The organism is Zwartia sp. (genome assembly GCF_049655405.1).
Lineage (GTDB): Bacteria > Pseudomonadota > Gammaproteobacteria > Burkholderiales > Burkholderiaceae_B > Zwartia.
This window is the reverse complement of sequence record NZ_JBASJR010000009.1, coordinates 55811-169784: the sequence shown is the minus strand read 5'-3', so window position 1 is coordinate 169784 and position 113974 is coordinate 55811. Positions and strand designations below refer to the sequence as shown.

109 protein-coding genes, 1 tRNA gene, 1 pseudogene and 3 riboswitches (2 of these 114 cut by a window edge) are annotated in these 113974 nt (G+C 52.2%); of the genes and pseudogenes, 48 read left to right on the top strand and 63 right to left on the bottom strand.

Annotated features, from left to right (window positions below; genetic code table 11):
* The 5 genes from WBJ47_RS06625 to WBJ47_RS06605 form a co-directional block, all read right to left on the bottom strand.
* Positions 1-563 carry the 5' portion of a protein-L-isoaspartate O-methyltransferase family protein gene (locus WBJ47_RS06625; protein ID WP_422244679.1) on the bottom strand. It extends 118 nt beyond the left edge of the window, so the window shows 563 of its 681 coding nt (coding positions 1-563); the start codon lies at positions 561-563; the stop codon falls past the left edge of the window.
* Between the two features lie 55 nt (positions 564-618).
* Complete coding sequence (gene thiD, locus WBJ47_RS06620) at positions 619-1470, bottom strand: bifunctional hydroxymethylpyrimidine kinase/phosphomethylpyrimidine kinase (protein ID WP_422244680.1); 852 nt, start codon at positions 1468-1470, stop codon at positions 619-621.
* Positions 1467-2276, bottom strand: coding sequence for a thiazole synthase (locus tag WBJ47_RS06615; protein WP_422244682.1), 810 nt, complete (start codon positions 2274-2276; stop codon positions 1467-1469). The genes thiD and WBJ47_RS06615 overlap by 4 nt, the downstream gene beginning before the upstream one ends.
* Positions 2277-2305: 29 nt before the next feature.
* The gene (locus tag WBJ47_RS06610) at positions 2306-3136 is read right to left on the bottom strand and encodes an ABC transporter substrate-binding protein (RefSeq protein ID WP_424585623.1); all 831 of its coding nucleotides are present in this window, start codon (positions 3134-3136) and stop codon (positions 2306-2308) included.
* Positions 3137-3216: 80 nt separating this feature from the next.
* Positions 3217-5193, bottom strand: a complete 1977-nt coding sequence (locus WBJ47_RS06605; RefSeq protein ID WP_422244686.1) for a TonB-dependent receptor domain-containing protein — start codon at positions 5191-5193, stop codon at positions 3217-3219.
* Positions 5194-5259: 66 nt separating this feature from the next.
* Positions 5260-5462, bottom strand: a riboswitch (cobalamin riboswitch).
* A gap of 134 nt (positions 5463-5596) precedes the next feature.
* Here WBJ47_RS06605 and metH point away from each other — a divergent pair.
* Positions 5597-9370 carry a methionine synthase gene (metH, locus tag WBJ47_RS06600; protein ID WP_422244687.1) on the top strand — a complete coding sequence of 1258 codons (3774 nt, stop codon included), beginning with the start codon at positions 5597-5599 and terminating at the stop codon, positions 9368-9370.
* A gap of 45 nt (positions 9371-9415) precedes the next feature.
* Here the strand turns inward: metH and WBJ47_RS06595 are convergent, their stop codons facing one another.
* The 6 genes from WBJ47_RS06595 to rplU form a co-directional block, all read right to left on the bottom strand.
* Entirely contained in the window at positions 9416-10510 is a 1095-nt protein-coding gene (locus WBJ47_RS06595) for an acyltransferase family protein (protein ID WP_422244689.1), read from the bottom strand.
* A gap of 18 nt (positions 10511-10528) precedes the next feature.
* Positions 10529-12442: a phosphomethylpyrimidine synthase ThiC gene (thiC, locus tag WBJ47_RS06590; protein ID WP_422244691.1), complete on the bottom strand. Its 1914-nt coding sequence runs from the start codon at positions 12440-12442 to the stop codon at positions 10529-10531.
* A gap of 194 nt (positions 12443-12636) precedes the next feature.
* Positions 12637-13773 (bottom strand): glutamate 5-kinase, encoded by a 1137-nt coding sequence (gene proB, locus WBJ47_RS06585; protein WP_422244693.1) that lies wholly within the window; start codon positions 13771-13773, stop codon positions 12637-12639.
* Positions 13774-13818: 45 nt separating this feature from the next.
* Positions 13819-14949 carry a GTPase ObgE gene (gene obgE, locus WBJ47_RS06580; RefSeq protein ID WP_422244695.1) on the bottom strand — a complete coding sequence of 377 codons (1131 nt, stop codon included), beginning with the start codon at positions 14947-14949 and terminating at the stop codon, positions 13819-13821.
* A 69-nt stretch (positions 14950-15018) separates the two neighbouring features.
* Positions 15019-15279, bottom strand: coding sequence for a 50S ribosomal protein L27 (rpmA, locus tag WBJ47_RS06575; protein ID WP_028816477.1), 261 nt, complete (start codon positions 15277-15279; stop codon positions 15019-15021).
* A 49-nt stretch (positions 15280-15328) separates the two neighbouring features.
* Positions 15329-15640 (bottom strand): 50S ribosomal protein L21, encoded by a 312-nt coding sequence (gene rplU / locus WBJ47_RS06570; protein WP_422244697.1) that lies wholly within the window; start codon positions 15638-15640, stop codon positions 15329-15331.
* Positions 15641-15736: 96 nt separating this feature from the next.
* On the opposite strand from rplU, the gene ispB reads away from it, so the two are divergent.
* Positions 15737-16705 (top strand): octaprenyl diphosphate synthase, encoded by a 969-nt coding sequence (gene ispB, locus WBJ47_RS06565; RefSeq protein WP_422244699.1) that lies wholly within the window; start codon positions 15737-15739, stop codon positions 16703-16705.
* 12 nt (positions 16706-16717) lie between these two features.
* Here the strand turns inward: ispB and WBJ47_RS06560 are convergent, their stop codons facing one another.
* On the bottom strand, positions 16718-17296 hold the full coding sequence (locus tag WBJ47_RS06560) for a cation transporter (protein ID WP_422244700.1): 579 nt from the start codon (positions 17294-17296) through the stop codon (positions 16718-16720).
* Between the two features lie 201 nt (positions 17297-17497).
* Here WBJ47_RS06560 and WBJ47_RS06555 point away from each other — a divergent pair, with 201 nt between their 5' ends.
* Entirely contained in the window at positions 17498-17881 is a 384-nt protein-coding gene (locus tag WBJ47_RS06555; protein WP_422244702.1) for a hypothetical protein, read from the top strand.
* 31 nt (positions 17882-17912) lie between these two features.
* Entirely contained in the window at positions 17913-18899 is a 987-nt protein-coding gene (locus WBJ47_RS06550; protein WP_424585377.1) for an NADPH:quinone reductase, read from the top strand.
* A 34-nt stretch (positions 18900-18933) separates the two neighbouring features.
* Here the strand turns inward: WBJ47_RS06550 and WBJ47_RS06545 are convergent, their stop codons facing one another.
* Positions 18934-20082 (bottom strand): alpha-hydroxy acid oxidase, encoded by a 1149-nt coding sequence (locus WBJ47_RS06545; protein ID WP_422246371.1) that lies wholly within the window; start codon positions 20080-20082, stop codon positions 18934-18936.
* A gap of 166 nt (positions 20083-20248) precedes the next feature.
* Here WBJ47_RS06545 and WBJ47_RS06540 point away from each other — a divergent pair, with 166 nt between their 5' ends.
* The 13 genes from WBJ47_RS06540 to WBJ47_RS06480 all read left to right on the top strand — a co-directional run bounded on the left by WBJ47_RS06540 (position 20249) and on the right by WBJ47_RS06480 (position 32352).
* A complete protein-coding gene (locus tag WBJ47_RS06540; RefSeq protein ID WP_422246369.1) occupies positions 20249-20845 on the top strand; it encodes a glutathione S-transferase C-terminal domain-containing protein in 597 nt (198 codons plus the stop codon).
* A 76-nt stretch (positions 20846-20921) separates the two neighbouring features.
* Complete coding sequence (locus tag WBJ47_RS06535) at positions 20922-21713, top strand: heme ABC transporter ATP-binding protein (RefSeq protein ID WP_422246367.1); 792 nt, start codon at positions 20922-20924, stop codon at positions 21711-21713.
* Positions 21714-21775: 62 nt separating this feature from the next.
* Complete coding sequence (locus WBJ47_RS06530) at positions 21776-22699, top strand: 3-hydroxyacyl-CoA dehydrogenase (protein WP_422246365.1); 924 nt, start codon at positions 21776-21778, stop codon at positions 22697-22699.
* A gap of 61 nt (positions 22700-22760) precedes the next feature.
* Positions 22761-23693: a 3-keto-5-aminohexanoate cleavage protein gene (locus WBJ47_RS06525; RefSeq protein WP_422246363.1), complete on the top strand. Its 933-nt coding sequence runs from the start codon at positions 22761-22763 to the stop codon at positions 23691-23693.
* Positions 23694-23709: 16 nt separating this feature from the next.
* Positions 23710-24909: a M20 aminoacylase family protein gene (locus WBJ47_RS06520; protein WP_422246361.1), complete on the top strand. Its 1200-nt coding sequence runs from the start codon at positions 23710-23712 to the stop codon at positions 24907-24909.
* A 215-nt stretch (positions 24910-25124) separates the two neighbouring features.
* Positions 25125-25547: a ferritin family protein gene (locus WBJ47_RS06515; RefSeq protein ID WP_028816461.1), complete on the top strand. Its 423-nt coding sequence runs from the start codon at positions 25125-25127 to the stop codon at positions 25545-25547.
* A 131-nt stretch (positions 25548-25678) separates the two neighbouring features.
* Positions 25679-27016: a heterodisulfide reductase-related iron-sulfur binding cluster gene (locus tag WBJ47_RS06510; RefSeq protein WP_422246359.1), complete on the top strand. Its 1338-nt coding sequence runs from the start codon at positions 25679-25681 to the stop codon at positions 27014-27016.
* A gap of 11 nt (positions 27017-27027) precedes the next feature.
* Positions 27028-27612: a DUF3501 family protein gene (locus tag WBJ47_RS06505; protein WP_422246358.1), complete on the top strand. Its 585-nt coding sequence runs from the start codon at positions 27028-27030 to the stop codon at positions 27610-27612.
* Positions 27613-27812: 200 nt separating this feature from the next.
* Positions 27813-28607: an SDR family NAD(P)-dependent oxidoreductase gene (locus WBJ47_RS06500; protein WP_422246356.1), complete on the top strand. Its 795-nt coding sequence runs from the start codon at positions 27813-27815 to the stop codon at positions 28605-28607.
* A 15-nt stretch (positions 28608-28622) separates the two neighbouring features.
* The gene (locus WBJ47_RS06495; RefSeq protein ID WP_422246354.1) at positions 28623-29432 is read left to right on the top strand and encodes an SDR family NAD(P)-dependent oxidoreductase; all 810 of its coding nucleotides are present in this window, start codon (positions 28623-28625) and stop codon (positions 29430-29432) included.
* Between the two features lie 54 nt (positions 29433-29486).
* The gene (locus WBJ47_RS06490; protein ID WP_422246352.1) at positions 29487-30464 is read left to right on the top strand and encodes a quinone oxidoreductase family protein; all 978 of its coding nucleotides are present in this window, start codon (positions 29487-29489) and stop codon (positions 30462-30464) included.
* Between the two features lie 4 nt (positions 30465-30468).
* On the top strand, positions 30469-31074 hold the full coding sequence (locus WBJ47_RS06485; RefSeq protein WP_422246351.1) for an MSMEG_1061 family FMN-dependent PPOX-type flavoprotein: 606 nt from the start codon (positions 30469-30471) through the stop codon (positions 31072-31074).
* Between the two features lie 39 nt (positions 31075-31113).
* Positions 31114-32352, top strand: a complete 1239-nt coding sequence (locus WBJ47_RS06480; protein ID WP_422246349.1) for a CaiB/BaiF CoA transferase family protein — start codon at positions 31114-31116, stop codon at positions 32350-32352.
* Here WBJ47_RS06480 and WBJ47_RS06475 read toward each other — a convergent pair.
* From WBJ47_RS06475 to WBJ47_RS06445, 7 genes are all read right to left on the bottom strand, one after another.
* Positions 32330-33856 (bottom strand): tripartite tricarboxylate transporter permease, encoded by a 1527-nt coding sequence (locus tag WBJ47_RS06475; RefSeq protein ID WP_422246348.1) that lies wholly within the window; start codon positions 33854-33856, stop codon positions 32330-32332. The two genes, WBJ47_RS06480 and WBJ47_RS06475, sit on opposite strands and share 23 nt — an antisense overlap.
* Before the next feature lies 1 nt (position 33857).
* A complete protein-coding gene (locus tag WBJ47_RS06470) occupies positions 33858-34340 on the bottom strand; it encodes a tripartite tricarboxylate transporter TctB family protein (RefSeq protein ID WP_422246346.1) in 483 nt (160 codons plus the stop codon).
* A gap of 15 nt (positions 34341-34355) precedes the next feature.
* A complete protein-coding gene (locus WBJ47_RS06465) occupies positions 34356-35690 on the bottom strand; it encodes a CaiB/BaiF CoA transferase family protein (protein ID WP_422246344.1) in 1335 nt (444 codons plus the stop codon).
* Positions 35687-36862: a CaiB/BaiF CoA transferase family protein gene (locus tag WBJ47_RS06460; RefSeq protein WP_422246343.1), complete on the bottom strand. Its 1176-nt coding sequence runs from the start codon at positions 36860-36862 to the stop codon at positions 35687-35689. Before WBJ47_RS06460 ends, WBJ47_RS06465 begins: the two co-directional genes overlap by 4 nt.
* Before the next feature lie 39 nt (positions 36863-36901).
* The gene (locus tag WBJ47_RS06455) at positions 36902-37384 is read right to left on the bottom strand and encodes an acyl dehydratase (RefSeq protein WP_422246342.1); all 483 of its coding nucleotides are present in this window, start codon (positions 37382-37384) and stop codon (positions 36902-36904) included.
* A 1-nt stretch (position 37385) separates the two neighbouring features.
* Positions 37386-37916: an FAS1-like dehydratase domain-containing protein gene (locus tag WBJ47_RS06450; RefSeq protein WP_422246340.1), complete on the bottom strand. Its 531-nt coding sequence runs from the start codon at positions 37914-37916 to the stop codon at positions 37386-37388.
* A gap of 71 nt (positions 37917-37987) precedes the next feature.
* Entirely contained in the window at positions 37988-38911 is a 924-nt protein-coding gene (locus WBJ47_RS06445; protein WP_422246338.1) for a tripartite tricarboxylate transporter substrate binding protein, read from the bottom strand.
* A 321-nt stretch (positions 38912-39232) separates the two neighbouring features.
* Between WBJ47_RS06445 and WBJ47_RS06440 the strand changes: the two genes are divergently transcribed.
* Entirely contained in the window at positions 39233-40168 is a 936-nt protein-coding gene (locus tag WBJ47_RS06440; RefSeq protein WP_422246336.1) for a fumarylacetoacetate hydrolase family protein, read from the top strand.
* 59 nt (positions 40169-40227) lie between these two features.
* Here the strand turns inward: WBJ47_RS06440 and WBJ47_RS06435 are convergent, their stop codons facing one another.
* From WBJ47_RS06435 to WBJ47_RS06420, 4 genes are read right to left on the bottom strand one after another with little or no spacing between them, the layout of a single operon-like run.
* Positions 40228-41715, bottom strand: coding sequence for an FAD-dependent oxidoreductase (locus WBJ47_RS06435; RefSeq protein ID WP_422246334.1), 1488 nt, complete (start codon positions 41713-41715; stop codon positions 40228-40230).
* 22 nt (positions 41716-41737) lie between these two features.
* On the bottom strand, positions 41738-42709 hold the full coding sequence (locus WBJ47_RS06430) for a Bug family tripartite tricarboxylate transporter substrate binding protein (RefSeq protein ID WP_422246333.1): 972 nt from the start codon (positions 42707-42709) through the stop codon (positions 41738-41740).
* 28 nt (positions 42710-42737) lie between these two features.
* Positions 42738-44252: a tripartite tricarboxylate transporter permease gene (locus tag WBJ47_RS06425; RefSeq protein ID WP_422246332.1), complete on the bottom strand. Its 1515-nt coding sequence runs from the start codon at positions 44250-44252 to the stop codon at positions 42738-42740.
* A gap of 16 nt (positions 44253-44268) precedes the next feature.
* The gene (locus WBJ47_RS06420) at positions 44269-44727 is read right to left on the bottom strand and encodes a tripartite tricarboxylate transporter TctB family protein (protein WP_422246330.1); all 459 of its coding nucleotides are present in this window, start codon (positions 44725-44727) and stop codon (positions 44269-44271) included.
* A 249-nt stretch (positions 44728-44976) separates the two neighbouring features.
* On the opposite strand from WBJ47_RS06420, the gene WBJ47_RS06415 reads away from it, so the two are divergent.
* Entirely contained in the window at positions 44977-45954 is a 978-nt protein-coding gene (locus WBJ47_RS06415) for a hydroxymethylglutaryl-CoA lyase (RefSeq protein WP_422246329.1), read from the top strand.
* A 12-nt stretch (positions 45955-45966) separates the two neighbouring features.
* Complete coding sequence (locus WBJ47_RS06410; protein WP_422246327.1) at positions 45967-47328, top strand: MmgE/PrpD family protein; 1362 nt, start codon at positions 45967-45969, stop codon at positions 47326-47328.
* 88 nt (positions 47329-47416) lie between these two features.
* On the opposite strand, the gene WBJ47_RS06405 is transcribed toward WBJ47_RS06410, so the two are convergent.
* Positions 47417-48085 (bottom strand): dienelactone hydrolase family protein, encoded by a 669-nt coding sequence (locus WBJ47_RS06405; protein ID WP_422246325.1) that lies wholly within the window; start codon positions 48083-48085, stop codon positions 47417-47419.
* A 97-nt stretch (positions 48086-48182) separates the two neighbouring features.
* On the opposite strand from WBJ47_RS06405, the gene WBJ47_RS06400 reads away from it, so the two are divergent.
* A complete protein-coding gene (locus tag WBJ47_RS06400; protein ID WP_422246324.1) occupies positions 48183-48896 on the top strand; it encodes an ABC transporter substrate-binding protein in 714 nt (237 codons plus the stop codon).
* Between the two features lie 17 nt (positions 48897-48913).
* Here the strand turns inward: WBJ47_RS06400 and WBJ47_RS06395 are convergent, their stop codons facing one another.
* From WBJ47_RS06395 to WBJ47_RS06375, 5 genes are all read right to left on the bottom strand, one after another.
* Positions 48914-49762 (bottom strand): TorF family putative porin, encoded by an 849-nt coding sequence (locus tag WBJ47_RS06395; protein ID WP_422246322.1) that lies wholly within the window; start codon positions 49760-49762, stop codon positions 48914-48916.
* A 273-nt stretch (positions 49763-50035) separates the two neighbouring features.
* On the bottom strand, positions 50036-51034 hold the full coding sequence (locus tag WBJ47_RS06390) for a Bug family tripartite tricarboxylate transporter substrate binding protein (RefSeq protein WP_422246320.1): 999 nt from the start codon (positions 51032-51034) through the stop codon (positions 50036-50038).
* A 120-nt stretch (positions 51035-51154) separates the two neighbouring features.
* Positions 51155-52324, bottom strand: a complete 1170-nt coding sequence (locus tag WBJ47_RS06385) for a CaiB/BaiF CoA transferase family protein (protein WP_422246318.1) — start codon at positions 52322-52324, stop codon at positions 51155-51157.
* Positions 52325-52328: 4 nt separating this feature from the next.
* Positions 52329-53474 (bottom strand): FAS1-like dehydratase domain-containing protein, encoded by a 1146-nt coding sequence (locus WBJ47_RS06380; RefSeq protein ID WP_422246316.1) that lies wholly within the window; start codon positions 53472-53474, stop codon positions 52329-52331.
* A 49-nt stretch (positions 53475-53523) separates the two neighbouring features.
* Positions 53524-55089 (bottom strand): acyl-CoA synthetase, encoded by a 1566-nt coding sequence (locus tag WBJ47_RS06375; RefSeq protein WP_422246314.1) that lies wholly within the window; start codon positions 55087-55089, stop codon positions 53524-53526.
* Positions 55090-55204: 115 nt separating this feature from the next.
* Here WBJ47_RS06375 and WBJ47_RS06370 point away from each other — a divergent pair, with 115 nt between their 5' ends.
* Complete coding sequence (locus WBJ47_RS06370; RefSeq protein WP_422246312.1) at positions 55205-55990, top strand: IclR family transcriptional regulator; 786 nt, start codon at positions 55205-55207, stop codon at positions 55988-55990.
* Positions 55991-56009: 19 nt separating this feature from the next.
* A complete protein-coding gene (locus tag WBJ47_RS06365; RefSeq protein ID WP_422246310.1) occupies positions 56010-56435 on the top strand; it encodes a PaaI family thioesterase in 426 nt (141 codons plus the stop codon).
* Here the strand turns inward: WBJ47_RS06365 and WBJ47_RS06360 are convergent.
* Positions 56424-57203 (bottom strand): dienelactone hydrolase family protein, encoded by a 780-nt coding sequence (locus WBJ47_RS06360; protein WP_422246308.1) that lies wholly within the window; start codon positions 57201-57203, stop codon positions 56424-56426. The two genes, WBJ47_RS06365 and WBJ47_RS06360, sit on opposite strands and share 12 nt — an antisense overlap.
* A gap of 205 nt (positions 57204-57408) precedes the next feature.
* On the opposite strand from WBJ47_RS06360, the gene WBJ47_RS06355 reads away from it, so the two are divergent.
* Positions 57409-58953 (top strand): arylsulfatase, encoded by a 1545-nt coding sequence (locus WBJ47_RS06355; RefSeq protein ID WP_422246307.1) that lies wholly within the window; start codon positions 57409-57411, stop codon positions 58951-58953.
* A 99-nt stretch (positions 58954-59052) separates the two neighbouring features.
* Positions 59053-60027 (top strand): HAD family hydrolase, encoded by a 975-nt coding sequence (locus WBJ47_RS06350; RefSeq protein ID WP_422246305.1) that lies wholly within the window; start codon positions 59053-59055, stop codon positions 60025-60027.
* 16 nt (positions 60028-60043) lie between these two features.
* On the opposite strand, the gene WBJ47_RS06345 is transcribed toward WBJ47_RS06350, so the two are convergent.
* The 3 genes from WBJ47_RS06345 to WBJ47_RS06335 form a co-directional block, all read right to left on the bottom strand.
* Positions 60044-61297: an anaerobic sulfatase maturase gene (locus tag WBJ47_RS06345; RefSeq protein ID WP_422246303.1), complete on the bottom strand. Its 1254-nt coding sequence runs from the start codon at positions 61295-61297 to the stop codon at positions 60044-60046.
* A gap of 16 nt (positions 61298-61313) precedes the next feature.
* On the bottom strand, positions 61314-61868 hold the full coding sequence (locus WBJ47_RS06340) for a YSC84-related protein (RefSeq protein ID WP_422246301.1): 555 nt from the start codon (positions 61866-61868) through the stop codon (positions 61314-61316).
* A gap of 180 nt (positions 61869-62048) precedes the next feature.
* The gene (locus WBJ47_RS06335; RefSeq protein WP_422246299.1) at positions 62049-63161 is read right to left on the bottom strand and encodes an alpha-hydroxy acid oxidase; all 1113 of its coding nucleotides are present in this window, start codon (positions 63159-63161) and stop codon (positions 62049-62051) included.
* 127 nt (positions 63162-63288) lie between these two features.
* Between WBJ47_RS06335 and WBJ47_RS06330 the strand changes: the two genes are divergently transcribed.
* From WBJ47_RS06330 to WBJ47_RS06315, 4 genes are all read left to right on the top strand, one after another.
* Complete coding sequence (locus tag WBJ47_RS06330; protein WP_422246297.1) at positions 63289-64008, top strand: ABC transporter substrate-binding protein; 720 nt, start codon at positions 63289-63291, stop codon at positions 64006-64008.
* Between the two features lie 101 nt (positions 64009-64109).
* On the top strand, positions 64110-64436 hold the full coding sequence (locus WBJ47_RS06325; protein ID WP_422246296.1) for a DUF883 family protein: 327 nt from the start codon (positions 64110-64112) through the stop codon (positions 64434-64436).
* A gap of 6 nt (positions 64437-64442) precedes the next feature.
* Positions 64443-64892, top strand: coding sequence for a phage holin family protein (locus WBJ47_RS06320; RefSeq protein WP_422246294.1), 450 nt, complete (start codon positions 64443-64445; stop codon positions 64890-64892).
* Positions 64885-65277 (top strand): hypothetical protein, encoded by a 393-nt coding sequence (locus tag WBJ47_RS06315; RefSeq protein WP_422246292.1) that lies wholly within the window; start codon positions 64885-64887, stop codon positions 65275-65277. Before WBJ47_RS06320 ends, WBJ47_RS06315 begins: the two co-directional genes overlap by 8 nt.
* Positions 65278-65281: 4 nt before the next feature.
* Here the strand turns inward: WBJ47_RS06315 and pqqE are convergent, their stop codons facing one another.
* Genes pqqE through pqqA form a run of 5 tightly spaced genes read right to left on the bottom strand, consistent with a single transcriptional unit; the run spans position 65282 to position 68480 of the window.
* Complete coding sequence (gene pqqE / locus WBJ47_RS06310; RefSeq protein WP_422246290.1) at positions 65282-66430, bottom strand: pyrroloquinoline quinone biosynthesis protein PqqE; 1149 nt, start codon at positions 66428-66430, stop codon at positions 65282-65284.
* Between the two features lie 15 nt (positions 66431-66445).
* Positions 66446-66724: a pyrroloquinoline quinone biosynthesis peptide chaperone PqqD gene (pqqD, locus tag WBJ47_RS06305; protein WP_422246288.1), complete on the bottom strand. Its 279-nt coding sequence runs from the start codon at positions 66722-66724 to the stop codon at positions 66446-66448.
* Positions 66721-67434: a pyrroloquinoline-quinone synthase PqqC gene (gene pqqC, locus WBJ47_RS06300; RefSeq protein WP_422246286.1), complete on the bottom strand. Its 714-nt coding sequence runs from the start codon at positions 67432-67434 to the stop codon at positions 66721-66723. Before pqqC ends, pqqD begins: the two co-directional genes overlap by 4 nt.
* 2 nt (positions 67435-67436) lie before the next feature.
* Positions 67437-68351, bottom strand: a complete 915-nt coding sequence (gene pqqB, locus WBJ47_RS06295) for a pyrroloquinoline quinone biosynthesis protein PqqB (protein WP_422246284.1) — start codon at positions 68349-68351, stop codon at positions 67437-67439.
* 54 nt (positions 68352-68405) lie between these two features.
* On the bottom strand, positions 68406-68480 hold the full coding sequence (pqqA, locus tag WBJ47_RS06290) for a pyrroloquinoline quinone precursor peptide PqqA (RefSeq protein ID WP_259660981.1): 75 nt from the start codon (positions 68478-68480) through the stop codon (positions 68406-68408).
* Positions 68481-68595: 115 nt separating this feature from the next.
* Between pqqA and WBJ47_RS06285 the strand changes: the two genes are divergently transcribed.
* From WBJ47_RS06285 to WBJ47_RS06270, 4 genes are all read left to right on the top strand, one after another.
* Positions 68596-69531, top strand: a complete 936-nt coding sequence (locus WBJ47_RS06285) for an alpha/beta fold hydrolase (protein ID WP_422246282.1) — start codon at positions 68596-68598, stop codon at positions 69529-69531.
* Positions 69532-69679: 148 nt separating this feature from the next.
* Complete coding sequence (locus WBJ47_RS06280) at positions 69680-70909, top strand: PQQ-dependent sugar dehydrogenase (RefSeq protein ID WP_422246281.1); 1230 nt, start codon at positions 69680-69682, stop codon at positions 70907-70909.
* 5 nt (positions 70910-70914) lie between these two features.
* A complete protein-coding gene (locus WBJ47_RS06275; RefSeq protein WP_422246279.1) occupies positions 70915-71499 on the top strand; it encodes a c-type cytochrome in 585 nt (194 codons plus the stop codon).
* 270 nt (positions 71500-71769) lie between these two features.
* Positions 71770-72711 carry a DUF4115 domain-containing protein gene (locus WBJ47_RS06270; RefSeq protein ID WP_422246277.1) on the top strand — a complete coding sequence of 314 codons (942 nt, stop codon included), beginning with the start codon at positions 71770-71772 and terminating at the stop codon, positions 72709-72711.
* On the opposite strand, the gene WBJ47_RS06265 is transcribed toward WBJ47_RS06270, so the two are convergent.
* The 6 genes from WBJ47_RS06265 to WBJ47_RS06240 are packed head-to-tail and all read right to left on the bottom strand — an operon-like array spanning position 72690 to position 78660.
* The gene (locus WBJ47_RS06265) at positions 72690-72968 is read right to left on the bottom strand and encodes a hypothetical protein (protein WP_422246275.1); all 279 of its coding nucleotides are present in this window, start codon (positions 72966-72968) and stop codon (positions 72690-72692) included. The genes WBJ47_RS06270 and WBJ47_RS06265 overlap by 22 nt on opposite strands.
* A gap of 29 nt (positions 72969-72997) precedes the next feature.
* Positions 72998-73858, bottom strand: coding sequence for a TauD/TfdA dioxygenase family protein (locus WBJ47_RS06260; RefSeq protein WP_422246273.1), 861 nt, complete (start codon positions 73856-73858; stop codon positions 72998-73000).
* A gap of 10 nt (positions 73859-73868) precedes the next feature.
* Positions 73869-74837 (bottom strand): Bug family tripartite tricarboxylate transporter substrate binding protein, encoded by a 969-nt coding sequence (locus WBJ47_RS06255; RefSeq protein WP_422246271.1) that lies wholly within the window; start codon positions 74835-74837, stop codon positions 73869-73871.
* A gap of 1 nt (position 74838) precedes the next feature.
* The gene (locus tag WBJ47_RS06250) at positions 74839-76206 is read right to left on the bottom strand and encodes an MmgE/PrpD family protein (protein WP_422246270.1); all 1368 of its coding nucleotides are present in this window, start codon (positions 76204-76206) and stop codon (positions 74839-74841) included.
* Between the two features lie 50 nt (positions 76207-76256).
* Positions 76257-77477 (bottom strand): CaiB/BaiF CoA transferase family protein, encoded by a 1221-nt coding sequence (locus WBJ47_RS06245; RefSeq protein WP_422246268.1) that lies wholly within the window; start codon positions 77475-77477, stop codon positions 76257-76259.
* 4 nt (positions 77478-77481) lie between these two features.
* Positions 77482-78660, bottom strand: coding sequence for an acyl-CoA dehydrogenase family protein (locus WBJ47_RS06240; RefSeq protein WP_422246266.1), 1179 nt, complete (start codon positions 78658-78660; stop codon positions 77482-77484).
* 42 nt (positions 78661-78702) lie between these two features.
* Between WBJ47_RS06240 and WBJ47_RS06235 the strand changes: the two genes are divergently transcribed.
* Positions 78703-79515: an IclR family transcriptional regulator gene (locus tag WBJ47_RS06235; RefSeq protein ID WP_422246265.1), complete on the top strand. Its 813-nt coding sequence runs from the start codon at positions 78703-78705 to the stop codon at positions 79513-79515.
* A gap of 13 nt (positions 79516-79528) precedes the next feature.
* Here the strand turns inward: WBJ47_RS06235 and WBJ47_RS06230 are convergent, their stop codons facing one another.
* Both WBJ47_RS06230 and WBJ47_RS06225 read right to left on the bottom strand, forming a co-directional pair.
* Positions 79529-80503 carry a tripartite tricarboxylate transporter substrate-binding protein gene (locus WBJ47_RS06230; RefSeq protein WP_422246263.1) on the bottom strand — a complete coding sequence of 325 codons (975 nt, stop codon included), beginning with the start codon at positions 80501-80503 and terminating at the stop codon, positions 79529-79531.
* Between the two features lie 88 nt (positions 80504-80591).
* Entirely contained in the window at positions 80592-81371 is a 780-nt protein-coding gene (locus tag WBJ47_RS06225) for a tetratricopeptide repeat protein (RefSeq protein WP_422246261.1), read from the bottom strand.
* A gap of 277 nt (positions 81372-81648) precedes the next feature.
* Between WBJ47_RS06225 and WBJ47_RS06220 the strand changes: the two genes are divergently transcribed.
* Positions 81649-82536: a hypothetical protein gene (locus tag WBJ47_RS06220; protein ID WP_422246259.1), complete on the top strand. Its 888-nt coding sequence runs from the start codon at positions 81649-81651 to the stop codon at positions 82534-82536.
* Between the two features lie 97 nt (positions 82537-82633).
* Here the strand turns inward: WBJ47_RS06220 and WBJ47_RS06215 are convergent.
* The 3 genes from WBJ47_RS06215 to WBJ47_RS06205 all read right to left on the bottom strand — a co-directional run bounded on the left by WBJ47_RS06215 (position 82634) and on the right by WBJ47_RS06205 (position 84515).
* Positions 82634-82718, bottom strand: a tRNA-Leu gene (locus WBJ47_RS06215).
* Positions 82719-82805: 87 nt separating this feature from the next.
* Positions 82806-83402: a lipid IV(A) palmitoyltransferase PagP gene (pagP, locus tag WBJ47_RS06210; protein ID WP_424585376.1), complete on the bottom strand. Its 597-nt coding sequence runs from the start codon at positions 83400-83402 to the stop codon at positions 82806-82808.
* Positions 83403-83516: 114 nt separating this feature from the next.
* Positions 83517-84515: a Bug family tripartite tricarboxylate transporter substrate binding protein gene (locus WBJ47_RS06205; protein ID WP_424585375.1), complete on the bottom strand. Its 999-nt coding sequence runs from the start codon at positions 84513-84515 to the stop codon at positions 83517-83519.
* A gap of 131 nt (positions 84516-84646) precedes the next feature.
* Here WBJ47_RS06205 and WBJ47_RS06200 point away from each other — a divergent pair, with 131 nt between their 5' ends.
* From WBJ47_RS06200 to htpG, 3 genes are all read left to right on the top strand, one after another.
* Positions 84647-85537: a mechanosensitive ion channel family protein gene (locus WBJ47_RS06200; protein ID WP_422245828.1), complete on the top strand. Its 891-nt coding sequence runs from the start codon at positions 84647-84649 to the stop codon at positions 85535-85537.
* A complete protein-coding gene (locus WBJ47_RS06195; RefSeq protein WP_422245826.1) occupies positions 85524-86888 on the top strand; it encodes an MmgE/PrpD family protein in 1365 nt (454 codons plus the stop codon). The genes WBJ47_RS06200 and WBJ47_RS06195 overlap by 14 nt, the downstream gene beginning before the upstream one ends.
* Before the next feature lie 164 nt (positions 86889-87052).
* The gene (gene htpG / locus WBJ47_RS06190; protein ID WP_422245835.1) at positions 87053-88960 is read left to right on the top strand and encodes a molecular chaperone HtpG; all 1908 of its coding nucleotides are present in this window, start codon (positions 87053-87055) and stop codon (positions 88958-88960) included.
* On the opposite strand, the gene ampD is transcribed toward htpG, so the two are convergent.
* From ampD to WBJ47_RS06175, 3 genes are read right to left on the bottom strand one after another with little or no spacing between them, the layout of a single operon-like run.
* On the bottom strand, positions 88957-89550 hold the full coding sequence (ampD, locus tag WBJ47_RS06185) for a 1,6-anhydro-N-acetylmuramyl-L-alanine amidase AmpD (protein ID WP_422245825.1): 594 nt from the start codon (positions 89548-89550) through the stop codon (positions 88957-88959). The two genes, htpG and ampD, sit on opposite strands and share 4 nt — an antisense overlap.
* Before the next feature lie 9 nt (positions 89551-89559).
* Positions 89560-89823, bottom strand: coding sequence for a PP0621 family protein (locus WBJ47_RS06180; protein ID WP_422245824.1), 264 nt, complete (start codon positions 89821-89823; stop codon positions 89560-89562).
* A gap of 1 nt (position 89824) precedes the next feature.
* Complete coding sequence (locus WBJ47_RS06175; protein WP_422245833.1) at positions 89825-90679, bottom strand: cytochrome C assembly family protein; 855 nt, start codon at positions 90677-90679, stop codon at positions 89825-89827.
* Between the two features lie 28 nt (positions 90680-90707).
* Here WBJ47_RS06175 and ffh point away from each other — a divergent pair, with 28 nt between their 5' ends.
* Positions 90708-92120, top strand: coding sequence for a signal recognition particle protein (gene ffh / locus WBJ47_RS06170; RefSeq protein WP_422245822.1), 1413 nt, complete (start codon positions 90708-90710; stop codon positions 92118-92120).
* Between the two features lie 41 nt (positions 92121-92161).
* Here ffh and trmB read toward each other — a convergent pair.
* A pseudogene (trmB, locus tag WBJ47_RS06165) lies at positions 92162-92821 on the bottom strand (tRNA (guanosine(46)-N7)-methyltransferase TrmB); the annotation flags it as partial.
* Between the two features lie 14 nt (positions 92822-92835).
* A complete protein-coding gene (gene thiS, locus WBJ47_RS06160) occupies positions 92836-93036 on the bottom strand; it encodes a sulfur carrier protein ThiS (protein ID WP_422245820.1) in 201 nt (66 codons plus the stop codon).
* A 32-nt stretch (positions 93037-93068) separates the two neighbouring features.
* Between thiS and WBJ47_RS06155 the strand changes: the two genes are divergently transcribed.
* The gene (locus WBJ47_RS06155; RefSeq protein ID WP_422245819.1) at positions 93069-93809 is read left to right on the top strand and encodes a sulfurtransferase; all 741 of its coding nucleotides are present in this window, start codon (positions 93069-93071) and stop codon (positions 93807-93809) included.
* A 22-nt stretch (positions 93810-93831) separates the two neighbouring features.
* Here the strand turns inward: WBJ47_RS06155 and metG are convergent, their stop codons facing one another.
* On the bottom strand, positions 93832-95973 hold the full coding sequence (gene metG / locus WBJ47_RS06150; RefSeq protein ID WP_422245818.1) for a methionine--tRNA ligase: 2142 nt from the start codon (positions 95971-95973) through the stop codon (positions 93832-93834).
* 114 nt (positions 95974-96087) lie between these two features.
* A complete protein-coding gene (locus WBJ47_RS06145; RefSeq protein WP_422245816.1) occupies positions 96088-96348 on the bottom strand; it encodes a hypothetical protein in 261 nt (86 codons plus the stop codon).
* 48 nt (positions 96349-96396) lie between these two features.
* On the opposite strand from WBJ47_RS06145, the gene apbC reads away from it, so the two are divergent.
* From apbC to gcvP, 7 genes are all read left to right on the top strand, one after another.
* A complete protein-coding gene (apbC, locus tag WBJ47_RS06140; RefSeq protein WP_422245814.1) occupies positions 96397-97482 on the top strand; it encodes an iron-sulfur cluster carrier protein ApbC in 1086 nt (361 codons plus the stop codon).
* A gap of 90 nt (positions 97483-97572) precedes the next feature.
* Complete coding sequence (gene dcd, locus WBJ47_RS06135; protein WP_422245813.1) at positions 97573-98139, top strand: dCTP deaminase; 567 nt, start codon at positions 97573-97575, stop codon at positions 98137-98139.
* Between the two features lie 131 nt (positions 98140-98270).
* Positions 98271-100538, top strand: a complete 2268-nt coding sequence (locus WBJ47_RS06130) for an Orn/Lys/Arg decarboxylase N-terminal domain-containing protein (RefSeq protein WP_422245812.1) — start codon at positions 98271-98273, stop codon at positions 100536-100538.
* A 39-nt stretch (positions 100539-100577) separates the two neighbouring features.
* On the top strand, positions 100578-101774 hold the full coding sequence (locus WBJ47_RS06125) for an NAD(P)/FAD-dependent oxidoreductase (RefSeq protein ID WP_422245810.1): 1197 nt from the start codon (positions 100578-100580) through the stop codon (positions 101772-101774).
* An 83-nt stretch (positions 101775-101857) separates the two neighbouring features.
* Positions 101858-101965, top strand: a riboswitch (glycine riboswitch).
* A gap of 27 nt (positions 101966-101992) precedes the next feature.
* A riboswitch (glycine riboswitch) is annotated at positions 101993-102106 on the top strand.
* Between the two features lie 84 nt (positions 102107-102190).
* Positions 102191-103291 carry a glycine cleavage system aminomethyltransferase GcvT gene (gene gcvT, locus WBJ47_RS06120; RefSeq protein ID WP_422245808.1) on the top strand — a complete coding sequence of 367 codons (1101 nt, stop codon included), beginning with the start codon at positions 102191-102193 and terminating at the stop codon, positions 103289-103291.
* 83 nt (positions 103292-103374) lie between these two features.
* Positions 103375-103755, top strand: a complete 381-nt coding sequence (gcvH, locus tag WBJ47_RS06115) for a glycine cleavage system protein GcvH (protein ID WP_422245807.1) — start codon at positions 103375-103377, stop codon at positions 103753-103755.
* A 10-nt stretch (positions 103756-103765) separates the two neighbouring features.
* A complete protein-coding gene (gene gcvP, locus WBJ47_RS06110; protein ID WP_422245805.1) occupies positions 103766-106639 on the top strand; it encodes an aminomethyl-transferring glycine dehydrogenase in 2874 nt (957 codons plus the stop codon).
* 65 nt (positions 106640-106704) lie between these two features.
* Here gcvP and WBJ47_RS06105 read toward each other — a convergent pair whose 3' ends face one another.
* From WBJ47_RS06105 to WBJ47_RS06090, 4 genes are read right to left on the bottom strand one after another with little or no spacing between them, the layout of a single operon-like run.
* Positions 106705-108750, bottom strand: coding sequence for a DUF945 family protein (locus WBJ47_RS06105; protein WP_422245803.1), 2046 nt, complete (start codon positions 108748-108750; stop codon positions 106705-106707).
* Complete coding sequence (locus WBJ47_RS06100; protein WP_422245801.1) at positions 108747-109250, bottom strand: dihydrofolate reductase; 504 nt, start codon at positions 109248-109250, stop codon at positions 108747-108749. The genes WBJ47_RS06105 and WBJ47_RS06100 overlap by 4 nt, the downstream gene beginning before the upstream one ends.
* 38 nt (positions 109251-109288) lie before the next feature.
* Positions 109289-110083, bottom strand: coding sequence for a thymidylate synthase (locus tag WBJ47_RS06095; protein ID WP_422245799.1), 795 nt, complete (start codon positions 110081-110083; stop codon positions 109289-109291).
* A gap of 15 nt (positions 110084-110098) precedes the next feature.
* Positions 110099-110545, bottom strand: coding sequence for an OsmC family protein (locus WBJ47_RS06090; RefSeq protein ID WP_422245798.1), 447 nt, complete (start codon positions 110543-110545; stop codon positions 110099-110101).
* A gap of 156 nt (positions 110546-110701) precedes the next feature.
* Between WBJ47_RS06090 and coq7 the strand changes: the two genes are divergently transcribed.
* Positions 110702-111418, top strand: coding sequence for a 2-polyprenyl-3-methyl-6-methoxy-1,4-benzoquinone monooxygenase (gene coq7, locus WBJ47_RS06085; RefSeq protein WP_422245797.1), 717 nt, complete (start codon positions 110702-110704; stop codon positions 111416-111418).
* Positions 111419-111760: 342 nt separating this feature from the next.
* Here the strand turns inward: coq7 and pgi are convergent, their stop codons facing one another.
* Positions 111761-113326: a glucose-6-phosphate isomerase gene (pgi, locus tag WBJ47_RS06080; protein WP_422245795.1), complete on the bottom strand. Its 1566-nt coding sequence runs from the start codon at positions 113324-113326 to the stop codon at positions 111761-111763.
* 43 nt (positions 113327-113369) lie between these two features.
* On the bottom strand, positions 113370-113974 hold the 3' portion of the coding sequence (locus WBJ47_RS06075) for a phosphomannomutase/phosphoglucomutase (RefSeq protein WP_422245793.1). It continues 784 nt past the right edge of the window; 605 of the gene's 1389 nt are visible here — the last part of the coding sequence; its start codon lies beyond the right edge, outside the window; the stop codon is at positions 113370-113372.

The following is a 113974-nucleotide window of genomic DNA, read 5'->3' as shown; positions in this document are numbered from 1 at the left end:
GGGGCTTGACCCACCACCACCACCATTCGACCACCTTCGCAGAGCTGATACTTGAGTGCATCAGGGATGGCAGGGAGTGCGCCTGTCACCAAGATGGCGTCATATTCGGTTGTGCCCCAGCCATTGCTGCCGTCTCCAGTCTCAACTTTGACATTGTTGATCCCGGCTTGTTGGAGGTTGAGTTGAGCAAAGGCGGTCAGGCGCGGGTCGATTTCGATGGATGTGACGCCACGTGCGATATGGGCAAGCAGGGCGGCTTGATAGCCAGAGCCTGTGCCCACTTCTAGCACGCAGTCGTCTTCTTTGAGCTGAAGCAGCTGTGTGAATTTGGCTTCGAGCTTGGGGGCGAGCATTGTTTGATGCGTTTCGCCGGCCGAAATCGTAAGAGGAATCTCGAGATCTGAAAAGGCCAGTGAACGATAGGTGGAAGGAACAAAAAGTTCGCGTCTGACGCTAAAGAGCGCCTCGAGAACTTTACTATCAGAAACGTCCCAAGGGCGAATCTGTTGTTCGATCATGTTGTAGCGCGCGCGTTCGATATCAGGCAAAGTATTGGCTTTCATAAAATCAACGGGGCGACAAGTCAGTCGCTCAACAATGTCACATGGCGGAAAACCCTCATTGTAAGGGTTTTCCTGCCCATAGTTTGTGAAAGTGGTGAACAGGGCCATGGCCGTGCCCAACGTGAAGGGAATCTGCGTGCAAGATCGCCTGAATTAAGTAATCTTTTGCCATTTTGGTAGCGATGGGCACGCTTTCGGTCTGAGGTAGGAGGGCCGTCAGGGCGGACGACAGCGTGCAGCCCGTCCCGTGTGTATTGCGTGTCGGGATCCGATGGCCAGGTAACTCGATCATCTGATCGCCATCGTGCAAGATATCAATGGTGTCATTGCCAGGCAAGTGCCCCCCTTTCACGAGCACCCAACGGTGTCCGCCGTGCGTCATCAGGTTGCGTAGACGTTCGGCGACGCGTCGCATCTCACGCACGGTTTCGACGCTTCGCATCTCCAGCAATACGCCAGCTTCAGGCAGGTTTGGGGTAATGATCGTGGCGAGTGGAAGCAGCTGTTCTCTGAGTGCGCCAACGGCTTTTTGTTCGAGCAGCAGATCACCACTTTTGGCCACCATGACCGGATCCAACACAATATGTTCAGGCTTGAAATGACCTAAACGATCCGCCACCACTTCAATGACGCCTGTCTGACCCAGCATGCCAATTTTGGTGGCATGGATCAGGACATCGGCAAACAGCGTATCAATCTGCGCGCGGACAAAAGGTGGATTGACAGGCGAGATATCGGTCACCGCCTGCGTGTTTTGCGCAGTGAGCGCTGCAACCACCGCGCATGCGTATGCACCCAGTGCACTCATCGCTTTGACGTCGGCCAGAATGCCGGCTCCCCCAGAGGGATCCATGCCTGCGATGGTGAGTGTGTTGGGAATCAGGCGTGCCGTTTCGGTTTGACTCATGAGGGGCTCTTTGGCGTGATCAAGCCCGTGGTGGGTGAACTCGGTGCAGCCTGATAGGTTTTGCGGGGAACGCGACCGGCGAGAAAGGCCTCACGGCCCGCTTCGACACCTTTTTTCATGGCACTGGCCATCAGCACAGGTTGTTGCGCCCCTGCAATCGCTGTATTCATGAGTACGCCATCGCAGCCAAGCTCCATGGCAATGGTGGCATCTGAGGCAGTGCCAACACCGGCATCCACCAAGACAGGCACACGCGCCTGATCAATAATCAAGCGCAGGTTCCAAGGGTTGAGGATGCCCATGCCAGAGCCAATGAGGGACGCTAGCGGCATGACGGCCACACAGCCAATATCCTCAAGCATGTGGCATTGGACAGGATCATCGGTGCAATAGACCATCACGTCAAAGCCGTCTGCCACGAGCGTTTTCGCGGCGGCGAGCGTTTCAGGCATGTTTGGGAACAGAGTGTGTGGATCGCCGAGCACTTCGAGTTTGACCAAGCGATGTCCGTCAAGCAGCTCACGGGCCAGGCGCAGGGTACGTACGGCGTCTTCCGCGCTGTAGCAGCCCGCCGTGTTGGGCAGCAGCGTGAATTGACTAGGGGGTAAATACTCAAGCAGGCTGGGCTCTTGGGTGTTTTGTCCAATATTCGTGCGTCGAATGGCGACCGTGATGATCTCAGCCCCGCTCGCATCAATCGCTTGGCGCGTCTGTTCGAAATCTTGGTATTTACCGGTGCCGACCAAAAGTCGGGATTGATAAGTTTTGCCAGCGATAATCAGCGGATCTGTGGAGGCGTTCTTCATAAGCATTCTCGGTTGTATGGCGTCACCCGCTATTTTCGGGCTTGTTCAATGATGCTGCAAATTGCTTTTGCCGCTTCAATCAGTCTTGGACCGGGACGATAGAGTACATCTGAATCCATCACGTAGACGCGTCCTGCCTGTGCGGCCGGCAAATTCAGGTGTGACCAGTACTGTTGTGTGGCGGCGTCTTGAACGGGTGTTGCTGTCGCACCGACTCTGCCGAGCAATACCAGCGCCGGGCGTTGTGCCAATACACTTTCAGCGCTTATTTTAGGCGCGATTGCCGCAGAAGCCTCAAAAACATTGACGCCTCCACAGGCCTCGACCACGTGAGAGAGCAGATGCGATCGATTGAGAGAATATTCGGGAGGCTCGCCGACTTGCAAAAACACACGTACCGGCGGTCCAGCAAAAGGCGTTTGATTGAGCTGATCAATTTGAACCCTAAGAGCGGAGGCGCGAGACTGTGCGATATCCTGTGTGCCAAGTAGGACACCAAATTTTTCGATGGTGTTCGGAATGTCGTCGAGTGTCTTTGGGGCACTTAAAAAAGACGGGATGCGCAGCGCATTGAGCGTTGAAAATTGTGATGCTTGCCAGCCAATCAACAGATCCGGTTTTTGGCGCAACACGACCTCCGGTTCTGGCTGTAAGCCTTCGCCGATTCGAGGGAGCGTGCGTGCGGCTTCTGGAAAATCGCTGGCATGGACAGTTGCGGCGATTTGAGCGCCGCCGCCCGCAGCAAAGACCAGCTCGGTTGCATGGGGCGAGAGCGTGATGACGCGACGGGCGGGTGCTGCCAATTGAATGTTAGTGCCACGATCATCGGTGACGCGTGTTTGTGCATGGCTGTGAGGCATTAACGCCAGACACGCCATTACACTTGCACACGCCAAGACAACGTTTTTCAACACAACATATTGACCCTCAATGTATTGCACTACATTTTGAGTGCGAGATTTACAAAGACATTCGACCCTGGTGTGGCATAGCCCTGTACGAGTGTGTATTGCTTTGCAAAAATGTTGTTCCAGCGAACCTGGATGTCGGTATTTTCCGTCAGAGGATAGCTTCCGACCAAATTCATGAGTCCGAAACCACCCAGCGTATCGTTGGTGAGTGCGTCGCGCCGTTGGCTGGTCACGAACAGTTCACCGCTCAGTTTTGCTTTACCCAGGTTTTGATCGACCGCCATTTTTAACACGCGCTGGGCGCGTTGAGGCAGCAGCTCACCCGTATTGGCATTGCGGGGATTTGACCAGTCAAAGCTCCCTTTGATCAGCGTGTTGCGTCCCAGTTTCTGTGAACCGGTGAGCGTAATGCCCGTGATCAGCGCGCGATCAATATTCATCGGCGTGTAAGGCGAGTAGAAATCTCCGGGGATAGAAGGCTCGTTCAAAATCAAATTGTCGATGTTGTTTCGATAGAGCGTGAGGCCGAGTTGCGTATTGTCCGTGGTGTACTTCAGGCCTGCTTCAACGTTTTGCGAGCGCTCGGGTTGCAGCAACGGGTTACCCATAAAACTGGGCGTCACCGGCCAGTAGAGTTCATTGAAATTAGGTGCTCTAAAGCCCGTATTGGCGCCGATGCTCGCTTTCCAGCGCGGAGTCAGTTCGAGGCCGTAAGACAGGCTGCCAGTCGTGACGTTGCCAAACTGAGAGTTATTGTCGTTGCGCACGCTCGCCTGAACAGATTGTGCCCCCCAAGTGCCGCGATAAATTGCTAATAACGAATTGGTAAAGCGCGAGGTTTGTTGATAATTTACCAACCCGGGAGAAATGTTGTCGACTAAGGCGCCGTCGACACTTTGCTCAAGCCTTTCGTAGGCAAGGCTCACGATTTGAGTGGGTGAAAACGTCAGATCATTTTGCCAAACATACTGACTCTGATTGGTTTTGAAGTGTTGTTTCCCATCCGGGGTGTTGTAGAAATTTTGCGTGGCATCGACGTTGATGGTTTTGTAGAGGTCGGTTGAAAACCCTGCTCTGAGCGTACTCGTCCAAAACGAGGAGATCACATTGCGACTCGTGAGGATATTGTTGCTGAGGGTTTGAATGCCACGATCACCAAAATACGGGGCACCAGCGTCGTAGCTACCGTTGACCTTGGACTGGTAGGTTTGCAAGGTCAATGTCTGACCGGGTTTCCAGGTATAGCCGAGTGAACCACCGATATTGCTGCGGTAGTAGGAATCATTGTCAGGGTTTTGATAGTAATTAGAGCGTTGCGTGGCGTTAAAGCCCGCACTTTGGCCGTAACCACCAAACAAACTGTAGCTCCAGCCGTCTTTGGCCCCTGAAAAGCCTGCATCGTATTGAGTGGTTGCATAGGTACCAACGCCCGCATTGGCATAGGCCGAAAAGGGTCGGTCTGTGTCGCTGCGCGTGATGATGTTGACCACTCCGCCAATGGCGTCGGCGCCATACAAGCTGCTGCTGGTGCCTCGAACGATTTCAATACGTTCGATACTGTTGAGGGGAATCGCATTAAGCGGAGGCAAACCGTTGGTGGCGTTATTGACGCGTACGCCATCGATCAAGACGAGCGACTGGTTGCTATTGGTACCGCGAATATTGATGGTGCTGACGGTTTGTGGGCCGCCGAGGTTCACGCCCTCAATGCTGTGCTCGCGAATCAGTGCGTCTGAGAGCGTGCCGTTGGGTAACGTGTCGAGCGTCTCCCGCGTCATGACGCTGTTGTCCCCCAAGGTTTGCGACAACGGCTCAGGCGTTCGCGCCGGCGTGACGACGATGGTGGCGAGCTGAGGGACTTGAGCGGAGGCTGGGGCGGGCAAGGGCTGCGCCAGCGCGCTGCTTGGGGAGGTGAGGTTAAGGGCGATGCCAGAGGCAAATGCGCCAGAAATCGCTAGAGCAATAGAAAAACGACCGGATTTGAGCCGGCAAACAGAGTGATGCATGAGAAACCTCGTAGTGACGTGCGTCCCCGCACATCCTGAACGTTCAAAAGGAAGAGTTCTAAAGAGCCCATCCCACTTGAACTGGCCGGTATCGGGCTGGCGTCAGGTGGGCTTCATTGTTGAAGGACCAGACGTTGACCGTTGCGGGGGCAGCACAGGCACGAAGATCCGTATGGATCCGTCTCCCTGTTTCCCGTTTAACTTTCCCAATGCACGATGTTGCTTGTGGCAACAAGGTTTTTACATCGAAAGCACCAATTCTTACATTACTGTATCACAGTCCCTCTTTTGTTAAACTGGCAAGTTGTTTTGCTGCGCATTGTGCGAAGGATTTTGCTTACCGGCCCAATCCTTTTAGCAACCGAGTCTGCTACCCCGGACCTCACGTTTTTTTTGACTCATCATGACCTATCCAACACTGCCCTATCCCATCGAGCGCTACACCAGAGGCGCGGCATTTGCCCGCTTATTGGCCGAGCGCATCTTGATTCTCGATGGCGCAATGGGCACGATGATTCAGACTTACAAATTATCCGAGGCGGATTTTCGCGGCAGTCGTTTTGCAGCGCATGGCAAGGACGTCAAAGGCAACAACGAGCTTTTGTCGATCGTGCGCCCCGATATCATTCAGGCGATCCACGAGCAATACTTCGAGGCCGGTGCCGATGTGGTGGAGACCAATACGTTTGGTGCGACGACCATTGCGCAGGGTGATTACGACTTACCCGAGCTCGCCTATGAGTTAAATCTGGAGTCGGCACGCTTGGCGCGCGCGGCCTGCGACAAGTTCAGTACGCCTGAGCGTCCGCGCTTTGTTGCCGGCGCCCTAGGGCCACAACCCAAGACCGCATCCATCTCTCCTGATGTGAACGACCCAGGCGCACGGAATGTGACGTTTGACGAGTTGCGCGTGGCTTATATCGAGCAGCTCAATGGTCTGCTCGACGGCGGCGTCGATTTGATTTTGATCGAAACCATTTTTGATACGCTGAATGCCAAAGCGGCGATTTTTGCGGTCGAAGAGGTGTTTGAAGCACGCGGCGAACGTCTGCCCGTGATGGTATCCGGAACAGTGACAGATGCTTCGGGTCGCATCTTGTCTGGCCAGACGGTCGAGGGTTTCTGGAACTCGGTTCGCCATGCCCGTCCTATCACGATCGGTCTGAACTGCGCGTTAGGCGCGGCGCTGATGCGTCCCTACATCGCCGAGCTGGCTAAGATTTGTGACACCTATGTCTGCGTGTATCCGAACGCAGGCTTACCCAACCCAATGAGTGAAACAGGTTTCGACGAGACACCTGCTGATACCTCTGCTTTGCTTGAGGAGTTTGCGCGCTCTGGACTCGTCAACGTGGCGGGAGGTTGCTGCGGCACGACGCCCGAGCACATCAAAGCGATCGCGGATAAGGTTTGCAGCTTACCGGTGCGCGCTGTGCCAGAGATTCCTGTTAAGACGCGCCTGTCAGGACTCGAGGCCCTGAATATCGATGGCGAGACCTTGTTTGTGAACGTCGGCGAGCGTACTAACGTCACGGGCAGCAAAATGTTCGCGCGTCTGATTCGCGAAGAGAAATACGACGAAGCGGTTGCTGTGGCGCGTCAGCAAGTCGAGAGCGGTGCGCAGATCATCGATATCAACATGGACGAAGCCATGTTGGATTCGGCGGCGTGTATGCATCGGTTTCTGAACTTGATCGCCTCCGAGCCCGATATCGCGCGCGTGCCGATCATGATCGATAGCTCCAAGTGGTCCGTGATCGAGACAGGACTCAAGTGCGTTCAAGGTAAGTCGATTGTCAACTCGATTTCCCTCAAAGAAGGCGAGGAGCCTTTCCTCAAACAAGCGCGGTTGTGCCGTCGTTACGGTGCAGCAGCGGTGGTGATGGCTTTTGATGAAAAAGGTCAGGCCGATACGCTTGAGCGTCGCCAGGAAATTTGTACTCGCGCTTACAACTTGTTGATCAACGAGGTCGGCTTCCCACCCGAAGACATTATTTTCGATCCTAACGTGTTTGCGATTGCAACGGGGATCGAAGAACACAACCATTACGCGGTCGATTTTATCGAGTCGACTAAATGGATCCGCGCAGCGCTTCCGCATGCGCGTATCTCTGGCGGCATTTCGAACGTCAGTTTCTCGTTCCGTGGTAACGAAGCCATGCGCGAGGCGATTCATACGGTCTTTTTGTATTACGCCATTCGCGAAGGCCTGACGATGGGTATCGTCAATGCCGGTCAGTTAGGTGTGTATGCAGAACTCTCTCCTACGCTGCGTGATCTGGTCGAGGATGTTGTGCTGGATCGCCAACAGCCTGTAGGTTTAACTGAGGCGAATGACACGCGCACTCCGACCGAGCGGCTGGTGTCGTTTGCGGATTCGGTCAAAGGCAGTGGTGCCAAGCGCGAAGAAGACCTCACCTGGCGTGAACAGTCTGTTGAAAAACGACTCGCGCATGCCATGGTGCATGGGATGACGCAGTTCATCATTGAGGATACCGAAGAAATTCGCCAGCAGATCGCTGAGCGCGGCGGTCGCCCGATTGAGGTGATCGAAGGTCCGCTGATGGACGGCATGAATATCGTGGGAGATTTGTTCGGTGAGGGCAAGATGTTCTTGCCGCAGGTGGTCAAGTCCGCACGCGTGATGAAACAGGCGGTCGGTCACCTTGTGCCGTTTATCGAAGAGGAAAAAAAGCTCATTGCAGCGGCAGGTGGTGATGTGCGCGCAAAGGGCAAGATCCTGATTGCGACGGTCAAAGGCGATGTCCACGATATTGGTAAAAATATTGTGACTGTGGTGCTTCAGTGTAATAACTTTGAAGTCATCAACATGGGCGTGATGGTCCCCGCGGCTGAGATCTTGAATCGCGCTAAGGCTGAAAAGGTCGATATCGTTGGTTTATCGGGATTGATTACGCCTAGTCTCGAAGAGATGGCGTATGTGGCCAGCGAAATGCAGCGCGATGAGTACTTCCGCAGCCGCAAGATTCCATTGATGATTGGTGGCGCCACCACCAGCCGTGTGCATACTGCCGTCAAGATTGCGCCGCATTACGAGGGCCCTGTGATTTATGTGCCCGATGCGAGTCGCTCGGTTGGCGTTGCACAGAACCTCGTCTCAGAGACCGCCAATACCTACCTTGAAGAGTTGGCGCTAGAGTACGAAGACGTCCGTCGCCGTCATGCCAACCGTCAGGTTGCGCCCTTGATGTCGATCGCAGATGCGCGGGCAGCTAAACCCAAGTTTGACTGGTCTACATATCAACCACCACGCCCCAAGTTTATCGGTCGACGTACCTTTAAAAACTTTGATCTTGCTGATCTCGCCCGCTATATCGACTGGACGCCATTTTTTCAAACGTGGAGCTTGTTTGGACAGTATCCCGCGATTCTGGATGACAAGGTTGTGGGCGAACAGGCGCGTAAAGTGCATATCGATGGGCAGGCGATGCTCAAGCGCATCATTGACGGTCGGTGGTTAACAGCCAATGGCGTGGTCTCTTTTTATCCCGCCAACACGGTCAATGATGATGACATCGAAATCTATCAAGACGAGACGCGCGAAAAGGTGCTGTTTACGTGGCGCGGCTTGCGTCAGCAAGGCATCAAGCGCGAGGGTGTTGAAAACAAATGTTTGGCGGACTTTATCGCACCAAAATCTTCGGGCGTCATGGACTACATCGGTCTCTTTGCTGTGACGGCCGGGATTGGTGTCGACAAGAAAGAAAAAGAATTTGAAAAAGCCAATGATGATTATTCTTCAATCATGTTTAAGTCGTTGGCGGACCGCATGGCAGAGGCTTTTGCCGAGGCCTTGCACGCGCGTGTCCGAACGGATTTGTGGGGCTATGTGCCAGACGAGTCCTTGACCAATGAGCAGATGATCAAGGAAGCCTATGTCGGCATTCGACCCGCTCCAGGCTATCCAGCGTGCCCTGAGCATGTGGTCAAGCGTGAAATGTTTGAGGTGCTGGATGGTGCGGATATTGGCATGATGCTGACGGAAAGTTACGCAATGCATCCCGCGGCCAGCGTGTCAGGCTTTTATTTCAGTCATCCGCAGTCGCAATACTTCAGCGTGGGCCCGATTGGCGAAGATCAGGTCGAAGACTATGTCAAACGTTCTGGCCGGACAGCTGCGGATGTTAAACGAAGCTTGGCGCCCAATCTTGGTTAGGTGAGTGGCGCGGTGTGTCTCAAGGGCACCGCGCGGTCACCTTATTTATCGGTTGTAGGACTCAAGCGCCAATGTGACCAGTATGCCCGTGACGAGTAGAGCCGTGGTGAGGTTCAGTCCAAGCACACCAGGTCGGGACTCTACGAAACGATAGAGCACTGCACCGCCCGCAATGGATACGGCCACGGCGACTGCGATGCCAAGCAGATTGATCAGGATGCCGCTCGGAAACCATACGCTCCAGAGTGCATTGATGCCGATAATCAGGCCATAGTGAATTAAAAAAATCGAATAAGAGCGTTCGCCTAGCCAGTGCAAACGGGCGGAGCGTGGCCATTGTTCCAGCCAGCCACGTGCACTGGCAATGCTGAGTATGAGCGCGCTGACCGTTGCGGTTGCAACAGATTTGCGAAACTCGATGCCGAGTGCGACCAGACCAAGTAAGGCAATGAGAATCAGAAACCAGCCTTTGGCAGGCGTGCGCGCCGCCCAATAGGACAGCATACCGAGTCCGTAGTACCCAAAGAAGTAAGGCGCAGCGATTTCATATTGCGAGTGCAGGCTGAGGTGCCAGAGCGACCATGCTGTCAGTGCCGTGACTACGACGGGAAGCAAGCTGTGCCAACGCGCAGGCATCATGTGAATGAGCGCAATCAGCACCATCGTCAAGGCAAACAGCTGGAAGTCCACCGCCACGTACCAAACTCCGGCTGATAGTGCTTCGAGGCCGATTAAGTCATAGAGTAGAAAGAGGTGGGCGAGCAGTTGGCCGATCGTGGGTGCCGCCGAAAGTGATGCGTGTTGAAACCACGGACGAACAAGCGCTGTGATGAGCGCCGCGAGCGTGACGGCAAAGAGAAAGGGGGTGATGAGGCGTTTGTAGCGTTTCCAGACCAGAGGGCCCGGGTTGATTGGCGTTGTGCATCCCTTGGGTGCAAATTGTGAGGCGACAAAATAGCCCGCCACGACAAAAAAGAGCTGAACGGCTAGGCGGCCATACACGACGATTGCGTCGATGAGTTGAGAATAAACGGCACCGATGACTTCTGACATCGGGCCGTATACCGCTAAATGATGCACCACAATCACAAGACAAGCGATACCCTTTGCGGCATCGATAAAGGGGAGCCTGCGTGCCATGGGTGGTTGCGCTCCAGATCAGGTCTTGTGATAAATCTCAGAACCTTTCTTGACAAACTCGACCGCTTTTTCTTGCATGCCGACTTTGAGAGCCGCATCGTTTTCCACTCCCAGTTTCTTGGCATAGTCGCGCACATCTTGTGTGATCTTCATGCTGCAGAAATGTGGGCCGCACATCGAACAGAAGTGCGCGACTTTCATCGAGTCCTTGGGTAAGGTCTCGTCATGGAAGTCTTTGGCCGTATCGGGGTCTAGGCCGAGGTTGAACTGGTCGTCCCAGCGGAACTCAAAGCGGGCCTTGGACAGGGCGTTGTCACGAATCGCAGCGCCTGGATGTCCTTTAGCCAAATCTGCGGCATGCGCGGCGATTTTGTAGGTAATGATGCCGTCTTTCACGTCCTTCTTGTTGGGCAGACCCAGGTGTTCTTTGGGTGTGACATAACAGAGCATGGCGGTACCGTACCAACCGATCAGCGCGGCGCCAATGCCAGAAGTAATGTGGTCGTAGCCAGGCGCAATATCCGTGGTCAGTGGTCCGAGTGTATAGAAAGGTGCCTCATCGCAATGCTTAAGCTGCATCTCCATGTTTTCTTTGATGAGCTGCATTGGTACATGTCCGGGACCTTCGATCATGACTTGAACGTCGTGCTTCCATGCCACTTTGGTGAGCTCGCCTAAGGTTTTGAGTTCGGCAAACTGCGCTTCGTCGTTGGCATCAAAGCCTGAGCCTGGACGCAAGCCATCTCCCAGCGAGAAGCTGACGTCGTAGGCTTTCATGATTTCGCAGATTTCTTCGAAACGCTCGTAAAGGAAGCTTTCCTTGTGGTGCGCCAAGCACCACTTGGCCATGATTGAGCCGCCACGCGAGACGATGCCAGTCATGCGGTCGGCGGTCATGGGAATAAAGGGCAGGCGCACACCTGCATGGATGGTGAAGTAATCCACGCCTTGTTCCGCTTGCTCGATCAGCGTGTCGCGGAAGATTTCCCAGGTCAAATCTTCGGCTTTGCCGTCGACTTTTTCCAAGGCTTGATAGATCGGCACTGTACCGATTGGCACGGGGGAGTTGCGCACGATCCACTCACGTGTTTCGTGAATGTGTTTGCCTGTAGACAAATCCATCACCGTATCGCCACCCCAACGGATCGACCAGGTCATTTTTTCGACTTCTTCGGCAATGCCGGAGCTGACAGCTGAGTTGCCGATGTTGGCGTTGATTTTCACCAGGAAATTGCGACCGATGGCCATCGGTTCAACTTCGGGATGATTGATGTTGGCAGGAATGATGGCACGGCCGCGCGCAATCTCTTCGCGCACGAACTCGGGTGTAATCAGATGGGGGATCGAGGCACCAAAGGACTCTCCCGCATGCTGACGTAGCATGCGCTTGACCATTTTTTCACCCTCGGGGCCCGTGGCACGAAGACTTTCGATGTACTGCTCGCGGCGAAGGTTTTCGCGGATCGAGACATATTCCATTTCCGGGGTGATGATGCCGCGGCGGGCATAGTGCATTTGCGAGACGTTGGCGCCAGCTTTGGCGCGACGTGGATGACGCTGTAGGTCAAAGCGCATGGCAGTCAGTTTTGGATCAGCCAGGCGCTCCTGTCCATAGGCGCTGCTGGGGCCGCTCAACAACTCTGTGTCATTGCGCTCTTCGATCCAAGCGCGACGCAACTCTGGCAAGCCGCGACGGATATCGATTTTGATGCTGGGGTCTGTGTAGGGGCCGCTCGTGTCGTAGACGGTCAAAGGAGGATTTTTTTCTCCACCAAAAGAGGTGGAGGTGTCTTCTTGCTCGATTTCACGAAAAGGGACACGGATATCGGGACGTGAGCCGATTTCGTAAATTTTGCGTGATTTTGGCAGGGGGGCAACAGCGGCAGCGTCCACTTCAGCGGTCGCGGCAAGGAATTTAGGATTGGCGTTCATGAAAAAGCTCCAAAAATCGATTGGAGCCGAATCGGGATGGATCCCGGATTTTTCCGGGATGCGCTCCCAGCATCGGCATTATCCGTACTGGTACGAAGGGACTCTCTCAACCTGGCGCATGCCAAGTACCCCCGCATTCAAGTGCAAAGTATAGGACAGGATGGTGTGGTTTGGCAGCGATGCCCCCATCAATCTCAAAGAATGATGAGGTTATCTCGGTGGACCAACTCGGCTTCAGTCATTGTGCCAAGAATATCGGCGATTTTGCTTGAAGGTTGGCCCATGATGCGTCGCGCATCCGAGGAGGAGTAGTTGATCAGTCCGCGCGCGCATTCTTTGCCCGCGAGATCGAGACAGGCGACGACATCACCAGGCTCAAAGTCACCTTCGATACTGCGCACACCAACTGGAAGCAGGCTTTTGCCTTCGATTAAGAGCGCTTGGACCGCACCCGCATCGAGGGTGAGTTTGCCACGCAAGCGAAGATGGTCGGCCATCCATTGTTTACGGGCGGATAGAACAGGCAACTCAGCGCGAAGCTCCGAGCCAATGCATTCGCCCGCCGCCAGGCGCACCATGACGTTTTCTTCGCGACCTGAGGCGATCACTGTGTGAGCCCCACTGCGTGCAGCCCGTTTAGCAGCCAGAATCTTGGTCAGCATGCCGCCCTTGCCAATGCCGCTGCCAGACCCGCCAGCCATCGCTTCAAGGCTCAGGTCGCCGGCTTTTCCATGCGACACAAAACGTGCTTCGGGATTTTTGCGGGGATCTGACTCGTAGAGTCCGCGTTGATCTGTCAGGATGATCAGCGCATCCGCCTCGATCAGGTTGGTCACGAGCGCGCCGAGGGTGTCGTTATCGCCCACTGCGATTTCGTCAGTGGCGACCGTATCGTTTTCATTGACGATGGGGACCACACCGAGCCTGAGAAGGGCAAAGAGGGTGGAGCGGGCGTTGAGGTAGCGTTGACGGTCCGCAAGATCTTCGTGGGTCAGAAGAATTTGGGCGGTGCGTAGATTGTGTTTGGAAAATGCGACTTCGTAGGCTTGGGCTAAACCCATCTGTCCGACTGCCGCAGCCGCTTGTAGTTCGTGCATCGAGGTTGGGCGTTTGGCCCAGCCCAGACGTGCCATGCCTTCGGCAATCGCGCCGCTTGAAACCAGCACGACTTGTTTACCTTGGCTCCTCAGGGCTGCAATCTGGCTGGCCCAGTGCGCGACGGCCTGACGGTCAAGCCCTTGACCGTCATTGGTGACCAGAGAGGAACCGACCTTGGCGACGATACGCGAAGCTGAGGCAATCACGGAGCTAGGCAAAGCTGTGCTGTTCATGGGTATTAAACAAAGCAAGATTTGAGGAAGATGGCGGGTACGTGTCTACTCTTTGGGCTCTGGGGCGGGCTTGTCAGCAGCGCTGCGCGTCTCGTCAAAGCGAGGGTCTTCAGCGACGTAGGTGCCATCTGCCTTGTCTTCGGCAATGTTGTCCACTTGGCGATAGGCATCAATCGCGTTTTGCAGATCCCAGATGAGTTGTTGCGTGCCATCACCCGACAGAGCAGAAATTGCATAAACGGGACCTGTCCAGCCATATTCCTGACAAAATCGTTTTTTGACTTCTTCGGGATTGGGGACGACGTCAAGCTTGTTCAAGACCAGCCAGCGAGGTTTGTTGTAAAGGGTTTCGTCATATAGGCGCAGCTCTTCGACGATCGCGCGTGCTTCGCCAAGTGACCGTGCGACTGAATCCTCGTCAGGGTCTTGGGAAGAGACATCAACGATATGCAACAAAATACGGGTGCGTGTGAGGTGGCGTAAAAACAAGTGTCCCAAGCCCGCGCCTTCGGAGGCGCCTTCGATCAGACCTGGAATATCCGCTACAACAAAACTGCGTGATTCGGAAGTCCGCACCACACCCAAGTTGGGGTGAAGCGTGGTGAAAGGGTAGTCGGCGATTTTGGGGCGCGCATTGGAAATACGGCTGATCAGCGTGGATTTGCCAGCGTTGGGCATTCCCAGCAAGCCGACATCAGCCAGTACCTTGAGCTCCATACGCAGTTTGCGTTGCTCGCCTTCTTTGCCGGGCGTCCATTGCTTGGGAGCACGGTTGACGCTGGATTTGAAGTGCACGTTGCCCAGGCCACCTTCGCCACCCGCAACCAAAATGACTTGTTGGTCGTGGCGATTCATGTCGAACAATTCTTCGCCAGTTTCAGCGTCGTAAATAATCGTGCCGACTGGCACACGCAGAGTAATGTTGGGCGCTGCAGCGCCATACATATCTGAACCGCGACCATGTTCACCGTTTTTTGCAAGGTGTTTACGTGCGTAGCGGTAGTCGATCAACGTGTTGATGTTGCGATCAGCGACTGCAAAAACGCTACCGCCTCGGCCGCCATCGCCACCGTCTGGCCCACCCTTGGGGATGAACTTTTCACGGCGGAAACTGTGCGCGCCGTTGCCGCCCTTGCCGGCAATGACTTCGATGGTGGCTTCGTCGACGAATTTCATGAGCTAATGGTACCGTGAAAATAAAAAGCCCTGCCGCTTGCGACAGGGCTTTTTGGAAAAACAGGCAAATTACTCAGCCGAAATAATCGAAACTGTCGACTTGTTGAGCTTGCCGCGCACTGAGAACTTAACGTGACCGTTGGTCAATGCGTAGAGCGTATGGTCTTTGCCAATGCCCACGTTTGTGCCAGGGTGAAACGTTGTACCGCGCTGACGCACGATGATCGAACCGGCCGGGATCAGCTCACCGCCGTAGGCTTTAACGCCTAGACGTTTCGATTCTGAGTCGCGACCGTTGCGCGTAGAGCCGCCGCCTTTTTTCTGTGCCATTTTTTAATCCTGGTGCTTTCCGTGATGTTGAATGGGTTAATCGCAGCAATTAGGCTGTGATGTCACCAATCAAAATCTCAGTGTAGTTTTGACGGTGGCCTTGACGCTTCTGATAGTGCTTGCGACGTCGCATCTTGAAGATCTTGACCTTATCGTGGCGTCCTTGCGCAAGAACCGTTGCTTTAACCACTGCGCCTACCACGAGCGGGGTGCCAATTTTCAATTGGTCGCCTTCGCCTACGGATAACACCTGGTCTAGCGTAATTTCTTGCCCAATGTCTGCCGGTATCTGTTCTATTTTAAGTTTTTCACCAGAAGCAATGCGATACTGCTTGCCTCCAGTTTTTATGACCGCGTACATGGGTTAACCTCTTGTTTTAGTGCAAATGGGATCTCGGCTAAGATGCCGAGCCAGAAATAATAGCGTGTAACCACTTGAAAGTCAAAAGAAAGTCTCTTGCATAAGCTCTCAAACCTCTTAGCCCCAGTGGCCCAGGACATGGAAACGGTCGATGCCGTAATCCGTTCCAGACTCAATTCCGACGTCGTGTTGATCAGGACGATCGGGGAATACATTATCAGCGCAGGTGGAAAACGCATGCGCCCGGTCCTGCTGTTGCTGATCGCCCAGGCGCTTGGCTACAAAGGCAATCACCAGCATTTGATGGCTGCTGCCGTGGAGTTTATCCATACGGCGACCCTGCTGCATGACGATGTGGTCGATGAATCTGACCTCAGACGGGGTCGTGGGACCGCGAATGCCGTGTTTGGGAATGCCGCTAGCGTTTTGGTCGGAGATTACCTCTATTCACGGGCCTTCGAGATGATGGTGGACGTCGACAGTATGCGGATTATGCAGATTATGTCGGGGGCGACCACCGTCATTGCAGAGGGCGAGGTCCTCCAATTACTGAATATCCATGATCCGGATGTCTCCGAAGCCCGTTACTTGCAGGTGGTGCGTTTCAAAACGGCTAAGTTATTTGAGGCGGCAGCTGAAGCCGGTGCGGTGCTGGCAGGGGCTTCGATTGCCCAGCAGGAGGCCGCGGCGGCGTATGGGCGCCACATTGGCACCGCTTTCCAGCTAGTCGATGATGTGCTGGATTACAACGGTGATGTGGGGGCCCTGGGTAAAAATGTCGGTGACGACTTGCGAGAGGGCAAACCGACTTTGCCGCTGATTCGGGTGTTGGAGGTCGGGAATCCTGAGCAAAAGCAGCTGGTTCGAGAGGCGATCGAAAAAGGTGAGGCTGATTTTGATGCTGTTGCGCGCGCAATTCATGAAACCGGTGCGCTCGAACATGCGAGTCAGTGCGCAGTGGCTGAAGCAGCGTTGGCACGTCAGGCAATAGAGACGCTGCCGGACTCTCCGGCCAGGCAGGCTCTGATTGATTTTTGTACGTTTGCGATTGAACGAGATCGCTAAGCAAGCCTGAGCTTATTTCAGGTGCAAAATTCGTATGGCCCCGCTCAGCACCACAACGCCAATGATTGTCCCGATAATCCAGTCTGGATAAGGGCTGGAGAGCCAAGCAACCAGAAAGCCGGCGATGATGACGCCAAGGTTGGTCAGGACATCATTGGCAGAAAAAATATAGCTGGCACGCATATGAACGCCGTCATTGCGGTGTTTTGCCACCAGATATAGACAAATTGTATTGACGAGCAAGGCTAAAAAGGAAAATCCAATCATCGAGTTTGATGCCGGTACCGTACCAGCAGAAATTTGATGGCTGACGCGGATAAAAATACTAACCGCGAGCGCAATTTGTATGAGTCCGGCGAGCTTTGCTGAGCGAAGCTTGTATTGCGTAGCCTTGCCGACAGCGTAAAGTGCTGTGGCATAAACGGCTGCGTCCGAGAACATGTCGATACCGTCAGCCATCAGGCCTGCCGAATGGGCGAACCAACCCGCAGTGAGCTCGACAATACACATCGCACCGTTCAGACCCAGTAGCCAAAAAAGGACGCGCCGCTGCGAAGCGTCAGAGGCTTGGAGTGGTTCGTGAGGGTTCATCGTTGGAAAGTCACGTGAGTGGAACTTTCTGTTGCAGCAGTTGTCGTAGACATTGCATTTCCTCGCCCTAATGGTGTCGAGAACTTTTATACATATTAGGCGATGCGGGCAGTTGTTTGGTCGTAAACTTAGTGTCAGCGATTTTCAACTGCATATGCGGTAATCGTGATGACCTGATTGCAACACTCCAAGGAGTCGATGATGAAGAAGTCCATCACACTGGCGATTGCGGCAGCTACGCTGTCCGCCTCGGCCCTATCGCCCGCTTTCGCAGGGCCCAACAACTATCGCCATGGAAATCCGCACGGCTACAAGCCCCATTATGGTTACAAGCAAAATAACTTCAATGCTTGGAATGCGGCCGCGCTTGGCGTGGGTGTGGGCGTGGTGATTGGTGTGGGCAGTCAATACAACCGCTACGTGGCACCGCCGCCGGTTTATCCTAGTGTTGTCAATGTTTACCCCCCCGCCGTGCCGCCCTATGGTCAGTTCTATTCCTTGCCCGTTCCTTGCCGCACGGTACAGATTCCTGTGTACGATCAATATGGTCGCTTGGTGCAGTATCAGCAGACGTGTGTAAATTAAAAATTTAAAAATAGAAAAACAGGAAGAGGCAATGCAAGCAGCTTGGTATGAAAAAAATGGCGAGGCACGCGAAGTGTTGTTCGTGGGTGAGCTGCCGACACCTGAAGCAGGTCCGGGCGAAGTCAGGGTCAACATCCACTCCTCTGGCGTGAATCCCTCTGACGTTAAATCTCGTCGTAATCGTCCCATTCATGATCCGCGCATCGTGCCGCACAGCGATGCCGGCGGCGTGATCGATCAAGTCGGCCCTGGCGTATCAAAAGATCGATTGGGCGAACGCGTTTGGTTGTGGAACACTCAGTATCAAAGACCTTTTGGAACTGCAGCTCAATACGTTGCCCTTCCGTCGGCGCAAGCGGTTGCCTTGCCTGAGCATGTCGATTTTGATGGTGCTGCTTGTATGGGCATTCCAGGTCTGACGGCTTTTGAGGCGGTCAGGCGTTGTGGTGAGGTTGCTGGAAAAACAGTGTTGGTGATCGGTGCGGCTTCGGCCGTCGGACACTACGCAGCTCAAATGGCCGCTTTAAAAGGTGCGCGCGTGATTGGCACGGTCAGTTCTGAGGCCAAGGCTGCTCATGCGCGTGCAGCGGGTGTCAAAGAAACGATCAACTACAAAACCGAGGTGGTGGCTGAGCGCGTCAAGGAGCTGACGGGCGGCCGCGGCGCCGATGCGATCATTGATATGGATTTTTCGACGACAACAGATCTGGTGCGCGATGGTGCGCTTGCACCGCATGGGACGGTTGCGTGTTTTGGTTCCAATCGGGTTGAGCCGCCCTTGATACCGTTTCGTCTGTGTTTGACGACCAGTTTAACGTTGCAATTTTTCTTGATTTACGATTTGACACCTGCTGAGCGAGAGGTGGCTGTCAAAGGTCTAAACGAGATTCTTGCCTCCGGTAAACTGAAGCATGCCATCGGAGCGCGCTTTGCTTTAACAGACATCATTGCCGCGCACGAAGCGGTCGAGCAAGGCAAAGTGCTTGGCAATGTTGTGATTGATATGTTGAGCGCTTAAGTCACATTTCTTGTTGCTTTGTGACTTGCGGTATTTAGCTAGAGGGTTGTAGATAGCGACCATCTAGCTTGCCGAACTCTCCGCAGCCGATTTGGGTGAGGACTGCATCAATTTCTTTACGCATGATGGCAAGGGCTTGATCTGCCCCATCTTGACCAAGCGCGGCAACAGCGTAAAGAGTGGGCCGTCCAAAGATACAGCTCTGCGCGCCTAGGCATTTTGCCAGCACGACATCCGAACCACGACGAACGCCGCTATCAAGCATCAAGGTTGCTTGATCACCCACTGCCGCTTTGATCGACGGCAGCATGGTGAGTGGGGAGGGCGCATTATCGAGTTGTCGCGCACCGTGATTGGACACAATAATGCCTTGAGCGCCAAGTTTGACGGCTTGCGTCGCATCATCAGGGTGAAGCAAGCCTTTAATCACCAGCGGTCCTGTCCATTGGTCTCTGATCGCCGCAACAGTTTCCCAGTTGGTCATCGGTGCAGGGGTTAGGGTGCCGTACATATCTGCGACTTCGTCAGCTGACGCACCTGGCTTTGCATAGGGTTGCCAGTTACTCATCATCGGCATCCCGCCCGCTTTTAAATACTCGATCACCCAACCTGGTTTGGTCAGCGCATCCAGCATGATCGAAGGCGTCATTCTAAAAGGGCGGGTAAAGCCGTTGCGACGATTGCGCTCCCGATTGGAGTTCACAGGCACATCGACTGTGATGACAAGCACGCCGACGTTTGCATCACGTGCGCGCTTGACTAAATCATGGTTGATACGCGAGTCGCTTGTGGCGTACATCTGAAACCAAACATTGTCCGGCGAGATCGCGGCAGCCTCTTCTATTTTTAGATTGCTTGCGCTAGATAAGAGAAAGGGAACATTCGCTTTTTTTGCGGCAGCAGCCAGCATGGCATCTGCACCCGTTCGAAAGAGGCCCGCCATCCCGGTGGGCGAGATGCCAATCGGGCTGGAATACTTGCGACCAAAGAGCTCGACAGTTTGATCGCGATGCGTCACATCGACCAAGTAGCGGGGTAGAAGCTGATGCTTCGCAAACGCTTCACGATTTCTAAGCATACCGAGTTCGTCATCGGCGCCGCCATCGATAAAGTCAAATGCAATCTTTGGAAGTCTGCGTTGGGCGAGAGCTCTAAAGTCGTGAAGATTGATTGGGGTGGGCATGGGTGATCCAATGGTCTGTTGGGTGCTAAGACTTGCTGAAAATTTACTACAGTCTGTTCTATTTAAGGCGATCAAGCATTGCTGCAAAGCAGCAGCGTTGAGAAGGGTGGTTTTTGTAGTACAAATAGATCGAATTTGCCCAGACACCTATTAACCGGATGCTTTTATGAAAATTACCGCTTCGGGCGCGAGCCCATATGTTCGTAAAGTGATGGCTTGTGCGATTGCACGAGGAATCGATCAGCAATTAGAAAAGTGGACGATTGCCACGACAGATCCCGTCTTGTCCAACTCTAACCCTCTGGGTAAAGTACCGACGCTCATTACCGACGAAGGCGTCGCGTTGTTCGACAGCCCGGTGATTTGTGAGTTTCTGGACAGCGTCGGCAGTGCGCCCGCCTTGTTCCCCCCAGCTGGCCCTGCGCGTTGGGCTGCGCTGCGTTTGCAAGCCATTGGTGATGGTATTTTGGATGCAAGCCAGCCGCGCCGTCGTGAAATCGCCTTGCCACAAGATGAAGGTCGCGTGGGTTACATCGATTTGCAGCGTGGCAAAGTCGCACGCGCAGTCGATGTGTTGGAAAAAGAAGCGGCGAGCCTCGGCCCACTGAAAACCATTGGCGACATTGCCGTCGCTTGTGCGTTGGGTTATCTAGATTTCCGTTTTGCACATGAACCTTGGCGCCCAGGCCATCCAAAATTGGCGGCCTGGTATGACAGCGTGGTCGGTCTGCCACCGATCGCTCAAACAGCACCTGTTGCTTGATGAGTCAAAGATGGGGGCGTTTAAAAATGAAGCAACTGCTAAACCAACGCAGCTTCATTGGCAGCTTTAGACGCTCATGACCTTTGAAATCAATCAGCTGTCGCTTGTTCGAGGGCATCGTCATGTGTTGAAAAACGTGACGATGTCACTGAGAGCGGGTGAGCTTGTGGGCGTCTTGGGTGCCAATGGTGCGGGTAAGTCTAGCTTGTTAGCTGCGATGGCCGGTGAGCTTAATGAAAGTGTGGCCACAGGTGAAATTCGATTGGGTGGGTTGAGTATTGCTCAACTCAGCGCGCACGAACAAGCTACGAGACGCGCAGTACTCCCACAGCAGCCCAGCTTAAGTTTTGAACTGAGTGTCCAAGAGGTCATTCAGATGGGCGCCTATCCCTTTTTGCAGGCGACCAGTAGTGAAGTGCAGGCATGGAGTCAACAGGCACTGTTAGAGACTGATTTGCTTGCGCATGCGCAGAGTCGCTACACCGCACTGTCAGGTGGCGAGCAGCAAAGGGTGCAGCTCGCGCGCGTGTTCGTTCAGTGCCTGGCAATGATTCATGCTCAGAACGAGGCGTATCTGTTGCTGGATGAGCCACTTTCCAGTTTAGACCCCAAGCATCAAGTTCAATTTATGAAAGGCCTCGCTCAACTGGTGCGGACGCAACAGATTGGCGTCATGCTTGTATTGCATGATCTCAATATTGCCGCGCAGTATTGCCATCGACTGCTCTTGCTTGGTGGAGGCGAAATTATCGCTCAGGGGACGCCCGCAGACGTCATGACGCCGACTGCACTCAAACGCGCCTTTGACCTTGACTTTACTGTCGTGCCGCACCCGCTCGACGGCAATCGCTTGCTGATTTTGACGTAACCGTATTATTGTGAGCAAGCAGAAATTTCATCAAATAAATAGAAAAAAGCATTGAGGCGCATATGAATATCGCAATTGTTGGGTCGGGACTGGTGGGGCAGGCATGGGCGATTGTGTTTGCCCGTGGGGGGCACCGCGTCAAAATGTGGGATGGCGATCCTAGCGCGGTGGCTGGTGCCGCAACGTTAATTGAAAAGCAAGTCGCAGACCTTCAGGCAGCGGGTCTGATTGATGACCCTGTTGGTCTGATCGCACGTATCAGCGGGTGTGCCACGCTTGAAGAAGTATTGCTTGGGGCGGACTATGTGCAGGAGAGCTTGCCTGAACGGCTTGAGATGAAAAAGGAGATCTTTGCCAAGATGGATGCGCTTGCACCTTCTGCGACGATCCTAGCGAGCTCAACGTCTAGTATTCCAGCCTCTGCGTTTACAGAAGCCCTTCCCGGACGTGCGCGCTGCCTCATTGCGCATCCAGTGAATCCACCTTACCTTGTCCCCGTGGTTGAGATTTGTGGTGCACCCTGGACAGATGCACAGGTTGTGCAGCGAACCTGGGATGTGATGGAGGGCGTTGGACAAAAACCAGTCAAGATTCATCGGGAGCTCAAGGGCTTTGTACTCAATCGTTTGCAAGGCGCCCTTTTACGTGAGGCCTTTAGATTGGTTGAGCAGGGTTACGTCGATGCAGAGGGACTGGATGTGACAGTTCGTGAGGGTCTTGGTCTGCGTTGGTCTTTTATGGGGCCTTTTGAAACGATTGATCTCAACGCGCCAGACGGTCTGGCGGATTATGCAAGACGCTTTAATGATATGTATCAGTCGATTTCGACTGAGCAGACCTCCACCGAGCCTTGGTCTGAAGCGGTGATCGAAAAGCTTGAGTCACAGAGGCGCACGGTCTTGCCAAAGGATCAGTTGCTTGCGCGACGCTTGTGGCGAGATCGCCGGTTGATGGCCTTGGCTGCGCATAAAAAATCAGCTGAGTAATCGTCAAACTTTACGTATTCAATCAAACGGTTTTAATCAAACACAAAGACACGGAGACAGCATGGCCAGTGCGCGAAAAGTCATTATCACTTGTGCGGCAACAGGTGCGATTCACACACCGAGCATGTCCCCTCATTTGCCTGTGACGGCCGAGGAAATTGCAAAATCTGCGATTGATGCTGCCCGTGCAGGCGCTGCAATTTTGCATTTGCATGCGCGCGACCCCAAGGATGGAAAACCCACGCAAGACCCAGAGTTTTTTCGGCCCTTTCTCAAAGAAATTAAAGCGGCGACGAACGCTGTCATTAATATCACGACGGGTGGTAGTCCTCATATGACGGTTGAGGAGCGCATGCGTCCAGCGATGACCTTTCAGCCTGAAGTCGCGTCCCTCAATATGGGTTCGATGAATTTCGGTTTATTTCCGATGCTGGATCGTTTCAAAGAATTCAAGCACGAGTGGGAGCGGCAGCATCTTGAAAATAGCCGTGATCTCGTGTTTAAAAATACGTACAAAGATATTGAAACGATTTTGCGACGCGGCTCCGAAAACGGCACACGTTTCGAATTTGAGTGCTACGACATCAGTCATCTGTATAACTTGTCGCATTTCGCCGAAAAGGGTCTGGTGAAAGGACCTATTTTTATTCAATCAGTATTTGGAATTTTGGGCGGCATTGGTCCTCACCCAGAAGATCTGATGCACATGCGCCGTACGGCAGACCGATTATTTGGTGATCAGTATCAGTGGTCGATCCTGGGCGCCGGTCGCAACCAGATTCCATTGGCGACGATGGGTGCTGCGATGGGCTCGCATGTGCGCGTGGGTCTTGAGGACTCTCTGTGGATTGGGCCTGGCAAGATGGCAGCGTCTAATGCAGAACAGGTCACGCGGATTCGTACGGTTTTAGAGGCCTTGAACTGCGAGGTCGCGACGCCTGATGAGGCCCGTGATATCTTGGGTCTCAAGGGCGGTAACAACGTTAATTTTTAATCGGAATAGTCAATCTATGAAACTTGTCGATGCGTTTGCGGACTACAGCCGCTTTATCAAAATCCGCCGTGATATTCACGCCCACCCCGAGCTTGGCTTTGATGAGCATCGGACGTCAGAAATCGTCGCGAATTTGCTTAAGGAGTGGGGAATCGAAGTGCACCGCGGAATTGCGGGCACAGGTGTCGTGGGCGTGTTGAAGGTTGGCGAGGGTGGTCGGACACTCAGCCTGCGCGCCGACTTGGATGCTTTGCCCTTACAAGAGATCAATGAGTTTGAGCACAAGTCTACCAATGATGGAAAGATGCATGCCTGTGGTCATGACGGTCATACCACCATGCTCCTCGCCGCCGCTTGGCACTTGTCGCAAACACGCAATTTCAATGGTACGGTGAACTTTGTGTTTCAGCCAGCCGAAGAAATGGGCAAGGCAGGCGCTAAAAAGATGATCGAAGATGGCTTGTTTGAGCGGTTTCCTTGCGAAGCTGTGTTTGGTTTGCATAACTTTTCAATTGGTAATGTGGGCGGTTTTGCACTGAATAACGGCCCCTTCATGGCCTCGAGTAATACGTTCAAGGTCACAATGAAAGGCCAGGGCACGCATGCGTCGCTTCCTCATACTGGGACGGATCCTGTTGCGCCGGCACTTGAGTTTGCTCAGGCGTTGCAGGGTTTGGTGGCAAAAGTCATCCCGAGTACCGAGCGCGCGTTGTTGGCGGTGACGCAACTTGAGGGTTCGGTGGCGCCGAACGTCATTCCGGATGTGGCAGCGGTGGGTGGGACGATTCGTACTTTTTCCGTGTCGGCACTTGATCGCCTAGAAGAGCGTCTACGTACCTTGGCTGTCCAAATCGCGCTTGCGCACGAATGTCAGGCCGAGATTTTCTTTAGGCGTGCGTCGCCACCGGTCGTCAATCATGCCAAAGAAGCGCAGTTTGCCGCGCAGGTGATGCGAGAAATTGTAGGACCCGAGATGGTCAATGACCAGTTCCCCGGTGTGATGGCTGCCGAAGACTTTGCTCACATGCTGATGGCTAAGCCAGGTTGCTACGCATTTATCGGCAACGGCGATGGTCATCATCGTCTGGAGGGGCATGGCGAGGGCGCTTGCGTGGTCCACAACACCTCATATGACTTTAATGATGCCATCATTCCTGTTGGTGCCAGCTATTTTGTCCGTTTAACGGAGCGCTGGATGGCCGATACGGGCAAGTAAGCCACTTTAGCAGGCCCTAAGGTGGGTATTTACCCTTAGAGCCCAGCTATTGCTGTCTATTAGGAAAAAGCTATCTAAAAAGTAGATAAATTTAATTTCCTTTATTGATTTGCTCCGCATACACTAGCTCCAGAGTTCAGATTTAGTCGGTTTTTTAGCGACACTCAGATCTAGACTCCACTTCTTCTCATTATTTTCATTTGTCAGGAGGCTATATGGCCCAGCTCAAAGGTTCAAAGACCGAACAGTGCCTGAAGGACGCATTCGCAGGCGAATCACAGGCTAACCGCCGCTACTTGTACTTCGCAAACAAGGCTGACATCGAAGGTCAGAATGACGTCGCTGCATTGTTCCGCTCGACAGCTGAAGGCGAGACAGGTCACGCCCACGGTCACCTCGAATTCCTCGAGGCTTCTGGTGATCCAGCAACAGGTTTGCCAATCGGCTCCAGCCGTCAGAACTTGACAGCTGCAGTTCACGGCGAGACACACGAGTACACAGACATGTACCCCGGCATGGCCAAAATCGCTCGCGACGAAGGCTTTGACGAGATCGCTGACTGGTTTGAGACCTTGGCAAAAGCCGAGCGTTCACACGCCAATCGCTATCAGAAAGCTCTGGACGCACTGGTTGACTAAGTGCTTCTAGGTTTCAAGCGGTCACAACGCTCGTTGTTCACCGCTTGAATTGCAATATCTGTGGCCGGCTCTGCTGGTCACAATCATTTGAGTTGCACCCGCTTGCAGGGTGACAAAATTAAGGATCCGCTATGTCAAACCGCGAAGGTAGTCTCGAGGCACCCACCCGTCATCCCTTGGACTGGACGAATCCAGACTTCTATGACGAGGAAAAACTGCACACAGAGATGGAACGTGTGTTTGATATGTGTCATGGCTGTCGCCGGTGCTTGAGCCTGTGTGGCTCGTTCCCGACACTGTTTGATCTGGTTGACGCGACCGATGACGGTGAAGTACATGGCGTTGACAAAAAAGACTACGACAAGGTTGTCGATGAATGTTTCCTTTGCGACGTCTGTTACGTCACAAAGTGCCCTTACGTGCCACCCCACCCATGGAACCTTGACTTCCCTCACTTGATGTTGCGTGCGAAAGCCGTGAATTTCAAGAAAGGCGACGTCAAGCTGCGCGACAAGTTGCTGGCCTCGACCGACAAGATGGGTATGTTCGCGGGCATTCCAATCGTGACTGAGGCTGTCAACGCGATCAATCGTACAGGCGTGATGCGCTCGGTGATGGAGTCGACACTTGGCGTGGATAAGAAAGCTTGGATCCCAGAATACGCGCCCAAGACCTTTACTCAGCTGGCAACGGTATCGACAGCGTGGCCTGTGAAAGACGGCGTGAAAACGCCTGGTAAAGTTGCGATTTACGCAACGTGCTACATCAATTACAACGAGCCAGGTATCGGTCAGGATCTGATTAAGATTCTTGAGCACAACCAGATTCCTTATGAGTTGGTCGACAAAGAAGCCTGTTGCGGCATGCCCAAGCTTGAGCTCGGTGACCTTGAATCCGTAGCAGCGAACAAAGATAAAAACATTCCTAAACTCGCGAAACTCGCGCGTGAAGGCTATGCGATTGTCACGCCCATTCCTTCCTGTACGTTGATGTTCAAACAAGAGTTGCCTTTGATGTTCCCTGACGAGGAAGATGTGCAGCTCGTCAAGGAAGCGATGTGGGATCCGTTTGAGTACTTCATTGCGCGTAACCGCGATGGTTTGCTCAATACTGATTTCAAAGAAGAATTGGGTCACGTGAGCTATCACATCCCATGTCACTCACGTGTTCAAAACGTAGGTAAAAAGACCGCTGAAACGTTGAAGTTAGTACCCGGGACAGAGGTCAACGTGGTTGAGCGTTGTTCAGGTCACTCGGGAACATGGGGCGTGAAAAAAGAGTTTCATGACACGGCAATGAAGATCGGCAAGCCGGTTTTTAAAGCCATGGCAAATAACACCCCTGATTACATCAGCTCGGATTGCCAGCTTGCCGGCCATCACATCGAGCAGGGTATGGAAGAAAATGGCTTGGCGAAAGCTGAGATGGCTCACCCTCTCACCTTGATCGCCAAAGCATACGGTCTGTAAAGGAAACGGAAATGAGCAAAATTACGCGCGAAAGTTTGATGACCCTCGAGGCTTATCATAAGGCCCGCCCGGAAATGCGTAAGCAAGCGATTGAAGAACGTCGCAAGCGCAGCGTCCGTTTGGGCGAGCATTTGAACCTGTTGTTTGAAAACGAGTTGTTGATGCGTTATCAAGTGCAGGAAATGTTGCGTGTCGAGAAAATATTTGATGATGAAGGTATTCAGGATGAGTTGGGCGCCTATAACCCACTCGTGCCGGATGGCTCGAACTTCAAAGCGACGATGATGCTTGAGTACCCCAACGAAAGCGAGCGACGTTTGGCGTTGTCCAAACTGTTGGGCGTCGAGCACAAAATGTTTGTTCAGGTCGAAGGTCAACCTCGTGTGTACGCGATTGCGAACGAGGATTTGGAGCGCACGACTGCCGACAAAACATCGTCGGTGCATTTCATGCGTTTCGAACTGACACCAGAAATGAAGAAGTCCTTAAAAGCAGGCGCCCAGATGATGGTCGGATGCGACCATAAAGAGTATCCGATGCACATGGAAACCTTGCCTGACGATACGCTTGCATCGCTGGTCAACGATTTAACGTGATGCATCTTTAATCACGCATTGTTCGCGAGAAAGTTTCAGGCCCGGGCCATTAGGTTCGGGCCTGTTTCATTGTGGGCTCTAATTTCACTAGATGGACACTGTGGACGAGATGCGACGCCAAGGTATTAAAAAGCATTTTGCTCCTTCGGTGACGCGCAGGTAATATGAACAGGAAGACAACAACAAACAAAAGGGACATCATGTTCAGATTAGATGGCAAGATCGCGCTCGTGACAGGTTGCGGAACGCTGGGCGAGGGCTGGGGAAATGGCAAGGCGATTGCCGTAGCGTTAGCCAGGCAGGGTGCGAGTGTTTTTGGTTCGGACCTCAGTCTTGAAGCCGCTCAGGAGACAAAGCGGATCATCAATGAAGAGGGGGGCTCCGCGCATGTCATGGTGGCCGACGCAACCCAGGCAGAGGATGTTAAAAAACTGGTTGATGCGTGTATTGCGCAATATGGACGAATTGATATTTTGGTCAACAACGTCGGTCGCTCGGAGCCGGGTGACCCAGTCTCAATGAGCGAAGAGACTTGGGATGAGCAAATGGACGTCAACGTCAAAGGCGCCTTTCTTGCATGCAAATACGTACTGCCGACCATGGCTGCTCAGGGAGGGGGTTCTGTGATCAGTATTTCCTCAGTGGCCGCCCACCGTTACATTGGTAAGCCACAGGTTGGCTATGCGGCAGGTAAAGCGGCGCTAGAACAACTGATGAAGACAACGGGTGTGATTTATGCGGACCGAGGCGTACGTCTCAACAGCGTAGCACCAGGCTTGATGTTTACACCGCTTGTGAAGCGTTTGGCAGAAAAATACGCAAAAGGTGACTACGAAGGTTTTGTGGCGCATCGCCACAAACAAGTGCCAGCTGGCTACATGGGTGAATCATGGGATGTTGCACACGCTGTTGTATTTTTAGCGAGTGACGAGGCGCGCTATATCACCGGTCAGACCATCGTTGTCGATGGCGGCATCATCTCGGCCACACGCTAACAATCAGGAAAAGAGATGGCAAATCAAACGGGTCGTCTGGCGGGTAAGGTTGCAATTGTCACGGGAGCGGGATGCGTGGGTCCTGGTTGGGGGAATGGTCGCGCCATTGCCGTACGTTTTGCGCAAGAAGGCGCACAAGTCTTTGCGGTCGATCAAGATCTTGCGGCAATGGATGAAACGCTTGCACTGATTCAACAGGCGGGTGGTGATGTCACCCCTTATTCCTGCGATGTCACGAATAGCGCAGCGATCCAGGAATTAGTCGCGGCTTGTTTGAAGCGCTACGGCACCATTGATGTGTTGGTCAACAACGTTGGTGGACCCTCCCGTGGTGGTCCAATCGAATTGTCCGAAGAAAATTGGGATCGTCAGATCGACATTAATTTAAAAACAGTTTTTTTGATGTGTAAATATGTCATGCCGGTCATGGAAGAAAAAGGTGCTGGCGCGATCGTCAATATTTCTTCGACCTCAGGCATTCGGTTTACGGGAGCGCCGCAAGTGGGTTACGCAGCAGCTAAAGCAGGCGTGATTCAGTTCGGACGCGTAGTCGGCGTCGAATATGCAAAAAAGGGCATCCGGATCAACACGGTCTTGCCCGGTCAGTTACACACGCCTCTTGTCGAAGCCACACTCGCTGGGGCACAGAGCGCAGGGGATTCGGAGCGCTTGCTCAAAATCCGTCAGGCGCGTATACCAATGCCCTTCATGGGCGACGGGCGTGACACAGCGAACGCCGTGCTGTTTCTTGCGTCGGACGAGGCGCGCTTTATTACTGGAACTGAGTTGATCGTGGACGGTGGTATGAGTGCCAAGTGCGATTGAGTGAATTGAAATAAAAATTGATGTGTCTCCACATCTTAATAACAAGGAAGTCATATGATGAAAGCAGTCGTTGTCACAGCCAATGGTTTTGAAATTGCCGAGGTCGCCAAGCCAACAGCAGGTCCCGAGCAAGTGCTCGTCAAGGTGCGTGCATGTGGCCTCAATCGCGCGGACCTCGGTGTCCTCGCAGGTGGCGCACATGGCAAGGTCGGCGGCGCAGGTACGATCCCAGGCATGGAGTGGGCTGGCGAAGTCGAGGAAGTGGGTGCTCGAGTCCGTGGTTTTAAGCGAGGTGATCGCGTGATGTGCTCTGGTACAGCAGGGTATGCAGAGTATGCAGTGGCAGACTGGGGGCGTGTCATGGATATTCCAAATGACTCCATGTCCTATGAGCAAGCTGTGACGTTGCCGATCGCGATTCAAACGATGCACAATGCAGTCGTGACAGCGGGGGAGTTGCGCAAGGGTGAAACGGTATTGGTGCAAGGGGCGTCGTCCGGCGTGGGGCTCATGGCGATGCAGATCGCCAAGCTGATGGGCGCCAAGACTGTCATCGGAACATCCACCACGCCAGAACGACGGGCACAGCTTAAAAATTTTGGAGCGGATTTCGCGATCGATAATAGTGACCCGCAATGGCCGCAGCACGCGATCGAAGCAAATGGGGGCAAGGGCGTGGATCTGATTATTGATCAGCTTTCTGGTCCGTTTGGTAATCAGAATCTTGAGGCTTGCGCAATTTTGGGCCGCATCGTGAACGTCGGTCGGATGGCGGGACGTTTCGCAGAGTTCGATTTTGATTTGCATGCACTCAAGCGAATTAAATACACCGGCGTGACATTCCGCACCAGAAGCGTTGAGGAAGTGCGCAGCATTACTTCATTGGCACTGGGTGATTTGGGTGCGCATCTTGAGTCGGGCAAATTATCCTTGCCAATTGACAGCACCTTTGCCTTTGCAGATATCGCTCAAGCATTTGAACGGATGCGGACCAATAAACATTTTGGAAAGATTGTCGTGACCTTGGGCTAGTCTGATGCGGATCGACACACTCGAACAACTCAGGGTGCTGTATGCGGCACCTAAAGAGCGCGCAGTCAAAAAACAATTGGCTTTGCTGGACAAGCATTGCAAGCGATATATCAGTTTGTCGCCATTTGTTGTTGTGTCGAGTCTAGGCGTGGACGAGGTACTAGATGCTTCTCCACGCGGTGGTGCGCCGGGCTTTATAAAGGTACTGGATAACGATACGTTATTGATTCCAGATTCGCCTGGCAATAATCGCCTTGATACCTTGGAAAATATTATTCATACAGGGCGTGTCGGTTTGTTATTCCTCATTCCGGGTGTCGATGAGACCTTGCGTGTAAATGGCAGTGCGCAATTAAGCATTGACCCCGACGACATCGCGCGTTGTACGACAGAAATACGCGCACCAAAGCTTGTGATTCGCGTGACCGTCCAACAAGCTTATTTACACTGTGCCAAGGCCTTTATGCGGTCAAAGCTATGGGATAGCTCTGCTCAGATTGAGCGAAGTCAATTGCCCACGATGGTCGACATGATCAACGAACAAGCGTCGATTAGTGGCGTATTTGAGACGCATGAAGAGATCATGCTGCGCTATAAAAACGAACTCTAAAACAAACGATAAAAACGATATGAATCGGGTGAGACAACAATGACAGCACCACTTGCAGGCATAAAGGTTGTGGAGATCAGCGTGGCAATGGCTGGTCCCTTTTGTGGAATGTTGCTGGGCGACTATGGTGCTGATGTCATCAAGATTGAGCGCACAGGTGTGGGGGATGATAGTCGGGCGTGGTCTCCTTATTTTCACGGCTCGATGGGCTATTACTATGCCTCCGCAAATCGAAACAAAAGAGGCATGGCGCTTGATCTGAAAACCGAAGAGGGTGTGCAGATCGCGCGTGCGTTGATTGAAGACGCGGATGTGCTGGTACACAATTATCGGGTGGGCGCGTTAGAGCGATTGGGGCTAGATTACGAAAGTTTATCGCGTGTGAATCCACGACTCATCTATTGCGCGATTAGTGGCTTTGGTGCGTCAGGGCCGCTCAGTAAAGAGCCGGCGAATGATTTGTTTATGCAGGCGTACGCCGGCTCAATGAGTATTACAGGTGATCCCGAAGGTAGTCCAGCGAAAATGGGCATGTCGGTCGCCGATGTTGGTGGCGGTATGTTCGGCGCAATCGGTGTGATGATGGCACTTGAGACGCGACATCGCACAGGTCGCGGGCAACGGGTCGATACTTCGTTGCTCGAGGGTCATATGGCGATGCTTGCTCAGTTCTTTACGCGTTATTTTTCGAGCGGTGAGGTACCAGGGCCAAGTGGTAGTGGTGCGTTAACAAGCCCGACATATCGTGCCTATCAAGCAAGTGATCAATGGATTGTTATTTCTGCGTTTAACCAGCGGATGTGGAAGGGGTTGTGTGCGGCGCTAGAGCAGCCGGGCTGGGTGGAAGATGCACGCTTTATTGATCCCCAGATGCGTTCCTTGAATCGTCCCTTGCTCATCAAAATGATTGGCGACGAGATTATCAAACAGCCTTTATCGTATTGGGAAGCTCGATTAAAAGAAAACGACGTGCCCTGTTCTCCGGTCAATACAATCGATAAGGTTGTGACGCAACCGCAAGTGCAAGCGAGGGATATGATTCAAGAGATCGAACTCGAAGGGCTTGGGATGATGTCGATGGCGGGCTTGCCAATCAAGATGGGTGAGTCACCTGGCTCGATTCGATTGCCGCCTCCGCGACTCGGTCAGCATACGGCAGAGATTCTTGCGGAAATGGGTTACGCGCAGGAGCGGATCAGGACCTTGGCCGAGCAGGGGGCCATAGGTCTGGATCCAGGCTGGGTCAAGGTAGAAACTACTCCGAGCTCTCCGGGATAAGTTTTTTTACCTTGATACCGAACAGTTTCGCGAAGATAGCGCGGAGCGGTTCGAGTATCAAGACAAAAATCACAACGGACCAGATTCCAATCGCGATAGGACTGGTATAAAAAACAGAAACGTCTCCAAGGCTCATAAATAAACCTTCGCGTAAATGTTTTTCGATGAGCGGTCCTAACACGACACCCACCACCATGGGTGCAAGTTGGAATTCAAGTTTGCGTAGCGCATAGCCGATCAAGGCGATCACCCACAGCATGTATACATCGACCATGCTGTTGCGAACGCTGTAGCACCCTACTGTGGCAACCATCAGGATAATCGGCAGGAATACGTGATTGGGTACGCGCAACAGACTTACCCAGAGGCCGATGAGTGGAATATTCAAGATCACTAACATCGCATTACCAATCAGCATGGAGGCAATCACGCCCCAGAATACGTCGGGATGTGATGTCATCATCATCGGACCAGGCTGAACGCCATGCACCATCATCGCAGCGAGCATCAGTGCGGTCACAGAGCCAAATGGAATGCCGAGTGCAAGCAGCGGAACCATCGACGAGGTCGCTGCGGCATTGTTGGCAGTTTCTGGTCCTGCAACGCCTTCGATCGCACCTTGGCCGAGTTGTTCTTTATATTTAGAAACACCCTTTTCTAAACGATAGGAAGCAAAGCTTGCCATGGTTGCCGAGGGGCCGGGAAGTAAACCCAAGACGAAACCGATTGCGGTTCCCCTTCCGTAAGGCCCCCATGAACGACGCCACTCCTCGCGCGAAGGAAACATCTCTTTGAGCTTGACGGGAATAGGTTTGCCTTGTTTTTGCAACGACTCGACGACAGACATGATTTCTGTCACCCCGTAGAGCCCCACCACCAGTGCGACAAGTTCGACTCCAAGCGTGAGATCCTGTACACCAAAGGTAAAGCGATCTGCACCGGTCACCATTTCTTGACCGATTGTGCTGAGCATGAGTCCAATCGCCATTGGGAAAATACCAGCAGCCAAGGTGCCACCAGAAATGCGTGAGAACAGAAGTAAACCCCCCGCTGTGAGTGCAAAGAATTCAGCAGGACCAAACAGCAAGCCGACATTGGCGAGCGCGGGTGCAAACAGCATGACACCAAGTACGGATAAACCGCCGCCAACAAAAGATCCGATTGCGACGATGGTGAGGACCGCACCAGCACGTCCTTTTTTTGTAAGCTTATAGCCATCGATACACGTGATGACCGAAGCTGACTCGCCGGGCATATTGATGAGCACCGCCGTTGTGGAGCCGCCATACATGGCGCCGTAATACATGCCCGCCATCATGATCAAGCCACTGGTCGGATCCAGTGCATAACTGAGTGGCAGGATCATTGCGATACCAGCGGTTGGCCCTAAACCAGGCAGTACGCCGATTAGAGTTCCCGCGAGTGCGCCCACAAGCGCAGCGAGCAAATTATTCCAAGTGAATGCGACGCCGAGCCCATACAACAAGCCATCAATTGCTTCCATCTCAACTCCTAAAAAGTCCGATGAGTTCGCCGGCTGGCATGGGAACTTTGAGTATCGTGATAAAAATTATATGGATCGCAGCGGTCATCAACAAGGCATAGACGGCACTGCGCCTCCAAGTCAGATTTGATAAAAGACGAATGAGTAAGGTGCAAAATAAAATACTACTGAGTGAAAAACCCGCCCAAGGGATGATAAGAAAGTACACGAGCAAAAGTGCGATCAGTTTGAGTAAGCGCGTTCGATCGGAGCCCTCTGGTAAGTCAAGAGCAGGACTACCTGCTCTTTTGTGCCATCCTTCCCATAAAGATGAAAGGCTCGCTATAAATAAAATGCCTGCAACCAGAAGGGGGAAGACACCAGCGCCGGGTTGATCCATTTCTCCCATCGGAAGCTCAAGCGTCATATGCAGATATCCTGCCGACAAAATAACGCCGACAATACCTGCACCTATGTATCCATGACTTCGACTAATTGGTTGCACAGCGCATACTCCTTTCTAGCTGCGGTAGTCTTGATCGACGGCGATTAATGTTTTTAGCTTCAACATGGATGCGGTATCCATCGTCCCGGATATACCGGGATTTGTTGGCAAGTCACTCACCACATTCGATGCTTTAAGTGCGGCGATCTCTGACGAGGATTTGCCTAGAATTTCGCTCAGGATACTGTTGTTATCTTCGCCAAAGCGGGGGCCGGGTTTTTTAATATGTGCATCGCGAAAGCGCAATTTATAGGGTCGACCAATGATAGGTCGCTCTCCGATGGGCTCAGGATGTTGAACTGTTTCGTAAAACTGACGGTGTTGAAGATGAGGATCGTGCAATAGGTCTCGGCTATTTAAAACAAGGCCCGCTGCAATGCCAAGCGCTTGCAGTTTTTCTAAAAGCGCTTTGGCGTTTTGCGAGCGACACCAGTCTTGAACCAAAGCGTTGATCGATTCTCTGTTTGCGCGACGTGCTGCGTTCGTGCGATAACGCTCATCTATCGCAAGGTGAGGTTGTTGCATCAACTTTGCTAACGCTTCCCATTGTTGATTTGTTTGAATCGTCAGGGCGAGCCATTGGTCGTCCCCAGCAACTTGATATAGATTACTCGGCACGTATTCGGCATGCTCGTTGCCCATCCTGACAGGCTCAGTTCCATCAAGCTGTTTTTGAAGCAGCGGCTCAGGCATGAGTGAGGCACCAAGTTGATACATGCCAACATCAATCCATTGGCCTTGGCCCGTTTTCCTCATATGAGCAATGGCCGCCCACAAGCCATTGAGTCCCGCCCAGCATGCGATGAAGTCAGGATATGACTGCCCCACTTTCCATGGCTTATCATCTCGATAACCTGTGTAATACGTAATTCCCATCGTTGCTTCCAAGGTCGTGCCTTGACTTGGGAAAGATGACCACGGCCCGGTTGAGCCGTAACCAGTGTTAGACAGCATGATCAGTGAGGGGTTGATTTTTTTTAACTCATCGTAATGTAATCCCCACTTACGCATGACACGAGGCGTAAAGTTTTCGAGCACAATGTCGCTCTTGGCGACGAGCTCACGGAAAATTTCCTGCCCTTCTTGTTGGCTTAAATCCATCGCAAGCGATCGTTTGCCGCGATTGACGACATAAAAAATACCAGAGCGATTCCAAGGGTCCTCTGCAGGATCGTTATCCAGATATGGGCCAAAGGCACGGCCACGTGTTTGGTCGAGCTTATGCGGTGCTTCGATCTTGATGACTTCTGCGCCAAGGTCACTCAGAAGCCCCGCCATGTATGGGACGGCAAATACATAGGAAAGATCCAGCACGCGAACGCCGGTCAAAGGCAGAGTGACTTGTGTCATGCGGGCCCCTTGATTTGTGAAAGGATCTCTTGACGATGCTCATCAAGTTTAGGCGAGCGCCGTCGTACAGAAGAAGGCGTAGCAGAAAGTTTGGCTAGTTCGGCAGGAAAACGGATACGCGTCCCTGTGGAGGGGTGTTCGAGCTCGACAAAGGCGTGACGCTCTTGGAGATGTTCGCATGCCAATAAGTCCTCTGCGCTCTGGACAACGCCAAGCAACAATCGCATTTTCGCGCCAGCCAAGAAAACTTCTTTAGCATCGCGATTCTTCACACATTCTTCGAGTAGCGCTTTGACTTCGGGGACACGCTTTTCCCTTTCAGGTGGACTTGAAAATCTTTTTTCAAGGAACTCTGGTCGCTCAAAAAGTTCCGCGAGTGTTTCAAAGGGCGCACCTCCTCCTGTTTGAAAGGCAAGATATCCCTTGCGCGTCGCAATAGGTTCGCCAGCAAACGGATCTTGTACGATCGCTCGTCGACCTTGAACGGCACCAAGGAATGCGTAATATGACTCATTGAGCACGAGTTCGGAGGCAAGACACTCGTGAATCGACACGTCTACATGCTCACCAAACTGGTCGGCCTGGGCCGCGGTATAGGCCATGATGGAGGCGTATGCTGCAGTCAGACCTGCGCAGTAAAAAGATTGAGAAAGACCGTGCTTGAGAGGTGCTCGATCGACCTGGCCGCTAATCTGCATGATGCCACTCATCGCTTGGAGCGTGAGATCACTCGCGGCGTACTGTGCGTAGGGCCCTGTTTGTCCATAATTAGTGACAGAGGTCACCACTAGACTAGGTTTCCATTCGAGTAGTTGATCTACGCCAAGCCCCCACTCTTGGAGACGACCTGGACGAAAGCTTTCAATGACGATATCGCTTTGCATCACAAGCGCTTGAATCACAGCTCTATTTTCAGCCAGTTTTAAATCGAGCGCGATACTGCGTTTATTCCAGTTGAGATACTGAAACAACAAGCTTTGCTCGCCCAATGGCGCGTCATATTTCAGTGGCGCGAGTGTGCGTGCAAAGTCTCCCGTGACAGGACGCTCGATCTTGATGACGTCAGCACCATAGTCCCCTAACAGTCTTGCAGCAAAGGGTCCAGCAATGCCGTGACTCAAATCGAGCACACGTAGCCCGGATAAGGCGCCCTCTGGATCGTTTTTTTCCATTCGAGCAGCCTCTCAGTTAGGTGGTGAGGATTGACGACACTAGAGCTTGGGAGGCACAAACGGATAAGGAATAGCTGAGCCATTTTTGTAAGGCAGAGCAACCGTTGCGGTCCCGGGAGTAGATTCTTTGCCTTCGCCGTTGATGATGCCAAGTTCAATATCAATGAGGCCAAACTCAGGACACTCCCGCTTCCCTGTGATCCGTCCCCAAACGCTGACGGTTTCCTCAACAAGATTCATCGCGCGAAACTGAAAACCTGCCTTCCAAGCCCAGCCCTGTGGACCAGCCCAATCTGCCAACATTTGCATCACAAACTGTTGTTTGAGTGAGCCATTAATCAATAAGCCCGGCAATTTGTCGTGCTCCATTGCAAATGGTTTGTCGTAGTGAATCTTGTGCCAGTTTTCCATGGCAGCAGACCACCGCATTAGATGGGCCGTCGTGAGAGGACCTTTTTCAAGTCCAGGAATGTCCGTGCCGATGACGACATCTTCAAAATAAGGTGTTTTGCCGAGTGCCATGTCATTTCCTCCGGATCTGCGTGCGACGTGTGCGGATGAGTAGGTCACCCTCGCTATTGCGGTACTCTGACTCAGTCACCACTAACACGATAGGACCCTTGCTAGTTTCTTTTTCAGTAATGTCTGCGTAGCGAGACGTCAATTTGATCGTCTCACCGTGACGCGCATAGCGGAAAAATTCAATCTCTGAGCCGCCATTCAACAGTGCATAGCCCGCCAAGGGCTCTATGGCAGGTAAACCTTGTGAACTCGTTGCAGCGACGATGCCATCAAAATCAGGATTCTTTGCATTGTCTTGTATAGGATCGGGTTGCCCAAAGGCGCGCCGAAACATGTGCGTCGGAAATAATGGCGGCGCCACAGGACCGCCATAGCGTGCATTATTTTCACAAGGTGCGCCAAAGATGGGGTCTTCGTACATGATGGCTTGGGCATAGCGTCGAACTGCACCCCGTTCCACCGTATCGCAAGCGATTTCAGTTTCGGATTGCAATCCGATGTATTTTTTAAGGGACTCGGAAAGAGCAGACATGCTGAACCTCTTTGTATGAATGCTAAAAAATTGAAAATGACTAAAAAAATGGTTTGATGGACAGGTGAGTATTAGTTGAGCGTCACTTTTCCGTCCGTCACAATTTTGCGCCAGCGCTCAATATCAATGTTGACGAACTCTTTGAATTCTTTTGGCGGTAAAGGCTGAGTCAGCACCGGATTGCCAGCCTTGATCAATTGATCGCGAATCTCTGGCGTTGTAACAACCTTCACAATCGCAGCATTGAGTTTGGCCAATACCGCGGGTGGTGTTCCTGCTGGTGCACAAAAACCGTTAAAACCTGTAATTAAAAAGCCAGGGAGCGTTTCCCCAATGGTGGGAACATCAGGAAGCTGTGTGGCGCGTTCAGACATCACCACACCGATGGGGCGCAGTCTACCGGACTGAATCAAGGGGAGTGCGGGCTGTAAAACCGCAAAGGACATGGATGCGGTGCCTGACACCACGTCAGCGATTGAGGGCGAGCTACCTTTGTACGGAATATGCAAAATATCGATGCCCGCCATTTGCTTGAAGAGCTCACCTGCAAGATGTCCAGGACCACCTGCGCCGTAGGAGGCAAAGGTGAGTTTTCCAGGTTGAGTCTTCGCGAGCGCGATTAACTCGCGCATATTGGTGACCGGAAGATTTGGATTGACGACTAACACTAAGGCTGCGCCCATGTACATGGTGACAGGATCAAAATCCCGCACGGTATCAAAGGGCAGCTTGTACATACTCGGGTTGGTGGCAAAGGCCGTTGTGCAGACCAAGAGGGTGTATCCATCAGGGGCAGACTTGGCGACATACTCTGTGCCAATAATGGTGTTGGCTCCCCCTCTATTTTCAACAATGACGGGTTGTCCGAGTTGTTCGGTCATGCCTTTTGCAATGACGCGAGCAACGCTATCAGATCCACCACCAGGCACAAAAGGAACAACAACTTTGATGGGCTTGTTTGGAAAGTCTTGCGCTTGTCCAAAAGCTGGGAGCATGACTGTACTCAGAGCAAATAACACACTAGCTAGCACCGACGTGCAGATCGTGTTCTTGAGCTTCATTCGTTGCTCCCCTTATCGTGTCTCGACTGTTGTAAATGTACTGTTGCGTACATATTTTTATATTGCAGTTTTCGTCATGACGCACGTTCAGTCCTGACGAAAATTTATCCTAGCATAAAGCATCCGTCGAAACTAAACGTTTTTCTTCCACGTATCGAATCGCAATGAATTCTCAACATATGGACGTACTTATAAACTTGAACGATGCTTCAATACATTAAAGACTAATAAAAATTCAACCTAGGAGATTGGGACATGAAGATTCTATTTTTTGATGATTTTAAGCTTGGTATTTTGAAGGGAGATCAAGTAGTTGATATCTCCTCTGTCGTAGAAGATATTCCCCATCTTGGCCCGCACGACCTCATCAATGGCTTAATTGAGAGGTTTGACAACTATCGTGCCAAGATCGAGACTTTTGTGCAGAGCCGCAAAGGGATTCCGTTGAGCTCAGTCCGAATTCGGCCGCCTCTGCCGAAACCCGGCCATATAGATTGCATGGCGGTGAACTACATGGAAGATGGCACACGCTCTGCTCCCGCACCGATCAATGCGTTTCAAAAGGCACCGGGTGCCATCATTGGACACGGCGACACGATGATCTTGCCAGATGTGCCGGCTAACATCTTTGAAGGTGAGGCTGAGGTTGCCATTGTGATTGGTAAGCGTGCGACAAATGTTTCTGCCAAAGAGGCGATGTCGTATGTGTTTGGGTATGTCAATTTTGTGGATGGATCTGCGCGCGGTCTTGGGCCGGAGGGAAATGTTTTTTTTCAAATGAAGTCCCGCGATACGTTTGCGCCGATTGGCCCCTATATCGTGACGGCAGATGAGATTCCTGATCCGCAGAAGTTACAGATCCGTTTGTGGAATAACGGTCAGCTCATGCAAAACTTTAATACGGATGATATGGCGCATAAGATTCCTCGCTGTATCGAATGGGTGACGTCGATTCACACACTTGAGCCTGGAGATATTCTTGCGACGGGAACCAATCATCGCGGCCTCAATCCTTTTATGGATGGTGACTTGATTGAGCTTGAGACCGAGGGGCTGGGTCGGCTGGCGTTCAAGGTGCGGGATGATTTAAAGCGGACATGGGCAAGGCAAACGCGCTTGCAACGGGAGCAAGCCAAAGAGCCTGGCGTGCATACGCCTCAACTTAGCGGTCGATACACACCAACAAAATAGTATCGATGCGATCCCGGGTTTGTAACTCGGGATCGCGGTATTTATTGAAAACTATCTATTTAAGACCAAGCTTTGTCTGCGACTGCGTTGCGGGCAGCAATGCGGCCAAAAGCAAAGCATTCGCCGATGTTGCCAGTGCCTTGATACAAATAGCTGAAGATCGAACCTAGCTCTCCTGCACTGTAGAGGCGTGGAATCGGTGTACCATCGGGTCGCACGATCTGAGCACGTGCATTGCGACGCGGACCGCCTTGTGTGTTGAGCATCGATGGTGAGAGTTCAACAGCATAGAAAGGACCCGAGCCAAAAGGCTGAATCATTTTTTCGCGGTCGAAGTCTTCGTCTTTGCCGGTGGCGCATTGTGCATTCCAGCGTTTGACGGTGCTCTCAAGACTACCTTCTGGTAAATTCAAATTTTTGTTGAGCTCTGCGAGGGTCGGAGCAGTCTTGATCCAGCCTTTAGCTAATTCGGCTTTGTTATCAGAACTCCAGCTATAGCCGCTCATGATCTGCGTCCAACCATGTGTAGGCTTGCCATCATAGAGGGGACCATCATCGAACATGGCTTGGTCAAAGATCATGTACATCGGACAAGGTGTGCGCATGGCATGCCACTTGCCATTTTGTTCGACTTTGCCATGGCGCGTTTTGTACTTTTCATCTGTAAAACGCTTGCCATCTGGACCCACAACTACCATGCCGCCCTTCGGCTCGTGAGAGAAATGGAGCGCGATCATTGAAAACGTTGTTGGGTATTCGGGAGTTTTAAGCGCCATCGAGGGGCCGGCAAAGTTATTCATGTGCCAGAGATCGGCACCGAGTTCCATGGCCATACGAACACCATCGCCTTCGTTGAACGGACTGCCCGAGGTATAGCAATAAGGGATGCCGGTCAGGTAGTTGCGAATCATTTCCTGATTGTTTTCAAATCCGCCACAGGTCAGGACGACTCCCTTTTTAGCTTTGAAGTTTAGTGTCTTACCCTGATGAATCGCTTGAACGCCGAGCACTTCCTGCGTCAGAGGATCTTGAATGAGCTTTTGTCCCGGACATTCGTAGCGGACATCAATCGGGCGTGATTTAACAGCCTCAGCCAGCATTTCCCAGGTCTTTGAGTAACCGAGAATGTCACCATGGTGAAACTTGTGGACGCAATCTGAGCCTGGCAGTTCAGGGAACTCAATGCCTGTGCCATGCGTGCCATGCTGATGCTCTTGAGGATCGCCGCCGATCGAGGTGAGCCAGTCGTTGTTCAGACACATCTCTTTGGCCCAAACCTCCACCATGTCGTCAGGAACAGTGTAGGGTCCACAAAGCGCTTTAAGATAAGTGGCCGCACCTTCAGGCGTAGAGGTGTTTAGATAGCCCTGTGCAGCAACGCGCGTATTGCCGCCTTCTTGCCCTTCGGGGGCTTTGTCGAGCATGATGACCGAAGCACCGGCCTCGGATGCGGTAATGGATGTCGCTGCGCCTGCACCACCAAATCCAACGACAACCAGATCAGCTTCGGCATCCCAGACGAATGGCTGGGAATTTTTTTGAGTCATTTGCATTTCCATAGTAAGAGGGTTATTTCATGACGCCTGCGTCTTTAAAGTAGTTTTTATACCATTCGATCTCAGCAGGAAACTTGGACTGAACAGATTTTCCGTCTTCGTAGGCGTAGTCGAGATTATATTTTTCTAGAAGCGCTTTAAATTCAGGCGTAGCCGAGACTGTTTTGAAGGCTGCGGTGAGTTTTTCAGCAACATCATTGGGTAGCCCAGCGGGGGCAACAACAATCATACCGTTTGGGGGATTTGTTGGGGGGCAGCCGATATCTTTCATCACAGGAATATCTGGGCGTTTTGGATCACGCGCGTCCACGTGAAAAGTGACGAGCTCTTTAAAGGCTCCTTGTTCGACAAGTGGAATATGTGAGCCTGAGCCCGCGATGAAATCCACGTGTTTGCCCAGCAATGCAGTGTTGGCAGCTGAGCCCCCCTTTGTCGGAACATGCTTAAAGGTGAGGCCTTTGCAGCGAGCAAATGACTCGACACCGATTTGCTGTTGCGTATTCGGTCCGCTTGATGCATAGGTCATACCAGGATTTTTCTTGGCATGTGCGACAAAATCATCGACGGTTTTCCAGGGAGAGTCGGTGGGTACGACCAGACCACCGATGTAAAAAGAATACTGCATGAGAACCTGAAAATCTTGAGGCTTATAGGCAAGTTTCATCAGCAAGGGACGAACGGTAATGGAGCCCGTTGATGTGACGAGCAAGGTGTAGCCATCAGGCTTTTTGCTGGCGAGTAAGCCGTTCGCAACCGTTGCGCCACCACCCGCTTTATTTTCAACAGCGATCGGAACGCCTAGGATTTTTTCTACGCCCTGCGCCAAAGCTCGAGCAGTCAAATCAGTCGTCGCGCCTGCGGCAAACGCAACATATAACGTGATGGGTTTGTCAGGATATTTTGCAAATGCGGCACCATGCACAAGCAAACTTGTCGAAAGGGTTGCCGCGAATGATGCAAGGCGAAATTTAGTTGTTAGTTTCATGGTTGTCTCCTTTGATGGATAAAAGCGCTTAGGCATTGTCATCGGCCGTTGCAGCTAGCGCACTTCTTTTTTTGCGGATGCTAGGAATCACTGCCGTAATCAGTAATACAAGCGAAACAAATAGAAAGCCTGCAGCGATAGGGCGCGTGATAAAGATGCTCATGCTGCCACCTGAAATAATCAAAGACTGACGTAGAGAGTCTTCGAGAATATTAGTCAGAACAAAGGCCAAGATGAGTGGGGCAGGCTCATAGTCAAACTTTCGCATCAAATAACCAATCACCCCAAAAAACAACATCAAATACAAATCCATCTCACTGCCGTTGATCACGTACGCGCCGATCAGCGCAATAAAGAGAATCAAAGGAAACAGGACGGCATAGCGAACACGCAGCAATTTGACCCATAAGCCGATCAATGGAAGATTCAAGACCAGCAGCATGATATTGCCCACATACATGCTAGTGACTGTGCCCCAAAATAATTCGGGGTTTTTTTCAATCATCATGGGCCCAGGTGAGATGCCATGAATCATCAGCGCACCCAATAAAATTCCCATTACAGCATTAGCCGGTACGCCAAGTGTGAGGAGCGGAATAAATGCAGCCTGAGCTGCGGCATTATTCGCGGCTTCCGGACCTGCCACTCCTGCAATCGCACCATGACCAAATTGTTCTGGTGTTTTTGAAACGCGCTTTTCAACACCATAAGAAATGAAAGAGGCGAGTACTGCTCCGCCGCCAGGCAAGATGCCAAGGAAAAATCCAGTGAATGAGCCACGTGCGATCGGCATCGCAGAGTCCTTCCAGTCCTGGCGGCTGGGTAATAAGTTTTTGACTTGGCTGACTACGACGCCTTGTTTGATCTTTCGTTCAACGTTTAACAATATTTCCGAGACGCCAAACAAGCCCATGGCAAGAGGCGCAATGCCAATGCCGTCTAACAGGTCTGGCACATCAAAAATAAAGCGTGGCATGCCCGTCATGGTATCCATGCCGACCATCCCAGCAAGAAGTCCAACACCCGCCATCATCAAGGATTTCACCATCGATTTTTGCGCGAGATAAGTCAGAATGACTAGGCCCATGATCATCAAGGCAAAGTATTCGGGAGGACCAAATTTCAGAGCAACTTTGGCCAAGGGTGGCGCTAACAGCATCAAACCAATAATGCCAATCGTACCTGCGATAAATGATCCGAAAGCTGCGATCCCGAGCGCGGGTCCCGCGCGCCCTTTCAAGGCCATTTGATGACCATCGAGCATAGTGACAACAGAGGCCGCTTCACCCGGAATCCCGACAAGGATGGAGGTGGTCGATCCTCCATATTGCGCACCATAATAAATACCCGACAGCATGATGATCGCGGTCACGGGAGAAATGCCAAAGGTGATGGGCAGCAAAATTGACATGGCGCCCACAGGACCGAGGCCTGGCAGAACGCCAATGAGCGTGCCGATCAATACGCCAAGAAAACAGAAAAATAAATTATGCGGCTGAAATGCAACTGAAAGACCAATGAGTAGGTTGTCTGCGATATCCATGTGTCCGATGCTTCCCTTAGAATCCGAAAATTCCCGCGGGGAGCGAGATGTTCATCATTTTTTTAAACACCAGATAGGTGGTGACAGTAGCAGCGCTCGGAACGATTAAACACATTATCCACTCGAGACCCTCAAGCCAGCGCATGATGATCACGAGGAGCAAAAAGCTACAAACAAAAAAACCAATGGTTTCAAAGGAAAAAATAAAAAGTAGGATTAGGACACTAATGGCGACTGCTCGCCACCACATGGCACCTTTCCAGAGATCGCGCACACGTGCTTGTGCCTCGGCGTCGCCACTAAATGATTGAAGGACGACAATGATCGCCATGAGTGCGACAAAGCTTCCGGCAACAAAAGTTAAGAAACCTGAGCCAGGCTCCTCCATTGTGCCTAAACCGATGTCGAGTCCGCCATATGCGGCAGCGCAACCAAATAAAAGCCAAAAGAGCCCTCCGACTCGTTCGGCATTCATCGACCTGACTCCTTGGTGCAGATTGTCATGCGTGTCTCCCGTCATTTTGTATCGCTGAGTCCTTAAATGGATTCAGTCGTACTCTGTTATGCCATCATCCTAGGTGGTGGCGATAGCCTTGTCAACACACTGAACGTCCGCATAGAGGACGTGACGTTGACATGAGATTCGTGCTGGGTTTACTCTGGTTTAATCGTGCGCCCCTTGGGTGCACAAAGCGGCTTGCAGTTAAAAAACACAGGAGCAGACATGTCAGACTTACCAAAGCGCGTTCGTATTCTCGAAGAGGGTCCTCGTGAGGGCATGCAGATCGAGAAAGGCCCGATCCCAACAGCACGCAAAATCGAGTTGATTGATAGTTTGTCTGAGACGGGTCTTGAGCAAATTCAAGTGACTTCCTTTGTGAGCCCGAAAGCCGTGCCGCAGATGGCTGATGCGCCTGAGATTGTTGCTGGATTTAAGCGTAAGCCTGGTGTGCGTTACACCGCATTATGGCTAAACGATAAGGGCCTCGAGCGCGCCATCGCAACTGAAAAACTCGATATTCGCGGTTCGCTTTCTTTGACGGCTTCAGAGAAGTTTTTGTTACGAAATCAAAAGCGTACTCTTGAGCAAAACGTTGAAGCAGTTCGTTCAATGATCGGGATGTTTAAGCACTACAACGTGACGATTAATCGCGCCAGCATCATGGCTGTTTTTGGTTGTAATTTTGAAGGCGATATCCCAGTATCTCGCATATTGGACATGATTCAAACGTTTTATGACTTGTCTGCTGAGCATGATTTCAAACTTGAGGTCTTGTCGCTTGCGGATACGATGGCCTGGGCCACCCCCGGCTCTGTGCGCAAGGTAGTCGGTGCGGTGCGCAATAAATTTCCAGACTTGCAATTATCTCTGCATCTGCATGATACGCGCGGAATGGGAATCGCCAATGCCTATGCAGGAATGGAGATGGGTGTTGGCATTTTTGATGCAGCAGTGGCAGGTTTGGGTGGCTGTCCTTTTGCCTCTCACTCGGGCGCTTCCGGTAACGTCTGTACCGAAGATTTAGTCTTTATGTGCAATGAAATGGGTATTGAGACAGGGATCGACTTGGAAAAGTTGATCGAGTCTGCTTTGTTAGCCGAGCAAGTGGTGGGCCATCCGCTTCCTGGCTCTGTCATGAAAGGAGGTTCGCTTGACCGTTTACGTCAAAAGGTCAAAGAGTCTCTGGCGTCTGGCACATAAAGGATTGACGACATGACTCAAATCACACGTGACCTAGGAGCGTTTGCTGCCAACCTCCAGTTTGATCAAATACCAAGCGCAGCACTTGATGTCATTCATACTGGCTTTGCGGATTGTGTGGGAGTCATGCTTGCGGGTCGGGATGAGCCTCCTACGCAAATTTTGACGCAGGTCCTTGCGCCTGCCTCGGGGCCAGCCACCTTGGTATTTGGCGCAAGAACAGCTAGCGCGACAGATGCCGCTTGGATTAATGGTGTGGCAGCGCATGCCCTTGACTTCGATGATGTGGCCATCAAGGGCCATCCAAGTACTGTATTAGTGCCTGCTATTTTGGCCGAAGGACAAGCGCTTGGCTCGACCGGTAAGGAGATGATGGTCGCTTATGCCGTAGGCTATGAAGTATGGGCTGAGCTCGCGCGTCGCGATCCAGAGCACTACCATACGAAAGGTTGGCACCCGACCGGAATTTTGGGTTCGATAGGTGCTGCCGCTGCGTGTGCTTCACTCAACAAGCTCAATGCAGAGCAGTGCGCGATGGCGATTTCATTGGGTGCTTCGCAGAGTGCGGGCATCATGGCCAACTTTGGCACCATGACTAAACCCTTTCACGCGGGGCGCTCTGCTCAGTCTGGTGTATTGGCCGCGCATTTGGCTAAAGCGGGCTTTACCGCCTCTCTTGATGCGCTTGAGCATCCGCAAGGTTTCCTGTCTGCAGTGTCTCCCGGTACGCGCTTTGATGTGACGTCGCCTGTCGAGGCGGGAAAACATTGGAAATTGACTGTGAGTAAGTTATCAGTCAAAAAATATCCATTGTGCTTCTGTACCCATCGTGCCCTCGACGGAATGCTGGATTTAGTTGCGGAGCAGTCTTTCAAGCCAGAGGACATTGAAAGTATTAGTGCCCGGACGAGTTTCCGAAACACTAAAGTCTTGCGTAACCACAATCCTCAAACTGGACTTGAGGCGAAGTTCAGCATGGAATTCGCGATGGCTTCGTGCGTGGTCGCGCAACGTGCTGGCTTGACTGAATTGGTCGATGACTTTGTGCAGCGTCAGGACATTCAAGACTTGATGAAAAAAGTTTCTGTTGAGGCGGATGAGACAGAGCATCCTAATTTACCTGGCTATTCACCCTTTGATCAGATCACTGTAAAAATGAAGAACGGCGAGGTGATCAAGAGTCGAGAGGTCGTGGCTGTGCGTGGCGGGCCAGATTTGCCTCTCAGTCGCGAACACTTATGGAGCAAGTTTGAAGATTGTGCACGCGTAGGCAAGGTTGCATTTTCCGCGCTGAGTTTGTTTGACGCGCTGATGTCACTTGAGACTGTCGCCAAGGTCTCGGATTTGCCAGGTCTAGCCTCGGGGAAAAAGTAAACATATCTTTTTCATTTAAAAGCTTGAATGAAAAAGGGGTGGATTGATCATTCAATCCACCCCTTTTTCTGTTAGCCGCAAATCAGATTTAGCCGACGTATTTTCTAATCATCTCGAGGGTGCGCTCGCGTGCAAGCTTGGCAGAGTCTGCGTTGTAAGAGCCGCGATGGTCGCAATTGAAACCATGATCAGCAGGGTAGAAAAACGCTTGCTCGTTTGGATAAGCCGCCACAACGGCTTTGGCTTTTTCCATTGGAATCGATTGGTCTGTTTCGCCGAAGTGGAACATAACCGGGCAGAGTGGTTTTTCCGTTAGAAAGTTTGGAATACCGCCGCCGTAATAAGGCGCGGAACAGCTAAAGCCAGGAACGCGACTGGCCGCGAGCCAGGCGACTACACCGCCCCAGCAGTAGCCAACGATCGCAGCTTTGCCGGCAGTCTTGCCAAATTCCAGCACGGCGGACACGTCAAGCATGGCGTGGTCAAAGCTCATTTTTTTCATGACTTCAACACCGGCCATGATTTCAGGTTGAGAATACCCCGTGTCGTATTTGCGTTGAACACGGTCAAACAATGCTGGTGCGATGCTGAGATAGCCGTCCGCTGCATAACCATCGGCAACTGATTGGATGTGTTTATTGATACCGAAGATTTCCGGTGCAATCACGACGAGGCCGCGCGGCTTGCCAGCAGGCTCTGCGACGTATGCATCGAACTCGTGTCCGTCGGTTGCTTTGAGCTGAATTGTCTTACCCATTATTGATCTCCTGTTTGAAATTTCTATCAAATTATATGCAATTAACTGCTAGTCTTGAGATCTTGTTTAATATAGTTGACTGAACGGAGCCCCCAGCATGACTGAGCGATTCACGCATATTCTCGCCCCGACAGGACGCCTGAGGGTCGGCTTATATCCCGGTAGCCCAGGCTCGCTGATTGTGGGTGAGACGCCTGAGAGTAATAGGGGGCTCGGATTTGAGCTTGGCCGAGCGTTTGCACAATATCTAAGTGTGGCGTTTGAACCCGTTATTTTTGCAACGAATGGAGAAATATTAGTACAAGCAAAAAATGAACAATTAGATTTTGTTTTTGTGAACGCCACTCCGGTGCGCGCTGAATATCTCGCCTTGGCGGAACCCTTGCTGTTTACGGATCAGACGTATTTAGTCGGACCAAGATGTTTGGTTCAAAAAATTGAGGATATTGATGCGCAAGGGATGCGTGTCGGTGTGTCCGCAGGAAGCACCTCTGAGGCGACGCTACCTAAGCTACTCAGCCAAGCGAAGGTAATTTCAACGAATAGTCTAGATGATGTCATTCGTATGTTGTCCGCTGGCGAGCTTGATGCCTTTGCGACTAATAGAGCGATACTGTGCGAACTCGCCGACAGCATTCAGGGCGCCCGTATCCTCGAGGGTGCTTGGGGGCGAGAAAGTATTGCGATCGGCATCCCTAAGCGTCGTATGCAGGCTCTCCCAGTTGTTGCAGAGTTTTGTGTCTTTGCCAAAAAAAGCGGTTTACTCGCGGCGGCCGTGCGCCGTGCGGGGATGCGCGGCGCACAAATCTAAGTCATTTCGTTGAAGAATTAAAACGTTTTTGTGAGCGAAATCAAAAATCCGCCCTTGCCGAGGTTTTGCAGTTGTGGGTTGATGTAAGAACCGTCTTTTGCATTGGTGCCAACATAGGCCATCGATCCTGAGAATCCACTGCCAAAGTCCTTGGTGACGCCCAGTTTCCAGTCGGTGTACGAGTACAGACTGCTATTGGACATTCCGCCGCCAGCAATTTGACCCGCGACATACTGATATCCAACGTGTGCGTTCAGTGCAAGACCCCAAACGCCAGTGTCATAGTTCACCGTTAAATCTGTGTAGTTCGATCCTGAACTATTCGCAGTACCAAAGAGTGTGGTGGCAGCCCATGAAAACTTCAAATAACCCGTCACTGCATCAAACGTAAAGTTCTGAGCAGCATAAATTTCTGTGGTGTTTGGATTCGCAGCAAAGGCAGACAGATTGGTCGTGGGATAGTAGTACTGCAAGACACCCACGTCAGCCGTAAAACCTTTGGACCATTCATACTTATAACCACCATAGAAATCCATTTCTATAGGTGCTGAGGCATTGTTGCCTGCCAGCGATGCGGAATCGGAAATCCAGCTAATCGAAGAGTTCCAGTTGCCAAGATAAAAGCCACTGGAGTGGGCATAGTCAAAGCCACCTTGAATCGCGGGGCGAAAGTTTGACTGCGAAATGCCGCGGTAGCGGTAGTCGTTGGTCAGGGTCAGGTTGGCGGTAAAGGGGCCAGGCGTGACAACGGATGTCGGCTCAGCGGCTGGTGCGCTTGTTTGAGCAAAGGCGGACGTCATGACGCTTGTGGTCGCCAAGAGCGCTGCGGTAAAACCCAAAGTGGTGAATGCGCGTGAATGACTCATAATGCCCCCGTAAATGGAAAGTCGTGTTTGAATCAATCTCTAAGCAATATGTGTGCCAACCTGTGTCACAAGATGGGCGTGAGATAAAGAGGGGTGTCTCGGCGTGTTCTAGCGGGCTCAATGCGCTAAACAAGGGAGAGGGTGTGCGTCAATCTGGTGCGCCTACCTTGCAATCGAACCTGAATGAGGCAAAAAAAATGCTGCCAGAAAATAAAATCTGGCAGCACTTAACAAACAATGGTCAGGTTTTGACCTGACGCGCAGACGCTACATTTATTCTGCGGTCATCTTTGCGCGAATGATGACGTCTTTCCACTTTGCTGTTTCAGACTTGATGAAGGCCGCATACTGTTCTGGCGTGCTACCAACAACTTCTGTGGCGGTATCCACAATGCGTTTGTTGACATCAGGCATTGCCAGCACTTTAGCCACATCTTGCGACAGTTTGTCGATGATTGGCTTGGGTGTGCCTGCCGGTGCCATGAAACCAAACCAAGCTGTGATCTCAAAGTCTTTGACGCCACTTTCAATCATCGTTGGAATCTGGGGCTCGGCGGGTGAACGCTTGTCGCTTGTGATGGCGAGAGGGCGCAGTTTTTGTGCACGAATATGTGGCAAGAGAACAGGCGTGTTGTGAATCAAAATCTCGATCTGACCACCCAAGCCATCTGTTGTCATCTGCGCGCTGGATTTGTAGGGGATCCCGACAAGCTGAATACCTTCAACCAAGTTGAGTAACTCGCCAGTCAGGTGTTGAGTCGTACCTGGTCCAGCAGTGCCATAGCGCAACTTACCTGGATTTTTTTTCGCTAAGGCGATCAATTCTTGGATGTTGTTAACAGGAACCGAGGGATGAACAGTGACCCAGTTTGGTGTTTTGGTGGCGAGACTGACTGCGATCAGATCTTTGGCTGGGCTGTAGGGCAGCTTGCCGGGGCCCATCAGGCTTTCAGCGACAGCGATTGGTCCGATGGTGTTATACAAAAAGGTATAGCCGTCAGGGGTTGCTTTGGCGACCCGATCCGTACCAATTGTCCCGCCGGCACCCACCACGTTTTCGACAATGACCGGTTGGCCCCACATTTCTGAAAGTTTTTGGCTGATCAAGCGAATCTGACCGTCTGGTGCACTACCAGGTGGCGCAGGTACGATCATTTTGACTTGCTTTTCAGGCCACTTAGTCTGGGCTTGCGCAGAGTCGGGGGATACGAGGCCGTAAGCCATCACAGTGGCTAGAGCAGCGGTGAGGCCGCGTTTAAACGTCAATTTCATGTTGTCTCCTGATGTCTTGAATATTGTTGACACCTTATTCTAAACAAGTCGGAGCCTTCGTTGTCACATCGCTTTCCCTAGTCGAAATTAGGTAAAAAGGGCGATTTATTACCAAGATGATCATTGTTTGATGATTTCATCGTTGTGTTCACCAAGCCCTGGGGGGCAGCGACCGGCTTGACCGGGCGTGTCAGAAAGTTTGATGGGTAAACCCACGCCCCGGTAGTCTGGCCGTTCAATCACCATATCCCGAGCATAGGCATGGGGTTGCTCAAATGCCTCGGGGACTGTGTTTACAGGACCTGCGGGCACGCCCGCATTCATCAGCGCTTCGCACAGCGTCGCGCGGGAAAAGTGTTTGAGTGCGCACCCGAGCGCTTGACGCAAAGCCTCCCGATTGGCCATGCGTTGGCTATTGGTCAGAAATAATGGGTTAAGACAAAGATCTTCGCGATTGATATGTTTACAAAACCTAGCGAACTGGGCATCGTTCACAATACCTAAAAACATTTGCCCATCTTGCACATCAAAGCGATCATAGGTGGGGATGTTGGGATGCGCGCTGCCTGTCAAGGCGGGAGCTTGCCCAGAACTCATCCAGTTCAAGCCATGCGGAATCAGCATGCTCAGCGCCGTATCAAAAAGAGTCGCATCAACGCGCTGCCCCCGCCCAGTCCGTTGCCGCGCCAAAAGCGCCATCAAAATACCCGAAAAAGCGGTGTAACCGGTCACTTGATCCACAATCGGGACACCAATACGCGTTGGACCGGATTGGACATCCCCATTGATGCTCATCAGGCCGCACATCGCTTGCAGCACTGCGTCATAGCCGGGCAAGCCTCCAAGAGGTCCCGTCCTGCCAAACCCAGAGATACTGCAATAGATCAGTCGTGGAAATTGACTGGCGAGGGTTGTCTCATATCCCAAGCCCCATTTCTCCATCGTACCGGGCAAAAAATTTTCAATGAGGATGTCGGCTTCGGATAACAATTCACGGATAACGGCTTGTCCGTGGGACTGACCTAAATCGAGACAAATGCCGCGCTTTCCCCGATTGAGCGCAGAAAAATATGCCGCTTGATCGGGTTTAACAAAAGGAGGCCCCAGCCGTCTAGTTTCATCCCCTGCGGCAGATTCCACTTTGATGACATCCGCACCATGATCTGCCAACATCTGTCCACAGAAGGGACCTGCCACGACACGTGAAAGATCCAACACACGAACACCCGCCAATGAACCCGTTGACTGTTCAGTGTTGAGCCAAGCGTGTGGTGTCAGGTGTTCGCTCATAGACTTATCCGCGACTAGGAAGCTCGACCACACCCGTACCCAGCACAGAGAGCTCATTATCCTGATTGTGGGCTTCTTGAGAGATTTCAACCAAATGACGGTTGCCCTCTTTATATTTTCTGACGACCTTCGCATTGATGAAAATCATATCGCCCTCAGGGTTGTGTCGTCTGATCTTGCAGGTCGCCTTGCACAGGAACCCATCGTCCCCCATCCAGTTTGTCAGCTGGTGGGTCAGCCAAGAGCTCCGCTCAGGACCGTAGTCATAGGCACCAGGGGCACCGACTTCGAGCGCGAAATCCTCTTCCCAATGTACACGCTCTGGCACGTCAGGAATTCCAAAACGGTTTTTGATGCCAACGCCCGGATGGGCGTCAATCAATTGCCATGCCAATTTATTGGCGCGAATATACAAGCCACCCCAGCCTTGAGCATAGGCAATGAAACCAGTTACGGTCATCGGGCCTTTAAACAAAACGGGCAGTGCTTCACCCTCTGTCACATCTTCCCAGTACCGTGTATTGGCGCCACGGACTTCTTCGTTTGCATAGAGTTTGTATGCCTCTTTAATCTGATCATCCGAATACGTGACATGACCTTTTTCTTGAACGGAGGTGTATTTAGTCCCTTTCTCTCTGGCGTGATCACGCTCTGTGCGAAAACACCATGTGTCGGCCTCAGCAAGCTTGTCGCCCGTTTGATTAAAAAAATCGACATGGTAGATTTGTTGGATCGCTTTGCCCGCAAAGCGTGTTTCGTGCTCGATACAGTCCTTCAGGTACGCCTCGGTACTGATGACGTCGTTACGTTGCGCATATTTGTGCCATGTCCAATCTGAGCCAGACCACATGGCATGCACGCCGGGCAAACCACCGACATAGCCTGAAACGATCCTGCTGGTCGAATAGAGGAAACTTGGGAGTGCAACCAGTCCGCCGTGTTTCGTTTTGGCTGCATATGCGGGATCGCACCAAAGCGGATTGTCGTCTCCAATCCCGTGTGCGTAGTGACGGATGTTGTCACGTGTCGCTTCATGGCACCAAGGCTCTGCCGTGGCACCTATTTTGACACCAATGCGTCGACGTAAATCATCTAGCCCTTGCTCGGTGATTTTTGGAAAATTTCTTTGACCTGCAGAGGAGGATGACATGGCTGTTTCCGACAATGAAAAATGATTAGAAAGAAATGCGTAAATGGCTTTATTGCAAAGGGTTCGCGTGCGCGTGATCCAGCTCTCGCTCTCGTAGTTTTTTGCGGTGAACTTTTCCTGCAGGTGTTTTTGGAAGTTCAGTGACAAACTCAATCTGACGCGGGTATTCATGTTGACTCAAGCGAGTCCGCACAAGTGTTTGAAGTTCTTCTATAAATGCTTTGTCCCCGTTTCGTTGTGTCACGATAAAGGCTTTGACAGACTGTCCGCGCAACGCATCTGGTATGCCGATTGCTGCCGCCTCTGTGACATCAGGATGCTTGAGCATTGCATCCTCGATTTCAACTGCACTCATCGTCCAGCCTGCTGAAATGATGACGTCATCTGCGCGGCCACCATGAAAGAAATAACCTTCTTCATCGGTACGGCCGAGATCTTTTGTCGGTATCCATTGTCCTTTGCGCCATACTTTCAGCTCTCCAGTCACTCCAGGTGGGCAAGCAATGCCTGCGCTGTCTTGCACTTGAACCTGAGCACCAGGAATTGCCTTACCCAGGGAACCTTGTTTAACGACAAAGTCTGGTGCGCCCGGGTAACTCACTAAAATGACACCGATCTCAGTCGTGCCATACATGCTGCACACTCTGATACCGAAGGTTTGATCGATAAATTCTTCAGTGGCACTATCAATGGGCTCGCCGGTGAACGACATCTTCTTTAGATGGTACGAGTAACGAGAGGCAGACCCTGCATTTTTCATCATGCGATAGTGGGTGGCTGCAGCAGAAATATTCGTGAATCGATGTTTGTCCAAGCTTTTGAGCAAGTGATCAGCATTAAATTTTCCTGCAAAGGCGCCGACTGTGAGTCCGAGCGCCATAGGAGCCAGAGTTCCGTGCCATAACCCATGTCCCCAGGCAGGAGAAGAGGGGCACATAAAGCGGTCGCCCGGTCGCAGCCCGGTGCCATAGAGTGCTGCGACCATGAGAGTCACAATCGAGCGATGTTTATGTTTGACTGCTTCAGGGAGTTCACGCGTCGTACCTGAGGTGTATTGAAAGATTGCATAGTCATCGGCGCGGGTACAAGGCGTGAAAGCGCACGAATATTGACTCAGCGACGACAAAAACGAAGCATCAGCGAGTTGAGTACGTTTAAGCATTTCACGATCGACAATGCCAATCTTTTCTTCATTGGTAAACAGCATGGCTGGCGCGCAGTCTTGGATGCGAAGCTGCAGACCATCTGGTCCAAAAAGTGTGAACAACGGGACAGCTATTGCTCCCATTTTCATGATGCCGTATATGCAGGCGTAGAATGCAAGCGATGGTTCCAGCATCACTGCGACACGATCTCCGGCTTTGATCTGGTGCGCGACAAGATAGTGTGCAACCTGTGAAGAACGATCTGCTAACTCACGATATGAAATGATCTCATCCGGCCCATCGGATCGAGCAACAATCAATGCTGTTTCATCACTGCTTGCGTAGCGGTCAACGCACTCATGCGCGATATTGAGTTGTTCTCTGTTGCCATTAAACAGCTCCCACAGTTTCTCTGAGGAAAAATGTTTTTGTGCATCCGCATACGAAAAGTATTCGGTGAGCCTAGTCATGAGTTGTCTCTAAATATTATTGATATTTGTTCTAGTCAATTTAACGATCCAAAGTCTTGTTGTCAAATAAAAATGTTTATTGTATAGATACAATAAATATCAATACAATTGACACATGAAAAATCCGACTGAATCTGTCCTGAGTGTGCCCCGTATACGACCGGTTCCTGCCGTGTCGCGCGCGATTGCCATCTTGCGTCTACTCGGTAAGATGCGCTCGCCCATGGGTGTGAATGCAATTGCCCAGTCTCTAAAGATAGTGCCGAGCACGTGTTTACATATTTTGCGTGCACTGACTGAAGAGAAATTAGTTTCGTTTGATCGCACAACCAAGCACTATCGGCTTGGTGCAGGTATGTTGACCTTGGCACGTAGCGCGATCGAGGCCAATGCTTTCCCTTTGTTGGTGCAGCCCGTCCTCGATCAATTCTCGACCCAATGGGGTGTGACTGCGATTGGGGTGGATGTTGGTGATCCGGACCAGATGGTGGTGGTCGCACTTTCGCGTTCCAATATTCCGTTTCGGCTACATGTTGATGTAGGGAGTGTGTTTCCTTCCTTGCTCAGTGCAACAGGCCGTCTGGTGGCTGCTTTTGGAGGCCAGTCAGAGGCAGAAATAAAAAAACGATTTCTGAAATTGCGTTGGGATAAACCACTCGATTTCAAAGTCTGGAACAAAGAGGTTGTATTTGCTCAAAAAAATCAATACAGCATGGATCGAAACGCCTATATCGCAGGTGTGACGATCGTTGCAGTTCCTGTGCTCACACCCACAGGAAAAATCTCACATACGATTGTTTGCGCAAGCTTGATGGACGCACTGAATAAAAAACAGCTCACACAATTGGTCGGAGAAATGCAAGTGGAAGCACGACTGATCGCTGACCAACTTTTTACTTGAGCCAATACTGATTAGGAAAATGATGCAGCAAATATTCAACCCCCAAGAAAATGGCTGGAAAGTGTGTCGCGTAGAAGGTTTTTTTTCAACGATCGGGCCGCTTTGGGCAAGGCAAACTGAGAATACTTGGGAGTATGGTTTGCAAGTCGAGTCCCGTCATGAAAACCCGCTCGGAATCGCTCACGGAGGCATGCTCGTATCTTTTATGGATCAAGCCATCAGTATGATTGCTTGGAGCGCGACAGGCCGCAGGCCATGCGCAACAGTCCAGTTAGATACGCATTTCTTATCCCCAGCAAAAGCGGGTGACTTTATCGTTGCACAGGTGGAGGTGACACGCTCGAGTTCAAGTCTTGTTTTTATGCGCGGTGTCTTGCGTGTAGAGGAACGGGAAATTATGACCGCTCAAGGCATGATGAAAATCATTCATCGCTCATCTGACTGATACGGACAATTGTTCAAGTAGGCCTTGAAGTTTTTTGTACGCGTCATTGCGCGAGTCAGGATGGGGACCTACGTGAACACCCTGACCTGGATTGACCCCGTTCGGAACTTCTTTGCGCAAACGTACCTTGCCAGTTGGACTATCAAAGCCGTGATGGGCGTCAGGGTACACATAGACTTGCGCATCGACGCTGCGCCCCAGATCAATACATGGTTGCGGTGGTGTCCAGTCATCCAGTCCCCCAATAAAAAGCGTCAGCGGTACCTTTGTACGGTAATTGCGAGCGAGTTGAGCAGAACAGCCGGGATAGAAAGCAACCGCTTGATCAATCAATGTTGTGATCTTTTCATTGGTGAGTGCGGCATCTGCACTCTTTGGTGATTCAATGGTTTCTAAAACCGTCGAGCCGCCATTTGACCAACCTAACAACACGCTTTTGAGCTTTGGTTGGACTGGATTTGTTAAAGCTTGCGGTACCCATTCTTGAGCTTTTACCCATTGCGCTGTTGCAAGGGCGTCTGCCTTACGCTGGGTTTGTTTGATCGTGCGTTCGGAGAATTTTTGAGTACAAATTTCACGACGGCCACGCGTTGTAAAGCTATCTGGAAAGACGGCGATCCAGCCAAGTGCGTTGGCATATTGGGCCATTGCGGCATGTCGGGATGACAGTTTGTCACCATTTTTTGTGTTCGTTGAGAGTAAGCCACCGCAGCCATGAAGTGCGATAAGTACGCCTTTTGGCGTATCTAATGGGGTAAAGACATGCAATGAAATGTCAGGAAGGTTCGTAACAGGCAACGTGACCAGATATGCCTTCTCAGCCGCGTAAACATTGGTTATAAGGGCTAAAAATAGAAGATGAATCAGTAAGAATTTGTGTTTGAATTTTGACAATTGTGTTCCAATTACAAGGAATGTTTTACCTTGTGAATGATTAAATCAAAAAGCCAGTTCCGAACATCGGAGATCAAAGATGAAATTTACGCTAAAGAAAAGTACTGTTGCACTTGCCTTGGCCGCAGGCGCATTGATGTCAACACAAGCCTTGGCACAGAAACAACCCAATATTCTGATCCTTTGGGGCGATGACATTGGACAGTTTAATATCAGCGCCTACAACATGGGCATGATGGGCTATAAAACCCCCAATATTGATAGCATCGCTAAGCAAGGTGCACTTTTTACAGATTGGTACGGTCAGCAAAGTAGTACAGCAGGCCGCGCAGCCTTTATTACCGGTCAGTCACCGATTCGCACAGGACTGACAAAAGTCGGTCTACCAGGGACGCCCGAGGGCATGCGTAAAGAGGATCCAACGCTGGCAACGCTGCTGAAAGCACGTGGCTACAAAACGGGACAGTTTGGTAAGAATCACCTTGGTGATCGCGATGACATGCTGCCTACCGCACATGGCTTTGACGAGTTCTTTGGCAACCTGTATCACCTGAACGCCGAAGAAGAGCCAGAGAATCCTGACTACCCGAAAGATCCAGAATTTAAAAAGAAATTCGGCCCTCGCGGTGTTATCCACAGCTTTGCTGGTGGAGCGATCAAGGATACCGGTCCCTTGACACGTAAGCGCATGGAGACGATTGACGATGAAGTCATGGTCAAAACTCTCGACTTTATGGAGCGTTCCAAAAAAGAAGACAAACCCTTCTTTATCTGGTGGAACTCCACTCGCATGCACATCTTTACGCACCTCAAGGAAGCGTCAAGAGGCAAGACCGGACTTGGTGTGTATGCAGACGGTATGGTTGAGCATGATGGTCATGTCGGACAGATTCTCGCCAAGCTCAAAGAGCTCGGTCTAGATGAAAACACCATCATCATGTACTCGACAGATAACGGAGCAGAGACCTTTACCTGGCCAGATGGCGGTACGACGATGTTCCGCGGCGAAAAGAACACAAACTGGGAAGGCGGTTATCGCGTTCCTGCAATGATCAAGTGGCCTGGCGTGATTAAGCCAGGCACTATCAATAACGACATCGCCGCGCACGAGGACATGGTGCCAACACTATTGGCTGCAGCGGGTGACAAAACCGTTAAAGAAGATCTCCTGAAGGGTCGAAAGATCGGGCAAATGAACTACAAGGTCCATCTTGATGGCTACGATCTCGGTCCCGCACTGAAAGGCGAGCAAAAAGCTTGGCCACGCCGTGAATTTATTTACTGGACGGACGATGGTAGTGTTGCAGCCCTGCGCTACGACAACTGGAAAGTGACGTTCCTGCAGCAAGAGGCAGAAGGCCTGGAAGTTTGGCAAAAGCCTTTCACTGTGTTGCGCGCTCCAGCATTGACTAACCTGCGAATGGATCCGTTCGAACGTGCTCAGCAAGAGCATGCGATGGGTTATCAGCGTTGGTATCTTGATCGCATGTTCGCCATTGCACCCGCGGGCGCCTATGTTGGTAAGTGGCTCCAGAGCTTCAAGGAGTTTCCTCCACGCCAGAAGCCTGGTAGCTTTAACCTTGATCGCGTGATGGAGTCCGTGACGCGTTCGCAACAAAACTAAGTAAACGCATGTGTTCTTAACGACCTATGCACGCTAGACTCACTCCGCCCTCACCCGGCGGAGTTTTTTATGGTTCAAACAAATAGGCAGGAAGATGTCATGAAGAAAACGATCGCAGGCATACTGTTTTTTATTACGCTCAATGCTTTCGCTCAAGGCCTGCTGCCCGCTTGGAATGAGGGGCCGACAAAACAGGCACTATTGAGCTTTATTGATAAAACCACAACAGAGGGCAGTCCTGAGTTTGTGCCAATTCCTGAACGTATTGCTGTTTTTGATAACGACGGGACTCTCTGGAGTGAGCAGCCTATATATGTACAAATTGCGTTTACCTTTGACCGAATCAAAGCGCTTGCGCCCCAGCACCCCGAATGGAAAACAACACAACCTTTCAAGGCCGTACTTGAAAATGACATAAAGGGGGTGATGGCCACGGGTAATAAGGGCCTTTTTGAGCTGATTGCTGCCACACACGCAGGCATTGACACTGAAACTTTTCAATCGATGGTCACACATTGGCTCAAGACCACACCTCACCCTAGAACAGGTCGCCCATATACCGAAATGGTCTATCAGCCCATGTTGGAGTTACTCGCACACCTCGAGTCTCGCGGCTACAAAACCTATATCGTTTCAGGAGGTGGCATTCAGTTTATGAGGCCTTGGACTGAGATGGTGTATGGCATCCCTCCAGAACGCGTGATCGGTAGTTCAATTAAAACAAAGTTTGAAGTCGTCAATGGACAGCCACGATTGGTGGGAACACCCGAGATTCAGTTTATTGACGATGGCGAAAATAAACCAATCGGCATTCAAGAGCGGATCGGACGTCGTCCGGTGATGGCCTTTGGAAACTCAGATGGCGATCTGGAAATGTTGTGGTGGACGACTGCTGGCAAAGGCCCGCGATTTGGGATGCTGATTCGACATACCGATGACGTAAGAGAAGTTGCCTACGATCGCAAGTCGTCAATTGGGCGTCTCGATAAAGCGCTGGATATGGCGCCGGCAAAAGGCTGGGTAGTGGCGGATATGAAGAATGACTGGAAAGAAATTTTTCCGCCTAAAAAATAAAAATGCAGGTGAGTCTTTAGTCGGGTAGGCGTCCAAGATGTTTCAAAATACGCACGACATCTGGGCCAATATGATCATAGAAATGATAGAGCCCAGAACATAAATAGTTCATGCCCGCTTCGCCGTCACGACTTTTGATGAGTCTGTTTTTTGGACACTCGCCCCAGCAAAGCTGTAGATAATCACAACTACGGCATTGCTTGGGCAAGGTGTCACGCTTATCCATGCCAAACTTTTCCTGTTCAGCGGAAAAGGCCATATCACCCAAATGCGTTTCAGTGATGTTACCCAGGCGGTATTCTGGATAAACAAAGTGGTCACACGAATACACCTCACCATCATGCTCGACTGCCAGTCCCTTGCCGCAGAACTCCGCTTGTGTACATGTCTGTGCAGGTAGGCCACCCGCTTGCGCGATTGCCGTCTCAAACAGATTGACGTGGATGCGACCAAAATCCGTTGCGAGCCATTCATCCCAGACACCGGCCAAGAAAGTGCCATAGTCATCAGGATCGACGGACCAGTCCGTCACAATTGAAAGCGGATGGCCCGGTTTTGCACGCGCTGAGTCTTGCAATGGCGCACTGGAGAAATCCATCTTGCCCGGTGCGGTTTCCTTGAATGCACGTGGTTCAACTGCAGGATTGAATTGAACACGCCAACTACCGACCTCATCGACTAAAAATCGATAGACCTCTTTGGGATGCTTGGCATTCGCACGGTTGACGACACAAAGGGCGGCAAAGGAAATCTCCGCTGCAACGAGTTTGCGCGCAGCACTCATGACGAGATCAAAGGTTGGCTTGTTATTACGTGTTTTTCGGTAGCGGTCATGCAATTCGCGTGGACCATCGATAGATAATCCAACATGAAAATGATGTTTTTTTAGAAAGGCAATCCACTCATCGTCGAGCGCAATGCCATTTGTTTGTAAATCATTTTCAATGCGCTGACCTGGTTTGGCGTACTTGGCTTGCAGTGCAACGACACGCTCATAAAAGGGCAGGCCCATTAATGTGGGCTCGCCACCCTGCCAAGAAAAAACAACTTGGTCGCCCGTCTGACTTTCGATGTATTGACGAATATGTTGTTCAAGCGTTGGCTCGTCCATCCGCGCGTGTGGCTTGTGCTCGAGCAATTCTGTCTTGTGCAGATAGAAACAATAATCACAATCGATATTGCATTCCGCACCGGAAGGCTTGTTCATCGCGTGAAAACGATAGTGCCTACCGACAGGAAGTGCGGGCAGTTTGAGTGTGGGTGTTTGCACAGAAGACTTTTGCAATTTATTTGTTGATTTTTGTGATCTTGTTGCCTTGGATGCCGACACCTGCCATCAAGCCTTTTTGGCTAAATACAAAGGCGTAGATATCTTTTTGCATCGTCGTGGTGGTGGTTGAGTTTCCCATGCCTTGGTCAATCACCACAATACTTGGGCCGACGCCGACTTCAAAGCCTTGAGCGACATCAAGTGCCTTGACCGCATCTTCTTTCATGAAAAAGAGAGCGTAGCCATATTCTTGAGCGCCGGCCTGGAAACCAAAGGACGCGCCGCCAGTATTGTAAAAAGCAGTCGCTCTATCGCCACGCCAGAGCACGCCTTCACCATACTGACCACCAATCATCAGTCCTGCTTTTTTGACATTCGGAAAAACCAAAATTGCTGCTGCTTTTGTGCTGAGCTCTCTCGCAGTCGCATTTTGAGCAATGAGGGTGTTGAGGGCCGCACGTGAACTACGCTCAAGAGCTGCGCGGGACTCTGCATGTGCGCTCGTACCAAGCACTGAAGTGATCGTCAATGCCAGCATGACGAGGGTATTTCTGAGTGAGATTTTCAGCATGATGTGTATGTATGTTTAAAGAAAATGAGGTCGCAGAGGCACGAATTTTCTCGGCTAAAGGACAGGTGCTCAGAATACACGCAACTTTAATAATTGGATACTTTTGCTCTCGAGTCTAAGGCCTGATGGATGTACCATTTGGCGTACGCCAAGGTTGGTGCCCTCAACGTTCAAGAGTACTCAATAAAAAGATTTTTCATCAATAGAGAGCAGTGGAAATGCACTCAAGGCGCCCGACGGTTCGAGCGCTGTCGCGGCACTCAGGTAGCTTTCGTTGAGCTCTTGCATCGTATTGACGCCAAGCAATCCCAGACAAATATTGACCTCTGCCTCGAGCAGTTCAAGTGTACGGACTAAGCCCGCGGTGCCATCCGCCGCCAATCCGAAACATTGCATTCGACCGATCCCGACCATGTCAGCACCTGCAGCAATCGCTTTTACGATATCGCTGCCGCGATTGATCCCGCCATCTACGATCACTTTCGCACGTTGATTGACGGCTCGAATGACCTCGGGCAAAACAGCCATCGAACCAAGACCATGATCGAGTTGCCGTCCGCCGTGGTTGGAAACATAGACCATGTCCACACCATGCTCAACGGCCATGGCGGCGTCCTCAGCAGTTGCGATGCCTTTCAGTATCAGGGGAATCTTTAATTTTGACTTTAAGCGGTCTACATCTTTCCAGGTCAGCTTGGGTTGGTGCTCACGTCCTGGCACTGCACTACGTCGAATGTTCCGCTTGGCAAGGTCGCGCTCACGTCGGCTGTAAATAGCGGTGTCAACAGTCAGGCAAAACGCAGCATTACCCGCATCTTGCGCACGGGCGGCGATATCATCGACCCAGGCTGCGTCGCCATGCACATAAAGTTGAAACAAGCGCATGGCATCAGGGGCCGCTTGCTGTACGGCCTCAATGCCAGGTTCGCAAACGGAGCTGAGCATGTGCGCCACACCGAACTCACCAGCCGCACGCGCAGCGGCTGCACCTGCTTCGGGAGCAAAGAGCTCTAAGCTGCCAACAGGGGCGAGAATGACTGGAAGGCGTAGCGCACGTCCTAAAAAGGTCGTGCCACCAGTGACATGGCTGACATCCCTGAGAACCCGGGGGCGGAACGCCAGCGCATCAAGCGCAGCTCTGTTGCGGCGCAAGGTCGTTTCTGTTTCAGTGCCGCCTACGATGTAGTCCCAATGATCATGATTGAGCTTTTGTCGGGCTTTTTGAATGATTTCGTGCAGTGTGAGAAAAGTTTGTTGTGTTGCCGTTGCGGATGTTTGTTTTTGGGTTGTCATTTGTCGTAGAAGCCAGCTTTCTTTTGTGGATGGTTTACCATCAAGTTAGGCGGCGCAATCGTATTTGTCAACCGCACTTTCGAATCAGCTCAATGTAAGAGCGGTGGCCACTATTTGGATAAATGATATGAGTCAAGATTTACTTTCACAGATTGCGCCGACAGGAACGCTGCGGGCAGGAATCAATTTGTTGAATTTTCTGCTTGTGACCGGAAAGAGTGCGGACGGCATGCCCGAGGGGGTGGCACCGGATATGGCGCGCGCGATTGCTCATAAGCTCGGTGTGCCTCTTGAACTTGTGCCGTTTGCGACACCAGGGGAGTTGGCAGATGCTGCACCAGAAGGCGTGTGGGATATCGGCCTGATTGGTTCTGAGCCCGCACGTGCAGAGAAAATTGATTTCACGACAGCGTATGTAGAAATCGAGGCAACGTATTTGGTGCCTGCCGGGTCAACATTACGGCATGCTTCTGAGGTCGATCAGGCGGGCAATCGCATTGCAGTGGCGTCTCGCAGTGCCTACGACTTGTGGCTTGTCAGAAATATTAAACATGCCACGTTGATGCATGCAGAGGGTTTTGATGCCACCTTGAAATTATTTATGGATCAAAAACTCGAAGCCATGGCGAGTTTGAAGCCAGGCTTGCTCAATGACGTGGAAAAGTTACCTGGCTCACGTATCCTTGAAGGAAATTTTACCGCGGTGCAGCAATCTGTCGGTGTTCCCAAAGGACGCACAGAAGCCGCGCGCTGGCTGCAAGACTTTGTGCAAGAGGCTAAAGCTTCAGGTTTTGTGGCCGAGTTGATCGCGAAACATCAAGTCCGGGGGCTATCCGTAGCACCTTAGTTATAGAGCGCGATACATACAGCACTATAACTAATTGATTAGAGACACCAGCGCTGAACTTGTATCTAATGAAAGCTTGTAGTTCACTGATGGAGAACCATATGAAACAGACTAAAACCGTTGCGCAAGAGACTTCCGCTCAAGAAAAGTTACTGGAGGGGATGAAATCCGCGCTGGATGAGGCAGAAGGTTTTCTGAGAGATGCGGCAGCTGCGAGCGGAGAGCAGGCAACAGAGTTGAGAGCCAAAGCTGTCGAATCTCTGCGCGCAACACGTGAGGCACTCCACGACACTAAGCTGTCCGTCGTGAGAGAGGGTAAGCGCGTCGCACGCGAGGCCGATGAATACGTGCATGACAATCCATGGCAGGCGATTACAGCGGCTGGGGTGATCGGTTTGGTGGTTGGTTTGTTAATCAGCCGACGCTAAGCTGAAATGAGCGTACGTGAAAATCTGAGTGTGGTGGCAAGCGACCTCGTGTCGATGCTGCGCACTCGTGTCGAACTCTTTAGCTTAGAAGTTGCCGAGCAAAAACATCGACTTTTTTCGATGGCCGCCATGTTGCTTGCGGCAGGGCTATTCCTGCTGCTTGCAGTCGTGGTGGCATCATTCTTGGTGATCGCCTTCTTTTGGCCAACGGAGTATCGTTATTGGGCGATTGGTCTGCTCTCACTTGCTTATGCTGTCGCGGGTATTGTCTTGATCTGGGTGGTATGTCACCGGATTAAAACTGAGTCAGCCCCGTTTGCTGTGACGTTAGAAGAACTCCATCGAGATTTGGTGGTGCTCGGTCAATTACGTGAATCTTTTGTTGAGGGGGTGCGCGAGCCAGACCCTACTGCAGAGTCTCCGTTGGAACAAAAAAAGCGGGGGCATCATGAGTGATCGTCGCGTTGCCTTACCGGCACGTTTAGCTCGGATCGAATATCTGCGTGCGCGAGCGGCTTATGAAAGAGAGGCACTATCTTTTCACACCGAGCAACTCGGTCGTGAGCTGAGTCCAAAGCGTTGGTTGGGGAGGCTGTTGCATGCGCGGCGTTTTTCCGGGGATGGTGAACGTTCAGGGTTTGCCGGATTGATTGGACAAGGGCTTTCTCTTGCTAATCAGTACCCCTATGTGACTGCAACAGTTTCATCTTTATTTATGGGCAAGCGCTGGCGTTGGCTCAAGTGGATTGGCGTGGGCGTTGCTGCCTGGCAGGCTGTTGCGGCTACTCGATCACAAAATAATCAAGCCGAGCCGGAGCCAGACGAACACAGTCCGTATTGAAGCTCTACTCTGTGCTTGTACCGCCGCCGAGTAGGCGAGAGTTTTTGTCAGTGCGAAACACAAGAGGGTGCTCCACTGGAGACGGTTGGTTTTTATCAGAAAACTTGGCCGCTTCACCTATCGCAAGTTTCACAATATGGTGATTGGGAGACTTGGAGCAAACAGGATCAGTCGCGGCAGGATCGCCTGTCAAGAGAAACGCTTGGCAGCGACAGCCGCCAAAGTCTTTTTCTTTCTCTGAACAGGAGCGACACGGTTCTTGCATCCAGCTATCGCCGCGGAAGAAATTAAATGCCTGACTCTCATGCCAAATCTCTTTGATGGAGTAGTCTTTCACGTTGGGAATATTGAGACCAGGCAATTCTCTAGCGTTGTGACAAGGTAAGGCTGCGCCATCCGGTGCAATATCTAAAAAGATCGAGCCCCAGCCGTTCATGCAGGCCTTCGGACGTTCTTCAAAATAATCAGGCACGACAAAGAGGAGTTTGCATTGTTTGCCGATCTTCTCACGGTAGGCGTTTACTGTAGCTTCAGCCGCGACAAGTTGTTCGCGAGTCGGCATCAGTTGCTGACGATTTTTCATCGCCCAACCGTAATACTGTGTGTTCGCAAGCTCTAAATACTCCGCGCCTAAATCAAGTGCCATATCGATGATCTTATCGATATGCGGAATGTTATGTCGATGCAGCACGACATTCATCACCATCGGATAATCGTACTTTTTAATCAAGCCCGCGACTTTTTTCTTGAGCTCGAATGTTTTTGTGCTGCTGAGAAAATCGTTCATCTCCTGCGTGGAGTCTTGAAAGGAAAGCTGAATGTGGTCGAGCCCGGCTTCCTTGAGTGAAGCGATTCTTTTTTCGTTGAGTCCAACGCCAGAGGTAATGAGATTGGTATAAAAGCCAAGCTTTCGTGCCTCTGCGACTAGGATGTCGAGATCATCACGTAGTAGTGGTTCACCGCCCGAAAATCCTAATTGCGCGGCGCCCAGCGCGCGCGCTTCACCCATGACGCGAATCCACGCGTCTGTATCAAGCTCATTTTTGATGCTGTCGTAGTTGACTGGGTTGTAGCAAAATACGCAGTGCAAGGGGCAGCGATACGTCAGCTCGGCGAGCAACCAGAAGGGCGGATTGATAACAGGCTGAGTCATCGTCTGAGTGTGATCCTATTGGATCCAGTCTTTTTCAAAGGCGGCGCGCAACATACCCTCGACAGGGTCACGCAAATCCGCTTCACCGAATGCCTGTTGGAGCTCAGCGATGAGTTGAGCGATCGTGTGCTCTCCATCGCAACGTTTCAAGATTTCTGCTGCGCTGAGGTTGAGTTTGACCATCCCCTCTGGATAAAGCAACACATAAGCTTGTTGCGCTTCTTCCCACTGCAGACGAAAAAGTCTGTTGAGACGAGGGCGTTCAGGAAGTTGAGCCGCGGTGGGATCGCTCATACGGGATACGCTCTTTCAATGGCATCAAGCATTGACCACAAAATATCAAGTTTGAATTGCAGGATATCGAGTGCCCGCTCTTGCTGAGCACGTGTCGTAAAGTGGTTGAGAGTGACTTCGAGACCATGATCGACATCACGCTGCGCTAAAGGAATGCGTGAGCGGAAATAATGCAATCCTGCCGGTTCAATCCAAGGATAGTGTGTAGGCCATGTCGCCAAACGATCTTTATGAATTTGGGGCGCGAACATTTCAGTTAAAGAAGAACAGATCGCTTCTTGCCACGGCTGCTGGCGTGCAAAGTTGACATAGGCATCGCACGCAAATTTAACCGCAGGCTCGACCTCTTTCAGAGACCAGAGCGTCTCGCGATCTAAACCGACCGCCAGTCCCAGCCGCGTCCAAGCTTCGAGACCTCCGCATTCTGTATCGGTCTTGTATTCACCAAAGCCGTCATGATCCAAAATTCTGGAAATCCATCTGCGCCGCGTTTCGCGATCTTGGCAGTTGGACATGACTGCCGCATCTTTGATGGGAATGATCCACTGGTAATAAAAACGATTCAGGACCCAGCCGCGAATTTGTTCTTTAGAACATTCACCAGCATTCATTTTGACATTGAAGGGGTGGTGAATATGGTAACTCTGACCTTTGGCGCGGAGTTGGGCTTCGAACTCTTCACGTGTCCAGGCTGTTTTTAATGCGGTCATGGTCAGATCTCTATATGCATACCATCGTAGGCGACCTCAATGCCGAGCGCTTTTAGTTGCAGCGCTTGCGGAGAGTCTTCGCGAAGGATGGGATTGGTATTGTTGATGTGAATCAGAATACGTCGCTTGGTCGAATAGGACGCTAACGCTTCAATCATTCCACCAGGTCCGGATTGGGCAAGATGGCCCATGTCGATTGCGCGTTTGGAGGACAGGCCCATGCTGATCATTTCATCATCAGTCCAAAAGGTGCCATCGACCAACAACACATCCGCTTCACGCATCGCTTGCTCAACCTGTGGCTCTATCATGCCTAGGCCGGGCGCATAAAACGCTTTTTTCCCGCTCGCCACGTCGGTCACGAGCAGTCCGATGTTGTCACCTGGATGGGGATCGTGACGATGAGGAGAATAGGGAGGGGCTTTGCTGGAAAGAGTGATCGGCTTGAATGCAATGCCTGCTAACTCGGGGATGCTGAAATTTTCTTGATCCGGACGAATTAAGCGCTGATCGACCGTGCAGTAATGAGAGAGCGTCTTGACGAGCGGCAAGCCAGTCGTTAAATCATCGAAGACTTGTTGAGTGGCATAGATGGGCAAGGGCGAATTTCTTTCGCGCAACATCATGAGACCGGTTACGTGATCGACTTGTGCATCCATCAACACGACAGCGGCGATCCCGCTATCACGCATCTGTCTGGCCGGTTGCAAGACAGGTGTTTGTTTGATTTGGGTCAGCACATCAGGCGAGGCATTGATCAATGCCCAGTCGGGCGATCCGTTGCCAATAATGATGGATGATTGAGTGCGCATCTGCGCGTTGATACTGCCTTGGCGCACACCTGAGCAGTTCAGGCAGTTACAGTTCCATTGAGGAAATCCTCCGCCTGCAGCGGAGCCTAACACGCGTATTTGCATCACAACTCAAAAGAAGAAAGGCCGGGACATGAGTCTCGGCCTTTTGAAAAACGATTAGCGATTGGCGATGTACATTGTGATTTCAAAACCAAAACGCAGATCAATTGCTGATGGTGTTTCCCATTTCATAGCGGTCTCCTAGAGTGCGGTTAACGGATGGTATCGCAACGCCATTGTTTGGCATCAAGTACAAGTATATAGAATAAATCAAATCACCCGAGCAACTTTTTGAATTGTTAACCACATGAAAAATAAGCTATTTGCCGAGACCCAGCCCGTGGCGCAAGGGTGGCTAGCGGTCGGAAACGGGCATCAGCTGCACTGGCAAGCTAGTGGTAATCCCGAGGGAATGCCTGTGGTGTGGTTGCACGGTGGTCCGGGAAGCTCTGCCAGCCCTCTGCATCGCCGATTTTTTGATCCTGCCCATTTCTGGATCATTCAATATGACCAGCGCGGTTGTGGACGAAGTCTGCCGGCCGGGGAGATTGACCACAATGAGACGTCAGACTTAATCGTGGATATTGAGTGCCTGCGTGAGCATCTGTCCATACCAAAGTGGAGTGTGGTGGGGGGCTCTTGGGGAGGGGCGTTAGCCTTGCTGTATGCCCAGGCGCATTCTGAACGCATCAACAGAATGTTGTGCCGCAGTCCTTTTTTATGTACTCAAGCTGAAATTGAAAATTTTATGGAACACCCGCCTGAAGGGTGTCGAGAGCAGTGGCTAGGCTTGCAATCTCAAGTGCCTAGGGACTCTGGACAGACCATCCTCGAATTTGGCTATCAAGTATTTTGTCTGGAGCAGGACGTTCAAAAGCAATCGCAGCTTGCAAAAGCATGGATGGCCTATGAGGCGGCGATGAACGTTTACCCGGCGCAGGCGCCCACGATGGGTTTGACTGGTCATGACACGCTCATCGCGCGTTACAAAGTGCAAAGTCATTATCTCTGGCATCGATGCTTTGTAGGTCAAAATATCCTCGCGCACAGTCAACTGTTGTCAGCGATTCCACTGACGCTCGTGCATGGAGAGAGGGATGCACTCTGTCCTTTTGAAAATAGTCTAGAGATTCAACGTGTTGTGCCTCATGCAAATCTAGTCCGTGTCGCCGGTGGGGGGCACGATCTCACCGATCCAGGGATGTTGAGTGCAACATTTCAAGCGCTTGCCTCTTGGAGCTAGTGTTTACCCTAGCAAGCTGCGTCGTTTTTATTTCACCCAAAAAAGTTATGGATAAAAAATTTCTCTAAATATTCAATTCTAGTAATATTGCCGAGTAGTTAAAAAACAAGATGAGCTTGTTCAAACATCAAACGTCACGGAGACGACTGTGAAAAATTACTTGCGCACAATTAGCGGCCTGGGTTTGGCCTTGGCATTCAGTATGTCTGCTCAAGCGCAGACTGCAGCACCCGCTGCGGCTCCTGCAGCTGCACCTCCACCGGCATGGAAACAAGGCATGCCTGAGTCGATGGCAAAGTCCACGCTGGCACCCTTGCCTGGCAAGCTGGTCGCGACTAAAGCTGCCGATGTGCCGATTGATAAGATCAAACTGCCTCCTGGTTTTAAAGTTGAGGTTTGGGCTGACGGTATCCCCGGTGGCCGTGCCATCACAGAAGGTGAGAACGGCAAGTACTACGTTGGTACGCGCGCACTTGGTCGCATTTATGAAGTGACTGACAATGGCAAAGAGCGCACTTCACGTGTCGTGGTGGACAAGCTCAACCAGCCTACCGCTGCATACAAAGACGGTTCCCTTTATGTTGTGGCCGTGGATAAAGTTTTGCGTTTCGATGGCATCGCTAAAAATCCAAACGCGACTCCTGTCGACTTGACCGCCAAGTTCAACTTCCCACCGATGCCTCACCATAACTGGAAGTATGTTGCTTTCGGTCCAGACGGCAAGATGTATGTTCCATTTGGTGCGCCTTGCAACATCTGCGAACTGCCAACACCTGAGTACGCTCAGATCCGTCGTTACAACGCAGACGGTTCCGGTATGGAAGTCTTAGCAACTGGTGTGCGTAACACCGTTGGTTTTGACTGGCATCCCGTGACCAAGGAACTTTGGTTTAGTAACCATGGTCGTGACTGGATGGGTGATGACACCCCGAATGACACGATGAATCGTTTGAAGCTCAAGGCGAACTACGGTTTTCCTTCATGCCACCAAGGCAACATTGCTGATCCAGACATCAAGAAAGCCAATGCTTGCGCGGGTGTTGAGCAACCTGTTGCTTTGATGGGACCTCACGCTGCGACAATGGGCGTGAAGTTCTACACAGGCGATATGTTCCCAGCTGAGTACAAAAACGTGTTGTTTAATGCACGCAAAGGCTCCTGGAACCGTACACAAAAGATCGGCTTTGATGTGGTGACTGTTCGCGCAGATGCTGATGGCAAAAACGCGAAAGTTGAGCCCTTTATGACTGGCTTTATGAATCCTGCGGATCAGTCATTCTGGGGTCGTCCTGCCTACTTGCATCAGATGAAAGATGGTTCACTGTTGGTCTCTGACGAGCAAAACGGCGTCATCTACCGCGTGACCTACAAGAAGTAATCTTTATGCAAATGTTGTCTGTTGTACGTGTTGTTGTTTTGCTTGGGGCCGTCCTTGCGGCGGTTCCTGCTGCATATGCACAGATCTCCGCACAGCGCCTAGCGCTGTGCGCGGCTTGTCATGGCGCAGATGGAAATTCTCAACTCAAAGGAATCCCATCCCTAGCGGCACAACCAAAACTATTTCTTGAAAATCAGCTTGTCTTGATTCGAGAGGGTGTGCGCGATATTCCTGCAATGAAAGCTTCGCTCGACGGTGTATCTGATGCAGAAATTACAGAGCTCGCCAAGTACTACGCGGACAAACCTCTGGCACCTGTGCCAACTGACAAAGACGCTGAAGTTTTTGCCCGTGGTGGCAAGTTAGCAGAAGGCATGCGATGTGGAATATGTCATCTGCCGACCTATCTAGGCCGTGAACAGATCCCCAGGCTGGCGGGTCAGCGAGAAGATTATTTGTTGCACAGCATGCAGCAGTTTAAAAACAATCAAGCGGTCGGTCGTGATTCCAATATGGCGGCATCTGTTTATGGTGTCTCCGATCAAGATCTGCAGGACATTTCATATTATTTAGCGCGAATCACTCCCTAGAGCTCCTCTCCACCGAGCGGGCATTTCCTTGCCTGTTCGGATATCCATAAAACTACATCATTTCAAGTGCGACTCGAGTACGCTCGCGCTGTCTTTTTATATAAAAATAGTATATAAGTACCAATAAAATAGTCTATTTGAAATATAAAAAGTAAGAAAAATCTAACAATTCCTTGCAATTAGAGGCGAGATCACGCAATATCCACGCTTGTTAAAGAGTGTTAAGTGCGCAAAGCACTTAAAAAGAAAAGTACGAACGTGCCCAAATAAATGACAACCATCGATTATTTAAATGCCGCAGACAAATTTTGGCTGGGCGAACAGCTGAGTGCATCGCGCTTGGCGAGTGGAATGGATGTGCCAACCGCCGCGCGTCTGCTGGCATTGTCTCAAGCTCAAGTGATGGCGATCGAAGCGGGTAGTCAAGGCCCCTTTATGCATATTGCTCATTATGTTCAAAGCGTACGGCGATTTGCAGAGTCGATGCGTTCGACTCACTCAACGGCTGTACTGAATTGGCTTGAGCAGCTAGAAGAGGCGGATATCAATCACACGGCAGTTTCTTCGCAAACGATGCGCATTGATAAGATGCTGCGCGCACGTTTATCCAATGATGTGGTCATGCGAACAAGTGGTCGACAATTCGGTCGTTTGGGTTCAACGGGCGCAAGCTTTGCACTGATCGTATTGGGTTTTATGTTCACGCTGCTCTTGATATGGGGCGCGGATCACACAGAAAATAGCGTAGCCGATCATCAAGTCGCGCTGCAACAGTCAGCCGTATTAGTCTCCTTAAGCAGCGATGCACCTGACTCAGAGGTGTCCAATGTGTCAGTCCAGCGCGCGGACTTCACTGCTGACGCATACCAGAACGTTGATCACAAAGAGGAAGTGCTTAGGGCAGTACCAACTACTGTTACTCCGACTAAAAAGCTTAGCTTGCAGTTTACTGCGCCGTGTTGGGTACAGGTGACGTCACATGATGGGCAGGTCACAGAAAAGCTGTATGGCACCGCAGAGCTCATGCAGCTTGACTTGGGGGCTACAGCATCGTTGGTGATCGGTAACGTGATGGGCACAACGGCGCTGACAGAAAATGGTCAACACATAGATTTCAAAGCGTTCGTAGCCGGCGGTAACGTCGCAAGACTGAAAGACAAAGATTTGGTGCGCTTGTCAGACAGTGGTGATCAGACAGACAACGCTTTGTAAATCAGTCCAGCAATCAGCAGGATTGAGAGTAAGCCAAAGCCAATCTGAATATTCCGAGCATAGTCTTCTGAGAGCGACGGAATCAGTTTGGCTCTGACCCAGCCGGCTACAAAGGCCCAGCCCGCACCCATGACGAGTGCCATCAGCACAGCAGTGCCTAATGAGATGGGATCAAAAGTTTGGGCACGAATGACTTTGTCAAACTGAATCGCAACACTCATGAGCGAACAAACAATCCAAGTATTTCTAGTCAGCATAAATTTTGTTGTGCTCAGTGATTAACAGCTTAGTTAACAGCAGCATTCGCAGGGCTCAAGGCAACGCCTTGAATCATTAAGCGATATAAAAAGCGTTTCTGTTCAGGATCGTAATCCGCATTGGCCTGATGCATGACCGCTTGATTATCCCAGATCACCATGTCGCCTGCGCGCCACTGATGGCGATATTCATAGCGCGACTCTGTAGCACGGTTATAAAGGTCCTCAATCAGAGGATATGCCTCATCTGGTGACATTCCCTCGATCCCTTCCATGCGACCGGTATTGAGATAGAGCGCGGGTCGACCACTTCTTGGATGTCGAATCACAAGCGGCTGAAGTGCGGTGGGGATCTTGGCGAGGTCCTCGGGACTCAATTTGGTGAGCTCGCGAGGGCTTCGACTACTTTGATGAACATGCAAAGAAAATAAACCATTGATACGAGTTTTTAAATCGTTTGGCAGGTCGTCGTAGGCTTGGCGTACATCCACAAATTGGGTGTCTCCACCGCTTGGGGGGATTTGCAAAGCATGGAGCGTTGTCGCTTTGGGAGGACAACGCTCGTTGGAGTGATCGGTGTGATAGTTTTCGCCACGAACTTGAAGCTTACCGTTCTTGCGGGGTAGATCATCGGTTGAGTTGCAGCCGACCATTGGGTAGTCAGGCAAAACATATTTTTTGAGTTGCTGATCCATCAAGGGGCCAAAAATCTCCGCTGCAGCCATAAACGCTGGGGGCGTGAGAGCTTGATCGCGAAAGACAAGCACGGCGTACTGCGCAAGCAAGTCATTGAGTTCATGCTTATCAGCGTCAGAGATAGGCGCGGAAAGATTGATACCCGAAATCTCTGCGCCAAAGTCAGGGCGAATGGGCGTAATCGTTAAGTGCATCGTGACCTCCCTATTGTGCGGAAATGCCAGTTTGTTTCGCCACAGCAGCCCAGCGTTTTAAACCACCATGCACTAAATTTTTAAAATCAGCAACGCTCATTGGCTTGGTCTTGCCACCATCGGTGGCGAGAAATTGAATCAAGTCCTCAGACTTAAGTGCTTTGTTGACGGAAGCATTGATAAAGTCTTGTATCTTTGGGTCGACATTGGCTGGTCCGAGAAGCCCCCACCATTGCTGAATCTCGTAGTCTTTGATTCCGGCTTCTTGGAAGGTGGGTAAGTTGGGTGCAGCGTCAGAGCGCTCGGTGCTCGTAACCGCAATGCCCCTCAGGGTTCCATTTCTAAATTGAGGAAGCACCTGTGTCATGCTGCCAATCGAAAATTCGATGTGCCCACCCATCGTATCTGTCATCGCGGGGCCGCCACCCTTGTATTGAACAGCAGCCATGTTATTGCCAAGGGCCTGACTGAGCATGACCCCAGCAAAATGCTGGATGCTACCAACACCTGTGGCGCCATAATTCAGATTAGGCGTGCGTTTTAGATATTCAAAATACTCTTTCGCATCTTTGCCTGGCGCATTAGGTTTGGCAGCCAGGGCAAGCGGCACCTCTCCAATCATGGCGATTGGTGTGAAGTCTTTGACGGGATCAAAAGGAAGTTTCGGATTGACAGCGGGTGCCATGGTGAATGTCGATGACGCGACGAGCAGGGTATAACCATCGTTGCGTTGTTTGGCGACATACGCCGCGCCGATCGCCGTGCCGGCACCGGGTTTGTTTTCAATGATGACCGGCTGACCCCATTGCGCAGTCAGCTGCTTGGCGAGCTGCCGCGCCACGATATCGTTCGAGCCACCTGGCGCGAAAGGTACAACAAGCGTGACGGGCTTGTCAGGGAAGGCCGCCCATGCAGAGCTCGATGTCAGTACCGACAAGAAAATGATTTTCTTGAAAAACAAACCGAAGGTGTTTTTCATGTCAATTCCCCTGAAGTTTGCCTAACAACGCAGTCAGACCTGAGACCTCGTGGGAGTCAAGCGCTAGAGACATCTCCAGAATTTGATGACGTAAAGACTCTGGCTGAGCAAGAGTATTTTGTGTGAATTTTCTAATAAAGTCTTCGTCACTCGCTGGATTTTCAGGTTCGCCTTTTGACAGCGGTACTTGAGTTAAAAACTTTTTACCCGAAGTCGTTCGCAACTCAATATCCGCGCCCCGTTCTCTTGGGTAGGCATCCGCCCATCTTGCATTGGCTGAGCTTGTGACGCGTGTCGCCAACTGTTGAATATCTTGGTTTTGAACGGTCTCGACGGAATAGCGTTCCTCTCCCGCGTCACCATAAAATGCCGCCATGGCACAGGAAGACGCCAGACTAAATTTTGCAGCTTCAGCCGTTTCTGGCGCAGTACTTGTTCCGCAAAAGCTAATGGCGACAGGGTAGGTTGTGATGTTCAGGGCATCGATTTCTTGATAGGACAAGTTTTCTTTGCGCATGATGTCCAGCAGGCCATCGATGGCAGGGTGAATGTGTCGGCATGCCGCATGAAACTTGATGTACTGACCCATAATAAAAAAGTCTGAGCCGAGGCCGTCGAGCAGACCGTCTGTGTTGACGCTGTCAGCCATCGCCTTGAACATTCCTTTTTCACCCTCCAGTGCCGTGAGGGGGCCTTTGGCTCCACGCTTGGCCAATTCAATAGACAAAATGCCGGCCATGGCAGCCTTTCCAGGATGCAGGGGCTTGACCATCGCGCCATCATTCAAAATTTCAAGCAGTCCCGCACCTTGGAGTGCCGACATACCCAACGCACTGGCCATCTGCGAAGCATTGAGCTTTGCAAGCACGCCACAGGCTGCTGCTGCACCCAGCACGCCAAGCGTACCCGTCGTGTGAAATCCTCGACCCAGGTGAGAGGGATTCATTGCTTTGGCGATACGATTCACAATTTCGTAGCCACAAACAATGGAGAGAATGAGTTGTTTGCCATCCAGCTTGAGAGACTCCGCGAGCGCAAGCGCTGCAGGAATAACGGCGACTCCGGCGTGAACGCCGCCGTAACGAAAGCCATCGTCCATATCAAGGGCGTGACCTGCAACGCCATTGCCTAATGCAGCATGAATAGCAGGCACTTTGCGTGTCGAGCCCATGAGTGTTGCTTGACCCACGCCTTCCAAGCTCTGTAGGTAATCAATCGTCATGCGTGGGAAATCCATCTTGAGCCCCGCGATGGACACGCCTAAATAGTCAACGATCAGTAGTTTTGTTTTTTGAACCACCTCTGGAGGTAACTGTTCAAATGTGGCGTTTGAAAAGTATTCAGCAAAGCTCTCAAGTATCGTTTTCATTATTAGGCTTCCCTTTTGATTGGATGGATCAGGTTAAAACTGGACGTTGCTTAGATGACGCCTTCGGCTTTGAGTGCTTGAATCTCCTCCCCACTCAGGCCCAGTTTTCCACCGTATATTTCCTGATTATGTTGCCCTAGAGACGGACTAGCAACTGTTTTTACGCGTTCGGCCCCGTGAATGATGAGTGGGCTGGCGGGCAAAACAATACGACCGAGATCCGGATCATCAAACCATTCGAGCTGGCCCCGTGCGTGCATATGTGGATCGTTCATCACTTCAATGAGGTCGCGGACAGGCGCTGCGGGAAAACCAAACTCTTTGCTGAGTTTGAAGAGTTCATTTCTAGTGATGGAACGCGTCCACTCTTCGACAAAATCGTCGGTGCGTTTGATGTTTTCAACGCGCACTTTGTTCGTTGAAAAACGTTCGTCATGAATCAGATCTTCCCGGTTCATGGATTTAAGTATCTTGACCCAGTGATCCTCAGTCGCACACACGATCGCGATATGTCCATCCTTTGCTTCGTAGACGTTATAAGGCGCAAGAGCCAAGCCGCCGTGCCGATTGCCCACGCGCTCAGGTATTTTCCCTTTGCTGCGATAGACCAGGCCGATGTTAGAGGCGAGAGTAGGATAGGCTGTTTCTTGCATGGAGACTTCCACGAGTCGCCCGACACCCGTTCGTGTCCGCTCAAAGAGTGCGGTGATAATTCCGGCATATAAGTGCACGCCACTCAAAAAATCAATAAATGAAGAGCCTGAGCGAAGAGGCGGGCCATCGGGATAACCGGTGACGCTCATCGCACCCGAAGACGCTTGAATCGTGACGTCCATGGCTTGATTGTCTTTATCAGGGCCGGAGAGTCCAAAACCTGTGCCAGAACCATAGATTAATTTTGGATTGATGGCATGAAGAACCTCCCAGCCCAGACCTAAGCGGTCCATGACACCAGGTGTAAAGTTTTCCACCAAAATATCCGCATCAAGAATCAAGCGCTTTAAAAGCTCTTTGCCCTTAGCTGTTTTTAAATTCAGCGTCACGCCCATTTTGTTGACGTTGAGCATTGCCATTGGCAATGAGGCCCCACCACTCACCTTGGCGCGAATCCGTGAGGGTTCGCCCAAGATCGGCTCGACCTTGATGACGGTTGCGCCGGCTTTAGCCATTAGGAACGTGGCATAGGGTCCTTGGTAGATCTGGGTCAGATCAATGACGGTGATGCCGTCCAGGGGCTTGCTCGCAGAGTGGTCTTGAGGGGCTTGTGTCATGGATTTACCTGACGGTTTTTAGAATTTTCTTGGCGATCGACATCCGATGTACTTCGCTAGGGCCTTCGTAGACGCGCATGACGCGTGCCTTTTGAGCCATCAGGTGAAGGGGCAGCTCTTTGGTTACACCCATCGCGCCAAACGTTTGCATCGCATGGTCGAGCACTTCGGAAGCGAGCTCGGTTGCATAGACCTTGATCATCGAAGCCTCGGTCCGAATATCTTGTCCGAGATCTAGTTTGCGGGCGGCGTCGCGCACCATCAAGCGGCAGGCGTGCATTTTCATGACCCCATCTGCAATCCACCACTGAATGGCTTGTCGATCTGCAAGAAGCGCACCAAAGGTCGTGCGTTGTTTTGCGTGCGAGCTCATCATTTCGATTGCACGCCGGCACATACCAATACACCAGGCGCCCATTTGCAGTCGGCGAATATTCAAGCGCAGCTGCATCGGCGCAAAGCCTTCGCCAATGGCGCCGAGTAAGTTTTCGGCAGGGATGCGGCAGTCTTCAAAGGCGATTTCGTATGTACGGTGACCGGCCAACATAGGAATTTCGCGCAAGATATTAAATCCTGGCGTACCTTTGTCGACGATAAAGGCAGTGATGCCCTCATGGCGTTTACCTTGGCCTACGCGCGCCATCACAACGGTAAAGTCCGCTTTGTTCATGCGGCTGACCCATATTTTGCGACCATTGATGACCCAGGAGTCACCGTCACGCTCGGCACGTGTAATCATTCCGGTTGGATCGCCACCTGCATTCGGCTCGGAAATCGCGATACCTGATTTTGCAGTGCCCGAGGCATATGGCTCGAGATACTTGATCTTTTGGCTTTCGGTGGCTACTGCCATTAGCATATGCAGATTGGGCGAATCTGGTGGAAACGTAAAGGGCGTGACGGTACGACCGATCTCTTCATTGAGTGCCATGAGCGTGACGCTTGAAAGGCCTGCACCACCATACTCCTCAGGTGCGTCTAATGCCCAGAGTCCGAGTTCTTTGCATTTTTCAAGCAGAGGGGTTTCCTCTTCTTTTGTCAGGGCGAGATGTTCGCCTCTGATTTCACGCTCGAGCACGGCAGCCTCGAGAGGCATCAGTTCTTGGTCGACAAATTTAGCGACCAAATCTTGAATCATCACTTCATCGCTATCGAGCCCATCGGCACATGCTTGCAAGTCCATTTACTTCTCCAGCTGTCATCAGATATGGTGAGGAAAAACGCCATGGCTTATCATATCAAAAATAGAATGCTTGTCTGTTTTCAATCCTGGGGTTGTTGCATGGTGATTAAAAAGAAGGAGCCTGGCGTCGCAGCAGTGAATCGGGCACTCTCAGTCCTATTAGCCTTTGAGAAAAGTGTCGAAGGCATGACGCTTGCGGAGATCTCCACTGTGACGGGGCTGTACCACAGCACAATTTTGCGGTTGTGCGAGTCTCTAGAGCACGCAGGCTTTATCAATCGGCTGGATGACGGACGGTTCATGCTGGGCGCCAAGCCTTTTTACCTGGGCATGCTTTATCAAGAAACGTTTCGGATTTGGGACTACGCAGCCCCAGTCATGCGAACATTGGTACGAGATACTAAGGAAACAGCGGCTATCTATATCCGCGAGGGAAATGACCGCGTCTGCCTGCATAGAATGGTTCAGCCCAGAGCCGTCCGTATGCATGTAAGAGAGGGCGAGATTGTCGAGCTAGATAAAGGCGCGGCCGGAAAGGTGTTGTTAGCGTTTTCTGGCGAAAAGGGTGAGCGTTTCGACATGATCAGACAGAGCTTCTACTCGGTTTCTCTATCAGAGCGTGGCTCAGAGGCTGCTGCGATTGCCTGCCCAATTTTTGGGCCCAAGCAAACGCTCATTTGCGCCATTTCTTTGGGCATGCCGGTTTTTAGATTTGACCGAAAGGTCTTTAAAGAATTTTTGCCGTTAGTGATGTCTGCCGCTGCGGCTATCACTAAAAAATGTGGCGGTGATCCCACTGTGTTCTCACCGCCTTACAAACATATGTCAAAAGTGAACTTCGCCACTAAGAAATAAAAGCTGCACGGCGTTAATCCGAGAGCTTAATGTTTCTTTCTTTGGCAACCTTTTGCCATTTATCGAGCTCTTGATTCATATAGACCCCAAAGTCTTTAGCGGACATTGTGTAGGGGGTCGCGGCTTCCTTGGAAAAAATTTCTTTCATTCTAGGTGACTGCGCGACCTCACTAATGGCTTTGTTTAGGCGCTCCACAATGCCGGCAGGCATATCGGCAGGCCCCAAAACGCCCCACCATACATCAACTGAATAGCCTGGTATGGCGCGCGCCATAGAGGGAAGTTCAGGATAAAACGGAGAGGGTGTTGAGGTGGTGACGGCGATGGCGCGGACCTGATTGGCTCGTAAAGCGCCTCCTACGGAAGCAGGTGTTGCGATCAAGGCCTCGACGCGACCACCCACCATGTCAGTGAGCGCAGGTGAGATGCCCTTGTAGGGAATGTGCGTCATTTGAATTCCGGCCATGGAGTTCATCAGTTCCGTGCTGAGGTGAGCAATCGACCCGATACCGGCGGTGGCGTAATTGACCTGTTTTTTTGCCGCTTCTTTGATCAGGTCATCAGTGGATTTGTAATTTGTGTGATTGGCGACCACAAGCAAAAGTGCACCTTGAGCGACCATGGCGACCGGTGTAAAAGAGGTGCGGTGGTTAAAAGGGAGGTTGGTGTCAACAGCCGCACGTGTGACAAAGGAGTTGGAACTAAACAGTAAAGTGCCGCCATTGGGTTTTGCGCGCGCCACTTCGGCGGCACCCACGACACCTCCTGCACCCGGCTTGTTGTCGACGATCACGGTCACGCCAAGCTTTGTTCCCAACTGTTCACTCAGCGCCCGTGCGAAAATATCGTTGCTGCCGCCTGTCGTAAAGGGAACGACGAGTTTGATGGTTGGCGGGAGTGTCGCTTCATTTGCCATTGAGGCAACGCTAAACACAGTCAGGGCGCAGGCTAGAGTCGACTGAAGCAGTCGAGCAGCTGTCATTTTCATTATCTGTCTCCTCGTTTTAGACGATTTGTCTATTTACGATTATGCAGTATTTTTATTCTTGATAGCTGTAAATTTTTTGGAAGTACTCTTACCTTTCAATCCACTCTTTTGCGAGCCTTTGCGCTTCAGCTATTTGTTTGGCTGTCATTTTCTTAGCTAACGTTTCAATGTTTTCAGCGGCATCTTTATCTTGATGAGCCACTAAGCTAAACCACATGTAAGCACGAACGTTGCTCTTAGGCACACCATGGCCGGAGCGATGCATCACGCCAATATTGAAAGGCGCGATCATGTCGCCTTGTTTTGCTGCTTTCATTAGCCAATACAAAGCTTCTTTATAGTTTTTAGTGACGCCGAGACCATTGTGGTACAGGTAACCCACCATGCTTTCAGCGTCGGCATCGCCTTGTTTTGCCGCCATTTCAAACCATCGGAATGCTTCCGCCAAGTCTTGTTGAACGCCTTGTCCGTGTCTGTACAAATAGCCGATGTTGTATTGAGAATCTGAGTCACCTTGAGCCGCTGCTTTTTTATACCAGCGTAACGCTTCCAGGTAGTCTTGCTCCACACCTTCACCATTGTCGTACATCAAGCCAATGCTGTATTGCGCGTCAGCGTCACCCAGTGCTGCAGCTTTTTTGTACCAATACAGAGCCGCAGCATAGTCCTGCTTGACACCCTCCCCGTTGTCATACATCGAGCCAACGTTAAAAAGCGCATGCGCGTGACCCTTTTCTCCCGCAGCTTTAAATAAGCGCAGTGCTTCTTCGTAATTTTCTTTGTTTAATGCGGTATGAGCATCCTCGTACTCCCCCGCCCAGACTGAGCAAGAAAAGGCCATCAAAAAAAACATCATTATTTTTTTCATTGCATATCCAAAGGCAGCGTTTCGATTTCAAATTGACTCTATGCATTTTAGTAAGGCCGTTGCCTGTTAGCGCAGCGAAGGCGCCTGCGAGGGCCCAGTTTTAACCATTCTTAAGTTTGATGAGGCATATTTGCAGCATGGGTCGCTGCACAAAGAATGTTGCTGTGGATTGCTTATTGTCAGTAAGTTCTGACATGAGGTAGAGCAAGTATAAAAACGGGTACATTGACGCTAGATTAGAAAAATCACTCTAGTGACTGAAAGGGACTGCACCAAAATGAAAGCGATCACCTTGCCTCAGCTTGACTCCATTCACACAATTTCAGAGAAAGAAGCGGCCCCCAGTGAGGCTGCGATCTTTAAGGACATTAAAGAAACATTGGGTGTGCCCTTTGTGAATTTGATCTGGAGGCATTTGGCCACGATCCCCGGTGGACTCGAAATGACATGGTCTTTAGCCAAGCCCCTCTACTCAAGCACAGTCCTTAACGCGTCAGCGCGAGCATTACGCGCGCAAACGAAGCTGGTCGAGACCCTATCGCCGTGGCCGACATCGGTACGGGAGGCCCTGGGGTTGAGCCTGAAGGATAAAGACGAGATTGTTTTGCTTTTGGAGGATTATGGTCACGCGAACTCTCGCGCACTGCTAGTTCTGTCGTATTTGCACGCGAGCCTCTCGACCCAGGTACCGACTGACAATAAGAGTGCGTTCAAACCTGTTAATCCCTCAGCATTGATTGATCCCTTGGCTCGCTTGGATGAAAAGAGCGTGCCCATCAAACCCGCTCGCCCATTGCCTGAAACTGCGGAGCTATCGGCGGAAGTGACCGCGCTCATCAAAATATTGAATACTTTTGGCGAGTCGATGCCCAGCCCCGCGGAACCAAGTCTCTATCGGCACTTATCGTATTGGCCTAGTTTTCTTGCTGCGTTTTGGCTTGCAGTCGAGCCGCTGGAGAGACAAGGTTTGCTCGTAGATGAAGCGATCGCCACGTATGAGCGGGCCTTGAGTACAGTCAATCAATGGACACCCGCTATCTATGCGCCAGATGTGGCTGCACCAGATTCAGTCACTCAACTACTCCGCAGTCTGAACCACTTTACCTATGCCGTCATCGCGCGAATGATTGTGCATGGCGACATGATGAAGCGAATGATTGACTAGGATGGAGTTTTAATTCTGTGCCTGAGGATTTTTGGAGCGTCCGACAAGGACTTGGGATGACTGGAAGAGATGCGCAGTGTTGCGCGAAGATTTGCGTTGGTGCCCGGGGCCGGAATCGAACCGGCACGCCTTGCGGCGGGGGATTTTGAGTCCCCTGCGTCTACCAATTTCACCACCCGGGCAACGCATTAAGCCTATAAGTATAGCCGAGCTTTTAAATTTTTGCCGGCAAATGATCTGGTGAGGCTTGGCAAGCGTTTGCTCAACGCTTATTTGAACGTCCACTTGCCCCACATAAACAAGACATTGCCATAGCCTTGGCCGCCGGGGATGTAGGCTGCTTGCGCTGTCAGGTTTTTATAGCCAATGGAGGCGATTGGCAGCACGCCTGGAAAGGGGATGCCCCCAAAGTAATCTTTGCGTGACATGAGAAAGCCTGTCAGACCCACGCCCGCTTTGGCCTCGCTTTTTCCGATATTCCAAGTGGGGACCCAGCCATAGCCCACCATATATGAGGGGTCTCCGTGTGAGTCCCGAAAACCCATGGCATACATTCCTTCCCAGTTGCCACTTTTGTTGTAGCGACCTTTACCGAGTCCGAAACCAGCAGGATATTCGTTGTATTCAGCGCGTTGCTGTGCGGTGTAGGCAAAAGGGAGGTGGTAGCTTAAAAAGGGGACATAGGCCTCAACATCACCTTGGCGCCACGTATCTTGGACGTGTGTCCATGCGGTTGAATACCAGGGGCTGGAGGATGCAGCAGCAGAGGTGCCCGCGGCGGGATCATTCGTGGCATGCGCGGCGGTAAATGTTAAGAGGCTTGCGCACACTAAAGTCATACGCTGCAAGAAATTAGAGCTGCTCACGATCAACACCCGATAAAGCATCAACTTGGAAATAACATTTTAACTAAACAAAGCGCCTCGAATATTCGAGGCGCTTTCTTTGGGACACAAACTACAGATTCAAGGCTCGTCGTGTTAGTCGACTTTTGCACCCGAAACTTTGACGATTTCACGCCATTGTTCAATGTCCTTGGCCAGGCGGGCTTTAAATTGCGCGGGCGTATCAAAATACAGCTCTACACCCAGATCAGACAATTTCTTTTGCACGGCAGGCTTTTGCATAATGCGCGCCACGGTTGCGTACAGTTTGTCATTGACATCCTGTGGTGTGCCAGCGATTGAAAACAGTCCAATCCAAAGGTCGCCTGAGAAGCCTGGGATCTTTTCGTTGATCGCGGGGACATCAGGCAGAGCGGGTGAACGCTTGTCAGTACTCACACCGATTGCGCGCAATTTACCTTGGCGAATATTGTTCAGAGCTGAGGGCAAGCTGGCAAACGCAATGGGGACCTGTCCGCCGAGCACATCGATCATGGCAGGGGCGACGCCCTTGTAAGGAATGTGCTCCATTTTCAAGCCGGCTTTCTGATCCAGCATGGCACCAAGCAGGTGATTAAGCGTGCCGTTGCCTGCAGAGGCGTATTGGTACTTGCCGGGGTTGGCTTTGATCAAGGCGATGAACTCATCCAGCGTCTTGGCGGGAAAGTTGGGGTGAACCACCAAGACGTTTGGGACTGCACCGACCACAGTGATCGGGCTGAAATCCTTGATGGGATCAAATCCAACGTTTTTGTACAGAGAGGGATTGATTGCCTGCGTACTATTGATCGTCATCAAGAGGGTGTAACCGTCAGCGGGCGCAGACTTCGTTTGCGCGGTACCAATGTTGCCACCGGCGCCCGGACGGTTGGTGACGACTACGGACTGCTTGAACTCTTCGGCTAACTCGTTGGCGATCAAGCGTCCAACAATATCATTGGTACCACCCGGTGCCTGCGGAACCACCATGGTGATGGGCTGCGAGGGGTATTTGGCGGCATTTTGCGCCTGGACGGGCAGGCATGCTGCGCTTAATAATGTCGCGCCCAACAAACTAAGTATGCTGGAACGACGCAGGCGAGATTGGATAGTCATACAAGATCTCCATAAAGGGAATTTTTTACTTTTTTGTACGTCAATTTTAGACGAAGTCCGTGCTCTATACTGGATTTCAGGTTGTGACCGGTGTTATTGCGGCATCCTTATTTACCCACGGAAAAAACAGTATGTTTCAACAGACCATCAACGCGCTTCTTAAAAACTATTTCGGCATCACGGTACCCGAATGGGCGACGCCCATGCTCGCCATGATCAATGTCGTGATCATTCTTGGGCTGGCTTGGTTCGTGCGCGGTCTTGTGATGCGTTCGATCCGGATGTTGCAGGGCCGTTTAAGTCATTCGAGTCATGATGATGAGGAAAAAAAACGCGTCGAGACGCTTGGGCGGGTGTTCAGATATGTGACCTCTGTCACCATCATTGTGATGTCGATCATGTTGGCGCTCTCTGAGTTGGGGGTATCAATCGCCCCACTGCTAGCGACAGCGGGTGTGGCGGGTATTGCGATTGGCTTCGGTGCGCAGAGTGTGGTCAAAGACTACTTTACCGGCATCGTGATGTTGCTTGAAAATCAGATTCGCCAGGGTGACATCGTTGAGGTCGCAGGCAAAGCAGGGTTTGTCGAGGAGGTCACGCTGCGTTATGTGCGACTGCGCGACTATCAGGGCTCTGTGCATTTTGTGCCAAACGGGGTGATCACAACGGTGACTAACCTCAGCCGCAACTATGCCTTTGCCGTGATTGATGTGGGTGTTTCTTATCGCACGGATATTGATCAAGTGTTTGACATTATGCGTGATGTATCTGGTGCCCTGCGCCATGATCCGGATTTTGGTGACAAGATTTTGGATGATATTGAAATCGCAGGGGTCGAGCAATGGGCGGAGTCTTCCGTGATGATTAAGGCCCGCATTAAAGTGGTCGCCTTGTGGCACGGTCCCGTGCGCCGAGAATTTTTACGCCATCTGAAAATCGCTTTTGATGCAAACAACATCGAGATTCCTTTCCCGCAGCGTGTCGTGCACACAAAAGAGGAGAGAAACAATGTCGAGTCTTGATGCAAAGCTTGCCCAGCATGCCGCGGGCGTTCGTTTTGAGCACCTCTCGCCTCAGGCGATTGAGGCGGCGAAAATTTTCTTGCTGGATTCAATCGGCGTGGGTGTCGCGGGCGGTAGCACCCCCGAGGTTACACCTTTGTTGTCTGCAGTCAGCCAATGGGGCGAGGGCGCCAAGGTCTCGCTCTGGGGGCGACGCGCCAAGTTGACCGCCTCGCAAGCCGTCCTCGTTAACGCCTACCAAGTACATTGCCAAGAGTTTGATTGCCTGCATGAAGGCGCAGTCTTGCATGCGATGGCAACGCTGCTGCCGGTCTTGCTCGCAGAGGCGCAACAAATGCGCAGTCCTGTCACTGGGCGCGCGTTGCTGGCCGCATTGGCCGCGGGGGTCGATGTGTCATGCACGATCGGCATGGCCTCAAAGTTAGGTTTGCGGTTTTTCCGCCCAGCAGCCTCAGGCGGCTTTGGCGCTGTAGCAGGTCTGGCAAATTTGCGCGGCTTTGATGCGCCCACCACGCTCGCGGCGTTTGGTCATCAGCTTGCACAAGTTAGCGGCACGATGCAGGCGCATACCGAGGGCAGCGTGGTGCTGCCCTTGCAGATTGGTGTGAACGCGCGTGCGGCGTTTCAGTCCTGCGATTTGGCGCAGTCGGATTTTCCAAGTCTGCAGACGCCTCTGACAGGTCGTTTCGGTTATTTGCCAATGTTTGAGTCCGAGTGGGATTTGGAGTCGGCCATGCAGGGGCTGGGAGAGCGCTGGCGTCTGACGGAGTTGAGCCACAAGCCCTATCCGAGCGGACGCGCCACGCACGGCGGCATTGAGGGGTTGAGTATTCTGCGTCAGCAGGCGAATTTTGCGGCCTCTGATGTGGCGGAAATTGTGGTGACAGGTCCGTCCTTGCTCAATCATTTGGTCAACCGCCCAGGGCTGGAGCAGCCAACGCCCAACTATGCGCGTCTATGCATGCCTTTTGTTCTGGCCAAGGTGCTGCAACATGGCGCGCTCGATCCCATGCATTTTCGCTCAGACGCCTTGACCGACCCGGAGACCTACGCACTTTCCCTCAAGGTACGAATGGAAAAAGATGACAACCCCAATCCAAACGCCCTGGTGCCGCAACGCGTGACGGTCAGGCTCAAGGACGGGACCGTATTGCAACACGCGATTGACGCGATGCTGGCCAGTCCAAAGCGTCCTTTAAGTCGCGAGGCGCAACTCAGTAAATTCCACCGTTGCTGGGCGTTGTCCGCTGAATCGATGGGGTCTCCCGAGCCCTTGATCGCACTGGTTGAGTCATTCGAACATTGCACAGATGCCGGGCAACTGATCTCTCTATTGAGTCCGGCCGTCTAACGGTGTTTTTGACTCAATGTTGCGGGTCATGCTTTTCTGGAGTGCTGGCAACTCTGCTGCTCTTGAAATCGGTGGTTTACCCCCCAATTACTTAACATCAGCTTGCCTGAGGCCTTAAAACGCCCTTGGGTAAGCCAATCTGTGGATAACTTACGGTGAGCATGATGAATCAAACAACTGCGTCCTCAGACGCTTCTCAAACACTGGGTTTTCAGGCGGAAGTTAAGCAACTGCTGCATCTGATGATCCATTCGCTCTACAGCAACAAGGAAATTTTCTTGCGTGAGCTGGTGTCGAACGCCTCGGATGCTTGCGACAAGCTTCGTTTTGAAGCGATTGATCATCCCTCCCTGTTTGAGGGAGATGGCGAACTACATGTGCGCGTGGATTATGACAAAACAGCTCGCACGATCACGATTTCCGATAATGGTGTGGGCCTGTCCAAGGAAGAGGCCATCGCCAACCTCGGAACGATCGCTCGCTCAGGGACACGCGAGTTTTTCTCAAAGTTGACGGGTGACAAGCAAAAAGACGCCCAGCTCATCGGTCAGTTTGGAGTGGGTTTTTATTCGTCCTTTATCGTGGCGGACAAAGTCACAGTCCGCAGCCGCCGCGCGGGTCTGCCTGCAGATCAAGCGGTGATTTGGGAGTCTGACGGTCAAGGCGAGTTTTCGATTGGCGCGACAGAAAAAGCCACTCGCGGCACAGATGTCGTATTGCACTTGCGCGCGGACGAAGAAGAGTTTTTGAGTGGCTGGAAATTACGCGAAGTCCTGCGCCGCTACTCAGACCATATCTCCCTGCCTGTGCAAATGCTTAAAGAAGAGTGGGATCAGGAAAAGTCTGAGCAAGTTAAAAAAGACGAGTGGGAGTCTGTGAATCAGGCCAATGCGCTCTGGACACGCAATAAATCTGAGGTGACTGACGAGCAGTATCGTGAGTTTTACAAGCATGTGTCGCATGACTACGATGATCCGCTCGCCTGGACGCACAATCGTGTCGAAGGCCGCAGTGAGTACACGCAACTGCTGTATGTCCCCAAGCATGCGCCGTTTGATATGTGGGATCGAGATGCGCGTCGCGGCGTCAAGCTCTATGTCAAGCGCGTCTTCATCATGGACGATGCCGAGCAGATGCTGCCGTCCTACTTGCGCTTTGTGCGTGGCGTGATTGACTCTGCCGACTTGCCTCTAAACGTCTCGCGCGAGTTGTTGCAGGAAAGCCGTGACGTCAAAGCCATCCGCGAGGGCTCGACCAAGCGCATTTTGAGCCTGTTAGAGGATTTGGCAGAAAACAAGAAAGACGAATACGCGACTTTTTGGGCGGAGTTTGGTCAGGTGCTCAAAGAGGGCACAGGCGAGGATGCAGCTAATCTTGAGCGGATCGCCAAACTGTTGCGTTTTGCCTCGACCCAAGCAGATTCTGATGCTCAGACCGTCACGCTTGAGGATTATGTTTCGCGCATGAAAGAAGGCCAGGACACGATTTATTTTGTCACGGCCGATAGTTACACAGCGGGTCGCAATAGCCCTCACCTCGAGATCTTCCGTAAAAAGGGTATCGAAGTGTTGGTCTTGTGGGATCGCGTCGACGAGTGGATGCTGTCTCACTTGCGTGAGTTCAACGGCAAAAAACTGACCTCGGTTGCGAAAGGTGGTCTGGATCTCGAAGCCCTGGCCGACGAAGAGGAAAAGAAGCATCAGACCGAAGTGGCTGAGCAATTCAAGCCTCTCGTGGAGCGACTTCAAGAGGCGCTGAAAGACCGCGTCAAAGAAGTTCGTGTGACCTTGCGCCTAGTGGACTCGCCGTCGTGCGTGGTGGTTGGACAGAACGACTTGAGTCCACACTTGCAGCGCATGCTCAAGGCCGCAGGTCAGGAAGCGCCCAGCATTCTGCCAGTGCTGGAAATTAATCCTGAACACGCTTTAGTTAAACGCGTTCAGTCAGCTTCTGACGCATCGTTTAATGACTGGGCGAGCTTGTTGTTCGAGCAGGCTTTGTTGGCTGATGGTTCGAGCTTGCCTGATCCGACTGCCTTTGTCCGACGCGTCAATCAGTTGTTGCTCGGTTAAGGGTTGCAGTCTTGTCGCGGTGGGGGTAATGCCGCGACAGGCCAACCTGCGCGCTCGGCATAATGCCCCCAGTCAAATGCCTCGCCGGGGTCTGTTTTTCGCCCGGGCGCAATATCGCAGTGTCCCCTGACTGAGGTCAGGGGGTAGTGTGCACGTAGGCATTGCGTGAGTGCCGCGAGTGCGTCGTATTGCGCGTCCGTGTAGGCAAGGGTGTCCGTGCCCTCAAGTTCAATACCAATCGAAAAATCATTGCATTGTGTGCGCCCCGCATGTTGCGAGACGCCGGCATGCCAAGCCCGTTTGTCACAGGCAACAAATTGCGTGATGTGTCCGCTGCGGTCGATCACAAAATGCGCAGAGACAGTCAGCCCTTGCAGGTTTTCTGCAAACCAAGGGTCTGCGTTGAGATCAAGTTGATTGAGAAAAAGATCTGCCACAAAAGGTGTGCCAAATTGTCCGGGCGGCAAACTGATGTTGTGTATGACGAGTAAAGAAACGTCTGTATTCTCTGGGCGCTCGTTAAAGTTGGGTGAAGGACGCAGCGAAACACCCGTGGTGGGCTCAAGCCAAGCTTGTGCGTCAAGCTTCATATTGGTGAGTTAACGAGGCTGGCGCGGGCCAAGTTGTGCGTGGGCTTCACTGCACCACGTTTCATCTTGGATCAGCAAAGCATCGGAGCGCGGTAAAAACACATTGCAATGCGCGCAGCGAACCATCGCCTCCGAGTGAGGTAAAGGATTGGACTGTTGAGGCTGGCGCTCTTGTTCGTCACGAAACCGTTTTTTAGCCGCTTGATGCGAAAGAAAACGGCTGACCAGCAGCACGCCAAAAAATACAGCAATCCAAAATAGAGTTTTACCCATCTTATAGCCTTTGCAGGATGACTTCGAGCACGAAGCGTGAGCCTGTGTAGGCCAAGACAACAAAAGCAAAACCCACTAGCGTATACCGCAGTGCGGTTCGGCCACGCCAGCCTCGCAGATGTCTGCCGATAATGAGAATGCCAAACGTTAGCCAGGACAACAAGGTAAAGATGGATTTGTGGTCAAGCGGTAACCATTTTCCGGAGTAGGAGAGCGAAATCATGGCGCCAGAGAACAAGGTCAAGGTGAGCGCAGCAAATGCAATCCAGATCAGGCGAAACAGCACTTGTTCCTGAGCAAGCAAGGGAGGCTGAGCATCTAACAGGCGGCCCACGATGCGTCTCATGGACCCTGGGTGGGCACCCTTTCCGTGAGGAAAGTGCAGCCTACGATCCAAGCCAGACATTAGCATCGCTTGAAGCGCGGCAATCGTAACGAGGGCATATGCTGACAAGGCAATGAGAAGATGAATGCGCAAACCCGCGTCGTTCGCATGCGCGATGACTTGAGACTGTGGAAAGATCGCAGCCAGCACGCAAACAGCCGTACCCACCGGCAATAAGAGGAGCTGCAGGCCGTCAATCCGAATCACCAGGCTTTCTAGCCAGAAAACAATCATGCCGATCCAGACTGCGGCAGACAAGGCGAGAGACCAACTGACTCTGAGGTTGCCATCCTGCAAAACAGTGTCTCGCAGGGCAATTCCGTGTAAAACAATGGCTAAGAGTAAACCAATACGCGCGAAATGACCCGCCCGTACGATCGGTGGATCCGACGAAAGCGAGCGACAAAGGCCAATACCTAGAACGGCATAGGCCAACGCAGCGAGGGAGTGAAATACAATACCGACAGACATATGCCTAGTGTAAAGCGAAACCGCCATCATGCTTGAAAATCTCACCCAACGTCTCTCCCGTGTCGTTAAGACCATGCGGGGTGAGGCACGTCTGACCGAAACCAACACGCAGGACATGCTGCGGGAGGTTCGCCTCGCGCTCTTGGAGGCCGACGTTTCCCTGCCTGTGGTGCGCGATTTCGTCGCGCGCGTCAAGGAAAAAGCCCTCGGTGAAGAAGTGGTTGGCAGCCTGTCTCCAGGCCAGGCCTTGGTGGGGGTGGTACACCGTGAGCTGACCTCACTCATGGGAGGCGACTTAGGCGCAGATGCGAGCGAGTTATCGCTGGCGATGCAGCCGCCCGCCATTATTTTGATGGCAGGTCTGCAAGGTGCGGGTAAAACCACCACGACCGGCAAGCTCGCACGATGGTTGTCCGAAGGCAACCATGTGCAAAACGGGCGTAAAACCGGCAAAAAGAAAGTGGCCGTGGTCAGTGCCGACGTCTACCGTCCGGCGGCGATCGAACAGTTGAAAATGGTCGCCGAGCAGGTCGGAGTCGAGTGGATCGCCTCTGATGAGACGCAAAAGCCCGAGGATATTGCCCGCCATGCGATCGACTACGCCCGCCGTCACCATTTTGATGTGCTGATTGTTGATACGGCCGGACGTCTCGGTATTGACGAGGCCATGATGCGCGAAATTCGCGCCTTGCATGACTTGCTCAATCCGATCGAAACCTTGTTTGTGGTCGACGCGATGCAGGGTCAGGATGCCGTCAACACTGCCCGTGCTTTTGGCGAAGCACTGCCGCTGACCGGTGTGGTCCTGACGAAGCTCGATGGTGATGCGCGTGGCGGTGCCGCCTTGTCGGTGCGTCATGTGACCGGTAAGCCACTCAAGTTTGTTGGTGTGTCTGAAAAGCTCGATGGCCTGGAGCCGTTCCACCCCGAGCGGATGGCGCAACGGGTCTTAGGCATGGGCGACATTGTGTCGCTGGTCGAGCAAGCGCAGAAAAATATTGACGTTGCCGAGGCGCAAAAACTCGCCGCCAAAATGAAGTCCGGCGATAAGTTCGATCTCAACGACTTCCGCGACCAGCTTGCGCAGGTCAAAAAGATGGGCGATATGGGTTCTCTGCTTGAAAAACTCCCCGCGCAGTTTTCACAAGCCGCCGGTCAGTTGCAAGGCGGTCAGGCTGAAAAACAGTTACGACGGACAGAGGGCATTTTGAATTCCATGACGCCGCTTGAGCGCGCCAAGCCTGATTTGCTCAAAGCCTCGCGTAAGCGCCGTATTGCTGCGGGCGCTGGCGTGCCTGTTCAGGAGGTCAACCGCATGCTCAACCAGTTTGAGCAAATGCAAGGCATGATGAAGCAAATGAAAAAAGGCGGCATGGCCAAGATGATGCGCGCCATGGGCGGAATGAAAGGTCTCGGCAAGCTTGGCGGCTTTGGTCGCTAGGGGCGGCAGATTGTTACGTCTGGCGTCCCCGGTCCGAAAAGTTAGCCTTTCTTTTTAAAGATGAGATCCCATACGCCATGACCGAGACGCAAGCCTCGGTTTTCAAATTTTGTCAGAGGGCGATAGTCCGGTCTGGGTGAAAACCCCTCACAGGTGTTCGACAGCGATTTTTCTCCGGAGAGGACTTCGAGCATCTGGTGCGCATAGTGTTCCCAATCGGTTGCACAGTGAATGTATGCGCCGGGCGCCATTCTGCTGGCCAGCAGCTCAATCAGAGGCGGTTGAATCAAACGACGTTTATGGTGACGTTTTTTCGGCCAAGGATCAGGAAAATAAATATGTACGCCCGCAAGTGAGTCGGGAGCGATCATATCGCGCAAGACCTCGACCGCATCGTGCTGAATCAAGCGTACGTTGGTGAGTGCTGAGGCCTCGATGCGTTTAAGCATGGCGCCTACACCCGCATTAAACACCTCGACACCTAGAAAGTGATCTTGTGGCCTGGCGAGTGCGATTTGTTCTGTGGTCTCGCCCATGCCAAAACCGATCTCAAGAATGGTCGGGGCAGGGCCGCCAAACGCCTCTGTCAAGTTCAGCAGACTCGGCTGATAAGCAATAGACCATTTGCTTAAAAACGCATCAAGCGCTTCTTGCTGACCCTTGGTCATATGACTGCGTCGGTTGACGAAACTACGGATATGCAAGGGGTGCATGATTAACCGCCTCCAACGGCAACAACAATTTCCAGGCGATCGCCGGTCTCGAGCTGCGTGCTCGCATAGGTGCTTTTGGGGACGATTTCGCCATTGCGCTCGACCGCGATACGTTTGCCCGTGTAGCCTAGCGCGTCGATCAGCGTCGAGACAGAAGTGGGGCCAGACAGGGTCTTGGGGTGGCCATTCAGAACGATATTCATAGCGTTATTGTAGTGGGTATAATCCATAAACGATGATCCAGATTACTAATATTGCCGCTTACAAATTCGTCTCTCTCGACAATCTCGAAGAGCGTAGGCTTGCACTGCTGGCACAAGCCCAAGTCAATGCCCTCAAAGGCACCGTGCTGCTGACACCAGAGGGCATCAATTTATTTTTAGCTGGCACAAAAGAACATATTGATGTTTTTTTAGACTGGCTGCGCGCAGACCCTGCTTTCGTTGATCTCGAAGTAAAGTTCAGTCTCTCGCAAGACGTGCCCTTCAAGAAAATGTTGGTCAAAATCAAGCGTGAAATTATCCGCATGAATCATCCGACGATTCGTCCCGAAGCCGGGCGCGCGCCTGCAGTGGATGCACAGACGGCGGCACGCTGGATCACGGAGGGACACGACGATGCGGGACGTCCCATCGTGTTACTCGATACGCGAAACGATTTTGAAGTCGATGCCGGCACTTTCGTGGGCGCGATGCATTGGAATCTGACCAAGTTCACTGAGTTCCCACAGGCCGTGCTCGATCATAAAGACGAGCTCGCCGGCAAGACGATTATTAGCTTTTGCACGGGTGGTATCCGCTGTGAAAAAGCCGCTATTTTCATGGGTGAAGTGGGCGTTGAAAACGTCTATCAGCTGGACGGCGGCATCCTCAAGTATTTTGAGGAAACTGGCGGCGTTGGATATCAAGGCAATTGTTTTGTCTTTGATGAGCGCCGGACCTTGGATCCGGCGCTTCAGCCGCAACCACTCGCGTAGTGGTTTTGGCTGACATGCGGACTTAGCGAATCCGCATACCGGGTTGTGCGCCACTCTCGGGATCTAGGACGTAAATCCCCGGCTGAGCCTTCGGGTCAAAGTGGCTCGCTGAGAGCACCATGCCCTCAGACACGCCAAATTTCATTTTTCTCGGCGCAAGGTTGGCCACCACTACAGTCAGCCGACCTTTGAGTTGCTCGGGTTGATACGCAGACTGAATCCCTGAAAAAATATTGCGGTGACGTCCCTCGCCGAGGTCAAGCGTGAGTTGCAGCAGCTTGGTCGAACCTTCGACACGTGCGCAATCAACAATACGGGCGACCCGCATGTCGACCTTCATGAAGTCATCGATTGCGATGGCTGCCGCGATGGGTTCGCCGCCTGGTGTGAGCCCACCCGAGTGATCCACTGTGGCAGCCCCAGCATTTACAGCATCGGCTGCGGCTTTGGGTTTGTCTTTGGACGCAGTCTCAGCGGGTAGTTCAAACAACGCATCGAGCATCGTGGGCTCCACACGTTGCATTAGGTGTTTAAAGGGACTGATGTGCGCGGGCAGCTCACCGGCATCGGACCACACAAAGCTGCGTGACAGACCAAAGAGCTCTTGCGCGACACGTTGTGCCAGCACCGGCAAAATGGGCGTAAGCATGACAGTCAAGGCTTTAAAGCCTGCTAGCGCTGTTGAGCAAATATGCTGGAGCGAAGCGCGTTGTGCTGGGTCTGCGTCAGCCAGACCTTTGGCAATCAGCCAGGGCTGAGCGGCGTCAAAGGCTTGGTTGATCTGATCGGCATGTGCCATGATTTCACGAATCGCACGACCGTATTCGCGCGTTTCCAAATCATTGCGAACGGCTTGAGCGGCTTGCGTCCAGTGCGTCGCTAAGGCGTTGTCGCCAGGATAAGCGAGTTGGCCATCAAAATACTTGCTGATGAAATTGGCAGCGCGGCTGGCGATGTTGATGTATTTGCCCACCAAATCGCTGTTGACGCGTGCGACAAAATCATCGGGGTTAAAGTCGATGTCTTCGACGCGAGCGTTGAGTTTGGCCGCGATGTAATAGCGCATCCATTCGGCATTCATGCCCAACTGCAGATAGCGTAACGGAGAAATTCCCGTGCCACGGCTCTTGGACATTTTTTCACCACTGACGGTGATAAAACCATGCACATTGAGTTGGTCAGGTGTTTTTCTGCCGGCAAACTTCAGCATGGCGGGCCAGAACAACGCGTGAAAATAGACGATGTCTTTACCGATGAAGTGCACTTGCTCAGTCGCATTGCCGGGGGTCAGCAGCGTATCGAAATCGATGCCGAGCTTGGCGCAGTAAGCCTTGAGCGAGGCGAGATAACCGACTGGTGCATCCAGCCACACGTAAAAATACTTGCCCGGGGCATCGGGGATTTCGATCCCGAAGTAGGGCGCGTCACGCGAAATATCCCAGTCGCCCAAGTTGACTTGGTCGTCGCCTTCGCCATGCCCGAGCCATTCGCGGGTTTTAGCCAGCACTTCGGACTGGAGACGTTTGTGACCTTGGGTGTTGGTCCCTGTGGTCCAGTCTTGTAAAAACTGTACACAACGAGGGTCGGATAGCTTAAAGAAAAAGTGTTCTGAGCTTTTGAGAATGGGGCGCGCTTGTGTCAGTGTGGAGTAGGGGTCAATCAGGTCGGTGGGCGCATAGACGGCGCCACAGGCCTCGCAAGAGTCGCCGTACTGATCTTTGGCATGACATTTCGGGCACTCGCCTTTGATGTATCTGTCCGGCAAAAACATGCCCTTGACCGGATCAAAAAATTGCTCAATCTCGCGTGTTTCGATCAATCCAGCTTCGCGCAGTTTGAGGTAAATACCTTGGGAGAGCTCGACGTTTTCAGGCGAATCCGTGGAGTGCCAGTGATCGAACTCGATATGAAAGCCTTGCAGATACTGCGGGCGCTCGGCTGCGATACGGGCCACGAGCTGCTGAGGAGTAATGCCCTCGGCCTCGGCTTTCAGCATGATGGGGGCGCCGTGCGTGTCGTCAGCCCCGACAAAGTGCACCGTGTGTCCTGCCATCCGCATTGAGCGCACCCAGATATCCGCCTGAATGTATTCCATGATGTGGCCAATGTGGAATGAACCGTTGGCGTAGGGCAGTGCGGTCGTGACAAAAATAGTTCGGGACATGAGTGACAGGAAGCTTAGGTGGATATTGAGATCAATAGGATCATTTTAGAGCAGTGTTTGGCGCGCGCAGCGTGCTGATGCGGGCCGATCAGGCGGGTTGGCTGAGCGGCTGACCTAGCGGACATCTCGGGATTCGACGTCCGTGACGTCTTTTGCGTTCAAAGAACCCTGTGTTGACGTGGACTTACGACCGGATCTGCGCGCCATCCAGTATTCTTTGGCCTCGAAAGGTTTGCCGCGCAAGCGGGAAATCACGAGCAAAAAGACAATCGCAATGAGGGTGGAAAAAGTCAGGATGAGTGCCATCACCAGTCCGATGAAAGCCACCACGATGACCACGGCAAAGCGGATAATGCGGCGAAGTAGTTCAATCATAGTGATACCGTGGTCCAAATAAAAAACAAAGATAGCAGAGGAATTGCAATGAGTGTAGCGCTAGTAGACGTCCGGACAGTACTTGAGCGGGTACTGGATCCAGTGACAGGTGTGTCGCTGAGTCGCGCCGTCAAGGACACGCAGATCCAGATCGCTGACGGTCGAGTCAGTGTTCAGGTGGTGTTGGGCTACCCCGCCGCCCGCCGGTTTGAGTCCTTGCGCAGCCTGTTGCTCGAAGCCCTTCAGGCGGCGGGAATCTCTCAAGCCGACGTCACGATTTCGAGCAAAATCATCGCCCACGCCGTTCAGCCTGGGGTCGCACTGGTGCCGGGTGTGCGCAACATTATCGCAGTGGCCTCTGGTAAGGGGGGCGTAGGAAAGAGCACGACCGCGGTCAACTTAGCGCTTGCTCTACAGGCCGAAGGCGCTCGTGTGGGTTTGTTGGATGCGGACATCTATGGGCCAAGCGTTCCCACATTATTGGGCGTGTCACAGCGTCCCGATAGTGCCGATGGCAAGACGATGAGCCCGGTCGTGGGGCATGGCATTCAGGCCAACTCGATTGGTTTTATGATCAGCGAGGACAATCCTGCCATTTGGCGCGGTCCGATGGTCACCCAAGCCCTTGAGCAGTTGTTGCGGTCGACCAATTGGGATAATTTGGATTATCTGATCATCGATATGCCTCCTGGCACAGGTGATATCGCCTTGACCTTGTCGCAAAAAGTCCCCGTGGTTGGGGCTGTGATTGTGACAACGCCTCAGGATTTAGCTCTTTTGGATGCGCGCAAAGGATTGCGCATGTTTGAAAAGGTCAATGTGCCGGTGCTGGGCGTGATTGAAAACATGGCGATTCACGTTTGTAGCCAGTGCGGACATGCCGAGCATATCTTTGGTGAGGGCGGTGGGCAACGCATGGCGGACCAATACAAGGTGGCATGGCTGGGCGCGCTACCCCTGTCGATGGCGATTCGGGTCGGGGCAGACGCCGGAAAGCCGACGGTTCTGTCTGATCCTGCGAGCGAGGCGGCCAAGCTTTATGGCGAGATTGCCTCTAGAGTCGCTGCCAAGGTGGATGCTTTGCCAAAGGATTTGAGCGATAAGTTTGGCGTGATTGCCGTTAAACGCACTTAGATTTGGTTTTACTGCCCTTGTATGGTCAGATCGGTCCATACAAGGGGTAAAATTCGCGCTCTCGACTTTTAATTTTGAGGCGCTTGTTTAATGAGCATCAAAAGCGACAACTGGATTCGCCGCATGGCCCAAAGCGACGGGATGATCGAACCCTTCGAGCCTGGCCAAGTGCGTTCTAACGAATCAGGACGGATTGTGAGCTACGGCACAAGCAGCTACGGCTATGACGTGCGCTGTGCCAATGAGTTCAAAATCTTCACGAATATCAATTCGACTATTGTCGATCCCAAAAATTTCGACGAAAAATCTTTTGTTGATTTCAAGGGTGATATTTGCATCATTCCCCCAAACTCCTTTGCGCTCGCGCGCACGGTCGAGTATTTCCGGATTCCCCGCAGTGTGCTGACCGTTTGTTTAGGCAAGAGCACGTATGCGCGTTGCGGCATCATCGTCAACGTGACACCTCTTGAGCCTGAGTGGGAGGGTCATGTCACGCTTGAGTTTTCCAATACCACGCCGCTACCTGCGAAAATCTACGCAGGCGAAGGTTGCGCGCAGATGCTGTTTTTTGAAAGCGACGAGATTTGCTCGACCTCTTACAAGGATCGGGGCGGTAAATATCAGGGGCAGCTTGGCGTCACTCTGCCACGCACTTAATCGTGGATGCATTCACCCCGCGTGGTTGACTCGAGTTGGTCGCGTGGGTGTGTTAATACTTCTGTTTATTGCTATGTGCCGAGCCTCGTGCCTGGCGACATCTTCCATTTATTCTCTGCGGAGTCCTTCGGATGAAATTTCGCTTTCCTATCTTTATCATCGATGAGGACTACCGCTCGGAGAACGCTTCGGGTTTGGGCGTTCGAGCGCTTGCCACGGCAATCGAAGCCGAAGGCATGGAGGTCATCGGGGTCACCAGCTATGGCGACTTAAGCTCCTTTGCTCAGCAACAGAGTCGCGCCAGCGCGTTCATTCTCTCGATTGACGACGAAGAGTTTGATGTGGACTCCCCCGAGGATGTCGCGGGCGCGATTAAAAATCTCCGTACGTTTATCGGCGAGTTGCGTTTTCGCAATGCGGACATACCGATTTATCTCTACGGCGAGACGCGTACGGCCGAACATATCCCGAATGATATTTTGCGCGAATTGCATGGTTTCATTCACATGTTTGAGGACACGCCTGAGTTTGTGGCGCGCCATATCATCCGCGAAGCACGCAGCTATGTGGACAGCCTAGCCCCTCCGTTTTTTCGTGAGCTGGTCAATTACGCGCAGGATGGCTCCTACTCTTGGCACTGCCCGGGTCACTCAGGCGGCGTTGCTTTTCTAAAGAGTCCGGTCGGGCAAATGTTTCACCAGTTCTTTGGTGAAAACATGCTGCGCGCCGACGTCTGTAATGCCGTGGACGAGCTTGGCCAGTTGCTTGACCACACCGGACCGATCGCCGAGTCCGAGCTCAATGCCGCCCGGATTTTTAACGCCGATCATTGCTATTTCGTCACCAACGGCACTTCAACATCGAACAAAGTCGTTTGGCACGCCAACGTGGCGGCAGATGACATTGTGGTGGTGGACCGTAACTGCCACAAGTCCATTTTGCATGCGATTACGATGACCGGCGCGATCCCTGTGTTTTTGCGCCCAACACGCAATCACATGGGCATCATTGGACCGATTCCTCTTGAGGAATTCGAGCCAGCGAATATCCAGAAAAAAATCGATGCCAATCCCTTTGCGCGCAACGTCAAAAACAAAAATCCTCGCATTTTGACACTGACGCAAAGTACCTACGACGGCGTGATCTACAACGTCGAGACGATCAAGGCCAAGCTTGGCAACCTGGTCGATACACTTCACTTTGATGAAGCCTGGTTGCCGCATGCGGCGTTCCACAGCTTTTATCAGGATATGCATGCGATTGGGGCCGGCCGTCCGCGCAGCCCAAAATCCATGGTGTTTGCCACGCACTCGACGCACAAACTGCTGGCCGGGATCTCGCAGGCTTCTCAGATCATTGTTCAGGAGTCTGAGTCACGCAAGCTTGACCGCAATATTTTCAACGAAGCCTATCTGATGCATATGTCGACTTCGCCCCAGTACGCGATTATCGCGTCTTGCGATGTGGCAGCGGCGATGATGGAAGCGCCCGGCGGTACGGCCCTGGTCGAGGAAAGTATCCGTGAAGCCCTTGATTTCCGTCGTGCGATGCGTAAGGTCGATCTCGAGTACGGTGATGATGACTGGTGGTTTACCGTTTGGGGTCCGGATTATCTTGCCGCCCATGGTGTGGGTGAACAGTCCGACTGGATGCTCAAAGCCAACGACCACTGGCACGGCTTTGGCGATCTTGCCGAGGGCTTCAACATGCTGGACCCGATCAAGGCGACGATTGTCACGCCAGGATTGGATATGTCCGGTAGTTTTGGTGAAACCGGCGTGCCTGCGGCGCTTGTGTCAAAGTACTTGACCGAGCATGGCGTGGTGGTTGAAAAAACCGGCTTGTATTCCTTTTTCATTATGTTCACGATCGGTATCACCAAAGGCCGTTGGAACACCTTGCTGACGGCTTTGCAGCAGTTCAAGGATGACTATGACCGCAATCAGCCAATGTGGCGCATCTTGCCTGACTTCTGCAAAGGTAATCGACGCTATGAACGCATGGGGCTACGCGATTTGTGTCAGCAAATTCATGAGCAATACCGAAAGCATGATGTCGCACGTCTGACGACCGAAATGTATTTGAGCGATATGGTGCCGGCACTTAAGCCCTCGGATGCCTTTGCCAAAATGGCTCACCGCGAGGTTGAGCGTGTCTCCATCGACCAACTCGAGGGTCGTGTGACAGGTGTGTTGTTAACGCCCTACCCACCCGGTATTCCCTTGTTGATTCCGGGTGAGCGTTTTAACAAAACCATCGTTCAATACCTGCAGTTCGCGCGTGAGTTCAACCAAATGTTTCCTGCATTTGAAACCTACATTCACGGCTTGGGCGAAGATGTTTTGCCCAATGGTGAAAAGCGTTACTACGTCGACTGTCTGATAGAAGAGCAATGCTGATCTTACGTTGCCAAACGAGACCTCTGATTGAGGGCGTCTATGCAGCAGTTTGATGTGGCAGTGATTGGTGCGGGCGCCGCTGGCATGATGTGTGCCGCGGTGGCTGCGCAGCGTGGACGCTCGGTCGTGCTGATTGATCACGCCAGTAAGCTAGCGGAAAAAATCCGTATCTCGGGTGGTGGTCGTTGTAACTTCACCAACAGACAAGTACTGCCAGAGAACTTCATTTCGGCAAATCCTCATTTTTGCAAGTCAGCACTGGCTAGTTATACCCCTCAGGACTTTATTGACCTGATGCGCCGTCATGACATTGCTTGGCACGAAAAGCACAAAGGTCAGCTTTTTTGCGACGACAGCAGCGAGTCGATTATCGAGATGCTGCGTGTCGAGTGCGATCAAGGCGGCGTTCAGTGGCGGATGCCCTGCGAGGTCAAGGAAGTCTTGCGAGAGGAGTCTGCGGGAGTCACTGTTTTTACTGTCAATACCTCCGTCGGGCCGATTCTTGCGAGCAATTTAGTGGTGGCCACGGGGGGCTTGGCCATCCCCCAGCTAGGCGCCACAGATTTTGGCTTAAAGCTCGCCCGACAGTTCGGACTCAAGGTCATTGAGCCGCGCCCGGCGCTGGTGCCTCTGACCTTCGATGCTGAGGCGTGGGCACCTTTTGGCGAGCTTGCGGGTGTTGCCCTACAGGCAACGGTGAGCGCAGGTCCGGGGCGGCGTGCGCAGCATTTTCTCGAGGATGTCTTATTCACCCACCGGGGCTTATCGGGCCCCGGCATTTTGCAGATTTCGAGTTATTGGCAGCCTGGTGAGGCGATTGTGCTGGACTTAGCGCCAGGGCAAGACTTATCCGCCAAGCTGCTCGAGTCTAAGGTCGGCGGCAAGCAACAGCTAGGGACGGTACTTTCGTCTCTCTGGCCCAAGCGCCTCGCGGAGCAGTGGCTTGGCGAACAGGCGACGACACGGCTTGCAGACGCACCAGATCGCATCCTCAAGGACTTAGCGCAGCGCATTCAGGCCTGGGCTCTTGTCCCGAGCGGAACGGCGGGCTACAAAAAAGCTGAAGTGATGCGCGGCGGCGTGGATACGCGCGGGCTCGATCAGCGCAGCATGCAAGCCCGAAACGTACCTGGCCTGCATTTTATCGGCGAAACGGTTGATGTCACGGGCTGGCTAGGTGGCTATAACTTTCAATGGGCGTGGGCGTCTGGCGTCGCTTGCGGGCGTAGCCTCTGATTCCAGATGTGTTTAAGCCTGGGCCGAGGCCAGGGCGGACTTGTCGAGGGCTCGCGTTTCGCGTTATGCTTCAAAAGCTGTGAACGCATATTGCGGGAGAGCGCAAAGAAGTCCTTATTCATGACTTCTGTTTGCCGCCGAAGGCGCAATTCGCCCAGAATCGCTCAGGCCCCCCATACCGCAACATGAATTGAAGGCTTTCTAACCGAAGGCCTTCAGCACAACACTCTGGAGAGACCCGCGACCCCTTGAACAGGGTCACCACGGGCGCCGAAGGTGCACACCCGCGAACTTGCGGGGCAACTCTCAGGCAAAAGGACAGAGGGGCGGATCGCCATTCAAATTTCGTGCGCGCAGCGCATGCGATTGAGGTGCCGCACCTTTCTACTGTCTTATTTCTCTGCCGGAGTTCTTTTATGTCTGCTGAATTAAAGCGCACCCCTCTTGCCAACGTGCATCTTGCCGCAGGCGCGCGCATGGTTGATTTTGGTGGCTGGGAGATGCCCGTCAACTACGGTTCACAAATCGAAGAGCACCATGCCGTGCGACGTGACGCAGGCATGTTCGATGTCTCGCACATGCTCAATGTGGATGTGGTGGGCGCTGATGCGACACCGTTTTTACGCAAGCTGATTGCCAATGATGTGGCCAAGTTGACCCAGGCTGGCAAGGCGCTGTATTCCTGCATGCTCAATCCTCAAGGCGGTGTGATTGACGATCTGATCGTTTATTTTTTTACACCGACACAATGGCGCTTGGTCGTGAATGCTGGCACAGCAGAAAAAGATATCGCCTGGATGCAGCGTGTCGCAGCCTCTAGTGGTTTTAACGTCACCGTGACGCCTAGACGTGATCTTGCGATGGTCGCCGTGCAAGGGCCGAACGCCCGTGCCAAAGTGTGGGCGACGCGTCCGGCTTGGCGTGCCTCGACAGAAAGTCTCGGTGTATTTTCTGGCGCACAGTTCCCTGGCGACACCATGGTGGCGCGGACAGGCTACACCGGCGAAGACGGTTTCGAGATTGTTGTGCCTGCCTCCGAGGTTGAGCAACTCTGGCGAGATCTGACTGCGCAGGGTGTCGCACCTTGCGGTCTGGGTGCGCGTGATACCTTGCGCCTCGAAGCAGGTATGAATTTATACGGCCAGGATATGGATGAGTTGATTCATCCCAATCAGGCAGGCCTCACTTGGACCGTGTCCCTCAAGGATGTAGACCGCCGCTTTATTGGTCGTGATGCCATTGAACAATTTGCAGATCCCCGTGTATTTATTGGCCTCAAGCTTCTGGATCGCGGCGTCATGCGCGCCCACATGGTAGTGCGTACCGCCCAAGGTTTGGGCGAGGTCACCAGCGGCACGATGTCCCCAACCATGGGCGTCTCAGTGGGTTTTGGCCGATTACCTCAAGGTGTCGCCGTGGGCGATCAGGTTGAGATTGATATCCGTGGCAAGTGGGTGCCCGCCGAAGTGTGCAAGCTGCCCTTTGTGCGGAATGGTCAGGTTCTCACGCACGCCTAACCCCTGCGTTGAAATGTTTAAACAATATTCAATCAGTCCGTATTTTTTGAAATAACTTTCTTTATCAATTTCCGGAGACTTTCATGAGCATTCCTAGCGATCGTAAATACGCAAAAACACACGAATGGATCAAAGCCGAAGGTGATGTGATGATCGTGGGTATCACCGGACCTGCACAAGAGCAGCTCGGTGATCTGGTGTTTGTCGGTGACGTTAAGGTCGGTGCCAAACTCGCAGCGGGCGCCACTGCAGGCGTTGTCGAGTCAGTGAAGGCCGCTTCAGACATCTACGCCCCCGTCGCTGGCGAGATCGTTGGTTTTAATGAGGCGCTCAATGACGCCCCTGAGAGCATCAATGCCAGCCCGTATGGCACCTGGATCTTCAAGATCAAGGCAAACAACCCCGCCGATGTTGATGGTTTGCTCGATGCAGCAGGCTATCAGGCTGTCGCTGACGCAAGTTAAGGCAAACACCATGTCCCAAGTTTTGGATACCTCGAACGAATTTATTCCTCGCCACATCGGTCCAAGCGAGGAGGATCAGAAAAAGATGCTCGCGGCGATTGGTGCGGCGGATCTCGCGGCGCTGATGCGCGAAGTGGTTCCCGCCAACATCCATATGTCTCGTGAGCTTGATCTCCCTGGCGCGCGCTCCGAGGCCGATGTGCTGGCTGAGATGCGTAAAATCGCTGCAGACAATCAAGTATTTCGTAACTACATTGGACAGGGCTACTACGGTACGCACACGCCTAATGTTGTCTTGCGCAATATTCTCGAGAATCCGGCTTGGTACACCGCCTACACGCCTTATCAACCAGAGATTTCTCAGGGACGCCTGGAGGCGATTCTGAATTATCAAACCATGGTGGCGGATCTGACCGGGCTCGATATTTCGAATGCCTCTTTACTCGACGAGGGTACCGCCGCCGCCGAAGCGATGACGCTCGCGCGTCGCGCTTCTTCTGCGCAAAGCAAAGTCTTTTTTGTTTCGCAACATTGCCACCCCCAGACGATCGAAGTGATCCGCACACGTGCGGATGGTTTAGATATTGACGTGATCGTGGGTGACGAGTCCAAGGGCGTGCCAGCGTGTTTCGGTTTGCTGGTGCAATACCCCCACTCCCTGGGTGCAGTTGCAGACTATCGCGCGCTCGCCGAGCAAGTCCATGCGCAGGGCGGTGTGGTCGCTTGTGCGACGGACCTGTTAGCCTTGGCGTTGCTTGAGCCGCCCGGTCACTGGGGTGCAGATATTGCGATTGGCTCTGCACAGCGTTTTGGCGTGCCGTTTGGTTTTGGCGGACCACACGCAGGGTTTATGGCGTGCAAGGATGCGTTCAAACGCAATATGCCAGGCCGTCTGGTCGGTATCTCCAAAGATGCTCAGGGTAATCAGGCTTTGCGCTTGGCACTACAGACGCGTGAACAGCATATCCGCCGTGAAAAAGCCACCTCGAACATTTGTACTGCACAGGTGTTGTTGGCGGTGATGTCCAGTATGTATGCGTTGTGGCATGGTCCCAAGGGAATTCAGTCGATTGCAACGCGTGTGCATCAGTCGACCGCGCTTCTCAAGCAAGCACTGACCGCGCTTGGCATCAACGTGGTCAATGACACCTTTTTTGATACGCTGTTGCTCGACACGGGTGCGCAGACTGACGCTGTGCTGAAAGCCGCTCGCGCGGCCCGCATCAATTTGCGAAGTGTCAATGCGACCCAGCTCGGTATTTCACTCGATGAAACTGTGACGGTTCAGGATCTCGACCAGTTGCTCGGCGTGCTAGCCGGTGCGATCGGCAAGGCTCCACCCGCATTGTCGACCGATGTGAAGGGCTTGCCAGGTATCCCCAGCAGTGTTCATCGCAAGCAAGCGATTCTGAGTCATCCTGTTTTTTCAAGTATTCAGTCCGAAACGGATATGCTGCGCTATCTGCGTAAGCTAGCCGATAAGGATCTGGCCTTAGATCGGACGATGATCCCGCTCGGCTCATGCACGATGAAGCTCAACGCCACTGTAGAGATGATTCCTGTCACTTGGCCAGAGTTTGCGGCGATCCATCCTTTCGCCCCTGCAGACCAGACGCGTGGCTATCAGACGATGATCGAACGCTTGTCCAAGGACCTCTGTGAAATTACAGGTTACGACGCGATTAGTTTGCAGCCAAACTCTGGCGCGCAAGGCGAGTACGCAGGCTTGCTCGCGATTCGTGCCTATCATCGCGCGAATGGTCAGCATCAACGTGATGTCTGTCTGATTCCTGCTTCGGCGCACGGCACCAATCCCGCTTCTGCCAATATGGTGGGCATGGATGTTGTCGTAGTGGGCTCCGATGCGCACGGTAACGTTGACCTTGAGGATCTCAAAGCCAAAATCGCCAAGGTTGGAGATCGCTTGGCTGCGTTGATGGTGACCTATCCGTCCACGCATGGCGTCTTTGAGGAAGCGATCACAACGATTTGCGATCTGATTCATGAGGCAGGCGGCCAGGTGTATATGGACGGTGCCAACATGAACGCGATGGTGGGAGTGGCACAGCCTGGCAAGTTTGGTTCGGATGTGTCTCACCTGAATCTGCACAAAACCTTTTGCATTCCTCATGGTGGCGGCGGACCAGGTGTCGGACCGGTCGGCGTGCGTGCGCACCTTGCCCCATTTTTGCCCGGCGTGGTCAATGAGAAAGGTGTGATGGCCAATGGCATGCCTGTGGGCCCTGTGTCGGCTGCGCCTTTCGGCTCTGCGAGCATTTTGCCCATTCCTTTTGTCTACATCTCGTTGATGGGCGCACAAGGGTTGCGTCGTGCAACCGAAGTGGCGATTTTGAGCGCTAACTATATTGCCCGTCGTTTGGCTGATCATTATCCTGTGCTGTACACCGGCCGTAATGATCGTGTGGCACACGAGTGCATCCTTGATATGAATCCGATCAAGGACGCCTCTGGCATTAGTGCCGAGGATATCGCCAAGCGTTTAATGGATTATGGTTTCCATGCGCCGACGATGAGTTTCCCGGTTGCGGGCACCTTGATGGTCGAGCCAACTGAGTCAGAAGGTCTGGCTGAGTTGGATCGGTTTGTCGAGGCCATGATTTCGATTCGCAAAGAAATCGCCCAAGTCGAGCGTGGTGAACGTGACAAGAGCGATAACGTGTTGAAAAACGCTCCTCATACCGCCAAGATGTTGTTGGCCGAAGAGTGGCACCACGACTATCCTCGCCAGCAGGCGGCCTACCCAGTCGAAAGCTTGCGAGACAGCAAGTATTGGCCACCTGTGGGTCGCGTGGATAACGCGTGGGGCGATCGTAACTTGGTGTGTTCGTGTTTGCCGATTGAGGCGTACGCTGAGCAGGTGTAATGAAAACAACGGCGATCACCCTAAGGTGATCGCCGCTTGCCCTCAAGGTTTAGTCGCCCCTCAAATCAGTTTGGTTTAGGCGTATCAGTCTGCAGCGCTTCATTTGATGGCAGGGTGCTTGAGCCACTTTCTGGTGTAACGGCTTTAGCCGCAGTCGCCGCTTCGACGGCAGCTTTTTCAGCCGCCGCTTTTTCAGCGACATCCGCTGCCGCTTTTTCGGCGGCTTTGAGCTCGACTGAAAACTCTCGGACGAGTTTAAAGAAGGTGCTGACCATGCCTTCGATCGCATCTTGGCCGATGCCGCCGTAGGCACTGATGTCCATCTCCAAGACCGGCGCATTTAAATCGTTAATAAAGACACGCGCCCATCTGTTTCTTAAGTTCCAATCGTTGACGAACTTGAGCGGAGCGGTTTGGTTTGTCGGATAAGTCGCTCGGAGCAGCACATCTTCGCAAGTCGGATCTTTGCGGCAACCGCTAAAAATGATCTCAATCTTGTTGGCGCCTAGGTCGCTCGGCGCGACGTTCAAGACTAAATCTCCATCGGCGTCTCTTGATTCTTGGTAGGTAAAGTCCGCATCACTCAAAATAGCTGCAAGTATTGAGGGATCCAAGTGCTGGAGAGCAGAGGCTTCGTCCGGACCGACTTGTCCTGCTGCTGCTTGATTCGCTAGCCAAGCGGAGGGAACAAAGGTACTCAGTAACTTTAGAATAGGCTCGGCTGACGTACGTTGTCCGTTAATTCTCAGTGCATCGTTTTGAACGTTGAAGTGGCTAACAAGCAAGCCATTTTGCACCCGACCGAGCTTGAGTTGGGCCGCCAGATCTGCCAGTCTTCTTGACTCGCGGTCAGCAAGTCCTTTGACTTTTGCGGGATTTGAACCCGGGGTCTGCATCGACTGTAATACAAGTGCGTTCACCATAGGCTGAGAAACTGTCAGCGTTGCGTCAAGCGTATTGATGAGGCTTTCTCGCAGACCGAGGCCGCCATTGGCAAGTTCCGCCGGTTTAAGGACTGCACTGAGGGTGAGTTGACTCTTTCCAGCAGGCGTTTCCCAAAGCAGTGGCTCAATACGAATGGATGGACTATTTTTGAGAAGGCCATGAAGCTGGAGCCAGATCTTTTTTATCTCTGCCGCGCTCAAGGCTTCAGGTGCGAGGATATGACTCATCAAGCGGATGAGTGTGCGGTTGTATAGCTCAATCAGTGGAAGCAGTGCACGATCACTGAGCTTGTCGAGAGTGACCCCAAGCTTGAAGCTACCCATTTTCTTTTGGGCAATACTCAACGAGTGGATATCAATACGTGTTTCGCCGCTCACCTCTGCGTCGTCTAGTGCGAGCTCCGTGCGGAGCTTCACTTTTTCAAGTTCAAGGGTCGGTGCGTTGACGGAAGACCAGGCCAGGCTGGCGATCTCACGTTTATTGATGCCGACAGGTAATCCCAATGCCCCTGATTTGGCATCAGTTTCTAGTTTGACGCCTTTAAGATCGATGGTGGTGTGGCCATCCGTCATGTTGAGTGCGTCGAGGGTCAGCTCACCTTTCCTGTTTCGAAAGCGCGGTCCGATTTCAGCTTTGAGTTGAGCGCCGCCAAACTGCACACGCAAGGCATCTTGGCGAAGATCGAACGCTGCGGCAGTCCAGAGTAGTTTGGCAACACCATTGGTCGCAACTCGTGTTTGACCGACAACAAACGGACGATTCTGGTTCGTATTAAAAAGCGCTTCGGTCCATGGTGTTGACGCAATATGTGTGTCAATCACTGCACCTACTGCAGAAAAATCCCCGTTTAGAATATTTTTTAGAGGAAAAGGTCCGTGCGAGATCTCGTTCACAAACAGAATTTCGCGTTTGGTGGCTGTCGCGGAGTCTTGTTTGGATGGAAACGTCAAAATGTAGGACGCCTGACTAGAAAAGATCCCGCGCTGGTAATTCCTGGCAGTTAAACGAATCTGGTCTGACCAAGTACGAGACAGGTGGAGGTTAATAGCATCTACGGCTGCGTAAGATTGCTCTTGGATACGAAACCCTGACCACATACTCGCACCACTATAGGCCGCAATCAGGGCAACTAGAACAGATGCGATGAGGATGAGTCTTTTTTTCATTTTTTTACTATCCCTTGATCACCGATCTTGGTGTACTGCACAACATCAAAGGACAAGCCATTTTCGGGTGGGTAATGTGTTCTGGACGTTTCCGACCAGGCTTGCTTGTCCAAAGAGGCAAAGAACGCATCGCCCTCAATATTGTCCTGAATTTCAGTCGCGATGACGGACTGGGCAAAAGGGAGTGCTTCTTGATAGATTTGTGCGCCGCCAATCACAAAGGCTTGCTCGGCGTCCTGCACGGCGTCGATGGCGAGTGCGAGACTGGTGACACATTGTGCCCCCGCAGCTTCGTATTGCGGGTTTCTCGAAATGACAATGTTGCGTCGGCCGGGCAGCGGCCTCCCAAGAGACTCCCAGGTTTTGCGACCCATGATGACCGGGTGTCCAAGCGTAGTGCGCTTGAAATGTGCCAAGTCACTGGGGAGTTTCCAGGGGAGGGTGTTATCTCGCCCAATCACGCGATTCAGTGCGTAGGCGACGATCAAGGAGAGCTGCATGTGATTCGGGCCTTTTGAACTTGGGTGCAATACTGACGTTAAACCGCAACCGGTGCTTTGATATGCGGATGATGCGCATAGTTTTCAATCACGAAGTCTTCGTAGCGATAGTCAAAAATTGACTCGGGCTTGCGCTGAATGACGAGGGTGGGATAGGGGTTGGGCGTGCGTGAAAGTTGAAGCTCAACTTGTTCAAAGTGATTGCTATAAATGTGACAATCACCGCCCGTCCAGACAAAATCGCCGACCTCGAGGTTGCATTGCTGAGCGACCATGTGGGTCAGCAGTGCATAGCTGGCGATATTGAAAGGCACCCCTAGAAAAATGTCCGCACTCCGTTGATAGAGCTGACAAGAGAGCTTGCCGTCGGCGACATAAAACTGGAAAAAGGCGTGGCAGGGCGGGAGGGCCATATTTTTGATTTCGCCAACGTTCCAGGCCGACACAATCAGTCTGCGGGAGTCCGGTGTGCTGCGAATTTGATCGAGCACTTGCGAAATCTGATCGATATGCCCGCCGTCAGGCGTTGGCCAGGAACGCCATTGCACGCCATAGACTGGGCCCAAGTCGCCGTCTTCGCGCGCCCATTCATCCCAAATTGAACAGCCGTTTTCTTGCAGCCAGCGAACGTTTGAGTCGCCGCGCAGGAACCAAAGCAATTCGACAAAAATGCTTCGGGTATGAAGTTTTTTTGTCGTGACCAAAGGAAAACCTTTCGACAGATCAAAACGCATTTGATAGCCAAAGACTGAGCGAGTCCCTGTGCCAGTTCGATCGGTTTTATTCACGCCTGTGGTGTAGACGTGCTGCATAAAGGTTTCGTACTGGTTCATCGCGCGGGTTGCTCTTTATGGACTCGTCGTGGACGGAGGTGCTGTATCCACAATCTCTGCGGACCAGGTGATTTCTGCGCTATGCGCCAGCATGGCGGAGGCGGAACAGTATTTCTCGTGCGATAGCGCGATGGCGCGCTCTACAGCTGTGCGTGGCAGGTTGCTGCCCGTGACAGTGAATACAAAGTGAATTTTTGTGAAGACTTTTGGATCGACTTCAGCGCGCTCAGCCTGCAACTTAACCGAGCAGCCCGTGATGGCGTGACGCCCGCGTTTCAAAATGAGAACAACGTCGTAAGCGGTGCAGCCACCCGTGCCGACAAGCAAGAGCTCCATTGGACGAGGTGCGAGGTTGTGCCCGCCGCCTTCTGGTGCGCCATCCATTGCCGCAATATGACCTGTCCCAGTCTGTCCGACGAAGAGCATGCCATCCGGGCCGCCCCAATCAATTTTCACTTCCATCTTGAATCCCCTGCGTGTAAGCAAGAATCATAAACCGTTATTGGTTTTCTTTACGCTTTTTGCCTCGAGGTTGCGACACAGGTTCTAGGTCTATTGCGGCACCGAGGTATTGTTAAGCGTTAACATTCCTAGCATCGCTGTAAGGAAGGTTTCATTATGACGCACCAACCCCCCCACACTCCAGTCGCCGAGTCCCATGGGCATCACACCAAAAATCACCCGCGGTTTGTCCGTCGGCACGGATGGCTAGACCCCTTTATTGCAGAGCTAGATGTGGCTCTACAGGTGCTAGGTGGCGGGGTGACAGCGTCCAGGCCTAATCCGGCAGGCCCAAAAGTCGCTGAGAGCGATGCTGGACTAGATGATGCAGCGAAGCGCCACGCTGCAGGCTTGATGCGCGTGAATCACGTCGGTGAGGTGTGCGCGCAGGCTTTGTATCGGGGCCAGGCGGCGGCGGTTTCGAGCCAGGAGAGTGCTGAGTTTTTCTTAGAGGCTGCCGCTGAAGAGGTCGATCATTTAGGCTGGTGCTCGCAGCGGTTGCGTGAGCTGGATAGCCGTCCGAGTCTTCTTAATCCTCTTTGGTACGCGGGGTCTTTTGCCTTGGGAATGCTCGCCAGTCGTGCGGGTTCAGCTCAGAGCTTGGGGTTTATGGCGGAGACTGAGCGTCAGGTAGAGGCGCACTTGGAGGGGCATCTGACCGAACTTCCCGTCGCGGATAGCCGATCAAGAGCCATCGTGGAGGAAATGAAGCAAGATGAGGTGAAACACAGGGTCAACGCCGAGTTTCGCGGTGCTCAAGTTTTGCCTAAGCCCTTACGTTCTGCCATGCGCTTAATGGCTCAAATTATGACGAAAACCGCATACAGGGTTTAGTGATTGCAAGTCACATGCGCTAAGAACGTACGGTTTTTTTGTCAAGAAATTGTTGCTGCGGCGCATCAAATTCCTAAAATCACTTATTTTTTATACGGAATATTGAATGTTCTTGCGCCGCACCAACTTTTCAGCTAATATTTGTTTATGGAAGTTCAGTCATGAGTGTGTTGAATTAAAGTGCTAGTGTTTACCAGAGGTACCCAAGCACATTGTTAATTCCTCCACTGAAGCTTTTAAGTTCAAAGCCTCCTGACCTTGCCAAAGTTGTCTCCTCCACCCTCCTCCTTTGGTGGATTTAGCCCAAGACTGCAAAGTCTTGGGCTTTTTTTTAACCGTTTTTTAACCGCTCGCGAGCTTGCGTACCCAGTAGGCAGTTGAAGGGTCATAGGGGCTAACTGCTGGATCGCTACCTAGCGCATCGAGCCTGCGCTCGATATCGCCTGCCAAACGCTTACCAAATTCCACTCCCCACTGATCAAAGGGGTTGATGCCCCACAGCACGCCTTCAGTGAATACTTTGTGCTCATACAGCGCGAGTAAGGCTCCGAGCTGGCGTGCTTCGAGCCTGGGCAAAACAATCAGTGTGGACGGACGACCGCCAGGATGAACATGGTGTCGCGCGAGCCGTGCGGCTTTCTCAGGATCTTTTTCGGTTTTGCTGACTTCCTTGAGCGACTGCTCAAAGGACTTTCCTTCGAGCAAGGCCGCACGTTGCGCCAGACAGTTTGCGATCAGTAGTCTGTGATGGCGTGTATGGCGGTGATCAGGCACGGCACACAAAATGAAATCTACTGGTGCACCTTTGCCATCCTGATGCAGCCATTGAAAGAAAGTATGCTGGCCATCCGTGCCGGGCATACCCCACACCACCGGGCTGCTGGGCACATCCAGAGCGGAGCCGTCACGCAAGGTGGCCTTTCCAAGAGATTCCATTTCTAATTGTTGCAGCCAAGGGACAAGGTTGCCGAGGCGTGCATCGTAAGGGCAGAGCGCAAAAGAGCCATAGCCCAGAACACTGCGGTTTGCCACGCCACTCAACGCCATTTGAACTGGGGCGTTTTGTTCGACGGGCGCCGTCAGAAAATGCTCATCCATCGCAGCGGCACCCGCGCGCATTTCGTTTAGTGCGTCAATCCCGAGACCCAGTGCAATGGGCAGTCCAATGGAGGACCAGAGCGAATAGCGACCGCCGACCCAATCCCAGAACTGAAAAATACGCTCGTCACTAATGCCGAAGTCGCGAGCGGCTTTTGGATTAGCGGTGACCGCAGCGAAATGATCGAGTGGATACTGGACGCCATTGGCGCGCAGCCAGTCGATTGCGCAAGCGGCATTGGCCAGTGACTCGGTGGTGGTGAAAGATTTGGATGAAACGATCACAAGCGTGTCGTGGGCGTCGAGCCCTTCGAGTGCGGCTGTAATGGCGTGCGCATCCACGTTTGAGGCAAACCTCAGGGTACGCCTCGTGCCAGCGCCTGCGAGTGAATCAAATGCAAGACGAGGTCCCCAGTCGCTCCCTCCAATGCCTAAGTGCACCACGTTGCGATATTGGTTGCGGGCGTTGACTTCCTCCACAAACTTAGCCAGACGTGTCCGCTCGGTTTGAATCGCTTCGTTGACAGGCTCGGGGGGGAAGGACGCGCGCAAGGCGGTATGCCAGGCTGCGCGGTTTTCTGTCCAGTTGATGGCGGCGCCTTCGAACAGGTCGCGACGGTATTGCTCAAAGCCCTGCTGCACCAATAACGCCCGTGATGCCTCCGTGAGTGCCGCAGAGTTTCTCTGGGTGGTCAGGTCGACTTCTAGCCCTGCCGCTGAAATGACGCGAAGCGTGTCAGGCTTTAAGGGACTGCTCAGCACGGCTTGCGAAAATTGCTTCCAGGCAGGGCTATCGGACAAAGAAGGCATAGGGCTCAGTATGATGAATAAAACGCCAAAATCAAACGCGCGATCAAAACGGTAATTGCGCCGAGGGTGCAAGCGCTAACAGTTGCGCCCGGAACACGGCTTTGATGCGCTCAAGCGCCTCAGGTGTGTCGCCTTCAAAACGGAGGACCACAACAGGAGTCGTATTGGAGGCGCGAGCCAAGCCGAAACCATCTGCATAGTCCGCACGCAAGCCGTCAATCTTAAAAATTTCCTGAGCACCCGTAAAGACGCCCTCGTCCTGCAGGCGTTTAACCAGCGCGTGGGGTTCGCCCTCGCGCATTTCAAGCTTAAGCTCCGGGGTGGACACACCTTGGGGCAGGGCTTCGAGCACAGCCGATGGGTTTGCATCTCTGGAGAGGATCTCGAGCAGACGTGCGCCGGTATACAAGCCGTCATCAAATCCGAACCAGCGTTCTTTAAAAAACACGTGGCCGCTCATTTCGCCCGCTAAGGGCGCACCGGTTTCTGCCAGTTTCGCTTTAATCAAGGAGTGGCCCGTTTGCCACATCAGTGGTTTGCCACCCGCAGCGCGGACTTGTTCGGCGACATGACGGCTGCACTTGACGTCATAAATAATGGTCTCACCCGGACAGCGCTGCAGCACATCACGTGCATATAAAATCAGTT

Coding starts and splice junctions, on each gene's coding strand:
- WBJ47_RS06255 (WP_422246271.1), bottom strand. CDS start 74,837: ATGAAAAACACCTTCGGTTTGTTTTTCAAGAAAATCATTTTCTTGTCG.
- WBJ47_RS06390 (WP_422246320.1), bottom strand. CDS start 51,034: ATGAAATTGACGTTTAAACGCGGCCTCACCGCTGCTCTAGCCACTGTG.
- thiS (WP_422245820.1), bottom strand. CDS start 93,036: ATGAATATCGTTCTGAATGGCCACCCCAAGACCCTGTCTGGCCCCACT.
- metH (WP_422244687.1), top strand. CDS start 5,597: ATGACCTATCCAACACTGCCCTATCCCATCGAGCGCTACACCAGAGGC.
- WBJ47_RS06200 (WP_422245828.1), top strand. CDS start 84,647: ATGTTTCAACAGACCATCAACGCGCTTCTTAAAAACTATTTCGGCATC.
- WBJ47_RS06615 (WP_422244682.1), bottom strand. CDS start 2,276: ATGAAGAACGCCTCCACAGATCCGCTGATTATCGCTGGCAAAACTTAT.
- WBJ47_RS06450 (WP_422246340.1), bottom strand. CDS start 37,916: ATGTCTGCTCTTTCCGAGTCCCTTAAAAAATACATCGGATTGCAATCC.
- WBJ47_RS06380 (WP_422246316.1), bottom strand. CDS start 53,474: ATGTCATCCTCCTCTGCAGGTCAAAGAAATTTTCCAAAAATCACCGAG.
- WBJ47_RS06400 (WP_422246324.1), top strand. CDS start 48,183: ATGACTGAGCGATTCACGCATATTCTCGCCCCGACAGGACGCCTGAGG.
- apbC (WP_422245814.1), top strand. CDS start 96,397: ATGAGTGTAGCGCTAGTAGACGTCCGGACAGTACTTGAGCGGGTACTG.
- WBJ47_RS06465 (WP_422246344.1), bottom strand. CDS start 35,690: ATGACACAAGTCACTCTGCCTTTGACCGGCGTTCGCGTGCTGGATCTT.
- WBJ47_RS06475 (WP_422246348.1), bottom strand. CDS start 33,856: ATGGAAGCAATTGATGGCTTGTTGTATGGGCTCGGCGTCGCATTCACT.
- WBJ47_RS06420 (WP_422246330.1), bottom strand. CDS start 44,727: ATGAATGCCGAACGAGTCGGAGGGCTCTTTTGGCTTTTATTTGGTTGC.
- WBJ47_RS06445 (WP_422246338.1), bottom strand. CDS start 38,911: ATGCTCCCAGCTTTTGGACAAGCGCAAGACTTTCCAAACAAGCCCATC.
- WBJ47_RS06485 (WP_422246351.1), top strand. CDS start 30,469: ATGCGGATCGACACACTCGAACAACTCAGGGTGCTGTATGCGGCACCT.
- WBJ47_RS06515 (WP_028816461.1), top strand. CDS start 25,125: ATGGCCCAGCTCAAAGGTTCAAAGACCGAACAGTGCCTGAAGGACGCA.
- WBJ47_RS06225 (WP_422246261.1), bottom strand. CDS start 81,371: ATGAAAAAAATAATGATGTTTTTTTTGATGGCCTTTTCTTGCTCAGTC.
- WBJ47_RS06220 (WP_422246259.1), top strand. CDS start 81,649: ATGAAAGCGATCACCTTGCCTCAGCTTGACTCCATTCACACAATTTCA.
- metG (WP_422245818.1), bottom strand. CDS start 95,973: ATGTCCCGAACTATTTTTGTCACGACCGCACTGCCCTACGCCAACGGT.
- WBJ47_RS06270 (WP_422246277.1), top strand. CDS start 71,770: ATGACAACCATCGATTATTTAAATGCCGCAGACAAATTTTGGCTGGGC.
- WBJ47_RS06245 (WP_422246268.1), bottom strand. CDS start 77,477: ATGACACAAGCCCCTCAAGACCACTCTGCGAGCAAGCCCCTGGACGGC.
- WBJ47_RS06555 (WP_422244702.1), top strand. CDS start 17,498: ATGAAGAAGTCCATCACACTGGCGATTGCGGCAGCTACGCTGTCCGCC.
- coq7 (WP_422245797.1), top strand. CDS start 110,702: ATGACGCACCAACCCCCCCACACTCCAGTCGCCGAGTCCCATGGGCAT.
- pqqC (WP_422246286.1), bottom strand. CDS start 67,434: ATGACCGCATTAAAAACAGCCTGGACACGTGAAGAGTTCGAAGCCCAA.
- WBJ47_RS06260 (WP_422246273.1), bottom strand. CDS start 73,858: ATGCACTTAACGATTACGCCCATTCGCCCTGACTTTGGCGCAGAGATT.
- WBJ47_RS06230 (WP_422246263.1), bottom strand. CDS start 80,503: ATGAAAATGACAGCTGCTCGACTGCTTCAGTCGACTCTAGCCTGCGCC.
- WBJ47_RS06285 (WP_422246282.1), top strand. CDS start 68,596: ATGAAAAATAAGCTATTTGCCGAGACCCAGCCCGTGGCGCAAGGGTGG.
- WBJ47_RS06435 (WP_422246334.1), bottom strand. CDS start 41,715: ATGACTCAAAAAAATTCCCAGCCATTCGTCTGGGATGCCGAAGCTGAT.
- thiD (WP_422244680.1), bottom strand. CDS start 1,470: ATGAGTCAAACCGAAACGGCACGCCTGATTCCCAACACACTCACCATC.
- WBJ47_RS06425 (WP_422246332.1), bottom strand. CDS start 44,252: ATGGATATCGCAGACAACCTACTCATTGGTCTTTCAGTTGCATTTCAG.
- WBJ47_RS06145 (WP_422245816.1), bottom strand. CDS start 96,348: ATGATTGAACTACTTCGCCGCATTATCCGCTTTGCCGTGGTCATCGTG.
- WBJ47_RS06130 (WP_422245812.1), top strand. CDS start 98,271: ATGAAATTTCGCTTTCCTATCTTTATCATCGATGAGGACTACCGCTCG.
- gcvH (WP_422245807.1), top strand. CDS start 103,375: ATGAGCATTCCTAGCGATCGTAAATACGCAAAAACACACGAATGGATC.
- WBJ47_RS06510 (WP_422246359.1), top strand. CDS start 25,679: ATGTCAAACCGCGAAGGTAGTCTCGAGGCACCCACCCGTCATCCCTTG.
- WBJ47_RS06330 (WP_422246297.1), top strand. CDS start 63,289: ATGAGTCAAGATTTACTTTCACAGATTGCGCCGACAGGAACGCTGCGG.
- WBJ47_RS06520 (WP_422246361.1), top strand. CDS start 23,710: ATGAAACTTGTCGATGCGTTTGCGGACTACAGCCGCTTTATCAAAATC.
- WBJ47_RS06385 (WP_422246318.1), bottom strand. CDS start 52,324: ATGAGCGAACACCTGACACCACACGCTTGGCTCAACACTGAACAGTCA.
- proB (WP_422244693.1), bottom strand. CDS start 13,773: ATGAACAGCACAGCTTTGCCTAGCTCCGTGATTGCCTCAGCTTCGCGT.
- WBJ47_RS06265 (WP_422246275.1), bottom strand. CDS start 72,968: ATGCTGACTAGAAATACTTGGATTGTTTGTTCGCTCATGAGTGTTGCG.
- WBJ47_RS06530 (WP_422246365.1), top strand. CDS start 21,776: ATGAATATCGCAATTGTTGGGTCGGGACTGGTGGGGCAGGCATGGGCG.
- WBJ47_RS06370 (WP_422246312.1), top strand. CDS start 55,205: ATGAAAAATCCGACTGAATCTGTCCTGAGTGTGCCCCGTATACGACCG.
- WBJ47_RS06410 (WP_422246327.1), top strand. CDS start 45,967: ATGACTCAAATCACACGTGACCTAGGAGCGTTTGCTGCCAACCTCCAG.
- obgE (WP_422244695.1), bottom strand. CDS start 14,949: ATGAAATTCGTCGACGAAGCCACCATCGAAGTCATTGCCGGCAAGGGC.
- ampD (WP_422245825.1), bottom strand. CDS start 89,550: ATGAAGCTTGACGCACAAGCTTGGCTTGAGCCCACCACGGGTGTTTCG.
- WBJ47_RS06180 (WP_422245824.1), bottom strand. CDS start 89,823: ATGGGTAAAACTCTATTTTGGATTGCTGTATTTTTTGGCGTGCTGCTG.
- WBJ47_RS06500 (WP_422246356.1), top strand. CDS start 27,813: ATGTTCAGATTAGATGGCAAGATCGCGCTCGTGACAGGTTGCGGAACG.
- WBJ47_RS06340 (WP_422246301.1), bottom strand. CDS start 61,868: ATGCTGAAAATCTCACTCAGAAATACCCTCGTCATGCTGGCATTGACG.
- WBJ47_RS06195 (WP_422245826.1), top strand. CDS start 85,524: ATGTCGAGTCTTGATGCAAAGCTTGCCCAGCATGCCGCGGGCGTTCGT.
- WBJ47_RS06315 (WP_422246292.1), top strand. CDS start 64,885: ATGAGTGATCGTCGCGTTGCCTTACCGGCACGTTTAGCTCGGATCGAA.
- WBJ47_RS06610 (WP_424585623.1), bottom strand. CDS start 3,136: ATGCCTCACAGCCATGCACAAACACGCGTCACCGATGATCGTGGCACT.
- ffh (WP_422245822.1), top strand. CDS start 90,708: ATGCTTGAAAATCTCACCCAACGTCTCTCCCGTGTCGTTAAGACCATG.
- thiC (WP_422244691.1), bottom strand. CDS start 12,442: ATGAACGCCAATCCTAAATTCCTTGCCGCGACCGCTGAAGTGGACGCT.
- WBJ47_RS06235 (WP_422246265.1), top strand. CDS start 78,703: ATGGCTTATCATATCAAAAATAGAATGCTTGTCTGTTTTCAATCCTGG.
- htpG (WP_422245835.1), top strand. CDS start 87,053: ATGAATCAAACAACTGCGTCCTCAGACGCTTCTCAAACACTGGGTTTT.
- WBJ47_RS06440 (WP_422246336.1), top strand. CDS start 39,233: ATGAAGATTCTATTTTTTGATGATTTTAAGCTTGGTATTTTGAAGGGA.
- WBJ47_RS06405 (WP_422246325.1), bottom strand. CDS start 48,085: ATGGGTAAGACAATTCAGCTCAAAGCAACCGACGGACACGAGTTCGAT.
- WBJ47_RS06325 (WP_422246296.1), top strand. CDS start 64,110: ATGAAACAGACTAAAACCGTTGCGCAAGAGACTTCCGCTCAAGAAAAG.
- WBJ47_RS06100 (WP_422245801.1), bottom strand. CDS start 109,250: ATGCAGCTCTCCTTGATCGTCGCCTACGCACTGAATCGCGTGATTGGG.
- WBJ47_RS06095 (WP_422245799.1), bottom strand. CDS start 110,083: ATGAACCAGTACGAAACCTTTATGCAGCACGTCTACACCACAGGCGTG.
- pqqD (WP_422246288.1), bottom strand. CDS start 66,724: ATGAGCGATCCCACCGCGGCTCAACTTCCTGAACGCCCTCGTCTCAAC.
- gcvP (WP_422245805.1), top strand. CDS start 103,766: ATGTCCCAAGTTTTGGATACCTCGAACGAATTTATTCCTCGCCACATC.
- pqqB (WP_422246284.1), bottom strand. CDS start 68,351: ATGCAAATACGCGTGTTAGGCTCCGCTGCAGGCGGAGGATTTCCTCAA.
- WBJ47_RS06490 (WP_422246352.1), top strand. CDS start 29,487: ATGATGAAAGCAGTCGTTGTCACAGCCAATGGTTTTGAAATTGCCGAG.
- WBJ47_RS06540 (WP_422246369.1), top strand. CDS start 20,249: ATGAAAATTACCGCTTCGGGCGCGAGCCCATATGTTCGTAAAGTGATG.
- WBJ47_RS06525 (WP_422246363.1), top strand. CDS start 22,761: ATGGCCAGTGCGCGAAAAGTCATTATCACTTGTGCGGCAACAGGTGCG.
- WBJ47_RS06155 (WP_422245819.1), top strand. CDS start 93,069: ATGATCCAGATTACTAATATTGCCGCTTACAAATTCGTCTCTCTCGAC.
- WBJ47_RS06175 (WP_422245833.1), bottom strand. CDS start 90,679: ATGTCTGTCGGTATTGTATTTCACTCCCTCGCTGCGTTGGCCTATGCC.
- WBJ47_RS06375 (WP_422246314.1), bottom strand. CDS start 55,089: ATGACTAGGCTCACCGAATACTTTTCGTATGCGGATGCACAAAAACAT.
- WBJ47_RS06455 (WP_422246342.1), bottom strand. CDS start 37,384: ATGGCACTCGGCAAAACACCTTATTTTGAAGATGTCGTCATCGGCACG.
- WBJ47_RS06365 (WP_422246310.1), top strand. CDS start 56,010: ATGATGCAGCAAATATTCAACCCCCAAGAAAATGGCTGGAAAGTGTGT.
- WBJ47_RS06090 (WP_422245798.1), bottom strand. CDS start 110,545: ATGGAAGTGAAAATTGATTGGGGCGGCCCGGATGGCATGCTCTTCGTC.
- rpmA (WP_028816477.1), bottom strand. CDS start 15,279: ATGGCACAGAAAAAAGGCGGCGGCTCTACGCGCAACGGTCGCGACTCA.
- WBJ47_RS06560 (WP_422244700.1), bottom strand. CDS start 17,296: ATGAACCCTCACGAACCACTCCAAGCCTCTGACGCTTCGCAGCGGCGC.
- WBJ47_RS06430 (WP_422246333.1), bottom strand. CDS start 42,709: ATGAAACTAACAACTAAATTTCGCCTTGCATCATTCGCGGCAACCCTT.
- WBJ47_RS06355 (WP_422246307.1), top strand. CDS start 57,409: ATGAAATTTACGCTAAAGAAAAGTACTGTTGCACTTGCCTTGGCCGCA.
- WBJ47_RS06125 (WP_422245810.1), top strand. CDS start 100,578: ATGCAGCAGTTTGATGTGGCAGTGATTGGTGCGGGCGCCGCTGGCATG.
- WBJ47_RS06240 (WP_422246266.1), bottom strand. CDS start 78,660: ATGGACTTGCAAGCATGTGCCGATGGGCTCGATAGCGATGAAGTGATG.
- WBJ47_RS06350 (WP_422246305.1), top strand. CDS start 59,053: ATGAAGAAAACGATCGCAGGCATACTGTTTTTTATTACGCTCAATGCT.
- WBJ47_RS06335 (WP_422246299.1), bottom strand. CDS start 63,161: ATGACAACCCAAAAACAAACATCCGCAACGGCAACACAACAAACTTTT.
- WBJ47_RS06205 (WP_424585375.1), bottom strand. CDS start 84,515: ATGACTATCCAATCTCGCCTGCGTCGTTCCAGCATACTTAGTTTGTTG.
- WBJ47_RS06250 (WP_422246270.1), bottom strand. CDS start 76,206: ATGAAAACGATACTTGAGAGCTTTGCTGAATACTTTTCAAACGCCACA.
- WBJ47_RS06480 (WP_422246349.1), top strand. CDS start 31,114: ATGACAGCACCACTTGCAGGCATAAAGGTTGTGGAGATCAGCGTGGCA.
- WBJ47_RS06605 (WP_422244686.1), bottom strand. CDS start 5,193: ATGCATCACTCTGTTTGCCGGCTCAAATCCGGTCGTTTTTCTATTGCT.
- dcd (WP_422245813.1), top strand. CDS start 97,573: ATGAGCATCAAAAGCGACAACTGGATTCGCCGCATGGCCCAAAGCGAC.
- WBJ47_RS06535 (WP_422246367.1), top strand. CDS start 20,922: ATGACCTTTGAAATCAATCAGCTGTCGCTTGTTCGAGGGCATCGTCAT.
- WBJ47_RS06105 (WP_422245803.1), bottom strand. CDS start 108,750: ATGAAAAAAAGACTCATCCTCATCGCATCTGTTCTAGTTGCCCTGATT.
- WBJ47_RS06545 (WP_422246371.1), bottom strand. CDS start 20,082: ATGCCCACCCCAATCAATCTTCACGACTTTAGAGCTCTCGCCCAACGC.
- WBJ47_RS06595 (WP_422244689.1), bottom strand. CDS start 10,510: ATGGCACGCAGGCTCCCCTTTATCGATGCCGCAAAGGGTATCGCTTGT.
- WBJ47_RS06550 (WP_424585377.1), top strand. CDS start 17,913: ATGCAAGCAGCTTGGTATGAAAAAAATGGCGAGGCACGCGAAGTGTTG.
- WBJ47_RS06415 (WP_422246329.1), top strand. CDS start 44,977: ATGTCAGACTTACCAAAGCGCGTTCGTATTCTCGAAGAGGGTCCTCGT.
- rplU (WP_422244697.1), bottom strand. CDS start 15,640: ATGTACGCGGTCATAAAAACTGGAGGCAAGCAGTATCGCATTGCTTCT.
- WBJ47_RS06320 (WP_422246294.1), top strand. CDS start 64,443: ATGAGCGTACGTGAAAATCTGAGTGTGGTGGCAAGCGACCTCGTGTCG.
- WBJ47_RS06395 (WP_422246322.1), bottom strand. CDS start 49,762: ATGAGTCATTCACGCGCATTCACCACTTTGGGTTTTACCGCAGCGCTC.
- pgi (WP_422245795.1), bottom strand. CDS start 113,326: ATGCCTTCTTTGTCCGATAGCCCTGCCTGGAAGCAATTTTCGCAAGCC.
- gcvT (WP_422245808.1), top strand. CDS start 102,191: ATGTCTGCTGAATTAAAGCGCACCCCTCTTGCCAACGTGCATCTTGCC.
- pqqE (WP_422246290.1), bottom strand. CDS start 66,430: ATGACTCAGCCTGTTATCAATCCGCCCTTCTGGTTGCTCGCCGAGCTG.
- WBJ47_RS06495 (WP_422246354.1), top strand. CDS start 28,623: ATGGCAAATCAAACGGGTCGTCTGGCGGGTAAGGTTGCAATTGTCACG.
- WBJ47_RS06460 (WP_422246343.1), bottom strand. CDS start 36,862: ATGGAAAAAAACGATCCAGAGGGCGCCTTATCCGGGCTACGTGTGCTC.
- WBJ47_RS06505 (WP_422246358.1), top strand. CDS start 27,028: ATGAGCAAAATTACGCGCGAAAGTTTGATGACCCTCGAGGCTTATCAT.
- WBJ47_RS06275 (WP_422246279.1), top strand. CDS start 70,915: ATGCAAATGTTGTCTGTTGTACGTGTTGTTGTTTTGCTTGGGGCCGTC.